Below are 81820 nucleotides of genomic sequence, written 5' to 3'. Positions count from 1 at the left end.
TTTCTCGCGAGATGCGCTGCATCGCGCTCGAAAAGCGCCTCGATCTACACGAAATCCATCGAAAACCCGCTCTTCCATGCCGAATGTCAACACACCCTAAGCCCTTTGTGTTTGATACCTTTAATCACTGAGAAGCCCCTTTAATACGGGCCTCAGCTTAGCTTGCAACGTGGTACGTTGCAATATGTTTTAAAGAAGTTGGGGCCATGAAATGGCAAATACTTCTTCAAGCATCCATAAACATTTTTTATGGCGTATGCCCGCGGCAAACAGGAACGCCGGCAAGCATCCCTCTTTTAACGCAGGTCTCTCCCCCACAGCCTCTCCTTTCCTCCCATGGGCTACGCCTCTTGCCTCCGCGGCATTGGTTCCGGCATCGAATACCCTCCCGATACCATCATGAACCTCTGCCCGGTGGATAACCGACCGGTGCAGATCGTGTTGGATGTCGACCGAATCCGTCGGGAAAAGCCTAACGGCGCCTGGTATCACCCGGAACGGAAGGACCTGTGGCGCTTCGGCAGCCTCCTCCCGCTCGACATCGCGGACCCGGACGACGCCCGCCACATCGTCACCCTCGGCGAGGGACACACGCCGCTGTTCGACTACCCGGATCACCCCCTCGCGAAACACGCCGGCTTCCGCCTCCAGGTCAAGGAAGAAGGCCTCGCCTACCCGGGCTTCGGCCGTAACCCAACGCAGAGCTTTAAAGACCGCGGGATGGCCGTCGCGGTGTCGATGGCGCGCAGGCTCGGCCTCAAGAAACTGGCCGTCCCGACGCAGGGCAACGCCGGCGACGCCCTGGCGGAATACGGCCGCGCCGCCGGCCTGGAGGTCGCCATCGTGATGCCGGATGACACGCCGATGCCCATCCTGGGCAAGGTGGCCGCCTACGCACAGATCTACCCCACGGTGCACCTCGAACTCGTCAAGGGCACCATCCGCGAGGCCGGCCTGCGGGTGAAGGAGCGCTACATCCCGGAGGGCTACTTCAGCGTCGCCACCTTCCAGGAGCCGGGGTGGCGGATCGAAGGGAAAAAAACGATGGGGCTGGAGATCGCGGAGCCGAGCGAACCCGGCGGCCGCTGGTCGTTGCCGGACGTGGTCGTCTACCCCACGGGAGGCGGGACGGGCATCCTGGGGATGTGGAAGGCATTTGATGAACTGGAAGCCCTCGGCCTGATCGACGGCAGGAGGCCGCGCATCGTCTCGGTCCAGAGCGACCGCACGGCCCCGCTCGTCCGCGCCTTCGAAGCGGGCCTGCGCGACGCCGCGCCCGTCACGGCCGGCGACACCATTGCCACAGGCATCAACGTCCCCGGCGGCGTGGGACACTTCCGGGTGCTAGAGATCCTCTACGAAAGCCAGGGGCTCGCCCTGGGCGTTGCTGAGGCGGACATTGAATCGGCGCTGCGCCAGACCTACAAGACAAAAGGCTGGTGGATCAGCCCGGAAGGAGCTGCCTGCCTGGCGGCACTTCCTTCCCTTGTCGACCGCGGCGTCATCCGCGCCGGCGACCGCGTCGTTACTTTTAACACGGGGTCGTTCGAAAAGTATCTCCCCAACCTGCGTCACCTCTTGCGGTAACCTCCCCGCCGATCCCAAAATTACGGGCTGTTCTCACCGAAGTACGACCTCGGTACGGCAAAAAGCCGCCCTCGGCCTCGGGCGCCTGTATGAAGTTTTTTCGCATGCTTGAAGAGGGCATATTTCCTGCAAGCAGGCTGTCTTATCCCGGTCGCCCCCTTTCGCACGTTTCCCCCCGGACAGGCCAAGCTCCTCACTGACCTCCGGTGAATGCGGCAAAAAAGCAGAGCCGGATAGAATACAACGGTGTCGAAGCGGGAAGCGCCCGCCTGTGAATCGCTCCTGTTAGCCCGTACCGACGTGAAAAACCGCTCGCTTTATGTACTCGGACTCCTTGCGCTGAGCGCCTGTGCGCCTGAAACGCCGGCCTCCGAGCTGGCCCGCTATCCGTCATACGGCCTCGAAGCCATTGCCGCCTCACCGAATGAGGCTACGGGTCATAGCACCCGCGTCCTCTTTCGCGAACGCCCCATGGCGTCCATTCTGGACGAACTGACCCATCATCAAGAAGCGCTGATCCAGGCTTCGGCGGGTCGTAACGTGGAGCTAGCCGCCTCGATTGAGGCGTTAGTAGCCCGCCTCACCGATGAATTCGAAGGGTCGCTGACCACGTCGTACGACGCCCTTAGCCCCGAGCAGCAGATCGTCTACACGGAAGTGATCTACCTCAACGAAGAACTGCGTCTGCTCGTCGCCCGCGCCCTCACCGGCGCTCTCGCACCCCTAGTGCCATCGCCGGCGAGCCGCTTATCGTAGATTACTGATTTCAGATCACAAATTAACGCACTACAACAGCACACCCGGTCCGCCAGCAGTGTTTCATGATCTGCCCATCATTCGGGGCTGTAGAGAATCGTAATCGTCCCGGCATTTGTGCGCGGGCCACCATCGCGGCCTGGCCCGAAGCGCCAGCGCAGGAGCGAATCGATCACCACCGGCTCGAACGCATCCGTACCTTCGGAAAGCGACTCCAGCCCGACCACATTCCCCTGGGGGTCGACCATCATCCGGAGCTGATAGGAAGCCTGCAGCGATCCCGGATTGTTTGGGAGCGGCGTGTTCAACGCCGCGCGCCCCAGCCCCACCAGCACGTACTTCACCCCTTTCACCAGCTCGCCCGGCGCCGGCCCTTCGAGGCGCGTCGGGGGGATGGATGCCGGATCGACGCTCGGGATCGCCGGATCGATGGCCAGGGCCGGGTTCTGGATAGACGTGATCTTTCTAAAGGTGATCGGTCCAAGTGACACGGCCACCAACACACAGGCCGAAAAGATCAGCGCGCCGCGAAACCCGAACACCTTCACGCGCCGGCGTTGCACCACCGGCGAGCGGTCCGCCTCTCGTACGGGAGGGCGCGCCGTTGCCGGCTCGAGGCTGCCCAGCCGCTGCTTCAATGCCGCCATAAACGCCGCATCCTCGCCGCCGCCGTGGGCGCGGAGTTCAGCCCGTACGTCGGCCGCCGGCATGGCGGCAAGTACATCGAGATCGAGCAGGCCGTCGTCGTGGCGGTTATCCAGCCAGGCGGAGGCGTCGGGGGTCGACGCGTCGTCGGGGGTGCGGTGGGCTCGTTTGGCCATGGGGCTGTCCGTTCCGGAGTAAGTCAGAGTGCGTCTTTTAATCCCAGCGCCCCGCGTTTGAGGCGCTTCTGCGCTTTATTTATTTCAAGCACCGACGTCTTCAACAGGTTCGCCAGATCGCGCGGCCGCAGGAGCGGATCGGCGAAGAGGAGATCGACCATCTGAAGAACCAGCTCGTCGCCGGCGAATCGTCGTTTGATGGACTCCTGCAGATGCTTTCGAGCGACCTCTGAAGGTAGGGAGGGGCGCTCGTGGTCGGCCATCCACTCCTCCAGCGCGGTGTGGCGTCCCCAGCCTTTCCGCCCCTTGCCTTTGCTGTCCTTGCTCGTGAAACCCTCGCGGGTGAGCCAGTTCCAGATGTCGCTCTGGATGTTGTTGATCAGCACGGTGAGGAGCGGGACGTCCTCGGGCAGCCGGCGCCGGCCGGTGTACAGCTTCACGATCGCCTCCTGAACCAGGTCGTCCGGTGAGGGAGCCGAACGGATCTGGCCCAGGTAGCGTCGGTGAAAATGGTGCGCCCAGAGGCGCAACCGGGGCACAAGATCGTCCCAATCGGCTTCGCGGAGCAGCGCCGGCGGCTCGAAGGCTTCATCGGCCTCTTTTGCCGTCATGGCGTGGCGACCATCGGAATCAGGCACCAGCCTGCGCCGGTCATTGCTTCTACCCGACGATCGTTTTTTGCCATGTCTGAACGCTTGCAGAGATAATGCCGCGGCAGACCAGCGTCCAAATCGAATCAAAAGGGAGGATCACCGGGCGAAGCCGTCCAGAAAGGTAGGCAAGCGCCAGCCACAAATCCAGACAGAAAGAATGGCAAAAGCCCGTATGGCAAAAGGCGAACATCCAGCACCACGCCCCCGGCGAACATCCAGCACCACGCCCCCGGCGAACATCCAGCACCACGCCCCCGGCGAACATCCAATACCACGCCCCCGGCGAACATCCAACACCACGCCCCCGGCGAATCGACGAATACGCCAACTCGGCGAATTGACGATTACGCCAACTCGGCGAATTGACGAATATCCACAAACCCAACCGGTGGCAAATGCCGGGTTACGGCCTTCGGCCTAACCCGGCCTACAGGGGCATCACGCGGAGGGTGGTCTTGAGGCGGTGTTGGCCGCGGGGGGTGACGGAGACGAGGTCCCGGCCGGCGTTGGCGGTTTCGATACACACCATCTCGAGGTACTCCTCGTCGCCGAAATCGGCCATGCGGCGGGCCTTCGCGACCCAGGGATTCCAGACGACCGTCGACCGGCTGCCGGTTTTTTCCACGACGATCCGGCGATGGAGGTTCGGATCCTCCAGGACGCATGGACCGGTGGTGTCGAGGTAGATGTTGTCCACTTCGCCACGAAAAACGATGGGCCCCTCCTGCCGGTTGAGCGTGTCGGGGCGGAGCTGATCGATGTACGACAGGCCTTCCAGCCCGTGTACCTGCACATCGCCGACGTTGCCGACGATCAGGTACGTGTGGAGCGCGCCGCCGCAGACAAACGCGAAGTGGCCGGTATTACGAACGATGAGTTCGACGGTAAGCGCGGTGTCGACGGTGATGACGAGTTCGAGGTCAAAGGGATGCGGCCACATCCGGAGGGACTCCGCGTCGTCCGACAACCCCAGGCGGACCTGCGCGGCTTCGCCGTCCACGATCCGTGTGGCGCGCACGTCCCACATCCGGTTTCGTACGAAACCGTGATTGGGCAGCGTGTCGTCCAGAAGCGACGGTCCGAACCAGGGCCAGCAAAGCGGGATGCCGCCGCGGATGGCGCGGCCCTCTTCAAAATGGCTCTTTTCGCTCATCCAGAGCACCGGCTCGGCGCCGGCGGGCTGGAATTTCAGCACCTGCCCCCCGTACAACGACACCGTGGCGCGGGCCTGATCGTGCGCCAGCTCAATCATCGGCAAACCGCCGGGGCCTTCAACAAATGTAACCTGCCGGCCAAGCGCGAAGCGGGCGCTCAACTGATCGATCTCCAGAGTAGACTGCACAGCAACTTCCGGGTTTGGTGGTCTTTTTTATATAACCCCGGGGGGAAGGCGGGCAGGGGAGCTGCACAAACGGGCGATCCGAAGGGGTAGGCCCTTGCAGTATCGGCCACGGGTGGTAAAACCTATAAAACGGGAGCGAACTCATGGAGCGGTGGACTCAAAACAATTTTTCTCCCGATTTTTCCGAACCGAACCCGACGAAAAGATGCGTCCATTCATCGCGATGTAGACGCCGGGGGGCATGGCCTGGACGGTGGCGAGCGCAAAACCGATGTTAAACTCGGCGTCGCTGTTCTTAAACCGGGCGGGGCTGAGCGAACCGACCAGGACAATCGTTTTATTGGGCACGGCTTCGAGCACCCGCGCCGTATCTACCATCGTATCGGTCCCGTGTGTTATCAGAATATGCGGCGCGGATTCGTGCGAGACCCGTTCCAGCATCAGCGCCCGGTCCGCGTCGGTAATCTCCAGGCTATCCTTGGATAACAACCGCTCGATGGCGTAAGAGACCACCACGCCGGCATCCGACAGGATGCGCGTGATCTGAGGATCGCCGACGGCGAATTCGCTTTTGGCGTCGAAGTACACCTTGTCGATGGTGCCGCCGGTGGTGAATATTTTTATCTGCATGTAACGAAGTCGTCTATCGAGGCCGGCATCAGGAGACGCCGATTCTTCAGCCCCGGTACGTCAACGCGAGCGCCGTCAGGTCGTCGAACTGGGCCTGCCCGGCCGTGAAGGTGCTCACCGCCTCGCGTACACCACGCAGGATCGCCTCGGCGCCGCCCCGCGACCCCAGCGAGGCCATCAAACGCACCTCCTCGAAAAAGGCGCCCTTCTCGCCCACAGCCTCCGTGATGCCGTCCGTGTACAGAAACAAGGTATCGCCTGGCGCCAATCGAACGGCGGCCTCCGCGAAGGTAAAGGAACTCACCATACACAACCCGACGCCCCGCGTCCGCTCGAGGGTCGAGACGCCGCCGTCCGCCGTCACCAGGCAGGGCGCCGGGTGTCCGGCGGTGACATAGGTGAACTGCCCGCTCGAAAGCTCCAGGATGCCGATAACCGCCGTCACGAACACTTCCGATAGGCTCTGCGGATACAACATCCGGTTGACCCGCTCGGCGATGTCGCCCGGCGCATCGACGTGCATCGCCACCGCCTGGACCAGCGTGCGCGTGATCGCCATGAACAGCGCCGCCGACACCCCTTTCCCGGATACGTCGCCGATGACCACCCCCATCCGGTCGTCCCCGATCTTGAAGAAGTCGTAGAAATCTCCACCCACCTCCCGCGCCGGCTCCAGGAATGCATGCATCGAAATCTGTTCGGTTTCGAGGGTTTCCGCCGGCAGAAACGCCCGCTGAATCCGTCGGGCCACGGATAGTTCTTTCTGGAGATCGAGGAGCGCGCGCTGGTCGTTCAGCGCCTCGCCAACCACCCGCAGCTCCCGCACCCCTTTGTCGATCGTCCGCTCCAGATCGTCGAAATCGACGGGCTTCGTCACGAAGTCGTACGCGCCGCGGTTCATGGCGACGCGGATGTTGCTCATGTCCCCATACGCCGACACGACGACCGCTTTCAGCAAGCGATCCATCCCCTGGAGCCGATCCAGCAGCGTGAGCCCGTCCATGCCGGGCATGTTGATGTCGGTCAGGATGAGCTGGATCTGGGGTTGCTCCTGCAGGACATCCAGCGCCTGAAACCCGTTCTGCGCGAAGTGGAACGCCCATTCCTCGGCCCGAATCCGTTTCCGGAAGCGCTGTCGAATGAGCAACTCGAGGTCCGGCTCGTCGTCGACGACCAGTATATCGAAGGGCATGATGGCGTTCACATGGATTGTGTGGGATCGATCAGCGCGCGGAGGGCGCTGGCGACATCTTCGGGGATGGCCGTGAAGCGGAGCAACGCCGTCTGCCGGCCGGCGTCGGCTTCAGTCACCTTCGCATACAGATCACCCGACGCCGGCTCGTCGCCCCTGTGCCATGCGATATCCACACGTACATTCTCCAACACCTGCACGGGCGCGGAGAGCTGGACCAGGGCCGTTCGATGAGAGAGCGCCAACAACGCGCCTTCCGAGCGCCGACCGGTCACGTGTTTTCCATCAAACACCATGTAATGGAGGGGATACGGCGCCGCGAGGTCGACGAGCGGATCGGCCTCGCCGGCGAGATACAGGTCGTAGGGCGGCCCGATCCCTTCCACCTCGTACAACGCGATGGGCTCGGCGAACCCCTTGGTCGACACCTCCATCCGCCGGCCGATGACCAGGCCCCCGCCGGCCGCGGTCCGCGTCCCCTCCGACAGCAGGATCTGCCCGCCGACGGTGTAGGACTCGATGCGGGATGTCAGGTTGACGTGGCTCCCGACGACACCGTACTTGGCGCGTTTGGCCGATCCAATGTTGCCCACGACAACCTCGCCGGTGTTGATGCCGATGCCCATTTCGAGCGCCGGCCACCCGCGGGCGTGCATCACCTCGTTCACCACGGCCATCTCACGCTGCATGGCCAGCGCACACGCCACGGCCCGCTCGGCGTCGTCCGGCCGCTGTAACGGGGCGCCAAAAACGACCAGGATCGCGTCTCCGATAAACTCGTCGATCGTGCCATTGTACGCGGCGATGACGTCGGCCATCTTCCCGAGATAGGTATTCAGAATGTCGACCACTACTTCCGGCGGCAGCCGTTCCGACACATTCGAGAAGCCGCGGAGATCGGACATGAGGATCGTCACGGGGCGCTTTTCACCGCCCAGCCGCCAGGCGTCCGGATTGTCGAGCAGCGCGGACGCGACCTCGTCCGACAGGTACCGGCCGAACGTCTCGCGGACCCGTCGGGCCCGCCGGCGTTCATCGACAATGTCGATGGCTTTTTTGATGGTGATTTCGAGGTCATGCAGATCGATCGGCTTCATCAGAAAGTCGAATGACCCCCGGTTCATCGCCTGGCGAATGTTGTCGAGATCGCCATAGGCGGACACCACGACGGCCTGCAATAGCCGTTCGAGCCGGCTGATGTGGGTCAACAACGTCAACCCATCCATCCGCGGCATGTTGATATCGGTCAGTACGATCTCGATGTCGCGATCTTCGTTGAGCCGATCGAGCGCCTCGTACCCATCCAACGCCATGACGAAGTCATAATCGCCGGCGCGGATTTCCTTCCGAAATTTCTGACGGATCAACGCGCCCAGATCGGGCTCGTCGTCCACCACGAGTATTTTTCTGGGTGCTTCCATCTACGCCGTCATCCTCACGATCGTCTGCTTCAACTCTGCGAAGTCGATGGGTTTTGTGAGATAGCCGTCCGCGCCATACTGCATGGCGGAGCGGTAGTTTTGCTCGTCGCCGTAGGCAGTGATGATGTGCACGGGCACGCCGGCATACTCCTGCTTGAGCCACTTGAGCAACTCCAGCCCCGTCATCCCCGGCATATTGATGTCGGACAACACCAGCACGATGTCCGCCCGTTTGAGCGAGCGCATATACGTCAGTGCATCCTCACCCGAAAGCGCGAAGTGGAATGAAAGGGTATTCGCCTTGATTTCCTTCCGGAAATGCTGACGGAACAACCATTGCATGTCTTCCTCGTCGTCGACGACGAGCACGTGAAGGGTGTCGCGTTGCATACACGTACGGGCGCAACGCCCGATGTTTCGCGCCGCCTCACGCCGGCGAGGTGGCGCCCGTGGGCAGGGTCATTTCAAAAGCCGCCCCGTCTACGACGGACGGATCGGCCTGGAGCGCCCCACGATGTCCCTGGGTGACAATATCGTAGCTGAGCGACAGCCCCAGTCCAGTCCCTTCGCCGGGCGGCTTGGTGGTAAAAAACGGGTTGAATATACGGGGATAAAGCGTCTCGGGGATCCCGATGCCGTTATCTTCTACTCGGACAATGACGCTATCGCCTTCCCGCCGCGTGACCAGCTGGACGCGGGGGGCGTAGCCGGCATCGCCTCGCTGGCGCCGGGCGTTCACGGCATGGAACGCATTACTCAGCAGATTGAGCAGCACGCGCCCAATGTCCTGGGGCACCATGCGCACCTGCCCGACGGCCGTGTCGAAGCGCTTATCGATCGTCACGTTGAAGCTCGAATCCCGGGCGCGAGCGCCGTGATAGGCCAGGCCGGCGTATTCGTCGAGGAGCAGGTTGAGGTCCACCTCGCGCCATTCGCCCGACGCCCCCCGAGCGTGCTGAAGCATGCCGTGCACGATCCGATCCGCCCGTTTGCCGTGCTGCTGGATCCGGCTCGCGTTTTCCCCGAGGTTGTTCAACACATCCGCCAGTTGCTCGCGCACCTGCCGAACCGGGGCTTCGGGATGGGCATCGAGGAAGGTGATGAGTTCCTCGACCAGCTCGACGGACAGCGCAGCAAAATTATTGACGAAATTGAGCGGATTTTTGATCTCGTGTGCGATGCCGGCCGTAAGCTGACCCAGCGAAATCATCTTTTCGCTCTGTATCAACTGATCCTGCGCGGCGTTAAGCTCGGCCAGGAGATCTTCGAGCCGTCCGTTTTTCTCCTGAAGCAGGGCGTTCTGCTCCCGTATCCAGGCGGCCTCACGCTCCGTCTGATCCACCGCGAGACGGATCTGTAGATGGCTCATCTTGACGCGCAGTTCCTCGCTGAACACACGCTCTTTCGAGGCGTGGTAAGCCTTGTAATGGTCGAGCGCCGTCATCGAATCGCCCCGCACCTCGTAGAGCTGGGCCAGCGCTTCATGAGATTCGTAGATGCGCGTCTCCACGCCCAACCCCTCCGCGATGGCGAGCGACCGCTGGAGGACGGCCTCGGCCTCATCGTAGCGTCGCATGCGAATATAGAGCCGGCCGATGTGGAGTAGACTGGTGCTCACGGCCCGCGTGTTATCGATCTGCCGGCGGATCGCGAGGCCGTCCAACAGGTACGCCTCGGCCTCCTCAAACCGTCCTTCCTCCAGGCACAAACACCCGAGATCGTGCAGGGCCCGCGCTTCGCCGTTGACGTTATCTTCCTCGCGAAACAGGGACAACGCGCGCTGGAAATACTCCACAGCCCGCGCACGATCGCCCCGGCGCTGGTGGACCGCTCCGATACCCGTCAGCGCCCGGGCCGTGCCGATGCCGAAACCCTCCGCCTCGAACAGAGCGAGGCTCTGATCGTAATAACCGAGCGCCCGATCGAGGTCGCCCATCTCAAAATAGCCTACCCCGAAACCATGCAATAGCCAGCCGCGGTACATGCCATGGCTGCCGTCTGAGAGTACGTCGATGGCCCGCTGCCCGTACGAAAGCGCCTTCTCGAAGTCGCCCAGGCTCAGGTAGACGCCGGCGTACCCGCCCAACATGCCGGCCTGCAGTTGCCGATCCTCGATGGCCTCGGCGAGCGCCATGCCCTCTCGGAGTACCGCCATGGCCTCGTCATAGTCGGACAAGATGTGAAAGGCCATCGCCTGAATCCAGTATCCGTACCGCTCAGGATAGGGGTCCCCCGCGAGACGTGCCTCTTCGATCAGAGCGGGCACCCACGTCAGCACCTGTCGCGGCGCGTCGTTGACGGCGCGTTCGGCGTAGGCGTTGAGTCGGTCAAATTTTTCGCTGGAGGGTGGCCCGCCGGCGAGTATGTCTCCCCAGGCCGCCTCGCGCGCTTGCTGATTATCCAGTTCCATGCCCTAGCATCGTGTAATGGACGCAACTTACGAAATCCCATGCGGGTATGTTAGTCTCCTCCGCTGACCGCGCGCATCGCCCTGTACAGCCGATTCAAAAACCGCCCTTTCAAACCCTTCTCCATGTCCGCTGCCGACGCCGAACGCCGCTTCGAAATCCAGGCCTCGTTTGTCCCCACCGGAGACCAACCCCGGGCTATCGACGAGTTGACGAAGGGCGCCCTTCGGGGAGATCCCTATCAGACGCTGCTCGGTGCAACGGGCACGGGCAAGACGTTTACCGTCAGCCACCTGATGCAGAACCTGAACCGGCCCACGCTGGTGATGAGCCACAACAAGACGCTCGCCGCCCAGCTGTACGCCGAGTTCAAACAGTTTTTCCCGAGCAATGCCGTCGAGTTTTTTATCTCCTATTACGACTACTACCAACCCGAGGCGTACATCCCGCACTCGGACACCTACATCGAAAAGGATATGTCGGTCAACGAACGGATCGACCGGCTCCGGCTGCGCGCCACGAGCGCCCTGGTGTCCGGCCGGTCGGACGTGATCGTCGTCGCCAGCGTCTCCTGCATCTATGGCCTCGGCTCGCCCGACGAGTACCGCGCACAGATCGCGCAGGTCCAGGCGGGGATGGAAATCGAGCGGAACGCGCTCCTCCACCAGCTCTCCAGCATCTTTTATACCCGAAACGACATCGCCTTCGAACCCGGCGCCTTCCGCGTCCGCGGCGACGTCGTCGAGGTGTTTCCGGCCTACCTGGAGGATATCGCCTACCGGATTACGTTCTGGGGAGATGAGATCGAAAAGATCAGCAGCTTCGAGCCGCTCACCGGGCACATCATCGAGGAACTGCAACTCCTCACCATCTACCCGGCCAAGATCTTCGTCACGCCGAAAGACAAACTCGAACAGGCGCTGGCATCCATCGAAGAAGAGTTACACTGGCGCCTGGCCGTGCTGCGCGAAATGGGTAAACTCGTCGAGTCCCAACGTCTCGAACAGCGCACGATGTTCGACCTGGAGATGCTCCGCGAGGTCGGTTATTGCTCGGGCGTCGAAAACTACTCGCGCCACCTCTCCGGCCTCCAGCCCGGGCAACGGCCGTATTGTCTGTTTGATTATTTCCCGGATGACATGCTGCTTGTGATCGACGAGAGCCACGTCACGGTCCCCCAGATCCGCGCCATGTATAACGGCGACCGCGCCCGCAAACTCACGCTGGTCGAGCACGGCTTCCGCCTCCCCTCGGCCCTGGACAACCGCCCGATGACATTCGAGGAGTTCGAAGCCAAACAGAAGCAGGTGATCTACGTCAGCGCCACGCCGGGGGATTATGAGATGGAAAAATGCAACGGCGTGTTCGTCGAGCAGGTCATCCGCCCCACCGGCATCCCGGACCCCGTCGTCATCCTCCGCCCCTCCAAAGGCCAGATCGACGACCTGCTCGAGGAGATCCGCGGCTGCGCGGAGCGGGGCGAGCGGACGCTGGTCACCACGCTGACGAAGCGCATGTCCGAGGATCTCACCGATTACCTCGACTCGTTCGGCGTCCGCGTGCGGTACATGCACTCGGATATCGACGCCCTCGAACGCGTCAACATCCTGCGGGACCTGCGCCTCGGCGAGTTCGACGTCCTGATCGGCGTCAACCTCTTGCGCGAGGGCCTCGATCTTCCCGAGGTGGCGCTCGTCGCCATCCTCGACGCCGACAAGGAAGGCTTCCTGCGCAGCGACCGGTCGCTCATCCAGACCGCCGGCCGCGCCGCCCGTAACGCCGCCGGCCGCATCATCATGTACGGCGATATCATTACAGGATCCATGCAACGGATGATGGCCGAAACCCTGCGCCGGCGCGAGATCCAGCTCGCCTACAACGAAGAACACGGCATCACCCCACGCACGGTGTTCAAATCCCGGGAGGAAATCCTTCGCGGCACTGTCATCGCCGAGGAAAAAGCGGACCAGGAGGATGGGTACAGCTCGCGCTACCACGGGGGCGAAAACGCCCTTCCTATCGCGGCCGACCCGGTGGTCAAATACCTTACGAACGACCAGAAACGCGACCTCATCGCCCAGCTTCGCAAAGAAATGGCCGAGGCGTCGGCCGGCCTCAAATTCGAACGCGCCGCCGAACTCCGCGACAGCATCGCCCAGATGGAGGCGGCCATTTCACGCTCATGACCATTGTCTTCGTGCTGGGCGCCGTCCAGGGGCTGTTTCTCGCGGCGGTTCTAGCCGGCCGCACGCCGCGGACGACGCCCAACGGCCTCCTCGCGGCGGCGATGACGACGTTCTCCATCGATCTTGGCATCGCGGCCTACCACAGCGCCGGCCTGGACGCACGGCTCCCTCATTTCATCGGACTCGATGCCGCCATCGGCTTCCTGTACGGTCCGCTCTGGTTCCTCTACGTCCGGACGCTCACTACGCCTCCGGGGACGCTCCGACCGCGTGACGCGCTACATTTCGCGCCATTTGTCGGCCTCATCCTCTTCCTGGCGCCCTTTTATCTACTCAGCGGGGCGGACAAGCTCGCCGGCATGCGCCAGCCCACCGAAAACCCCTACCTCGCCGCCATCGGCTTCCTGGCGCCGTTTAAACTCGTCATCGGCGCCGCCTACATCGGCTCGGTACTCGTGCTCATTCGCCGCCACGGCCGGCGCATCCGGTCGGCGTACTCCACCCTCGAACGCGTCCAGCTCGGATGGGTCCGCCATGTCACCATCGCGCTTGTCGTGCTCCTCGTCGTATCCGGCAGTTTGTTCGTCGCCAGTGGCCCCGCCGGCGACTACCCGGTCGGCCTGGACCCGACCGGTCCCTTCGACGACCTGACGCTCCTCTCCGTCACGGTCATGGTCTATTTCATCGGCTACCTCGGCCTCCGGCAACACGAAATCCTGCTCCCTAACGACCCGCCCCCCGAACCGGTCATCGAGTTCGCGAGCAACCCCGCCGAGCCGCTCCAATCCAACAAGCCCCGCTACACCCGATCCGGCATGGACCCCGAAACGGCGCGCCGCATCAAGGACCGGCTGTGCGCGCTCATGGAACAGGAACACCTCTACCGAAACGGGCAACTCACGCTCATCGACCTCGCCGGCGCGCTCGACATCTCGCCCCATAACCTGACCGAAGTCATCAACACCCAGCTCGGTCTCAACTTCTACGATTTCGTCAATGGCTACCGGGTACGCGAGGCCCAGACCCAGCTGGCCGATCCCGCCTGCGCCCACCTCACCGTTCTGGCCATCGGGCTCGAGGCGGGGTTCAACTCCAAGTCGGCCTTCAACGCGGTCTTCAAAAAACACACAAACCACTCTCCGTCGGACTATCGGGCCGGCGAACCCCTGCCTTCACACGGGACTTGAGGTCCAGCCCCGCTGGACAGGACGACGCCGGGGCCTCAAACGGCTAGTTTCGAGTTGATTCATTCACTCAATAGCCCATTTCACCATGCGTTTTTTCGTCCCGCTACTGCTTCTTACAGGAGCGTTGTGTGTCCTTCCGAATCCCGCCAGCGCTCAGCAGACCCCTCCTCTCTTCCAGACCGTCCGCGGGGTCGTCCTCGATCGCGATTCCCGCGCGCCCCTGCCGGGCGCCAACATCCTTATCGTGGGTATCGAGCCCGTAATGGGTACGACGACCGATTCCGAAGGTCGGTTCGTAGTGCCACACGTACCCGTCGGCCGGCGACAGATCCGCGCCAGTTTCCTCGGCTTCGAGCCGGCACTCCTCCCCGAAGTGCTCGTCACCGCCGGAAAAGAGGTCTTTCTATCCATCACCCTGCAAGAACAGGTGCTCCAGGGGCAGGAAGTCGTTGTCGAAGCGGGAGCGGAGAAGGATCGTCCACACCACGAAATGGCGTTTGTAAGCGCCCGCTCCTTTTCGGTGGAGGAGACCCGTCGGTACGCCGGCGGCCTCGACGACCCGGCCCGCATGGCCTCCGCCTTTGCCGGCATCGCCTCGGCCGGCGGCGTGCAGGACAATGCGCTGTCCATCCGCGGCCACAGCCCCAAAGGCGTACAATGGCGGCTCCAGGGGGTCGAGATCCCGAATCCAAACCACTTCGCCGGACTCAGTGTGGCCGGCGGCGGCGGCCTCACGCTCTTTAGCAGTCAATTGCTCGCTTCGTCCGACGTGATGACAGGGGCCTTCCCCGCCGCCTTCGGCAATGCGCTCGCCGGCGTATTCGACATGCAGTTCCGCCCGGGCAACGCCTCCCGACGGGAGCATACCCTCCAGCTGGGCCTCATCGGCGTCGAGGCGGCCTCGGAAGGACCCTTTCACGCCGGCGGCGATGCCTCCTACCTGATCAATTATCGCTACTCTACCCTCGGCCTCCTCCTCCCCCTTCTCCCCACCGAATCCGCCACGACCTTCCAGGACCTCGCGTTCCATGTCAACATCCCGACCCGTCGTGCCGGCCGGTTCAGCCTGTGGGGAATGGGCGGCAGCGACCGCCAATCCCAGCGCGCCACGATGGACTCGACGGCCTGGGAGTATGATTTCTGGGATCGCGTGGATTCCGACCTCAAACTCGACATCGGCGTCGCCGGCGTCACACACCACGCGCTCCTCGGCGCCCGAACCTACCTCCAGTCCCGGCTCGCGGCATCGATCAATCGGACCCTGTGGGACTGGGTGCGCCTCGACGATTCGCTCCAGCGGCAACCCGACCTATTAATCGATTCGCGTGATACCCGCGCCACGGCCAGCGTGCAGCTCAACCACAAGTTCAGCGCGCGCCATACCCACGAGGTGAGCCTCTCCGTCCATCGACTCGGGTACGACTTGACGCTTCGCGACGCACCCGACCAGCAGCCGCCGGCCGTCACATTGGCCGCCGGCGACGGCCAGGCCTACCTGCTCGAAGCCGGCGCCCAGTCTCGTTTCCGGCCGACGGACCGGCTCACGCTCGCCCTCGGGGTCCATGCGACCCGCTTCGGCCTCACGGGCAGCGGCGCGATCGAACCTCGCTTCGCCCTACAATGGCAGGCGAGCCGCCGCCAGACCCTCAGCCTCGGCATCGGCCGCCACAGCCAGACCGAAGAGCTCCGCATCTACTTCGCCGATCCAAACGGCGACGGCCGGCCAGACAACGGTGCACTCGGCCTGGCACGCGCCCATCACTTCGTCCTCGGGTACGACCTCGCCCTCTCTGACGTCCGCCGCATCAAGATCGAAACCTACTACCAGCACCTGTTCAATATCCCCGTGACGCCGGACAGCTCGTACTCGATGCTCAACTTCGAGCAGGACTGGGGTTTCAACGCGGCGCTCACGAATGCCGGCGCCGGCGCCAATGCCGGCATCGAGTTTACGCTCGAACGCTTCCTGCGTGACGGCTATTACTACCTCCTCACTGCATCCCTGTTCGATGCCCGTTACCGGGGCGGCGATGGCGTCTGGCGTGGCTCCCGGTTCGACCGCGGGTATGCCATCAACGCCCTTGCCGGCAAAGAAATCGCCCTCCGGGGTGGTCGACGCACACTCGGTGTCAATGGCCGGCTTATCGGCCTCGGCGGCAAACGCTACAGCCCTATCGACCACGCCGCATCCATCCAGGAAGAACAGGTTGTCCTCGACGAAAACAGCCCCTTCGATGCGCGTTGGCCGGCTACCTTTCTTGTCGATTTTACCGTCACATACCGCATCGATCGGCCGGAAAAATCGCACGTGTGGGCCCTGCAGGTTAAGAATGCACTCGGAGCGAAGGATCGTTATTTCGACTTTAACTACCTCCGGAGCGCCGTCGAAACCCTGCGCGAGGGCTTCCCCCTCCCTGTGCTAAGTTATAAGATCGAATTCTAACGTCCGTCACGCGCCGGGCAACATTAAAAAACCGTGGAGCCTTGATGGAGCGAGGGGCGCTGGAAACCTGCCGATCCATGACGAGTACAGATGCACGCTATTTCGACGTTTGTACGCTGCACAGCACGCTGATACCATGAAAAAAGATATCCATCCGAACTACAAGATGATCACCGTCAAACTGGCGGATGGCACCACGATCCAGACCCGTTCGACAATGGATTCCGACACGTACTCGTCGGAAGTCGACTCGACGAACCATCCGTTTTACACGGGTCGTCGCCAGTACGTCGATACCGCCGGCCGCGTGGAAAAATTCAACCGCCGTTACGCGAAGGCCGCCCCCAAAGTGGCGGACTCGACAGCGACGGAATAACTTCCGCCGGCTCGTGCGCGGGCCTGTCCGCTTCGATATCAAGGCGATCCGCAGCGCGGGTCGCCTTTTTATTTTTCAGACGATCACGGCCAGACGACAACAGCGCCCATGGACGTCAACCCCGTACAGCTCATCCTCGCCAAACGAAACGGTCAGGCCCTCTCATCGCCCGACCTATGGCAGCTGGTACAGGCCTACACCGCCGGCGATGTACCCGATTATCAGATGAGCGCCTTCCTGATGGCGGCGTATTTCCAGGGTATGGACGAACGCGAAACGGCCGCCCTGACCGACGCCATGCTCTACTCCGGCGTCGTCCTGGATCTGTCCGATATCCCCGGGAAAAAGGTAGATAAACACTCGACCGGCGGCGTTGGCGATAAAGTATCGCTCATCCTGGCCCCCCTCGTCGCCGCCTGCGGGGTGCCGGTCCCGATGATCTCCGGCCGCGGCCTCGGGCACAGCGGCGGAACGCTCGACAAACTAGAGAGCATTCCGGGCTTCAGCACCAGCCTTTCGCTCGACGCCTACCGCCATCAACTGGCCGACCTGGGCGTCGTGATGATTGGGCAGACGGCCGACATCGCGCCGGCCGACCGCAAGTTGTACGCCCTCCGCGATGTCACGGGCACGGTCGACTTCACCCCGTTCATCGCGTCTTCCATCATGAGTAAGAAGCTCGCGGAGGGCATAGACGCACTTGTTCTCGATGTCAAATGCGGGCGCGGCGCGTTCATGCAAAGCGAGGCCGACGCGCGACGGCTCGCCGAAACCCTCACCGGCATCGGCGAGCGCCACGGCAAACCCACCGTCAGCTGGCTCACACGGATGGACGTACCCCTGGGCCTCGCGGTGGGCAACTGGCCGGAGGTTGCCGAAAGCATCCGGTGCCTGCGCGGTGACGACGGCGGCGCCCTGATGGCGCTCACTTGCACCCTCGCCGGCGAGATGTTACACCTCGGAGAGGTCGCCGGCTCGCCGGAAGACGGTGCGGAGATGGCGCGGCAGGCTATCGCCTCCGGTGCCGCCCTCGATCGCTTCGTGCGCCTCATCGAAGCCCAGGGCGGCGATGCATCCGTCGTCGACCGGCCCGACTATCGATACCCCGGCGCGCCGGCCATCGTTGTGTCCGCTCCGCCCGACTGGCAGGGGTATGTTAACGACGTCGACGCGCTCGCTTTTGGCCAGGCGGCGGTGGCTCTGGGCGCCGGCCGTTTGCGCAAGGAGGACCGCGTCGACCCGGCCGCCGGCCTCGTCCTCCATGCCCCACCAGGCGCACCCATCGTTCCCGGCGAGCCCCTGCTGACATTGTTCACACATCGCGAAGCGCAGGTGGATGCCGTACGCCAGCACCTGCTGGGCGCCTTCACGATCGGGCCGGCACCCGTCACCTCCCCGAAGCTGCTCATGGATCGATACGCCGGCGGGAGCTGGGCGTCCACTCGGTAGGTGCAAAATACCGACAGGGTGCATCTTTACGGAGAACGTGTTCGTTAAACGTCCATGCGTTATATTGCGTGCGTTTAGCACGATCACACACAACCTTACGCACACCGTTCCATGTCTGTCTGGTCCCGTTTTTCTCGCTGGGTTAAATCTGTCTTTGGCGGCGCGATCTCTGCGCTCGAAGATCCACGTCTGATCCTGGAACAGAACATCCGGGAGCTGAACGACCAGGTCCCCAAGATGAACGAGAATATCGCGACGGTGAAAGCCAGCGTGGTACTGCTCGAAAAGGAAGTCCGCCGCGTGGAACGCGAGATTGCCGATCTGACGTCCAAGATCAAGGCGGGCATCCAGGCCGGCCGGGACGATCTGGCGGAGCGCTACGCGATCCAGCTCGAAAAAGCGAAGGACACCCTCGATCGGTCCAAGGAGCAACTCAAATACGCTTCCGTCGCCTACGATAAGTCGATCCAGGTCAAAAAGGCGTTCATGCGGGAAAAGGACCGCAAGATCCAGGAAGCCAAAGAGGCGCTTCGCGCGCACGAACGTTCGAAGTGGCAGGCCAAGGTGGCCGACGCCATGGAGCAGTTCGAAGTGGGCGGCGTGGACCAGACCCACGACGAGATGGTGCAGCGGATCAACGAACAGTCCGCCAAAAACGAAGCCCGTATCGAAATGGCGTTGGATTCGTTCGACAGCGAGGCCCTCCGCATCGAAGAGGACGCCGAATCGATCCGCGCGTCCGAGTTGGTAAAACAGTTTAAACTCGAGATGGGTATGGGTGGCGGGGATACCCGTGGGCGCGAAGGGAGCCCCTCGCTGGATCTTCCCGAGCGCGAGGCTGAACAGGGAAGCAAAACGATCGGCAAACAGCGGTCTCAATCGGAGTAATCGACCATGACGCCTGAGGAATTCGAGCGCATCAAACGAGCCGAGAAAGAGCATCTTCTTGCGCTCAAGAAGCTAAAGGAACAGCTTCGCGCCGCCCAGCGGATGCAGACGATCAATCGGGCGCTCAAGGAGATGCAGGACGCCCCGGGCGTCGACATCTCTCGCACACACGACGAGATGATAGAACGACTGGCGCTTGATACTGTGCGTCAGGAGGTCAAGCTGGACATGGCGCTGTCGGAAACGCCCATTGAACCAGAAGACACCGAAGAGGCTCGACAGGCCCGGGCGGCCGCAGAGGCGGAACTGGAAAAACTTCGCGCCAGTTCGTTGATCAATCAGATTAAAATTGAGATGGGTTTGCCGCCCGCCGGCCAGAAACAAGACCCGTCGTCAAACGTCGCACCCTCACGTACCAACAGGGGAGCCACCGAGCACCCGGCCAGATCAACCAGTGGGTCGGACACTGATTCAAGCACTGAATCAGATACTGCGTCCACCCCGAAGTCCGGCCCGGAGAAAACTATCGGCCGATTTCGCCGCTAACGCTGTACCCGCTCCTCGCGATTCGTTCTACGATTCGCCCACGCACACGCCGGATATCGTCGCTTCTTCGCCCATGAACGATGCTGAAATCAACTTCACGAAAGAAGCCTTTCTGAGCCCATGGAACCTCGGTTTCTTGATCAGCTCGATGCTCGTGGCGTTCTTCTTGAGCGGTGAGGCCGGCGCCGGCTCGTGGTTTAACATCATCCTCATCCTGGCCGCCGCGGTCGAACTCATGTACCTCGGCATCGTCCCACGCCAGGAACGATTTAAACGGCTCATCCGCTCCCAGCATGAGCGCGAGAAGAGCAAACCGCCAACGCAGAAGGAAATTTATCAGCTGCTGACGAAATACAGCCAGCGACGCTTCGCCCGGTTACGGAAGTTGCAGACCGATATCCAGTCCAACTACCGGAAGATGAGTTACGCGTCTCAGGGATTGCTCGATAGCCACATCAGCAAGATCAATGGGCTCATCGAGTCTTACCTGAAGCTGCTCTACCAGAAAGAACGGTACGAATACTCCTCGCAGAGCGGCGCCGAAAAGGAGGTTGCCCGCGCCATCGAGACGGTCCGATCCACGCTGGCTGAACTGACTCCACGCGTACGCGCCATCAAGGAACGCCACCTCAAAATCCTCGAACAGCGGCTCGAACGATTCAAGCGGAGTAAGGAAAACCTGGAGATCATCGAGGCGCAGCTCGCCACGATTGAGGACGTCATCAAATACATCCACGAGCAATCGCTGACCTTGCGAGATCCGGAGGCGATCACCTTCCAGCTGGACACGTTGCTATCGGAGGTCGAGGAAACCGAGGCCTCGGTCGAGGAGATCGAAGAAGTGTTCGCCAACCCGACCGACCTGCTCAGCGAGATGGATTCGTACGATCTGGAAGACGAATCCGAGCCGCCGGCGACGCGAAACCGCACGCGTTCCTGATCCCCGCTCTCCGGCCCCTCTTATGGCTTTCGACACCCTGCTTTATGCGGTGGACGACCGCGTCGCCACCATCACGATCAACCGCCCCGAATCGCTCAACGCGCTCACGGCCGTCGTGCTGGATGAGCTAACACAGGCATTCGGCGACGCCGAACAGGACCCCGCGGTGGCGGGTGTCGTGCTTACCGGCGCCGGCCCCAAGAGTTTTGTCGCGGGTGCGGACATCAAGCAGTTCACCACGCTCGATGGCGAGAGCGGGTATCGTTTCGCTCTGGCCGGCCAGGCCGTGTTTAATCGCATCGAAGGCCTCTCCAAACCCGTCGTCGCCGCCGTAAACGGGTTCGCACTCGGTGGCGGCTGCGAACTGGCGCTCGCCTGCCACCTGCGCATCGCTTCGGAGACCGCTTCCTTCGGGCAGCCGGAAGTCAACCTCGGGATCATCCCCGGGTATGGCGGCACCCAGCGATTACCCCGCATCGTCGGCCATGGCATCGCTCTCGAACTGATTCTTACAGGTGAGCGGATCGACGCGCGCCGCGCCTATGAAATAGGCCTAGCCAACAAAGTCGTCCCGCCCGAGTCACTGCTTGACGAGGCCCGGCGGATGGTGCACCTGATCGGTGCCAAAGCGCCACTCGCCGTAGCCTACGCACTCGAAGCCAGCCGCGCCGCGGAGCTCCCTCTCGCCGAAGGCCTACGGCAAGAGGCGACGCTGTTCGGGCGTGCCTGCGCCACGCACGACTTCAAGGAAGGTGTCGAGGCCTTTTTAGGCCGACGTGCGGCCCGATTTAGTGGTCGATAGTCCCCTCGCTCCGCGTTCTATACGAGCCGAGTGCTCGCTACAAACGTCGCTCCGGGCTCCGACGTCTCGCATTCGACGTGCCGGATCTCCACGGGAAACGTGGCCATAGACTCCAGCGCATTCGCGTAGACGACGCCGCTGTATACACCCTCCTTCTTCGTTATCGCCCGCTCCAACGCTTCAGCATCCACCTCCTCATCAAACACGATCACGCCGCGGCACTCTTCCAGGTGATCAGGCGTTTGGACGATTTCCGCGTAACCCAGGCCGATGAGGCCGTTGATAGATACCTCGTGCAGAACACGCATAGGAATACCCTGTAGACGATGTGCCAGGATCGACGGGTCTTACGGGATGCTGATGTGCTGCGCATCGTCCGTTTCGCATCGACCGAAATCCGAACAAGACCGTAGGGTAATAAAATCAAAACGCCGGCGAAATCAAGCCTCTGGCGGCATAATCCCCTACAGTTTCCGTCACTCTTTGCAGAATACTCACGGAAGGGGTCCCGGCTGCAGGACAACGATCACCCCTGCCGGCCGAATGCGAGCATAAGTTTGAGATGCGTCATGAGCAGGCCAACAAAGCCGTGTTTCTCCAGGCGCTCTGCCGGCGTGATCGCCAGTGAGGGTAGGCTGTACCGCTCGATCCAGTTTTCCATTTTAGCACGAACGAGCGATTCAGCGGGAAACCGGTTTTCCACGAAATTTCCGGTGTAGAAAGAGCGAATGGTCTGCAGGCGTTTATACGCCGTCTCATTGGCATCCAGCAACGTGGTGTCGCGTTGCGTGATCATGGCGCCGCCCACCAGGTAATCCCTATACGCAAAGGGCAGATCGAGAAGCGTCGGCACCACAACACTCGATATCTGCTGCTCCTGCCGTAATCCCACTTCGGCCGCCCGCGCCGTTGTCACGGCGACCAGGCACAACGTCTCCTCGGCGACTTTTTCGGGGTCAGAGTTTTCGACATGATCGAGTGCGAGACGGGCCAGATCCTGGGTGGTGCCTATGACACCCAGCGAAGCAAAGGCCGTGAAACGCGACAGGCGGCTTAACACGCGATCCTTTTCAGACATATATCCTAGCATTTCGCGCTGCGCATAGGTCGAGATGCGCCTTTAGGTTGAGGGGCCTTCTTCTTCACCACCGATCGCATTACGCATCCGGGTATCGGCCTGCAGGTTACGGAGCGCGTAATAATCCATGATGCCCAGATTCCCTGAGCGGAACGCTTCCGCAATGGCCAGCGGTACTTGTGCCTCGGCAGCCACCAGCTTCGCGCGTTGCTCCACCACCGTGGCCATCATTTCCTGTTCCTTTGCTACAGCGGCGGCGCGGCGCTCTTCGGCTTTTGCCTGGGCCACTTTGAGGTCGGCTTCGGCCTGATCAGTCTGTAACTTCGCACCGATGTTTTCGCCTACGTCAACGTCGGCGATATCGATCGAAAGAATTTCAAAAGCCGTACCAGAATCAAGGCCTTTGGAGAGCACCACCTTGGAGATCGAATCAGGATTTTCGAGTACCTCTTTGTGCGTGGCCGAGGAGCCGATGGTGGATACGATCCCTTCTCCGACACGCGCGATGATGGTCTCCTCGCCGGCGCCGCCAACGAGTCGATCGATGTTCGCACGCACGGTGACACGTGCAATGGCGCGCACCTGGATGCCATCCTTGGCCACAGCCGACACGGCCGGCGTTTCGATGACCTTGGGATTTACCGACACCTGGACGGCTTCGAACACATCGCGGCCGGCAAGGTCGATGCCCGTTGCCTGTTTGAAGGACAGATCGATGTTTGCTTTGTCGGCCGAGATCAGTGCATTCACGACCTGCTGAACGCGACCTCCTGCGAGGTAGTGCGCCTCCAACTCGCCTGGATCGACGAAGATGCCGGCTTTATGCGCGGTGATCAGCGGTTTCACGATAGATGCCGGCGGCACTTTGCGAAGCCGCATGCCCACCAGATCCCGAATCAGTCTCAGCCGAACACCCGAGAAATACGCTGTGATCCACAGGTTCACTGGGATGTAATAGAGAAACAAAATCAGGAAAAAAAGAATGAGCAAGATGAGGGCGATTCCGCCCCCTGCCAACAGATCTACCATGAGTCGTCCCTGTAAATAAACGTGAACCCTAGCGTTCTTCCTTTCGGTAGTCGCCACTTTGCCCGCCGGTTTTGGCGAGCAGGTGGATATCCATAATGCGAATGCCCTTTGAGACCGACTTACACATATCATAGACCGTGAGCGCGGTCACGGATACAGCTGTCAGCGCCTCCATTTCCACCCCGGTCGGCCCGAGCGTTTTGGTCAGGGCGCGAATATCGACCGAGTAATCTTCCTCCCGTAGCGTCAGCACTACGTCAACCCCTTTAAGCGCCACATCGTGACAGAGAGGGATCAGTTTGCTCGTCTGTTTGGCCCCCAGGATGCCGGCGATTTGCGCCACAGTTAACACGTCCCCTTTTCGGATCTTATTTTCGGCCACAAGCCGGAAGGCCTCCTCGCCAAGGATCACTTTGCCGGCGGCAACCGCCGTACGCGCGGTGACGGATTTCTCCGCAACGTCTACCATGCGCACGCCGCCCTGTGGGTCGACGTGCGTGAGCGATGGTGCGTCAGTCATACAATTCCTATCTGCAATAGATGAAGGTGACCAGGGGGTCTGCCCAGGAAGATACTCCCCGGCCCATCCAACGACAAGGTCACGTACCCATAGAATCGCTGCCGTCGGACAAATTTACCTGGAAGCGCCTGGGGTAGCTGGAATGTAGTGCTCGTCTGCAGGAAACCTACCTTACAGGGATCTCACTCGAGGCATCGGGAGCCTTTTTTTCGAGCCACAGGGTGACAGGCCCGTCGTTGATGAGGCGAACCTGCATCGAGGCGCCGAATACGCCGGTCGGCACGGGCCGGCCGAGCGCCTCGCTGAGCGCATCGACAAAATGCCGGTACAGGCGCTCCCCTTTCTCAGGCGGCGCCGATCGGGTGAAGGAGGGCCGATTCCCGCGTGCGGCATCCCCGTACAGCGTGAATTGTGAAACGACCAGCGCATCACCGCCGCAATCGAGCAATGACCGGTTCATTTTCCCGTCATCATCCGCGAAAATTCGAAGCTGGGCGCACTTTCGAGCAAGCGCCTCCGCTTCGCGCTCGGAGTCCGCGACATGGACCCCAATGAGAATGAGCATCCCCGCGCCGATCGAGGCCGTCGTTTCGCCTTTGATATCTACGCGGGCTTCGGACACCCGTTGAACCAGAATAATCATGTGCCCGTAGCGGTAAGCCGCTCGATCAGGAATGTTCGAAATAACATCATGGCACGCCCCCGGTGGCTGATGGTGTTTTTTCGCGCCGCCGGCAGTTCGGCAAATGTCTGCGACTCGCCATCCGGCAGAAAGAGGGGATCGTACCCGAAGCCGCCGTCACCGCGCTCGGCCACCTCGATGCGGCCCTCGCACAAACCTTCGAACAGATACACCTGCTCGCCGTCGTGGTACGCCAGCACGGTCGTGAAGCGTGCCGATCGATCCCCGGCACCCTGCAGCTCCGCCAGGAGCCGCCGCCTGTTGGCGACGGGGTTGGCGTCCTCCCCGGCATAACGGGCCGAGTGGACGCCCGGCCGGCCTCCCAGCGCCCGCACCTCCAGTCCGGTGTCGTCGGCCAGCGACGGCAACCCCGTAAAGGCGAATACCTCACGCGCTTTTTTGGAGGCATTCCCGGCCAGGGTAGGTGCGTCTTCCTCAACCTCTCCGATCCCTGGAAACGCGTCCACCCCCAGCACCTCGACAACCAGGCCGCCCAGCAGAGCGCGCATTTCAGCGACTTTGCCGGCATTCCGTGTGGCCAGGACCAGCTTCATGTCTGCCCTCTCATACGGTTGAGTGTTAAATTTTTCGCACCTACGTAACCCGACTGGAAGCCCTTCCGTAGCCTTCTGCCAACCAAATCGACGATCCCTTGAGGGAGGGAGCATCATGAAACACATCCTTAATCGGCCAGGTATGCTGGCGCTTGTCATCACCCTGGCCTTCCCGCTTTTTGCGTCCGCACAGAGTCCCCTTGAAAGTAAGTCCCCCGCGTGGTGGGATGCGTTTGGTAAGCAGATGATTGTATCGCTCGATTCACCGATCCCCCGTATTCAGGAACAGGCGCTGAGCAACATCATCTTCTACGCGGCCCACTACCCCGGCAAGATGACGCTGGATCCTGCCATCCCAAAGATACTCGATGTCTACCAGAAGGATGACAAGGAGGCGCGTCGCACCCTGGCGCTGATGGCGCTCCATGCGATTGGAGATGAGGCCGGCATGCGCCGACTCAATACGCTCGTCCGGTACGAGACCTCCCCCCGCATAGAACACCTCACGAGAACGGTGTTGGCCGACTATTTTGGTGGGTGACCCCCAGCGCCCCGCCACATTCCGTAGAAAGCCACGCAGTTCGTTCAGGCTGCGTGGCTTTCTTGCTTTACCTCGTAAAGACTCGGTCAAGTTACTTGACGAGCGGAACAAATCGCTGTATTATTCTTTGCTGTTCCTTCAACCCGAAACCAAAACCAAGAAAAAGAGAGAACGCACTTGGCAGTAGGAATTAAAGTTCGCGACAACGAATCGATTGACCGCGCGCTGCGCCGTTTCAAGCGCGCCGTAAACCGGAGCCGTGTCCTCCGCATGTTCCGTGCGAACATGGCCTATACAAAACCGTCCGAAGAGCGCCGGCTTGCCCGCGAAAAAGCGGCCCGCAACTCACGCAAGCGTTCGCGGACGTTTTGAGTTCACGGACTCGTACGGTATTCGCGCTCGTACGGTGTTCGCCGCCTGGCAGGCTCCATGCGTTGCGTGATTCGTGACCGCGCGTACATCACGCCATCACGAATCACGCCGCATACGCTGGTTTTTTTCGTCAAGCCTCGAGCCCGAGGGCTTCGTGCACCAGTGCATCTTGTTGCTGCTGGTGCACTTTTGCGCTTCCGGTAGCCGTACTGGCGCTCGCCGCGCGGCCCGCATAGGCAAGTCGCCGGCCACAGGGTCCGTGTAGCCGTTCCAGCGCCGCATCGAGCCGGTGCCGCAGGAACGACCAGGCGCCCATGTTGGCAGACTCCTCCTGTACCCAGACGACGGTATGTGCATTTCGATACCGCTCGAGCTCGGCGGCGATTTCTTCTTCGGGGAACGGATAAAATTGTTCGACCCGGGTGACGGCTATTCTCTCGGCCAACCCTTCTTGTTTCCGGAGCGTCTGCATGATGTCGTAGTACACTTTCCCCCCGCAGAATAGGTGCCGCTCCACACGCTCGGGGTCGGTCCCTTCGGCTGAAATCACGGGCTGGAAAGCGCCTTCGTAGAAATCCTCTGACGGCGAGACGGCCAGCGGGTGGCGAATGAGGCTCTTGGGAGACATCACCACGAGAGGCCTGGCGATCGTGTTTTTCACCTGCCGGCGCAGCGCATGGAAAAAATTGGCCGGCGTGGTGAAGTTGCCCACGATCAGGTTATCCTCCGCACACAATTGAAGGAATCGTTCGAGGCGAGCCGAGGAGTGCTCGGGGCCCTGGCCTTCATAGCCGTGGGGGAGTAACAGCACCAGACGGCTCTGTTGCCCCCACTTCTCTTCAGCGGCGCTTAGAAACTGATCGTAGATGATCTGCGCCCCGTTGGCGAAGTCGCCAAACTGCGCTTCCCAGATAACCAACGCCTCCGGATTCGCGACAGAGTAGCCGTACTCGAACCCACACGCCGCATATTCGGAAAGAAAGCTATCGTAAATCAGCAACGACGCCTGACCCTCTCGGATGTTGTTCAGCGGAATATACTCGGCACCCGACTGCTGATCGTAGAGCACCGCATGGCGATGGCTGAACGTCCCGCGGCGTGAGTCCTGGCCGGCCAGACGCACGTAGGTTCCTTCCAGCAGCAGCGATCCGAGCGCGAGGGCCTCGGCAAACGCCCAATCGATTTTCTTCTCCTCAGCAAACTGCACATCCCGCCGCTCGAACTGACGCACGAGCTTTTCGTGCACATTGAAGCCGGCGGGAAATTGAACGAGCGAGCGAACGGTCGCCGCCAGATCCTCCCGGTTGGCGGCCGTCACGACCGGCGGCTCCACGCGCACTTCTCGCCGTCGAGGCAGCACCTTCAACTCCTGCTTGTTCTCTTTGAGCGCCTTAACCCGATCAAACGCTTCCTGTAGCAGACCGCGATAGTCATCGAGCATTTTCTCGGCCTCGTCGAGCCCCATATCGCCGCGACGAACCAGCAACTCGGTGTACAACTTCCGGACGGATCGCTTGCCCTCGATCTTCTTGTATAGCAGGGGTTGCGTATAGGTGGGCTCGTCCCCTTCGTTATGACCGTGAACGCGGTAACAGAGCAGATCGATCACGACGTCCTTGTTGAACACCTGACGGAAATCCAGCGCCAGCCGCATGATCCGGACACACGACTCCGGGTCGTCGCCGTTGACATGGAAGATCGGCGCCTGGATCATCCGCGCCAGGTCGGTCGCATACGTCGAGCTGCGTGCATCGCTGGCGTTTGTCGTAAACCCGATCTGGTTGTTGATGACCAGATGGAGCGTGCCTCCCGTGGTATACCCCCGGAGCTGACTCAAATTGAGGGTTTCCGCCACGACACCCTGGCCGGCAAACGCGGCATCGCCATGGATGAGAAGCGGTATCACCGCGTCCTTGTAGTCGCCCCCCGGCGCCTCGGCGTTCGCGAGCCGCATCAGGTCCTGCTTCGCTCGCACCATCCCTTCCACCACCGGATTCACGGCTTCCAGATGGCTGGGGTTGGACGCAAGCGCAATCTTGACGGTCGCCCCACTGGGTGCTTCGTGCACGCCGCGCGCGCCCAAGTGGTACTTCACATCACCTGAACCTTGCGTCGTGCTGGGATCGATGCTGCCCTCGAATTCAGAGAAGATGACTTCGTAGGGCTTATTGAGGATATTGGCTAACACGTTGAGCCGGCCCCGATGCGCCATCCCGATCACGACTTCCTGGACCTCCTGGTCGGCAGCGTCGGACAACATGGCGTCTATCATCGGGATCATGGTCTCGGATCCCTCGAGCGAGAACCGTTTGTGCCCGATGTACTTCGTGTGCAGGAAACGTTCAAACGCTTCGGCCGCATTCAGACGATGTAACACGCGGCGCTTCTCCCGATCCGAAAGCGAATCCACGCCCCGCGAGGGTTCGATGCGCTCCTGAAGCCACCGTTTCTCTGCCGGCTCGGAGATATGCATATACTCCACGCCGATCTTGCGGGCATAGGTTTGCCGCAGGATATCCGTTACCTCGCGCAACGTGAGGATATCCTGCCCGCCGAGCCCTCCGGTGATGAACCGCCGATCTAGATCCCAGATCGTCAATCCATACGTCGCCGGATCGAGATCCGGATGGTAGGCCCAGTTGTACCCGAGCGGATTCACATCCGCCTGGAGATGGCCGCGACTGCGGCAGCTGCGGATGAACTGGAGCACGCTGGCCTGTTTGTGGATGAGATCCATCTCGGAATCCCGCCCTCCTTCACGCACGAAGTAAGGGGTCGAGTCCGTGGCCATGGCATAGGGCTGGTACGGAATGCCCAGATCGGTAAAAATCTCCCGGTAGAAATCGTGTTTGCCCAGGAGCAACTCGGACACATAGGCCAGGAAAGCGCCGCTTTCCGCTCCCTGGATCACCCGGTGATCGTATGTGGAGGTGATCGCCATCACTTCCGAGATCCCCATTTTCTTGATGATCTCCGGCGGCACGGCCTCATATTCGGGCGGATATCCGATGGCCCCGACCCCGACGATCACTCCCTGCCCCGGCATTAGCCGAGGCACGCTCAGGACCGTCCCGATCATGCCGGGATTGGTCAACGTCGCCGTCGTGCCTTCAAAATCCGACGGCGTCAGCTTCCCGTCCCGAGCGCGTTTCACGATGTCGTTGTAGACACCCAGCAGCCGGAGGAAATTGATCTGGTCCGCCCCCTTGATGTTCGGCACAAACAACACGCGCTTGCCGCGTCGTTCCATGTCGATCGCCAGTCCGAGGTTCGTCCCTCGGGGGACGACCTGCTGCGGCGTGCCGTTGACGGTGCGGATGCTCGTATTCAGACTGGAAAAGCACTTCAGTCCTTTGATCACCGCCCAGGCGACGAGGTGCGTGAACGATACCTTCTCGCCGCCGACATACCGCTGATAGTCGTTGATCAGGGCGCGGTTCTCGGACATGAGCCGAACCGGGATCGTCCGGACGGACGTCGCCGTGGGCACGCCGAGGCTCGCTTCCATGTTCTCGACGATTTTCGCGCTGGCGCCGCGCAGCGGCACAAGCTCGACATCGTCGCCAAGCGGGGGGGTTACCGCTGTATCGGCCGGCGCGCCATCACCTTCCGCCGGGACGACCGACGGCGCCAGGGCGGGTTCGGCGGCGGCACTTACGGGTTTCGGCGACGCCACCTGGAACGACCGTGCCGTCTGGACGGCCACGAAGGACTCCGAAGGCTGGTAGTCGGCGAAGAATTCCTGCCAGCTTTCGCTGACGCTCTGGGGATCGATGAGATACTGGCTATAGAGTTCTTCGATATAACCGGTATTAAAACCTAAAGCACTCACTATCGGACGCGTTTAATTGTACGGGGGACAGGATGCGGATTACTCGTAACGATGCGTGGTGGGTAAGGATTCCAGACCACGCGTAATCAGTCGTTACGCTCCAGACCGATTACGTTTTCGATATGATGGGTATGCGGGAAGAGATCGACCGGTTGCACGTCGGTGATGCGATAGGTGTTTCCGAGCATCGCGAGGTCCCGCGCCTGGGTCTGTGGGTTGCAGCTCACATAGACGATGCGCCGGGCGCCAAGGCCGGCCAACTGGGGGACGAGATCCGGGTGCAGGCCGGCACGCGGCGGGTCCAGAATGACCACATCTGGCGCGCCGTGTTTCTCCACGACATGATCAAGCCTGAGTTTCCCCAGATTGGCGAGCACGAACGAGCAGTTCTGGACCCCATTCGCGGCAGCGTTGGCGCGGGCATTGGCGATCGACTCGGGCACGACTTCGATGCCGACTACCTGCCGGGCGTCGCGAGCGACGAAGATCGAGATAGTGCCGGCGCCGCAGAACAAGTCGTACACCAGATCGTCCGGCTTCAACGCAGCGCTTTGTCGCGCCACCTCGTACAACCGCTCGGCCTGACGCGTATTGGTCTGGAAGAACGCATTCGGAGCAATCTCAAAGCGAAAATCTCCGATGATATCATGGATGACACCCGGCCCGAAGATCACATGCGTGGCTTCACTCAGCGCCGCTTGCGCCAGCCCCGTATGGATGCTATTTACAAATGTAGTCACCACCGGCACGCGGGCTTTTATTTCCATGGCGAGCCGTTCAATCCGCTCCGGCTCATATCCGTTCGTATACAGGTTCACCATCAGATCTCCCGTTCGCTGGCCGTTACGAATCACCAGATGGCGCAGATACCCGTGTTGTTTACGGATGTCCCACGGCTCCCAGTCGTTCGCCTTCGCTACCTCACGGATGAGGTTGACCAGTGTCACGCTGTCTTCAGATTGGAGGTGACACGTCGCGAGATCGATGACCTTGCTGAAGTTGCCCGGCGCGTGCAGCCCCAGTGCAAATCGGGTATCAAACGCTTCCCCGGAGGCAATTTCATCCGCCGTGAGCCAGCGCGCGGCGCTGAAGGAGAATTCCATCTTATTACGATAATAATAGATGGGGTCCGCGCCGATCGTTGGGTTAACGGGTATATCTCGGAATCCGCCCAGATGGGCCAGGGCATCGACCACACTTTGCCGCTTCGCTTCCAGCTGGGCGGCATATTCGACGTGTTGCCACTTACAGCCACCGCAAACGCCAAAGTAGGAGCAACGGGGCGTCGTTCGGAGCGGACTGGGCTCGAGTAGTTCGAGCATCACCCCCTCGGCGTGTTTCCGTTTTTTGCGAATCACGAGGGCACGAATGCGGTCCCCCGGCACGACACCGGGGACAAAAAGGACCACACCTTGTACGCGCGCGAGCGATTTGCCGCGATCGGCAAACTTCTCGATGACAACTTCAATCTCTTCTTGCTTCTTCACGGTTCCTACAGGACGGTCGTAGATCGAGGCATCAGCCCCCCGGTGTTGTCAGGCGCGCCCCGCTACGCTGAACGGCGAGATCCTGCATTTTCATGGCAACCACGCGGCCTTCTTTCTCCGCGATCGCCCGATTGTACGCGATATATTGAGCGGCTACATACCCTCCCAGCGCGTGCAGAAGTAGCGCGGCAATACGAGGTTGTTGTTTCATCATATACTTCAACTCGGGGCGAAAAAAGCCGAGTACGCGCGTTTCTTTGACAGCCTGGGCTGTCTCGAGCCGGCGGAAATCGCCGAGCACGGCCAGCTCGCCAAACACCCCGTATTCGTGGATCGTCCGAAGTTCTTGCAGGGCGCCATTTGTCTCTTCCACATAAAATCGAACACTCCCATGCTCCACGAAGTACAGCCCGAGACTCGGATCGCGCTCGCGATAGATGAACTCGTCGGGTTTGTATTCCCGGCTGTGCAGCGCTTCGGAGAGGACTTTCAACTCGGGCCGGCCGAAGCCCTGAAGCAAAGGCACTTGACGGAGTATTTTCAGGGTAGCCTGGGGCCGTGGATCCTCCGAAGGCTGGACGGCTCGCTGGTAGGCCGTACGGAGCGTGTGGGTGAAGCGATCCACACGGGCGCGTATCGTTTCGATTTCCTGCATAGGCAAAGGTGTTCAAAATGCGTGTCCGATCCCGAAGTGGAGCCTGGATTCATTAAACGCGTGATCGAAGAAGCCTCCTCCACGCGCCGGATCGTGCACTTTATAAGCGAGGTCTAATCGTACGATAAGATATTCCCAGGCCAAACGCAGCCCAAAACCCGCTCCCACGCCCAATTCACGGTAGAAAGAGTCAAAACGAAAGCGGCCGACCGGTCCACCCGGGTTGCGCGGCCCGATCCAAACGTTTCCGGTGTCGCCAAAGAGCGCCAGGATCCAGTCCGCAGCGAGCACGTCATACATAATGATGTTACGCACTTCCACACTGGCCTCTAGTTTGATTTCGCCACCCAGGATGGGGCTGCTCGAATCAAGCTGGTTTCGCCCCGGCCCCAGTTCACGCAAGCCCCAGCCGCGGACGCTCGCCGCGCCGCCGCTATAGAACCGGCGGTCGAATGGCACGACGTCGGCATTGCCTGTGGGGTGCGCAAAACCTGAGACCACCTTCCAGGCCACGATCGAGCGGGTATTCATCGGGTTGTAACGCCGGAAGTCCGCCCCCATGCGGATGTATTGCCGGTAGATGAGGCTGTTGTCCGTGGAGCTGCTTTTAAAGAGGCCCAGGCCTGGCAGCCGGCCCTCCAGTGTATCGGGCGTGGCGATGTACCGGTCGATCAGGTACGGGAGATTGCCTCCGATCTCAAACGATCCCTCGTAGCTATATCCCTGATCGCGTCGGAGGGGATTCGCATTGGCAGACCGGAACGAATACCGGAGCGCGCTATTGATCTGGGGTTTGGTATAGTCCTCTTCAATTTGCGCGCGTTGGACCGGGTCGTCGATGGCCTCGACGATTTGGTCCAGGAAGTTTTTCTTGAAACCGATCAGGGTGTCCGGATTGCTCAGGGTAAGATCAAAGGCGTCCAGAAAGGTGTAAAGCGTTGGATTATGTTGCATTTCGACGCGGAAGCGGGCCGATCCTCGGCCACGGATCACGAGGCGGAGTTGTTCGCGGCGCGCGGTCAGAAATGCGAGGGAGAGTTGACTGCGGGCGTCGTAAAGATCGAATAGATCTTCCAGTCGATGGAAGGGGCGAATCAGGTAGGGAATGGTGAGGGAGGCTGATACCTCCACCTGCGCCGAGGTAAAAAACGTAGAGTCCACGTCGCCGGCGATCGAGCCGGTCGTATTGATGCGGAGCAGTTCGCCGCGGCCGAGGACATTGGCATTCTCGTACGTCACCCCCAGGCCGGTACCCAACTCATTGTCGGATGTAGAAAGCACCCCATTTCGCTGGAGCATAAACGTTTCGAAGCGCATCTGATGGCGCTCGCGTGTTCTCAACTCGATCCGATGTGGAAGCCGTGTGCCCTCGACCCCGATCGTGTGGGTCGTATCGCTCATCAGGGCTTCGATGCGCGTGTAGGCGAAGACGCCGGTGCCTTCCAGCCGGCGCTTGGTAGCCAGGACGAGTGACTGATTATACCATTCACCCGGGGCGAATTGGAGGGAGCGGCGAAGCAGACCGCTGCGAAGCCGGCGATCACCCTCGATCTGTGTAACCACGATACCGGCACTGTCAGACGGAAGAACGGCCAAGGTATCGATGCGGAGTGCGGCGGCCTGTTCGGGTCCGCTCACGGCAAAGAAGACGTCTGCGAACATAAAACGTTCGCCGGCTTTGATGACGAACGTTACATCGAGCGTATCCTCTGCCCTGGGGAATACGATGGCGCGAATGGAATCCCGTGTCGCGGAGGCATAACCTTCGTCGCGTAGGAAGGTAAGGATTCGCCGGCGTTCCTCGTGCAGCGCGGGTACGGTAAACAAATGACCATCGGGCAGAAACGAGAGGGTATCGCCACGGACACGGAGGTTGGTGGGTTTCAAGATCGACTGGCGGGCCAGCGCTTCCTGCTGCGACGGCCCCAGGTCCTCGGCATCGTAAGAGACGGTGCCGATGTAGGTAGGGCGTCCCTGGTCGACCAGAAAGTGCACGTCGAGACGTCCGTTCGCCAGGGTGTCGATCCGTGCATGCACCTCGGCCTGGCGGTAGCCTTCCTGACGGTAGGAGTTGATCAGACGCTCCACATCCTGCTGGAGAACGGTAGTATCCAGGTAGGCCGGTGGTTCGCCCGTAGCGATTAGCGCGCGACCCAGGCGACGTCCGAGCGTATTGGACGCACCGAGTTGATGGAGCCACAGCCACCAGGTGAAGCCCGGAATACGAAGGAAACGACGATTGGCCTGGGTGCGAACGCGGGCATCGAGTTGATCTGCGGTAAAGACGCTATTGCCCCTGAAGCGAACACGAGACACGATACTTCGATCCGACTCTTGGGGAGGGTCGGGGAGCGGTTGGGCGTTAGCAGGGAGCAAACCCGGGCCGGCGACAATGACCCACACAAGAGAAAGGTGTAGGAGAACCGCGAGGCCTCGAAGGCGGTGAGCAGAATAAACGCCGAAAACGAACGAGAGAACGGATGAGCGTATAATAAGGCGAACGACGGCTATCTGGATAACGTTCAGACACAAGCGCCGCTACTCCTCCTCGAAAAAGAAATCGTCGTCCGCCGTTGGGAAATCGGGCCAGATTTCTTCGATGCTCTCGTAAGGCTCGCCGTCATCCTCCATCTCGCGAAGGTTTTCGATGACCTCGATGGGGGCGCCTGTCCGTTCGGCGTAATCGATGAGTTCGTCCTTCGTAGCCGGCCACGGCGCGTCTTCCAGGTAGGAGGCAAATTCCAGGGTCCAATACATGGTCGGCAATTCAGCTAATGGTACACGTGGGAGTAAGTGACAGCATCGGAAGCAAGTTGAACGAATCGCTCCGGGGAAGCACGATAGGACGTAAAGGGTATAAATGCAACACGCCACTTGCGCTAGTGCGGTACCCGTCCGGCCTGATTGTACTCAGGCGAGGCACGCGCAAGCGGAGCGTGTGTTCCGAATAGCCGGTGAGAGGAGAGTACGACACCCCGGGTATGCCCCGTTCATCCGCCGGTCAGTCCAGGGAGCTTTCGGTAGCCTCCACTTCGGCGAACATCTCCCGATACTGTTCGGGCGTCATATTGGGCAGGAAGAAGTAGATAGGATTAACCGATCGACCATCGGTGCCACGCACTTCGTAGTGAAGGTGTGGGGCGGCGGATAAGCCCGTGTTGCCGCTGTATCCGATTTTCTCCCCGCGCTTGATCTGCCGGCCCTGAACGATCTCCGTGGGGATATCGGAGAGGTGGGCATAAACTGTAGTGTAGCCGGTAACGGGGTGCTTGATCTTGACATACTTACCAAATCCTGAATTCCGGCCGGCCTCCAGGATGACGCCGTCACCCGAGGAATGTACGGGTGTACCACGTGGAACGAGGATATCGATGCCGTGATGCATCCTGTTGATGCGCAGAATCGGGTGGAAACGCTGGCCGTGTCCGGAGACGAGCGGACCTTCGGCGGGGAGGATGGCCGGCATTTGCGCGAGCCAGTCGCTCCGTTTTTCAGCCAGATTCGCCAGGTCGCGATAACTTTCGTTCTGGAGATTCATCTGGCGCTCCAACTGATCCAACTGAGAGGCGGTTTCACGGAGCAATTCGCTGGTGCTCGGGCTGAACCCGTTAAATTCGTTATACGCCTCCGTACCACCTACACCCACCTGGCGGACATCCTCGGGGATTGGATCGGCCTGGAGAATGGTTCGATAGAGTTCCTGATCGGACTGGGAGAGGGCGTCCAGCTGAGCCGAAAAGTCGGACATCTTCTGCCGCACCGTGTTGAGTTGGTCCTGAAGAACGGCGTTCTCGTGGATGAGCGCAAGTTCCTCTGGAGTACCTACGACGCGGTCCACCCCGTAGGTCAGGAAGCCTGCCATGACGAGTGCGATCAAGAAGAGGATACCGCCCTGTTTGATCAGCCTCGACCTTTTTGGCTTCAACTCGACAAACGAAAATGACTGTTCGTCGTAGTAATAATATTTATTTTTTGCCATAAGAACAACGCTTATCCCGCCATTGACTTCGAATCCAGTGCATGCTCACAGCAGGAAGAGGTATCACGGACGCTCGCTTGACGAATCCGGGGAGCAAACGCCTCTTCGAGAACTTGAAGATCAGATCGGCCTGACCGAGCGATTGTAGTCGTGGTGTACATCGAATTACACTGGCAATCGGCCGGGCGTCTGTTCACTTAAGCTTACTATGAGATACCAGACTACCTGTGGGGGATAGTCCACTATCGAACAAGGAGTAGCAAGAATGAGAATGTGTACATACCCAGTGCATCTGACTCCGCTTATTTTCTGGCCCAGGAAATATAGGAGCGCGGCCATCCCTTGTCAACAGTGAGACCCTTCGTGCGACACGAAACGGAAAGATGGCGCTGGAATCGTGTCAAATCCATCACCATCGTATCTCTTTTCTGCCAAACTTCAGTGTCGGAGATACGTTCCGCCGACGCTCGGCGCCGACCCTTCATTCGTAATCGTGCTCGAAATATTCGATGCCTCGCAGGGGCATCGTCGACTCGTTCTTACGGATTCGGTCGGCGAGGCGCTTGGCGAACACCTCGGCCGGGTCGTATCCATAATGGCGGAGCAAGTGATTCATCGCGATCACTTCGCAGATGACGGTGATGTTCTTGCCGGGGGTGATGGGCACCTTGACGAGGGGCAACTCGACGCCCAGTATCGGGAACGTGTCGTCTACCATGCTGATGCGGGTGTAGTCCTCGTCCGGGTCCCACAGCTGCATATTGACCACCACCTCGATGCGTTTCTGGAAGCGTATCGCCCGGATGCCGAACATCGCGCGGACGTCGACGAGCCCCAGGCCACGCACTTCCATGAAATGCTGCACAAGGTCCGTTCCAGAACCCATCACGATCTGTTCGCCCTGCTTTGTAGCGATCACGACGTCGTCCGCTACCAGTCGGTGGCCGCGTTCGACGAGGTCCAGCGCCACCTCGCTTTTTCCGATGCCGGACTTCCCGGTGATCAGCAGGCCGATGCCGTACACCGCAACGAGGGATCCGTGTACGGGCTGCTGCAACGCGAACTGATCGTTCAAGAACTCGCCCAGGAGGGACATGAAGCGAGTGGTGGGGGTAGCCGTCACATAGAGGGGCACCTCTACCTTCGTCGCCATCTCCACCAGCTCCGGATCGAGCTCGTTGTTTTCCGTGAGAAAGATACACGGAATGGGAAATTGGATCAGATGATCGAAGGCTTCTCTCCGGCGGGATGTCTTTAGATGCCCCAGGTACTGCGTTTCGGTGTTACCCAGGATCTGGACCCGTTGGTACGTAAAGAGGTCGACATACCCCGCCAGTGCAAGACCTGGGCGATGCAGATTACTCTCCTGTATCTTTCGTTTCGAGGCGTCCACCGCATTAACAGCGGTGATCTCGAGCCCCATACGCGTGGTGAGTTGTTCGACGACGAATTCGACGGTCAGACTCTCCTTCTTAAACACCTGCGGAGTATGTGGCATATTGAGCCTGGGGTCAGGGCACTTCGACCTTATCGAGGATGCGCTGCACGATATCCTCGCTCGTCACTTCCTCCGCCTCGGCCTCGTAGGTCGGGGCGATGCGGTGACGGAGTACATCCATTGCGATCGAGCGCACGTCTTCGGGCATCACGTAGGCACGGTGCTGCAAGAAGGCGTGGGCGCGAGCGGCGAGATTGAGGTTGATCGTAGCGCGCGGGGAAGCGCCGTATTCGATGAGCGGGGTCAGGGATTCGAGCTTATACTGTCCGGGCTGGCGAGACGCCATGACCAGGTCCACGATATACTTCTCGACGCGCTCGTCGATATACAGGTCGTTTAATACGAGGCGGGCGGACAGGATCTGCTGGGGTTTGATGACGGGACGGACCGTGGCGCGTTCGCCCGTTCGGGCCATGCGGCGCATGATCTCCAGTTCTTCATCGCGCGACGGGTAGCCCACCTTGATCTTGAGCATGAACCGGTCTACCTGCGCCTCGGGAAGCGGATACGTCCCCTCCTGCTCGATAGGGTTCTGGGTGGCGAGGACCAGAAACGGTTCTTCGAGTTTGAAGGTTGTCTCCCCGATCGTGACCTGGCGCTCTTGCATGCTTTCCAGGAGCGCGCTCTGCACCTTCGCCGGCGAGCGGTTGATCTCGTCCGCCAGGATAATATTGGAGAAGATCGGCCCTTTCTTGATGCTGAAGACGTTTTCGTGCTGGTTGTAGATCAGCGTGCCCAGCAAGTCCGCCGGTAACAGATCCGGCGTGAATTGGATACGTTGGAAGTTGGTGCTGATGGCGCGCGCCAGAGAGCTCACCGTCAACGTCTTGGCCAGCCCCGGGACACCCTCGAGCAACACATGTCCGTCGCCGAGCAGCCCGATGAGCAGCCGTTCCACCATGTACCGCTGCCCGACGACTACCCGGCCGATCTCGGTGAGCAATTCATCCACGAAGACACTTTCCTGGGCGATGCGTTCGTTCACAACGGCCAGATCGAATGAGGCCATACTACTTGAAGGTTTTGGGTGAGTAGGAGCGAACCATGCGCGCGAACCGGCAACGACCGAATCGCAGCGATAACGTAGGTCTCCGGGCGACAAAAATCATCCCCTAGAATCCTTCGATTCAGTCGATGTTTCCCCTCGCCACGCCTTAAAGCAGCATGGCGCGGGGTTCACGCCCGAATCGTTCCAGGAATTCCTCCTTGATACGTTCCACACAACTTGGTACGGCGTACCGCTGACCGACCACCAGCACACAGCCCCCTCGCCCGGTGAGACAGGCCCCGTACATCCCCTCTCCCCCGCGTGATTCCACCGCTTCGACGACAAAATCGATCTCTGCATTGGTGCCGGCCCACTCTTCGCGCAGCGATGCGTGGGAAAAGAACAGCAGTCCGCCCACCACTTGCCAGTCTGATCGCCGCAACGCGGTATCCAGATGATGCGCACGATGAGACTCCCCTACCAGAAACCGCACTACGGGCCGGAGACGCTTTGGCAGCCCGGCCAGCGCCCGGTTCAGGGATCTAAAATCCAGCAGCGTCAGCGATCGCAAATCGCGATGCGGCCCTTCCTTAAGGATGGCCAGCGCTTCCTTCGCCAGCGTCTCCACATTCCGATAGGCTTCCTCCCCCAGCGGAGCCATCGAGCCCACATCTACGATTCCCCAGCAGATGGCATCGCCCCCGGGAATAGCCACGTTTCGACGCTCAGCGGTCAACGTATTCACCAACACGATCGTATCGACGGAGCCTGCGTCGGCGGCCATGAGATAGGCCACGCTATAGGGACCATCGATCAATTCGCTGATGACGGTGCACAAGGCCGCATACGGAATCGGCGTAGTCGCCGGCAGGCCGCAGGCCGCATGCATGGCCCGCATCGCCGCAACGGCCAGCGACGCCAGATACGGCTCGACGCAGGTTGGAAAAACGGTCGTGACCACGGCGGCCTGGACGCCGTCCGTCTGGCCGGCGACGCGGCGCCAGATCGCGGCGATGAGTCGCACCCAGATCGGCGCAGGTGAAGACGGTTCGTCCGTCGTTACCAGGAAACGCTGGCCAGGGTCCTCTCCGGCGATCTCCGAGGGATCATCACCCACACGACGCAGGGCGACGGCAGTCCCCTGGGACAGCGACAACAGCGCTGCACCGCCGTCCACGAAACAGGTATGTTGGGCGAAGAGCCCGAATCCGACATGAGCGAAGCCGGCATGAACCGTCCCCGGGCGTGCGCCCAGCCGGTCCTCCAGAAGATGCGTTGCCCGATCGGTGAGTTGATCGGCCCGCAGGCGTTCCCGCTTTGGCATGCGTTGGAACGCGCGCTCGTACGACGCGAACAGGGCGGCGGGACGCGTGGGCATGGGGCGAGACAGGCCTGTGGACATCACAACACTGACAAATCAAGCAATGAATCGAACGAGCGACGAAACCGTCGACCGATGCTACGCAGGGGCGATGACCACGCAGGATGGGTGGGCGCGGGACAACGCGCGAAGGCGGCCGGAGGAACAGTACCTTACAACAGGCCGGACTAATCTACCGGGTCGACGCGATGAATTTACCCAAAGCTCATGCATGGAACACATCGCCCGGGGCAAGTGCGTACCCATTCAGGAAGATCTGGACCGGAAGCCGGCGTTTGCCTTCCTGCTGCACATCCAGCAGTTCGACAGCGCCTTCCCCGCAAGCCACCACGAGCCGGCGCCCCCCTTCCAGCACGGTGCCCGGGGAGCCATCGCCTGCGGCGATTCGGGATCGATACGCCTTTAACAGGGTATCGCCGTGTTTTGTCCACGCCCCGGGATGGGGCGACAGTCCTCGAATATGGTTATGCACCTGGCGAGCCGGCCGGCTCCAGTCGATGACGCCATCTTCCGTAAAGACCTTGGGCGCCGCCGTAGCTTCCTCATTCCGCTGCGGGACTACGATCGCCGTGCCGTTGGCGATACGCCGCACGGTTTCGAGGACGACTTCGGCGCCCAGCTGCATCATGCGATCGTGTATTTCACCCGTCGTTTCATCCGGTCCGATGGCCATCGTTCGCTGCAGGATCATACCACCGGTATCTACCTTCTCCTCCAGGAAAAAGGTGGTGACGCCCGTTTCATGATCGCCGGCCATGACGGCGCGATGGATGGGAGCCGCGCCGCGGTAGCGTGGCAAAAGAGAACCATGAAGGTTAAAGGCGCCAAGCCGAGCCGCGGTGTACACAGCCGGTGGAAGGATGCGGAACGCGACCACGACGATGATGTCCGGGTGGAGCGCCTGCACGGCTTCGGCGAAGGCCGGGTCACTCACGCGTTCCGGTTGCAGGAGGGTATCGATCCCCAGGCGAAGAGCGGCTGCCTTGACGGGGGTGACGGAGATCTGCTGGCCACGGCCTCGGGGTTTATCGGGGCCTGTCACCACCGCGATAGGGCGGTAGCCGGCCTCGCACAGGTGTTCGAGTGCGGGCACCGCAAAGGCGGCCGTTCCCATATAGACGATTCGAGGTTCGGCCTCCCGCGACGTTTCATGCATGCGCTCGCTCTGCTCCACGCCCCAACGGGTGCGCTATTACCGAATGGATGAACGCTCGTCCCATGGCGGGCTGATGAGCCTGAACTCACCCCGGCCCACGTCGTCGATAAAGACAAAGCGCCGGCCAATCCGCCGGTAATGCCACACCTCATAGGGATGCTTCACATCCGCGTTCGCCTGGCCCTGCTCCACTTCGTCCGGCTCCCCAAAAAGCACCAGGGCATGGCCCCGGTCGCTCTGCCAGCCTCCGGTCTGGCCGGCGTAATGTCGGTTGGCGAAGTCGATCCGGTGGTAGTACTCGTCCATGCGCTCATTGGCATCGGGTGTAGCCGGCGTGGGGTCTCGTTTCTGCCAGAATGCCATGAAGCGTTCGAAGCGCTCTTGCTTGGACGTGCCTTCCCGGATGTATCGGAGATCCCGCGCCTTGGCGACATAGGCCAGCTGATCGATCGCCTCATCGATATCGCGGCCGTTGTGCCGAGCTTCGGATTCCAGCAAGGATACGGCGCGTTCGGCCAGGTCGACCACGCGGCCATCCGCATCGCGCAGGGCGACTCTCAGAATGTACTCACCCACTTCGTAATCCTGGAGCGGCACCGTGACCACGATCGGGTTGCGTCCTTTTTTAAGCCCGACGACGGCATCGTAGTGATACGCCACCTCACCGATTGGCTCTTCATCCCGCCAGCGACGCAGGAACCAGCCCAGGAAGGGCAGGGTCTTGCTCTTCTGGGTCCGGATGACGACGCGTTCGACACGGACTTCCGCCGGCGTGTCGGCATACACTTCGTAGAAAAATTTGAACGACTCATCTTGCACGGTCAGCCGATCGGACACGCGGGGGACGATGCTCTGGGTGGAGGCGCTAAAGTCGTTGACCAGGATCAGATCGCTGACGGTAACGGCCGGCGAGAAATCCCGCACTTCGGCCATCAGCTCCTGGCGCATCTGTATCCCGCTGGCACGGTCCTGCACCTGGATTTGTACCCGATAACGCCCTGGTTCAAGGTAGATGGAGCGAGACGTCAGCGCTGCGTTGAGGGGCGACTGGGTGGCGGTGAAATGTTCGGCTTGCGCGGTGGCTTCCCAGGCGGGATTTTCCACGAGGGCCTGGATTTCGTTCCGATCATCGAGGCGATGCACCTCGGCGTATAGATCGAAGCTAGCCGAAAAGCCGGATGCAGCCTTGAGGAACTGGAGCGCATTAAATGGGATCGACGCGTAGAGATCGAGCCTCGCCTGACCGGGGTGGTTGGGCGCTTTTGTGCTCACCACGTCTACATTGAATCCAGGGGCCGGCGTCGATTGGGCGTAGCCCACGCGTGGGCTGCCGGCGAAGGGCAGCCCAAGGAGGACCAGCAGCAGCGAAACGAGAAGAAAACGCATTGTGGCGAATACGTCTATAAGCGTGGCCGAATACGCTTACGCAGCAAAGAGCAGACCGTACAGACGTTACCATACAACTAACGTCGCGCGCCGTGTTTTTCTTATGCGACAACGGGAAACGCCGGCTCTCAGGCTCGCGCACAATATGGGGTCGGCGACCGCGCCGTCCGTCCATGGATCGGTCGGACCGTCTATTTACGCAACTGAACAGTCGGTACGATTCACCCAATGGGGCAACACGGGCATTGCTTACTGCCCTACGCTTTCAGTCCTCACGAAAAGAGAGCACTGACGAAACGCCGGCGATCGAAAACCTGCAGGTCCTCGATCCCCTCTCCCACCCCGATGTATTTGACGGGGATCTGAAATTCGTTCGAGATGCCGATGACGATGCCGCCTTTTGCCGTGCCATCCAGTTTCGTGAGCGCCAGCCCTGTCACTTCCACGCTGCGCGTGAACTCCTCCGCCTGACGGATGGCATTCTGGCCGGTGGAGGCGTCGAGCACGAGGATCACTTCGTGCGGTGCGTCGGGAATCTGCCGGCTCATGACGCGTTTGATCTTGGTCAGTTCATCCATCAACCCCCCCTTTGTATGGAGGCGGCCGGCGGTATCGATGATCACGACGTCGCAGTCTCGGGTGATCGCCGAGGCAATCGTATCGAATGCGACGGCGGCGGGATCGGCGCCGTGGCCCTGTCGGATGATCGGGACGTCGGCGCGTTCCGCCCAGATGCCGAGCTGTTCGGTGGCGGCGGCACGAAACGTGTCGGCGGCGCCGAGTAATACGCTACGGCCGGCCTTTTTATACTGGTAGGCCATCTTGCCGATCGTGGTCGTCTTGCCAACGCCGTTGACGCCGACGACCATGATCACGTGCGGCTTCTTCGGAAGCGGGGCGCTGAAATCGGCCGGCCGGCCCGGCGCATCGCCAATGACCAGGCGTGCGATCTCGTCCTGGATTAACCCGTTTAGCTCAGAGGCATTGAGGTACTTGTCCCGCGCGACGCGTTCCTGCACCATGCGGATGACCTCGAGGGTCGTCTTGACGCCGACATCGCTTGTGACGAGGGCTTCTTCCAGGTTGTCAAGCACCTCGTCGTCAACCTGGTCCTTGCCCCTGAAGGCGCGGCCGATCTTGCCGAGAAAACTGGTTCTGGTTTTTTCGAGGCCCTGCTCGAGGCGTTCCTGCTCGGAGTCCCGGGTTTTGAATCGATCGAAGAGTCCCATCAGGCCGCCGGATCGACGTTCGCGCTGGTGAATGTATCGTAGCGTTGGCGGAACCGAACCAAACGCCCGTGCCCGCCGGAAAAGAGATGCCGATACGACGCAAAGAGGCGGCCGTTCCAGCGGCCGGCGCGATCAGCCCAGGGATTCTGCCTTCTGCTCGACGGATTTCACGGTAAAAGGTACGTCGTGGGCGCCATCGCCTGTCGGGCCGGCCGTGCGGAAGATGGACACATAACGCACGACATACAGCAAGAACGAGTAGATAAACAGGACCGAGGTGATCCAGATCGATAGCTGCATGACAGGCGGATCCGCCTTGAGCAATGCCGCCAGCACGGTGAGAGACAGGGCGAACACGGCGACTTTCCCGACCCAGATGCTCATCAATACCCGGTTCAGCCGGTGTGCGGCGATAGCGCTTCCGAGGACAATGAGGAGATCCCGCCCCAGGACGAGGACAAGGAACCATGCCGGCAGACTCCCTGCGATCACAAGGGCCAACACCACCGCCGAGGCCGCGATTTTATCCGCGATGGGATCCAGTACCTTGCCCCACTCCGAAACCGTATGCGACCAGCGAGCGATGGTGCCGTCAAACCAATCGGTACAGATGGCGAGGAAGATCAGCCCCAGCGTCCAGCGGATCGGTGCATCTTCGACGATCATGTACGTAATGGGCAATACGAGGACGATGCGGAGTATGCTGAGCATATTCGCCAACGTCCAGAACGTGCCGAGCGTCCGGATGCTTATCTTATTTCCCTCGGACATGGCAGCCATGAGTAAAACGGACAGGTACATACACGACCTGGAAAACGTACGCGCGAGCATGGAAATGGTTTGTCGGGGGCTCGTAGTGAGCCGCTTGCGTAGAATCCGCTAGGAACAACGGCAACACTACCCTCGTGTCGTCACGCCTGTTCGATCAGGCGAAGGAATGGATTGAAATAATCGATCGAAAGGCGAGGGTCAGCCCTTGACGGCGCCCAGCGTTAGGCCGGAGATCAGATACCGGCTCAAGAAAAGGAACAGCGCCACAACCGGAATCGAGACCAGCAACGAACCCGCGGCGTAGAGACCCCACTTTGTAGTCAGCGTACTTTGAAAGAGTTTCAAGCCGAGGGGCAGGGTGAACATATCCGTGTCCTGAAGCACCACATTGGCCACCACATACTCGTTCCAGGCCGTCATGAACGAAAAAAGCGCCGTGATGACCAGCGCCGGCGCGGCGAGCGGAAAGACCACATGGTAAAACACCTGCCACGGCGTGCAGCCGTCGATGCGTGCGGCTTCTTCCAATGCCGGCGGAATGGTGTCGTAGTACCCCTTCATCTGCCAGACACAAAACGGCAATGCGGTGGCGGTGTAGATGATGATGATGCCGATAAACGAGTTAAGAAGTTGCAGCTGGATGAGCATCACGTACAGCGGCAGCAGGAGCATCGTCGCCGGAAACATCTGGGTGACCAGCAACCCGCTCAGGAGGGCCCCTCGCCCCATGAATCGGAAGCGTGAGAGCGCGTAGCCGGCGGTCGACGCCAGCGCGACTCCGGTGATGGTTACAACCAGCGCCACCAGAAAGGAATTCATCAGCCAGGCCAGAAACGGCGTTTCTACTATCAATTCGCGGTAGTTGTCGAGCGAGGCGCCTTCGGGGATGAAGGCGAGGGATGTTGAAAGCAACTGATCCGCCGGCCGTAGGGAGATCGTGATGATCTGGGTGACCGGATACACCGATACAATCGCAAAAAACGTCAGCGCGGCGTACGCGGCCATCCGGCCAAGGAGGGTTCTGGAGCGCATGGGATCGGTTGCTAAACGGTGTGCGTGCGGTGCAGAAACACCTGGGTGAAGGTGAGCAAGATGACGAAGATGATCATGGAAAGCGCCGCGGCCCAACCGAACCGATACATGGAAAACGCCGCTTCGTAGACGAACGAGACGAGGATGTGCGTCTGGTCGTTGGGTTCGCCGCCGTTGGACACCAGCCAGACGACGTTGATGTTATTAAACGTCCACACGATGCCCAGCGTGATGGCCGGGATCATCGCCGGCTTGATCATGGGGACCGTGATATTCCAGAACTGACGCCACGCCGAGGCGCCGTCCACTTCCGCCGCCTCGTACAACTCGGCCGGGATAGACTGCAGCGCGCCAAGCGCCACCACCATCATAAAGGGAAATCCAAGCCAGATATTGGTCAACACCACCGCCACGAACGCCTCGAAGGGCGACGTGAGCCACTCGACGGCCGGCAGGTTGAGAAACCGCGTCAGAATCAGGTTGACGGCTCCGTACTCGTAATTAAACATCCCACGCCACGTCAGCGCTGTGATATACTGCGGGAGCGCCCACGGCAAAATGAGCACAACCCGCCAGGCGGAGCGGCCGGCGATAAATTTCTGATGCAGGATGACGGCCAGAAATACGCCCAGGACCACATGGAATACGATATTCGTCAGCGTCCAGGCGATCGTCTTCCCCAGGATCTCCCAGAATCGGGGCTCGGCCAGGACGGCGGCGTATTGCTGAAACCCGATCACCTCCCAGTCCCGGATATGGTAGATGTTCATGTTCGAGAGCGAAATCCGTACGTTCTCAAAAAACGGATACGCCACGACCACCAGCACCACCAGAATGGTGGGGCCCAGCAAAGCCAGCAGGAAAAGCCGATGGCGTAGGCGATCACTCATGGGCGGCAGGGAGTACGCATTCGGATGGGTGTGACTGGGTTATAAAAAGGTGTCCGCGATGCGTTTTTCGACTTCAGCCTGCATCTGGCGGGCGCCTTCCTCGGCGGAGATCGCGCCGTTCATCACCAGTTGATACGGCCCGCGCATCCCGTCCCACACCTGTCGCAACTGGGGGGCCAGAGGCATGGGCAGCCCCACCTCGACCTGCCGCAGCGAGGCCCGCAGGATGGGGTTTGCCATCACCACCGAATCTCCCCGAACGGATGCCAGCGTGGGGATGGCGGCCAGGCGCGCGGCCATCTGGCGCTGCATGGCGGCATCGGTGAGGTAGATAAGGACGTCGCGGACGTACGGCTTCAGGGCGTCGTCCAGGTTGGCGTTGACCGAATACCCTTTCGACGAAATCACCGGCGCGGACCAGAGGCCCGTTTCGGACATTATGGGGATGCGGGCCAGTCCGTAGTCGATGCCGGCATCGCCGTACCCGGCCCACGCCCAGGGGCCGTTGATGATGGAGGCGGCACGGCCTTCCTTGAAGAGGGTCTCGGCGATGTTGTAGTCGCTCTCGCGGGGGATGACCTGGTAGCGATCGCGGAGGTCGAGCACAAACTGGATGGCCTTGACGGTCGCCTCGGTATCGAGGGTGGGCCGGCCGGCGTCGTCGATCATCCATCCCCCGAACCCGGTGAGAAAGGGGATAAAGAAAAAGGGCTCGGTATAATTCCAGGTCAATCCGTACCGATCCATGCGCCCGTCGCCGTCGTCGTCCTTCGTGAGCGCCTGGAGCATCACGATCATCTCGTCGGTCGTCTCCGGAGGCCGGGGCATGAGCGCCTTATTGTAGACCAACGTCAGGTGATTGCCGACCTGGTCCCCCACCAACCACGCTTCATCGTTCCAGCGGATGACACCGGAGTCATCGAATTGCGCCAGATAGGCCGAGTCGAGCACGGTCGTGATGGGCGAGATGGCGCCCGTGAGCGCGAATACCGACAGATTGTCGGACGGGCCGTAGACCAGTTCCGGCCCCTGCCCTCCCACGGATGCGACAATAAAGAGATTTCTGAGCTCTTCGGTCTCTTTATAGAGCACTTCGACGACACGGTCGGGATGGGACGCGTTGTACGCCGCCACGGCTTCTTCGAAAAACGAACGCTCGACGTCGTTTTTCTGGTGCCAGATCCGAATATGGACACGGTCGTCCGGCGGGGCGCAGGACGCGGCGAAGAGCGTGGCCATCAGCAGGTGCGCAAGCGCTTTTCCTGTCGCACACCTGGCCGGGTACCGTTTGCTTCGCAATCTAACCGAGTCCATGCTGATGGCCTTATTGGACGGCGACGACGGCGCCCGTGAGCGCCGGCAGGCCGATGATGAGCCGCTCCTGTTCGATGCCGAGCTCAATGGCTGAAGCGTCCCCCGAGGTTACGAACACGACCCGCCCCGCCTCCGAGAAGCCGTCGAGGGGGATTTCGAGCCGCTGCGCCAACTCGCTTCGATTGATGGCGACGACCAGGTGATCGTCGGCGTCGCGGCGCGCGAAGGCGATGCTATTGAGAGCATCGTCCGCCAGCAGGGGGATAAACGCCCCGCCACGAAGTGCGGGCTGCTCGTTGCGGAGTGCGATGACCTGTTTGTAGAATGCGAACACATTCTCGTCGAAATCCATCCCATTCTCAGGCCGCGGCCGGCCCAGTGGGTCACTTCGCTGAGGTTCGTAGGCCACGTCGTGCCAGACCATCGGCATCCGATCGTCGGGGTCGTCGGCGCCCCACATGCCGGCTTCGGTGCCATAATAGATCATCGGGGCGCCGAGGCCGGCCATCTGCATGAGGGCGACGAGTTGTTGGATGGACCGCTCGCGGGCGTCCGGTTTGCGCACCTGATAGGACGCGTATCCGCGGGGGCTGACGTTTACGTCGTAGTCGTACTTTTCGGGTTGATCGTAGGCCGTACGCGCATTTACGATCATCGAAGCCAGCCGGTCCGTGTCGTGCGAATCGATCAGATTCTGCATGGCGTACTGCATCGGCGCCGGGTATTCGGCGCGGCGCTCTTCGTGTTGCTGGAGGAAGGCACTGGCGGAGAGGGCATTATCTACCAAAAAGCCCTTCACCAGAAAGGCAAAGCCGTGGTAGTTCATCGTGGCCGAAAAGCCGCCGTCCTGCAGGAAACGGCTGGCGTCGAACCAGACTTCAGACACTGTATAGGCTTGGGGATTGAGGGAACGGACGTGTGCGTTCCAGTCCGCCCAGAACGCCGTGGGCACATCCGGGGCGACATCCAACCGCCAGCCATCGACGCCGTCGGACGGGTCGCCGTCGCCGTTGGGGTCCATCCAGCGACGCGTGGCGTCGAAGATGTACGCTTTGGGGCCCGGGTGGAGGTCGGCGCCATCCGGCGTATCCGCAAACAATGGCAGCGTCTCTACCCCCCACCAGCCCTCGTAGGCAAATTCGTTTTCGGGCGTGGCGGGGTCGTCGAAGGTGTTGATGATGTACCATTCCTTGTAGGGCGATTCCTCCTGTCGCTCGCGGATGTCGGCGAAGGCGAAGAAGTCGCGCCCCGTGTGGTTCCAGACGCCGTCGATCACGATCCGGACGGAGCGTTGGTGCGCCTGGTCGACGAGGACAAAAAAGAGGCTATCGGCCGCTGTCATGTGCCAGGTGGAGGGCTCGCTGGTTTCCTGCGCCATGAGGGCGAGGTCGCCATCGGGGTCCGGCCCGAAGTAGGGGTCGATATGATGGAACGTGTTGCCGTCGTATTTATGGAGTGACCGGGCGTAAAAAAGCGGGTTGAAGTAGAGCGCATTGATGCCGAGGTCGCGGAGATAATCCAGCCGATCGATGACGCCCTGGAGGTCTCCGCCATACCGTCGGTGGAAGACCCCGTGTTCGTAGAAGTTATCTCCCATGTCTTGCTCCCAGTCTGCACGACTGTACCAGTCGGCTGTCCAGGGAGAGATCTGCCAGTTTTCCGGCACGGCCTCTACGTACTCTAGCGAGGCGCGGGTCGGGTCGTTGGCGAGGTCTCCGTTGGCGAATCGTTCGGGGAAGATCTGGTAGAAGATCGCGTCGGTCACCCATGCCGGCTCGGCGCCGCCTGTCGGCAGGGGGTCCAGACGGGTGGGGAGGGCGCTTTCGGGTCGGCAGCCGGCGGATACCGCCAGGAGGGACAGCACGAAGAGCGCGGCGAGGCGGAAGGAAACGGATGAAGCAGCCATGGCGGTTCAATCTGGCAATGTGAGGCGCATCATGGGCCTCGTTTCGGAACGGCGGGCGCATTCGGTGAAGCCGGCCGCCAGGAACGTCGAGGCAAAACCCGTCCAGGCGAACGCCGGCGGCATGGAGGTATGCCGCGCCTCGACCGGGTAGCCTTCAACGATTCGGCCGCCCTGTGCTTTCACGAAGTCGACGGCCGCCAGGAGGAGCGCCATGCCGACCTTGCTTTTACGCCGTCCAGGCGTCACAAAAAAGCACGAGACCGACCACACCGGCTGGTCGTCCAGCGGGTGCAGTATAAACGACTGCGTGAGGCGTGTCAGCTGCTCGCGTGGGGCGACGGCACACCAGCCGATGGGCACTCCGTAACTATACGCGAGCACGCCGGGCGGGGGGCCTTCGCGAACCAGTTGCTCGAAAGCAGCGCGGTTGGTATCGCCCTTGCCGGCTTCGTACGTCACACGCAGACTGCGCCAGTACATGCACCAGCACCCTCCGCAGGCGCCGTTGTCGCCAAAGAGGGTAAGGAGATCCGACCAGCGGTCGCTGGTGAGTGGATAAAAGGCGAGGGTTGCGTCCTCTTGAACGGTCTCGGTGTCGGCCATAGTGTAAGCACGTGTGCGCGCAGCGGTAGGGACAGCGGAATATACGACGGATGCATCAACCTGCCACGCTCATGGGCCGGGCGTCCCCGGTGGGAGGTGCATCAGAAAGAAGCGTACGGCATTGCCTCCCATCAGCTGGCCGACTTCCGCTCCGGAGAATCCGGCCTTCAGTAAGGCTTCGGTGAGCCACGGAAGTCCGGTCACGTCGAACGGGACGGTCGTCGCGCCATCAAAATCCGACCCCAGGGCCACGTGATCGATGCCAGCGCGGGCGACGGCGTACTGGATCGCCTCCACGATCGCATCGATTGTCGGCTCGCAGACGGCGCCCTCCCAGAAGCCGATGCCGATCAAGCCGCCGTTGGCGGCGATACGATCGATCTGTGCATCGGACAGGTTGCGGGGTCCTGGGCAAGTCCCCTGGACGCCGGTATGGGAGACGATGACCGGCCGGCCGGTGAGGGCCAATACCTCGTCGAACGCCGAGGCCGATAGATGGGCGAGGTCGAGGATGCCGTTGTGGCGCTCCATCCAGGCGACGACATCGCGGCCGAACGGGGTCAGCCCGCCCTGCGTCACGCCGTGGGCCGAACCGGCCACTTCGTTGTCGAAGAAGTGCGTGAGCCCGAACACCCTGTAGCCCGCGTCGAACAGGGTTTGCAGGTTATCGGCGTCCCCTTCCAGTGCGTGGAGGCCTTCCATCGCCAGGATGCCGCCGATGAGGCCGGGTTGCGCCTGCCGGCGACGGAGGAACACCTCAAGATCTCGCACGGAATGGACGACCACGAGCCGCCCGTCCGATCGCGCGGCGACACGGTCCAGCTTCGCCGCCTGGTAAAGCGCCCGGTTGCGCAGGCTGAACCAGGTGTGGGGCGGCCAGAGCTGGGTGAGGGCGAGCCAGCGGACGAGATCGCTGTCGGCATCGTTGCGGGTGTAATTGAGGCCGGCAGGCACTTTTGTCACGGCCGAGAACACCTGGAGCGCGGGGCCCGACACCTGCATCCGGGTGATGTCCATGTGGCCGTAGGAATACGTCCGCCCCAGATTACGGCCCCACAAGAGCGGGTTGGCATGGAGATCCGCCACGACCAGGCCGGCATGGAACGCCGCGGCCTGTTCCGAGACGGGCTGTTGCTCCAGGGAGCCGACCGGCGACTCAGCGATCCGGTTCATGCGTCGATCCACACTACCGGGCGCCAACAGAAAAAAGAGCGTAAGAGCCGCCGCCAGCACCAGGCCGGCGATGCGGAGCCCGAAACGGAATCGCGCCATACCCTTCTTATTTCATCGCCTCGCGCACCGGAGCGCCGGGCGCGGGGGTATTGGAATACGCGACGCCCAGGAACGCCGCAACCGTCGCCGCCACCTGGTTTTGAAACCACTGGCCCTGGAGGGATTCGGGGGCACGGGCCGGCGTGTCCGGACCAAAAACCGCCAGCCAGATCTCATCGGCGCCGGCGACGTCATCGCCGTGGCCGCGCCAGGTGTCGATGGGGACCGTGCCGCGGCCGTGGTCGGTTGTGACGATAAACGTCGTTTTATCGCGATACCGTGGGTCGGCCTGCGTCCATTCGTACAGGTCGCGGGTAAAAGCGTCGGTTTGATGGGCGGAATGGAGATAGGCGTCGTAGTCGCCATCATGCGCGAAGTCGTCCGTCTCGCCATAAGCGACATACAGCAGCCGGGGGCGATTCCGTTTCAGGTATTCGAGGGCGTAGTGGTGGGTGAAGGCGTCCAGGCGGACGGTGGACCAGGGGCTGGGGGTCTGATCCTGGAGCTCGTTCAGAAAGATCTCGCGGTCGGTAAGCCGGTAGCCGTCCGCTTTCTCGAAGCCGGCGTTCACAGGCACCCCGCTGCGCGCCTCGTTGATGATGTACGGGAACACATCCCAGGAGCCAAACGCGGCTACCTTCCCCCCGAAGCCGGGCATCGCGTTGACGGCTTCTAGCACTGTCGTGTTTGTATTGGGCCGTTTTGCGTTGCTGTCTATGCGCGGGTCGGCGAAGCCGGTGAGGATTTCGTTATATCCCGGGTAGGAGAACCACATGGTGTTGGACACATTCACCAGGCTGCCGGCCGGACGGTCGCCGAAGAGTTGCCCGTTGACGGCGACATGCTCCCAGAAAAAAGGCATCAGTATCTGGCGGCGCTGTTCAGGTTCGGCATGCCAGAAAGCGGCGATGAGGTCGGTCGTATCCGAGACATACGCCTCCGTGCGTATCAAAACCGGGTCGGCGCCCGAAAACACCTCCTGCCAGCGGAGGCCGTCGAGCGAGATGAGGATGACGTTTTCCGTCGCGCGTTGCGTCTGGCCGGCGGCGGGCGGAACGGATCGGACAATCAAAGCGAGCAGGACGAGAATCGATAGCCGAAGCGCGTGCCATTTCACAGGAAGTCGAGGCATCGTAAGGGAAAATGAGATAGTGAATCGAAACGGTGCAATGTACAGCAAGGGGTCGGGAAAAACCGGACTGGCCGGGGGGGTATCGTCATTTCCGTTACGAGATAGCGGAGTTCGTTACCGTTACGCCGTAGGTCGTTCGGTAACGCGTTACGGTAACATCAACCTGGTTTTGAGACGAATTGCGACAAAGCTGGAAGGGCGCGAGGCGTCGGTTGACATGTACGCATAAACATATGTACATTATATGTGTATCTCCGAAGAACCAGCAGATCCCCAAGCTCCTATGATTGACACCTCTCTCAAGCGGGATATGCCCGCGCTCGACAAGATCCACTTGCTATTCCTGATTTATTCGGGCGCGCACAACTGCATCAATGCATTTACGCATGCCCATAACATCGTTTTTTTCGTCTTTGTCCTGGTCGGTATCCTATCGGTGGAGCTGATGTTGTGGGCGGTTTACAAACACTGGAAGGATGGACGACTGGTGGGCCCCATGCTCAGGGTATCGTTGTGGGCCGGCGTCTTCGCCATGTTCTACGCCACGGCCGGCATCCTGGCCCAGGCGCAATCAGACGGCGCGTCGGACTGGTTACAGCTGTACTATGCCTGGATTTTGCCGACCTCGGCCCCATGTATGTTCGTATTTGCGTTCCTGATCCAGAGCGTGGATCCGATCACCAACGCCGAGCGAGACACCGTGGCGCATGAACATCAGACCCATGTGGAGGAAAAGCGAGAAGTGCTGGACCGCAAGCAGCTGGCGCTGGATAACCGGCGCAACATCCGCCGGCTCAAAGCCCACGTCCAACACCAGCGCATGGACATGCTCTGGAAAGAGTCGATGTCGCGCCGTACGCGCAATCTCCTCCGCAACTCTGGACGCATCGAGTTGCCCTACCTGTTGAAGTCGATCGGCGTACCGGTGGAGCGCGCGAGCAAGATGAAGACGAACTGGTTGAGCCTGGGTTCGCGTTCGATGCCGTTGCTCCCGATGAGCGGTGATGGTGGGGATGGGAAGGACGCCCAGGGAGACGGTCACGACGGAGCCGCGATGCCGGATTATGGAATGCTCGACGTATCGCCGTCGCAATCTGGCGACGGGGCGGCGGCGCTTGTAACGAGGGACAAAGCCACACGTCGCAGTGTAGGCGGCGCCGTGAGGTATTGCAAAGGACCCACTTGCGCGAATGTACTCGAAGGCCGCAAGAAAGACTTCTGCTCCAATGCCTGCAAGCAGAAGGCGTATCGCATCCGACAGGATATTTTGGACGGCCGTTAAAGCACACGTGCCGGTATCATTTGACGAGCACCATCGTCCGGACTTCTTGCCGACCCTCGACGTCGATGCGGTAGAGGTAGAGTCCGCTCGGCTGGTCGGACAGATCTACTGTAACGGTATACCGCCCTGGCGCCTGCGCCTGGTCAACGGCGGTGCGCACCCGCTGGCCGAGTTGGTTGTATAGGTCCAACCGGACCGTGCCGGCGGCCGGGAGGGCGTACGTAATCGTCGTGCTGTGGTTAAACGGATTCGGGTAGTTCTGCTCCAGTGCGAACACGAGCGGCGTCTCGCCGGCCTCGTTCGCCACGATCTGGCCGCGCACAAACGTCACGGCCGACGCCTCGCCCACGCGCTGGCCGCGGCCGTCGGTCGCGATCACGCGGTGATAAAACGTAAAGGAGCTATCCGCCAGGATCCCGATGGCGCCGAGCATGCGACCGATTTCCCCGATGGTGGTTTCGTAGCGTGTAGCCACTCCGAGTGCTACGTTTTTGGGTAGGATGTTGAACGTCGGCGTGAGCGAGAGCTGCCAGTAGTAGGTGACGGTATGGCCGTCGGCGTCGTCTGATAGGGACCAGACGATGGAGAACGGGGTTTCGGGATCAACAGGTGCATCCGCTCCGCCGATGACGACGGTCGCGCCGCTTTCCGGGATGATCAATTCGGGTTGTTGCGGGAGGCTGTTCTGAGACCAGGCGCTTGAAATGGCGTCATCGAGCCCACTCGCGGCGCCGAACCGGACGAGCACGCGGCCGCTGTCCTCGGTGTCGCCTCGATCCTCCAATGGAGATCCGACGGCGAGGTCGGCTCTGCCATCGTTGTTGAAATCGCCGGCGGCCAGCGCGGCTCCCGTAAAATCACCTCCTTCCGTTTCGTCATCCGTTCCCCCATCCCCCTGTTGCCAGAATCCTGCGCCGGCCAGCCCCGTTCCACTGCCTGAAAGGATATAAACGGCGCCGGCCTCCACAAACGAAAAGCTGGCTTTCCCCGGGGTACCGACGGCGAGGTCGACGAACCCATCGCCGTCGACATCGCCTGTCGCCAGAGCGTATCCGAACAGGTCGCCCGCGCCGGCCGTGGCGTTAAGTTCGGGTGTATCCTGATTCCATATTTCATCCGTAGCGATATTCAGGCCGCTGGCCGATCCATAGACCACCTGGATACTTCCGGCGGCGAGGGCGCTGCCGGCTTCGAATGGGATGCCGATCGCCAGATCGTCGCGGCCGTCGTTGTTGAAGTCGCCGGCGGCCAGCGCCCAACCGAACTGTTCGAAGGCCGCGGCATCCCCTTCCACACCCGTCTCGTTCTGATGGAGTAGTAGGCTTCCAGTGGCCTGCGGCCCTTGCGCGCTGCCGTTTAATACGTGGACGGCCCCCGCGTCGAGGGTACTTCCAAGATCTTCTTCGGATACGCCGATGGCCAGATCGCCGAAGGCATCGCCATTAAAATTGCCGGTAGCGAGGCTTGCGCCAAATCCATCCCCTCCCTCGGCCGTGTCGGGCATGCCACTTAGGTCCTGATGCAAAAACAATCCGTTTTGCGCCGTGAATCCGCCGGCGTCGCCAAAGAAAATCTGCACGGCGCCGGCGCCAACGACCGTTCCGACATTTTCCCCCGGGATTCCCACCGCGAGGTCGACCAGGCCGTCCCCGTCAAAATCGCCGGTGCTTACAGCCGCCCCGAATCGGTCGTTATTTTCGGGCTGATCCGCCATGCCCGCCATGGCCTGGCTGAGCAGCTGGCTCCCGCTGGTATCGAGACCGCGAGCGCCGCCGAACAGCACCATCACGCCGCCGGCTTCGTTTGCTCCGTTGAGTGTCTCCCCCGGCACGCCGATGGCCAGGTCGTCGAATCCGTCTCCGTTAAAATCCCCGGCCACGAGACTTGTCCCGACGCCATCGCCGGCGCCGGCGGCATTGGGCGTTCCCCGGTCGTTTTGCGTCCAGAACTGCATGTCCGTCTCGGTGAGGCCCGATGCGGACCCGTAGAGGACATGGACGGCGCCGGCATCGACGAGGCCGTCAATTTCCTCGCCGGGCACGCCGATCGCGAGGTCCGCGAAACCGTCCCCATTGAAGTCGCCGGCCACGGCTGCATCACCGAGGCGATCGGCCTCTTCGGCGGTATCGAGCAGTTGGGCCTTGGAGGAGGTTACGAAGATGAAACCGAGGAGGAGATACCCTCCCACCTGGCGAGCGAACGAGCAAGACATGGGTTTTTGAAACCGGGCAAGACGAGGGATGGATGTGCTTAAAACAATGCACTCAACCCTCGTAGCAACGGGCCCGCGCGCGGAACGCCGGCCCGCCTGAAATGACGCGATCCTGCCTATCCAGGCCTCAGCGCTCGGTTGCCCGCGAACGGGAGGCCCGCTCGGGTTCCGCCTCGGTGGATTCGGTCTCCTCCAGACGAATGACGGGATTCGGGGCGTCCGTTTTCTGCTCGTGTGCCCCACCAGCGCGCTCGATCACCCGGCCGGCCACCTCCTCCATCTGACGACGCCGCGTCTTCGCCCAACGCGGGTTTGTGGTGAACCCCATGATAATCGGAATCAGGCTCATCACCAGTAGCAGGCTGACGGCGGACAACAGGCCGACATCCTTGATGGCTGGCATGCTACCCGTCAGCCATCCCAGAAAAAACACCATGCTCGGGATCAGACCCATGCCTCCCATCACGAGTCCGACCTTCACATCACTCTTTTTTGTCCCCATCCGAAGCCGCCAGCCGGCGTCCATGGGCTCCACCGCAATCCGCAGGTTGCCATTCGACCATTCGCGTAGCGCGCCGTCGCGTCGGATCTTGCCCTGCGCCTCGAAGGTCTCGCGGAGATCCACGACCAGACGCTCCCATTCGAGATCGGACATCGGGCCGGGCAGTTCTATGGTGTGACCGACGCTCACGGGCACCCCTAGAAACGTCTCCCGGATGACCGATCCGCCGGCGTGATCGAGCGACGCCGCGGCCCGCGCGATGAACTCCGGCGTAATGCCCGATTCCGCGCCGATGGCCTGCAACTCCTCCAGCGTGAGCCCTTCCTGGTGCGCCGTTTTTTGTTTTACGGACTCCTGCGCACGGGTGGCCTCCTGGAAAATGGCCGCGATTTCCTCCTCGGTATACCGACGATCCGTGTTCATACTACAAAGTAGATTGTGGTTTCAGTATCGGGCTCAGCGGGCGATGGATAACGTACGTGTCGCGACTTCTCCGCCGGCTTCGAGTCGGTAAAAATACGTACCGTTCGGCAGTGCCCCCCCGCCGAAGCGCACCTGATACACGCCGGCCGGCTGGACGCCATCCACCAGCACCGCGCGGAGGCGGCCGAGTACATCGTAGACTTCGAGCCGTACGTGTCCGGATTCACCGAGGACGTAGGGGATAGCGGTCTCCCCGCTGGTCGGGTTCGGGAAGTTCTGATCCAGCCGGAAGGCGCCGGCCAGCGGGCGATCTCGATCCTCGACGCCGGTGTAGACGGCATCAAACGGCAGCGCGGGAAGCGCCGGAAGGTCGAAGACGATATCCTGGCCGGCGTTGGCGATGAGGACGACCGTCTCGTACGGCTCCAGCATCATCACGAATCCATCCAACTCGGGGTCGACGAACGACGTGCCGGCAAAGAGGTCGTGGTAGACGATCGGGCCATCCGTCGTCAGCTCGACCGACGCGGTGGGGTTGAGCGTGAGGGTGCGGGCCTCGCTTGAGAAGTTGATGGCGACGACGGCGTTTTCGTCCAGATAGGGCCGGACGAAAGCATAGACGGCATTCGATGTGTTCAGCGTGGTCAATGCCTGCGTCGCAAACGCAGGAAACTGCCCGCGTGCATGGGCGAGTTGCTGGTGGAAGCGCGCGAATACGCCGTTTAGATCCGTCTGCCACGACACCGAGACGCGGCGTTCATCGCCAGCGACGTCGCCGAAGTTCACCTCCTGGCCCTGATAGATCATCGGGACGCCCGTCGTAGTGAGCAGGAAGCCCGTGAGGGGGAGAATGCGCTGCGGGTTGCCGGCGATGACCGAAGATTTCGCGATGCGCTGTTCGTCGTGGTTTTCAAGGAAACGGAAGTACCGCGCGTTGGGCCCCGGCCAGAAGCCACCGTTTCTAGCCTGATTGTCGTAATTGGCCACGTTAGGGTACGTCCCGCGGATGCCATTGAAGTAAAACGACCAGTCGTAGCCGGCGTCCATCCCCCCCACCACCGGCGTCCCGTTGTCGTCGTCGGCATAATACACCTCCGTCGAGAAGCCCGTGCCTTCGATCTCCCCGAGAATCCATGAGTCGGGCTTGATGCGCTTCATGTGGGTGCGGATCGGCCCACCGAACCGTTCCGGCCCATACCGCCGCCACGGCCCCCAGTAGACGTCAAACCGCCAGCCGTCGATGTCGAACTCCTCCACCCAGTGCGCGAGGATGTCGAGAAACTCCGCCTGGAGGTCGTCGTCGTCCCAGTTCAGGTTGGCGAGGTCGCCGAAGCCGTCGTACTTACGGTACAGGTCGGCGCCGGCGGACGCCTGCCAGACCTCCGGCAGGTTGGGTCCTCGTCCGTCCAGGCCGCGGTCGTGGTTGCTGGGTTCGACCTGGATGTAGGAGCCCGGGGGCGTGGCGCTGCCGGCGGTTTTGAGCGCATCCACCCAGGGATGGATCGGCGAGGCGTGGTTGGGGGTGATGTCCAGGATGACTTTCAGACCCAGCTCATGGGCGCGGACGACCAGCGCCTTGATGTCGTCGTTGGTGCCGAGTTTCGGATCGACGTTGTAAAAATCGATGATGTTGTACCCCCCCGAAATCGGGTCCATGAACTGGTTGTGCATGATCGGCATGAACCACAACACCGTGAAGCCCATGTCGGCGATGTAGTCCAGCTCCGCCGTGATCTCCTCGAACCGCCGGCCCGGATTCGCCGGCGTGCCCGTCGCCTGCGGCCCGAAGCTGAGCGGGAAGATCTCGTAAACGACGGCGCGGTCGACCCACGCCGGCGTCTCTTCGTAGGCCATCTCCCGGACCGCCCCATCGTCTTCAACAATAACAGCAATCCGACGGACTACCGCCTCCTCTGCCCCACCGCTGGCCAGGGCTTCAAGGTAGATTTCCCCCGGGCCGGCGGCGCCGGAAGCCGAGAGGCCGGCGAAGGTGAGTCCCATCAATTCGGCGGTTGTAGCGAGGGTGTCGAGCGCCCATTCGACAGTGAGATCGCCGGGCGCGATGTCGGTCGGCATAAGCGTGACCTGGAAGGACCCGCCGGCGCCCTGGACATCGGGTTCGACATACACGAGGTCCAGCGGGTGGATGCGTCGCGTGAGGCGGAGGGTGTCCGAGGCGAAGAGGTCTCCCTGGATTGTCGCTTCGAGCACGAGGAGGTTCTCGCCCATTTGGAGGTCGACCTCCGGCGTGGCCGTGCCTGCGAACACCGTCACGGGCTGGGGCGCGCCGTTGACGAACAGCGTCGCCTCGGAGAGTGAGGAGTCGATGCTCCCGTCCTGCCCGGAGAGCTGGGCGCGGACCTGCACGGTTTCGCGCACGGTGCGGAAGGCCGGCGTCGCCCAGGTGATGGGCCGCTGCAGAGCGCCGATCTCCAGGGAATCCAGCCGGCCCATGGCATCTTGCACGCGGATCTTGAACTGAGATCCGGCCTTGACTCTGGCCGGCAGTTCGAACCTGAAAACCCCTGTCTCCGCGTTGTAGAATCCACCTCCCTCCCGTTCTACACCGTTCACCCAAAAGCGGATGTCGGTCAGCGCCTGCGATCCGAACGCGCCGGCCGATACGGCCGCGACGAGGCCGTCGGCGTCCTCTTCGGTCGCGAGTTGGAAGACCATTGGGTCCTTGATCGTGACCACCGAGTTATTATTCTCCGCCGGGTTGGAGCGTGGATTCAGGGGATCGGTGAGCCAGGCGTTGCTGGTGCCGGCGTCGTTGAAATGGGCGTGTACTTTGTACTGGTAGGTCTGGCCGGCCTGGAGCGATATCGTGTAGATCCACTGCTGGAGCGAATCGACGTAGGTCATGCCCGAAGGGGCGTTAGCTGCGATAATCCCCCCTGCATTCGGTCCCCAGTTGTTGAACTCGCCGGGCAGGAAGGCGCGCACGATCCCGTCGGCCGGCTGGCCGAGGTAGCGGAAGGTGACGTCGAGGCTCTGGGCGCGGGCGCCGAGAGGGAGTGCCACAACCGTCAGGAGGGCGAGGAAAAACGAGTGGGGTCGGATCATGGAATTATCGTTTACACCGGGTCGTCCGGCTTACTGATTATACCTCAATGGGCCCTCTTTCGGGACATGATATATGTCGGGCATCATAGAGATGCAGTCAACCCAAACGTAACAAAGTTCTACCGAACTCAAACGTTGATTCGTCGTCTCCTTCATCGTCATCCCCGCGTACGCGGGGACCCATAGGAGGCATGAGAATACCTCGCTTGCGGTTCCAATAGCGACATTATGCAAATTGTGAAGCTCGTATGGATCCCCGATCGGGGTCGAGGATGACGGTGCTGAAATAGATGAGGTAGCAGACTCACGCTACACAATCAGCACCGTTCGCGTCACCGTCGATGCTCCCGCGCGCCATCGAATCAGGTACACTCCGGCCGGCAAACCGGCACGGTCGATGGCGATCTGGTGTGCGCCGGCGGACAGGGTCCCGGGCGACCACGTGCGGAGCCGGCGGCCGAGGACATCCACCAGCTCGACCGTCACCGGAGCAGATTTGTCCAACGAGAAGGTAAGCGTCGCACGGTCAACTACCGGGTTCGGGTACAGGGAGAGGGCGAACGTCGCGGTCGACTCCCGCTCGGCGCTCACGTTCACCGCACCGCCTTGAGCGAGGGTGTACCGTGTGTTCGCCGGCAGATCGGTAAGCGTCTGCACGCTCCCATCGGTCCAGATCACCTGGAGCGTATCGACGCGATCGGCCTCGCCGAGGCCGACGTGGAGCGTGGGGCTGGACTGCGAGGCGTAACTGCTCCCGCCATCCACCGTGCGTTGATGCCCGACGCCAGCGGCGACAACCCGGATCCTGGCGCCGATGGCCATGTGGTTGGCCGTCTCGCCGATCAGGTGCAGCTGGAGCCACGCGCCGGCGGGGGCGGTTTTATTTAAGAGCAGGGCATTTTGTCCCCCTTCATTGGCGACCACGAGATCGATTCGGCCGTCCTGATCGAAATCGCCCGTGGCAACGCCGAACACGTTGACCCGAAGCGCCGCGCCGGCGGCTGCCGCTCGATCCGTAAAAATCCCGCCCTCGTTTTCGTACAGCATGGCCGGCGACGCATCGTAGCCGAAGGTATTGCCGGCGAAGAGATCCAGATCGCCATCGTTATCGAAATCTGCGAAGACCGTGCCCCACGCCATGCCGTTGCGGCCGGCACCGGAGGCCGCCGTGACATCCTCGAACGTTCCATCCCCCCGGTTTCGGAAGAGATTGGCTTCCGCAATGTTCGTGACGTAGACGTCGTCCCAACCGTCGTTGTCGTAATCGCCCCAGGCGACGCCCATGGCGCTGCGAGAGACCGCGAGGCCGGTCGTGCCGATCTGGTGCTGAAAGCGCGGATGCCCGTTGGTCTGGCGATAGAGCCGGCTGACGAGATTGCCGTCGTGGACGGCGAAGAGATCGAGCATGCCGTCCTGGTCGTAGTCGGTCCAGGTCGCCTGCATGGCGATCGACTGCGGGAAACCGAGGACGTTGACTTCGCCGGCGACGTCTTCGAACAGCGGCCCATTTTCGCCCGTATTTCGGTACAGCCGGTCGTAGGAGTCGCGGGTGGCGACGAACAGATCGAGCCGGCCGTCCCCGTCGTAATCGCCAAAGGCCGCCGTGCCCACGATCAGTGTGGTATCGATGCCGCTCGCGACGGTGATGTCGGCGAAAGTGCCATCTCCCCTGTTGAGGAAGAGTTTGCTGGATTTGCCCGAGTAGGATCGGACGCCCACAAAAAGATCGGGATGGCCGTCGTTATCGATATCTCCCCAGAGGGGGTTGACGGCTTCGCCGGCGACCGTCACGCCGGCGGATGTGGTGACGTCTTCGAACGTCCAGTTACCGGTAGTACGAAAGAGCTTCGAGCCGCCCTGGAGGGCCGCGATGTAGAGATCGTCCTGGCCGTCGCCGTCATAGTCGGCGACCGCGACGCCGTAGGCCGGGCCGCCCGTCGCGAGGTTGGCCGGGGCAGGCTCGAATTGAATGGACTGGGCGCTTGCCGAGTTGACGACGAGGAGCACGGCGACCCAGCATGGCAGGTGCGTTATCATCGGAGTGGGGGATTAAAAAAAAGGGGCGGCCAGGTTGCCGGCCGCCCCTCGTAATCATGTCATCTCGACCGGAAACGCCGGCTTGCCGGCGTTGAAGCGGAGAGACCTCCTGACAAATGGCACCGCCATGCACCGGGAGGTCTCTCCACTGCGGCCCGATCCATCGGGCCTTCGGTCGAGATGACAGACAGGCACTTTACTTCAACAGCACCATCTTGCGGGTGATGGTGGTGTTGGCGGACTGCAGGCGGTAGAGGTACATGCCGCTGGCGAGGTCTTGTGCCTCGAACCCGACGCGGTAGTTCGCGGCCGGCTGGACAGAATCGACCAGCGTGGCGACGAGGCGACCGGTGAGATCGAATACCTGAAGCTTCACATGTTCGGTCGTCGCGATGCTGTATTCGATCGTGGTGACCGGGTTGAAGGGGTTCGGGTAGTTGGCTTCGAGGGCGATCCGCGTGGGCAGCTCGTCGTTAGCGCGTTCGATGGCAACCGACGTGGCCGGGTTGGTCTCGAACGGCAGCAGACCCGTTACGAGGAACGTTTCCTCGGGGAAGGTCCACTCCGTCGGCCATGAGCCGTCGACATTCGGCGTGATGAATCGCGTGCGCCGGCGGCCGAGGCCGGAGGTGCTGCCGCCCGGCTCCGTGAACAGAGTCGCCGAGTTACCATAGGCGTACTTGTACTGGATGGCGGAGAACGTAGGGCCGTTGACCGTCATCGTACCCGTGTAGAGACCGTCCAGGTCTTCGTCTTTCAGTACGATCGACTGCAGGCTGAGCGTTGCCGGATAAGCGGACACCGAGTCTTGCGCCGAGTCATTCCAGACCGTTTCGCTCGGGAGACCCTGCGTGAACGCCCAGATCGGGTCGCCGAATTCGATGGTCACCGAGTCTACGGCAGGCACAAATGGCGTAGCCTCGTTGACGAGCGCCGAGTCCATCCGGACCTGGAAGGTGACATCGATGCTGGTGTTATCCTCGATGATATTCCCCGGGAGGATATCGTTGAAGAATTGAACGCCCAGATCCTGCTCCGGGCTTGTTCCGAGGAAGGTAAAGGAGCGATCCGCTCCCGTCGTGGAAATCGGCTCTTCCCAACCGGCAACCGGCCGTTTCCCGAATGCGGCCAGAAACTCCGCGTTATTAAAATCGATGTAGTATTTGTAGGAATTGGGCGAATTCGGGAATTGAGTGACCGGGATGGCTACCTCGAATACATCCTCGCCGGGCACGTCCTGCAGCAAGCAGATCGTTGGGTTCGCGCATCCCCACCCGTTAAACCCGCCCCGGATCTGGAGCGTATCTCCGCGCGCCGGGTCATAGATGCCGATCGCTTGAAGAGGTGACAAGTCCACGGCCGCGATGATCGTGGACGTGACCAGTTCCGCGCCGGCCGCCGGCTTGGAGTTGCTGAAATAGACCCAGTGCAACGTGCTATCGCTTGCGGGGATGGAGAACGTGCGGTCCGCACTGCTTTCCCAGCCTACGCTGGCGCCATCCTGCATCACGAATTTGTACGGCTGAGTCGTTCCCGCCGCTGAAGCCGGGTAGTAGGCAACGCCGGAAAAGAGGTCGTACCCTGGCCGCGAATTCTCGCTGGCTTCCCGCGTGAGCGTGACCAGCGTTGCATCCCAGCTCAATTGGCTGGCGCCGCCCAAACCGTCCCCACGAACACCGATCTGCTGCGTGGGCGTTTCCGAGCGGTCGTACGTGACGTCTCCAACAAACGCGGCTTCGGTGTTCATAAATACGCGAAACCAGATCCCCACCGAATCTTCCTTGCTTTCGAAGGGACTCCAATCGTACGCTTTATCGGCGCCCTTCTCGTAATAATGGAGTGTGAACGTCGTGTCGCCGACGCCCGCTGCGAGTTGATGGTCGCCGCCGTCTTCCCAACCGCCAATACCCGAGCCGCCGGTGTCCGCCTGTTCGGAGAAGTACTTAAAGGCGAGTGCAGCCGTGTCGGCGAGTTGGAAGCTGACTTCCCAGTAATCGCCTCCGACATTGGCTGGTTCAAGGGTCGATTCAGGGCCCCAATTGATGATGTTGCCATCGGGAAGCGTATCGGGAGGCGTAGCTGTAAACGCGCCGCGTACTTCCATGAGCGACTCAATGGAGGTCGTATCTGGAAGTGTCGCCGTGTTTAGCCGTAGCGTAACGGTACGCTGCGCTTCGGCCGTGCTGGTCAGGCCCACCGCCAGAAGCAGGAGCGCCAGCCGGGGGATGACGTATTTGGTAAAGGATTGCATGAGGTTAGGGATGTTTGGTTGTTGTGGTTAGGGTCTAGTTAAAACTGCAGAGCGAAGGTAAATCGGTTGACGCCCGAGAAATACGCCTGCGTCTCGAACGCGTAATCGAGCGCGAACCCGAGGCTGCCGAAGCCGTAGCGCAGGCCGCCGCCGGCGGTGAACGAGCGCAGGGCATCGTCGAGCAGGAGTTCGCTGTAGCCGCCGCGGAGCATCACCAGGTCGTTAAAGAGGCCGAGTTCTGCGCCAAGGTTGATGTATTGTTCGCTGTTGTTCGGGTTGAGGGCGTCGACGGCGAGGGTGAGCCGGCTCATGTCGTTTGAGAACACTTCGCCGGCGAGGCCGATCCGCATCGTCAGCGGCATGTCGTACGCGTCGGTCCGCAGGAGCGCCCGGTTGCTTTCGTTATTGCCGCCGTTGTTGGGGTCGATATCCACCACCACCAGCAGGTCGTCGCCGCTGAGTTGCATCTTGCTACCGAAATTGGTGATGGATGCTCCCAGCCGGATGCCGCGGAACGGTGTGATGAACAGGGTGCCGACATCGATGGCGACGCCGCTCGCGCTCGAATTCCAGATGCGTTCGTTGACGACCTTGACGGAGCCGCCGACGGAAAACCGATCGGTGAGATCGCGTGCGTAACTTAGCGCCAGCGCGTAGGAGCCGGCGGTGAACGTCTCGCCGGTGCCGTTTTGCTGGTCGACCGTCGTCACCTCCATGTCCGGCGTGCGCATCGACGTCAACCCGATCCCGATGGCGCCGTTGCCCATCGGAAGGGCGACGGAGAGAAAGTTGAAGTCCAGCCCCACGAGCCAGTCGGCGTATTCGAGGGTGACGGCGCCTTTATCGATGCCGGCGAGGCCCGCCGGGTTCCAATAAATCGATGTAGCGTCGTCGACCGATGCCGTGATCGCGTTCCCCATCGCCGTCGCCCGCGCTCCCACCGGGATGGACAGGAAGTCGGCCGCCGTGGTGCCCCGCTTGGTGACGGCGCGCGTGAGGCTTTCGAACTGCGCGTAGGCCGGCGTCGCCACGAGGGCGAGCAGCAGGGCAAGGCCGAGTCTAATTGGTTGCATAGGTATCATTCAAAGGACGAGGAGGGGATCGTAGACATAGCCCAACTCCTGATTCGCATTATTTAATGATGGCGAAGGTGCCCTCGTGTTCGCCGATGCCGGGTGCTTCAATGTGGTAGAGGTAGATGCCGTAGGCGATGGAGAGATTGTCGTCGCTCTCGAGGTCCCACTCGGCGATGCCATTCATCAGATCGGCCGGCGTGAGGCTCTGGTTCGCTCCGGTGTTGTGCTCGATGGTGCGCACGAGTTTACCGCCGACGGTGAAGATGCGAATCGTGCACTGGGGCGGCAGGTTGATAAACTGGATGACCCGCGGCCCGCGCCCGGTCGCAAATGGATTGAGCGGTTCGAACGAGTTCGTGACAACGTACGGGTTGGGGACGACACGGATATCGTCCAACTGCGCGCTCGCCAGTTCGGTATCGATCCTGGGCTCTCGTGTGACGAACTCAAACTCGTCCGAGGCGAGGAACGGCTTGCGGATCTTGATGTCGATCGCATCGCCGGCCTGCGGGTTCTGCCGGTCCCGCAGTACAAAGTTGAGGCTGAACATCCAGGTCACGATATCCGTCTGGCTCGCGTCGCCGACGGCCGGCTCGATGACGATGATGCGGTCGCTCTCGGCACTCGTCGGCTCCGTACCGAAGGTCGCCGGCGTCGTCGCCGTGGCGCCCTGGAAGTCTTCTCCCGTCAGATCCCAGAACGCGTACTTGACCTCCTCGCCCGTCGAGGTATTAAAGACCTTTACGTTGGTCGGCCGAGCCGGGAGGGACACGGTGCGGCGCACCTGGGCGGCCGTCGACTGCCCCTCGCCGGCGCCGACGACCTCGATCCGGTAGTCGGCGGGGTTACGCAGACCGCGAATGAAGCCGGCGGCGAGGTAGGGTTCGGCGGCAATGGGATAAATCTCCTCCCGATTCCACCTCGTTTCCGTACTGTTCAAGATGATAAACGGCTCGGGTAGGAACGTGAGCTGGAAACCGATGGCCTCCCCATCGTCGCTAAAAATCGGGAACTCCTTACCCTCTCCGAAACGGGTCGATCGATCGAGCAGCACCCGGTTCTCGGTCACATCGATCAGAGTGAAGGTCTTCGTCGTCAGCGTATCCGGCGTCGCGCTGCTGCCCACTTTAAGCGTGTCCTCAAAGGTGACGCGGTAGACGTGGTCGGGCTTGATGGCTCGTGGATCGAGGATGCCATATTGGATGCGGCTGGAGGTGAAGCCTTTCGTGCGCGGCAAGTTCGTCACGGCGCTCCCGTCGGGCGCAAGCAACGTGGCGCCGACAAAGCCGGCAGCCGCGGCGCTCGGCACCACCTGCGCCACATTCCGTCCTGTCTCCACCGTGCCATCGGGGAGCCGGCGGATACGGACCGGGGTCTCCGTCGGCGGGATGTTGGCCCCGACGGCGCCGAAGTCGTACGCGGTCACGGCGTAATAATACGTGATGCCATTCGTCACGTCGGTATCGATATATGAATGGCTCAGCCCGGTAGCATCTTCGCCGGCCGTCTGTCGATTATCGCCCAGATAGAACTTGACGCCGTTCACATCGACCGGATGAAACCCTTCGAACCCGTTGATCTTGTCGAACTGCGCGATCGGTCGGCGGAGCAGGCGGTTGCCGAATCCATCCGTAATCACCGTCGCATCGAGAAACGCCGGGTCCGTCGATCGATAGACCCGATACCCCTCGAAGTCCCGCGCCTCGAGGCCGAGCCCGTTCAGGAAGGGGTCGAACGACTCCTCCGAATCACTGTCCCAGTACAGCGTCACCTGCCCGTTGCCGGGCACGGCCGTGAGTTCGGGCGTGATCGGGGCCTGCGCGAACTGATAATCTTCCAGATAGGCCTGGAGCGCCTTTTCGCGCGAGTCGATCACCTGCTGCTGATTGAGCCCCAGCTGCACGGAGATCGAGATTCGCTCCGTCTGGCCGGCCTTGAGCGGGAAGAGGCTGCTCGTGACGACGATGTCGTTCTCGCCCGGCTCGGGGATCGTGATGTCGAAATCGCCCGGGATCATGAAGGTGAAGAACAGGAACCGGTCCGACTGGCTGTTGAAGTTCAGCGTGAAGGCCGGGATGATCTGGACGTTGGTGATGCCGATCTGGTCGGATTCCGAGACGTCGGTCACGTCGATATTGCGCTCGCCGGGGAAGTCTGTGCCGGCGCCGGAGGTCGGGGCGCCGTCGCCGTCGCCCGGGTCGCTGTCAAACGGCACGCCGTTCAGGCCGGTGTCGTCCTGGAGCGGGTTCCAGTCGCCATCGTTGTCGATCCCATCCGCGCGGCTCTCGTCGATCATCTCGTCGATGCCTTCGTCGATGCCCTCGTCGATCGCGCCGTCTTCATCGTTGTCGACCCCATCGACATAACACTTCCCGAGGTCTTCCGGGCCAACATCATACAGCACGACGGATGTGCCGGGGACCGGGAAGCGCCGGTACGGGTCCGTTGCCGCCGCATCAATCATGGCCTGGGTGACCGCCGGCGAACCGGGCTCGCCGAGGTAGGGATACGCGGCGGTTGGCGCGACGCACGAATCGTCGTTATCGATCCCATCCTTGAAGCCTCGCCCGAGGTCCGCGGCGTCCACGCCAATCAGATGCACCCGGCCGGCCGGCGGATTCGGCGGCCACCGCTGGAAACCGTCGCCGGACGCCTCGTCGATCATCGTCTGGGTAACCACCGGCCCGCCCTGCTCGCCGTCGCCGTCGTTGTCGATATAATCGGCATACCCTACACCCGGGCTCTGGGCCTGTTCGCCCGAGAACGGGACGTGGGTGTTGTTTTCGTCGATCAGACCGTTGTTGTTGTCATCAACACCGTTGTTGGGGTTTTCACCCACCAGAAATCCCTCGGGCACGACCGGGCTGGTACACTCGCCCACCGCCGGGGTACACGTTTCCGCCGTCGATCCGTCGGCGTCGTTGTCGATGCGGTCCGTGGCGTTGCCGGGCGTTTCGAGAAAGGCGAAGGCCGCCGTCCCAACGGGATCCGAGCCGAACGGCTCCGTGCCGATGCCGTCCGCGTCGGTCATGAAGGCGACGTCTTCCAGGATGTCGAAGAAGGGGATGTCGTCGGACGCGTCCCCGCCGACGAGATCGGCCAGCCAGAGGCTGAACCCGACACGGTCGAGGTCCTCCGTACCGTCGTTTTTCACGGCATGGAGCAGAAAGACGACGTCGTCGATGAGGATCTGGCTCCAGGCGAGGGTGCGCACTTCCGTAACAAGGCCGAGGCCCTTGCGGGTGAGGTCGGTGCTATCGGGGAAGTAGGAGGGATATCGGTCGTACTGGTCGTCCCCCACTTTGTAAAAGAATTCCTGGTCGGCGTTGAAGTTATCTTTTCCAAAGAAGCCGTTCCACGAGCCGGCCCAACCGGGATCGGTGGCATCGTCGAGTTTATCGGGCCAGGAGGATGGCCAGGAGGTCGGCTCGTCCGACTGGGCGATGCCGAAGGCCCTGCCGGCGGGGTTCACATACCCCTGGATCGGCTCGAACGTCCACGACCGGTTTTCATCCACCGGATTGCTGCGAAAATCCGACACCTCCACCAACCACAGGTCCTCGCCATTCCGGTCGGTAGCCTCGGTGCCCACCCAGAGCTGAGTCAGGGCGATGTAGATCCGGTTCGTGTTTTTGGGCCATTCGTACAGGAAGTCGCCCGGGCTACCGGAGTTGGCCGTCTGCGCCCAATTGGTGATGGTGGCGCGGATGTTATTCCCGTCGATGACGTCGCTGCGCCGCTCGAACGGATCGACGCGTTCGTTGCCCGGTACGTGGTTACGGTCGATCACGCCCTGGGCCCGAACGGCTGGCACGGCCACGCCGAGGAGCAGTACGACAGCGATCCAAAAAGGACCGATGAGAGATAGGACGGGTCCGAACACCTTACTCGTCATCACCGCGGAGGCGGGGATCCATCCACCAGACTGGCTCAAGGCTGGATCCCCGCTTTCGCGGGGATGACGCGACCTTGTAGAGAAAGGAGAACCCGGCATCATCTGAACGTCGAACATCGCCAAAAGGGTGTGATCTATCTTTTGCATGACTAAAATCTAATATCCAGGCCGAGTTGGACGCGGCGCGGCTCGCGGTAAAAATCGGGTCGGATCCAGAACCCGGGGTCGACGGCGCCCTGCCGGAATTGCTCGAGCGTGAGATCCGGGAGGCCGGTGTCCGCATAGACGCCGTTGATGTTGCGCGAGTCCAGCACGTTATACACCTCCACAAACACACGCGGGCGGATCCGGCCGGCTCCGAACTGTTTGCTCAGGCTCAGGTCCGCCTCGTAGGCGCCGGGCTGCCGGCGCGAGTTCGTCGAAAACTCCGGCTGCACGTCGTTCCCGACGATCGAGGCGGAGGGGAACGATGGGGTGTACGGGAAGCCGGACTCGAACCGGAGCCGCAGCGACGCGCTCCATCCATCCTTGCCGCCGTAGATGGCGCCGGCCACTTTATGGCGCTGATCCCAGTTGAGCGGCAGCAGCGCGAGCGTCGGCTGATTGTTGCCGAGCAACGAGAAGAACTCATCGGCGGGGTTGGAATTCGAGCCCTCGACCACCTGGTAGGTGTAGTTAAAATCGAACCCGTAGTTCTCTCTGAACAGACGCGAGAGGGTAAGGGTCACGCCGCGGGTGTTGGCGTAGTCCCGGTTCGTGTAGATCACATAACTCACGCCAGGCAGGGCGGATGTGATCAGGGTCGACGTCGACACCCAGTTCCGCACGTCGCGGTAATAGGCGGTCAGATCCACCACGTAGGCCCCATCGCCGAACCCCTGCTTGAACCCGATCTCGTACATCGTGGTCTTCTGCGCCTCGAGGTTCGGGTTGCCGAACGGGCCATACTGGCCGGACAACGTGGGCAGCTTGTAGGATGACCCATCGAACAGGTTATTCAGCGTCGGGATCTGGAAAAACAGTCCAAACGAGAAATGGATGACGCCCTCGGCCGTGATCGGATAGGCGACGCCCAGGCGGGGCGAAAGCTGCAATTTGGCGTCGGCGTCGGTGTACCAGTAGGCCTCGCGCTCGGCCACGGTCCGCGCGTTTTCGGCCGTCTCTTCGTCGATCGTGATGACGCCGTCGCCATTGGCGTCGCGGAAGCGGTTGATCTTCTTGAGCGGGTTGAAGATGTTGGGGTCTTCGGAATCGGCCGGCAGCGTCGCCCGCGAGTCGAAGTAATCGACCCGGAAGCCGGCGTTTACGATGAAGCTGTCGAACTCGATCTTATCCTGCAGATACCCGCTCAGGGTGATCGGCTCGGCGCCTTCGAAGGCATTAAAGGCCGAGGAGGTCTCGACGGGGATCGCCGGCCGGAACGGGACGACCGGACTGCCGCTTGGATCGACGGCGGGGATGAGGCTGAACGCCTCAAAATCCAGCTGATCGAGCCGCGCGAGCAGGCCGGCCTTCACCAGGTGGTGCCGGCCAAACTGGCTGGAGAGGTCGAACTTGACCATGTACGAGCGCGTCGACCGGTTGAAGTGGCCCAGGTCGGTCCCGCCGCGCAAGAACCGGCCGCCGCCCGTGACCACGGAGTCGGGCGGATTGATCAGGAAGTCGTTGTACCGGGCATCAAACGGATCCTCGTACAGGTACGACTCTGCCTTTCGGAAAAATGTCGCCAGGTCGAACGTGTAAAATGTGCGCGAACTAAGGATGTGTGTCAGTTTCAGCTTGGCGTCGTAGCCGTCGTCCTTGAACTGGGGGATACCTTCCGGATTCCACCGGAACCCCAGGTACCGGCCGCCGAGGTCGTCGGAACGGCTGATGGAGCCGAGGCCGATGAGGTTCAGCGTCATGTTCTGGCTGAGCTTGAGCTTCAGATTGCCCTGCCAACTGTATTTCTCGAATTCGTTCATCGGCACGATAGCGCTATCGCCGCGGGTGCCGTTCGGGTTGAAGTTGCGCGAGCCGAAGAGCCAGCCGTCGTTCTTGAAGTAGCGGCCCAGGGCAAAAAACGTTAACCGATCCCCAAACACAGGGCCCTCCAGCGCCACCTTTACGTTCTCGAAATGCGTCGGCTCGAGGGGGAGATACGAGTATGGGTCGATGTCGCGGTATAGGATGCCGGTCTCGGGGTCCTGCAGCTCCGCCACATCCGTTCCGCGCAACACCGACGGACCTTCGCCGCCGGGAACGACGTAGGCGCCGGCGTAAGCCTCCACCGATCCCGTGTATCGATCCCCCCTCCCCTCCTTGGTGACGACATTGATCACGCCCGACATCGCGTTGCCGAACTCGGCGTTGAACGTGCCGGAGATGACCTGCAGCTCCTGGATGCCGTCGTTCTCGAGCTGCACGGCCTGGGAGCCGTCGTAGCTGTCGGACACCGGCACGCCGTCCACCATGAACAACACCTCGCTGCTCCGCCCACCGCGGATATGGATGCCGTCGCGGGTGGTAATGCCGGCCTGGACTTCCAGGATCTGGCTGAGCTCGGTCACGGGAAGCTGGTCAATTTTTTCGGCCGAGACGCGGGCCTCGGAGCTGGTGATGTCTTTACGGACCGCGATGGCATCCGCCGTGACGACGATCTCCTCGCCCTGAATCACCTCCTCGCGCAGCGCGAAGTCTACGGTAGTCGTGAGATCGAGGTTGACGCCCACGCCTTCTCGCCGCTCGGTGGCGAAGCCAACGAACGAGGCGATGATGGTGTAGGTGCCAGGCCGGACGCCGATCATCACAAACTGACCGTCGAGGTCGGTCGTCGACCCGCGCGTCGTGCCTTCGATGAACACGTTGACGCCTGGCAGCGGCTCACCCGTGGCGCCTTCCGTGACGCGGCCGGCTATCTTGCCGGTCTGGGCGAGGGCACTGGAACCTGCGCCGGCAATTAATGCCATCAACATCAGAATACGCACCATAGACTGAAGGTCGAGCCGTAGCCCGTTCCGTTTATACATGGGTCTTTTTGATCGCCATCTGGGTGAGCGTGGCTTCGTCGATCTCGACGTTGCTTTCGCTACGGAGTTGTTCGATACGGGCCCGGAGCACGCGGTCCATCGACCCGCTTCGCAGCCGTTCCTCGATCAGCGGCCGGGCCGCCTCGAATGCCATAGGGCGCGCCTCCTGACGGTCGCCTACGAGGAGGAGCACATAGTGGCCGCGTACTTCGATCGGGCCGAGGAGCGTACCCGCCAACGCCCCAAACACCGGATCCGCCAGGACGCCCAGTTGGTCTGCCGCCACATACCCCATGTCGCCCCCGGTGGCGACGGCGCCCGGGCGGATGGAGTGGGCGCGCGCGAGTTCCGCGAAGGTCGCCGGCGTAGCCAGATCACGCATTCGGGCCGCCTCTACGGGGCTGTCAAGTAGGATTTCGGAGACGCGAACTCGCGCCGGCTCGCTGAACTCCTGGCCAAAAGTGGCGAAATACGCGCGCACGGAGTCCTCTAGAACAGGCGCCTCCCGCGCCAGGTCGCGCATGACTTCTTCCCGGATCCAATCGCGCATCGCGGCTTCAAACGCCCGCGCGTAGGCCTCCTCCTCCTCCAGCCGCCGCTCGGCGGCGGCTCCGAGCATGGCCTCGCGCACAAGCAAGCCCTCGATAAACGCCATCAGCGTCTCCCGGTCAGTGACGGCCGCGCGCTGGGCCTCGCTCGTCGATGCGGCTGCCTCGCGAAAGCGGACGACGCTCCAACTCTGCCGCTCATCGGGTGCGCCAGACGCCACCAGTTCCGCCTGCAACCACGCCTCTTCCTGGGTATCCGGCACGGGGGGCCCAACGATCTGGCGCAGCAACCGGGCCAGCTGGGCCTCGTCGTACACCGGCACAAGCGCAGCCGCGAGGTCGCGCGCGTGTTGGGCGCGGGCGGCTGTTTTGCGGCGGTAGGTGACGTAGTGCTCCATGCGGTCCCGCCGCGTGGCGAATTCGAACTCGGTCAACAGGGGCTTTGTGAAGCGATCCTCTACCCGGATGATCGAATAACCCGTTTGCGTGCGCACGGGATCGGAGATGGCGCCGATCGGAAGGGTGTAGGCGGCCTCTTCGAAGGACGGATCCAGCTCGTCGATGCTGAACGCTCCCACCGATCCGCCGGAGTGCGCCAGGGCCGAGTCCGCGAAGACCTCGCGCGCCAGTTCCTCGAAGGAAGCGCCGCCGTCCAGGCGCCGGCGTAGCGCGAGGGCCTCGTCGAGCGTGCGGGCGTAGAGGTGACGGGCTTCGACCGTCGTGTTGGCGCGGACAAACATGGCCTGGAGGTCTTCCTCGGAAATTTGGAGGGTATCGTAGAGGGCGCGCTGGACGTAGAGTTCGATCAGCAATTTCTCGCGGATGCGCTCGGCGGCGGCGGCGTAGCCGGCTCGATCTTCGACGCCGGCCTCACGCGCTTCGCGTACCAGCAGTCGCTCGGCAACCAGTGTATGGAGCAGGTGCGTGCGGTGTCGCGGGTTATCCTGTAGTCCGGTTGCCAGTAAATACCCGACATATCGCGTCCGAAATTCTTCCACCCCGATGGCCTCGCCATCGACCCGGGCGACGCTCGGGAGCGTTTCTGCCCCATCGCCCACGCCGCAGCCCGACAGGATCAGCAGGAGGATGGCGGAAACCACACAGAGGATATGTACCGGCAGAGCCCTTCTCATTTCGCTAGACGTAGGCGATTCCGGTGATTGGGGTCGAGTGGGCGAGTTCGCCGGCGGCCGGCGCGCTCGATCCCCGCACGACGAGGCGCGGGTTAAAATGCATCTGGGAGATGGGGCGCTCCGGCGCCTCGATGCGCCGCAACAACTTCTCGAGCGCCACGCGGCCCATTTCATACATAGGCTGGCGCAGGGTAGAGAGGCCGACGTATTTGCTGATCATGATATCGTCAAACCCGATCAACCCAATGGCCGTGGCGCCGCGCTCCTGCATGGCCTGGAGCGCGCCCAGCGCCTGGATATCCGAAACGGCAAACACGGCGTCTGGCGGGGTATCCATGTCGAGAAACCCTTCCATGGCGCTACGCCCCGCATCTTCCGTGAAGCCGTGGTAGTCCGGGTCGTCGGAGGCGCGGACTAGGGCCTCGTCGTACGCGATGCCGGCCTCGCGCAGGGCGCGTCGGTATCCTTTTTCCCGCTCAATGGATGGCGCCGAGGCCGCGTTGGCCGTGATGATGCCTATCCGGCGGTAGCCCTGCTCGATCAGGTGCCGGGTGGCCATGTAGCCGCCGAGTTCGTTGTCGATCGATACCGCGTCGAAGTCGCTGTGGTAGACATCCACCAGCACCACCGGCTGCCGGCTCGATTGGAGCAGGCGGGTGCGCTCGGCGTCGAGCGGCGTGCTAAAGAGCAGGACGCCGGCCGATCGGCCGCGCTGGATCACGTTTGCCAGCTGGTCATCAATCGTCTCCATCGATGCCGTGCTGTGCACCACCAGGTCGTAGTCGCTGCACACCAGGCTGTCCTGCACGCCGCGCAGCACCTCCAGGTAAAAATAACTCGTCATCATGGGGATGACGGCCGATATCCAGTGGGACCGACGTTTCGCGAGGCTGCGCGCCGTCGGATGCGGCACATACCCCAATTCCCGCGCCACCACACACACGCGATCCCGGGTGGAGGCCGAGACGCGGGGGCTGTTGTTGAACACGCGCGACACGGTGGCGATGGACACGCCGGCGGCGTTTGCAATGTCGTAAATCGTAGCTTCCTTCCGCATAGGCACAGCGACCGGTCGGCCGCCTATTCATGGACCGTGTAAGCGCTTACACACGTGAGGCCAGGGAAGTAATGAAAAGGGATTATGAAGATCAAGGGAGTGACTGTGAATTACCCTTGACGCGGCGGCGATCAGGCCGCCGGCACGGGCGTATCATCCCAGTGTTCGATGGCGTCGATGATGGCGTCGACGATCTTATCCTCGTCGATGGTCTTGACGATCTTGCCCTTTTTGAAGAGGTGCGCGCGGCCGCGGCCACACGCCACCCCGAGGTCGGCGCCGGCGGCCTCGCCAGGGCCGTTCACGGCGCAGCCCATGAGGGCCACGTTGAGGTCCTTCTCGAAGCGCCGGCTCTTGATGGCCGCCTCGACCTCCTCGGCGATGCGAAAGAGGTCGACTTCCAGCCGACCGCACGTCGGGCAGGCGATGATATTGACGCCCGGCCGGCCGAGGCGGAGCGACTTAAGGATCTGGTGCCCCACTTCCACCTCCTTCACCGAATCCGTCGTCAGCGACACCCGGATCGTATCGCCGATGCCCTCGGCGAGCAGCGCGCCGATGCCGATCGAGCTTTTGACCGTGCCCGAGCTGAGCGTGCCGGATTCCGTGACCCCGAGGTGCAGGGGGAAATCGGTCCGCTCGGCCAGCAGCTTGTAGGCCTGGATCATGAAGAACACATCCGAGTGCTTCACCGAAATAATGATGTCCTCGAACCCGTTCGCCGCGCAGATTTCGACGTGTCGCATCGCGCTTTCGTAGAGCGCTTCGGGCTGCGGATACCCGTATTTATCGAGAATATCGCGCTCGAGCGAGCCCGAATTCACCCCGATGCGGATGGGGATGCCGGCCGCCTTTGCCGCGAGCAGGACTTCCCGTTCCCACTCTGGCTTCCCGATGTTTCCGGGGTTGATGCGCACTTTCGCCACGCCGGATTCGATCGCTTTTAACGCATACTGGTAATTGAAATGGATATCGGCGACGATCGGCACGGGTGAGCCCAGCACGATGTCCCGCAGCGCATCGGCGTCCTCGGGGCGCGGCACCGCGACGCGGACGATATCCGCCCCGGCCTCCGCGAGGCCGCGGATTTCCGCGAGGCAGATCTCCACATCGTGGGTCTTGGAGACGGTCATGGACTGCACCGAGATCGGGGCGCCGCCGCCAATCTGGACAGAACCAACCTGAACGGCACGCGAAATACGACGGGGACGTTGCATATCTATTGAGTAAAAGCTGGAATCAAGGGTGGCGTTCAACGACGGTTGGCCCCGCGAGGTTGCGACCGGCCATACGCGTGATACACGGGAACCGGCGTCTACTCACAGCCTGGCCTGATGGCCGCTCGTCACGGTCGCCAACCGAGTACGACGCGGAGCGGGCGGTGGTCCGAATAGGTGGCTAGGATCACCTCCGCGCTACGGATCTCCCATGCCGGCGAAACCAGCACATGATCGATCCGGACGAAGGGGTACCGGGTGTGGTAGGTGAAGCCGAAGCCTTTGCCGACTTCTGAGAAGGCGTCCTGCATGCCGGCCGCGAGGTGCGCATACGACCAGTTATGCACGGTGCTGTTGAAATCGCCGCTGACGATGAGCGGCAGCGTCTCCTGATCCATCAACGCGCGAATGCTTTCGGACTCCACGGCCCGGAGCAGAAACGCCTGGCGGTATTGCCCGAGATACGACCGCCAGAAATCCAGCGACAGCAGGCGGCGTTCGGCATCGGACCAGGGCTTCCGCTCGCCAAAGGTGCGGAGGTGCACGTTATACAGCACCGCTTCGCGCCCCTGCCAGCTAAACCGATACCGCGTCACCCCCATCGACAGGGAGTCGTCCGTCGCCATCTTGATGCGTCGCTCCTCCAGGAGAATGACCTGCCCCGTGCGCGCCCAGACGGGCTGGAAGGTGGTCTCGATGCGGGGCCCTTCTTCCGCGTGAACGACCACGCCGGCCGCGCCCAGTTTCTTTTCCAGACCCTGGAAATTCACGATGCGCTGCTCGCGCCGGCGGTAGCGAATAAGCAGGTCCTGAAACACGTATAGGTCGGATTCCATCTGCTGCACGACCTCGGCCAGCACGTCTGGACTCTGGACCGCAGTGTAGGACTCAAGGTGCCCGATATTAAACGAGAGGAGCCGTAACCCTTCGCCCGGATCCGACGCGCCGCCGACAAAAGGCGAAAACCGGACGAGCACCAGCCCGAGCGCGATGACATAAACCGCCAGCAGGCGCCATGCCCTTGCATAGACAACCAACAGGGCAAAGGGGATCAGGGCGAGGCATAGATAGGGCAACCCTACCGCGATCAGTTGCAGCCACCAGAATGTCTCGGGGTGGATATAGCGGGCGGCATAACCGCCTACAAAAACGCCTAAAACAACGATGTGGAGCAGGTAAAACGCCCACCATCGAAAACGATGCGCCGAAGGATTCGAACTCACGTTAGCGTTGGCTGGCCTCGTAGAGGATGCGCTTCTCCTCGGCCGTCAGGGCGTCGTATCCTCTGGCGCTGATCTTATCGAGGATGCGATCGACTTCGTTTTCAACGGAAGGCTCGGCGACATCGAGTTCCACTTCCGCCGCCGACGGGCGGGACACCGTTGGCGGCGCCGGCCGTGGGACGCGCCGGCTCTGACGGGTGGCGAGCCAGCTTTCGATCCGCTTCAGAACACCCTCCGGAGGCTGCGTGCGGCCGCGTTGCGCGCTGCTACGCGTGGGCGTACGCTGCCGGAAGAAGATCCGGGCCCAGGACGAGAGATCCACCCCCCGGCTTTCCGCTTTGGCGTACAGAAACCCGAACAGCGCCCCCCCCAGATGCGCCGCGACAGCCGTGTTGCTATCGGACATGAACACCACATTCAGCGCCAGGACGGCCAGGACCAGATACAGCAACCGGATGTTGCCGATGAACATGAGGCCCACTGTCTTAAACGGATACTGGATCGCCACCACCATCATAATCCCCAACACCGACGCCGAGGCCCCGTGAACGATGCCGCTGAAGGCCGCTACCCCCGGGAAAATCAGATGCAGGAGGACCGTGAGCACGCCGCCGCCGACACCCGTGATCAGATACGCCGCCATCAACCGGTGGGCGCCGTGTAATTCCTCATACTCCCGGCCGATCCATACCAACCAGAGCATGTTGAACAGGATGTGAATCAGCCCCCAGAAGTTGGTCCCGAGATGGAGAAAGTTGTAGGTGACGAACTGCCAGGGCTTGAAGATGACCGTACGCAGATCCGCGTTCAGGGCCAGATGGGCATACACAAAATCCCCCACCAGTGGCACGAAGCGAAGAATCAGCCAGGCCGCATACAGGACGACATTGATCGTCAGCAACGCACGCAACGCCGGCGGCTGCATGCGATACCAGGATTGGAATTGATTCACGGCGTTCATTCAGCTTATCCACGGGCCGGCGTTCTGGTCGACACGTACCGGCATGTTCGATGCTCGGTTAATACAACCCTCGTCCGAGAAGGTTTACACACCCGAAGCGATTTCATGTCCCTCCGTAAAGGCGCACGCCCCGCCTGCCTAAACGGTCAATACAGCGTTTTTTCGGGCTTGAGGGGCAGTTGGCCACGCCAGTAGAGCAGGAGCAGGAGACCAAAAACCATGCCGCCAAGGTGCGCGAAGTGGGCCACGCCGTCCGCCGCGCCGGTCGCCCCCGAGAACAGGGATATGGCGCCCATACCGGCTACGAACCACTTGGCCTTGATCGGTATAAAAAAATTCAGGTAGATGATCTGGTTCGGATACGTCATACCGAAAGCCAGCAACAGCCCGTAGACGCCGCCCGAGGCACCTACCGTGACGGCGTACGAACCCGACAGGTATTGGGTGACGAGTTGCACCAGGCCGGCGCCGACGACGCAGACGAAATAAAAGATCGCGAACCGCTTCGACCCCCACGCATTCTCAAGCTGAGCCCCGAACATCCAGAGCGCGAACATATTAAACAGGAGGTGGAAAAAATCGCCATGCAGGAAGCCGTAGGTAACCAGCTGCCACGGCCAGAAGTCGGCCATCGTCCGCAACCCGCGCGATGTCATGATCGCATCCGGCGCCCCCAACGGCCAGAGCGCAAGCCACGTATCGAGAAATTGCGACAACGGGCTCCCCTGAGCCATCTGCCCCAGAAACAAGAGCCCGTTGATGATGAGCAGGTTCTTCAGAACCGGTGGAAACACCGAGAATTGTAACTGAGGCCGATAGGTATCTTGATACATCTGGGAAGGCTCCGTTGCGCTACGTATACTCTCCTCAAGTATACTCTCGTTTAAGCTCCTACGCCGTGGTACTCTTTGTTTCGGACATGCATTTCGGCCGCGGCGATCGTCAAACCGAGCGCCACCATGAAGCCGCTCTCCTCCAGTGCCTGCGGCATCATGAGGCGCGGACGAGCCATTTGGTGCTGCTCGGTGACGTTTTTGACCAGTACATCGAATACCGCCACCTCGTTCCAAAAGGCGGGGTCCGATTGCTGGGCTTGCTGGCGGACTGGGTGGACGCCGGCCGGCGCGTGACGTATGTCCTCGGCAATCACGACCCCTGGCACCTCACGTATTTCCACGACGAATTGGGCGTCCAGATCGTACGCGCCGATGTGCATCTGGACCTCGGCGACACGCCGGCGTATCTCGCGCACGGGGACCAGTTCGGCTCGCGTGTGCCGCTGTATGCCGCCCTCAAGGCGGCGCTCCGACATCCGGCGCCGGTGTGGCTCTACCGAAACCTCCTCCCGGCCGACCTCGGAGCCCGCCTCGCACGCGGCGTCCTCCGGCGCATCCACACCGACGTCATCAACCCGGCCGTCATACGCGCCCTGCGCGAAAAGGCACACCGGACACTGACGGACACCCCGGCCCGCCTCGTTGTGATGGGCCACAGCCACGTTCCGGAGATCCAACGCTGGCCGGAGGGCGTTTATGTAAACACAGGCTGCTGGCGAACATCACGTACGTTGGCTATACTGGACGAATCCGGGATTCACCTGCTGCAATGGAACGGGAGCGACGCCCGGGACGTTGAGAGTCCTTCGGAGCCGCCCGGAACCGCTTTGTAAACGTGCGTTGCGCGTTAAAGCGTTACGCGTTTGGTTTTAGAATTGGGCTTTGCGGCTAAATTGAGCGTACCAAGATCAGCAACGTTCAACGCCAAAACGTTCACCGCGCAACGTTTTAACGCGTAACGTCATTTCGTATCACTGAAAGGATCTACCTCGTCACTCCAAGCTTGCCGCTCGCACTATGCCTGAAGACTGGCCCTATACCGATGAGGAACTCAGGGAGTACTTCAACAATCCGGATCTTCGCCGCACGAAGGCGGCACATGATTTCATAGCGTCCAGGGGGGGCTCCTCTGAACCACCGACGGATGGTATCTTAGGGTATCTGCATCGTCGCCTCGGGGACCGACGCAAAGTGCAGGCCGCACTGGCCGTGGGGACCCTCGCCGGCATCTTTTTCCTCGGCCTCGGCGCCATCACGCTGTTTCTCGTCACGCTCGGCGAGGAGGACCTTCCCTCCCTCGAACAACTCGAAAACCCGTCCCTGCAGCTGGCTACCATCGCCTATTCGGCCGACGGCGTCGAGCTCGCACGGTACGCCCGCCAGAACCGCTCCTCCGTGACGGGAGAAGAAATCTCCCAGAACGTCCACAATGCCCTCATCGCCACCGAGGACCACCGGTTTTATGACCACTGGGGCATCGATCTCTTCCGGTTCCACGTCGCCGCCATCAAAACGGTGCTGGGAGATGTCCAGGGAGGCTCCACCATTACAATGCAGCTCGCCCGTAACCTCTACAACAAAGAGATCGGAAAGCAGCAGACCATCAGCCGCAAGCTGAAGGAAATGGTGACGGCCGTCGAACTCGAACGCCGCTATACCAAGGTTGAAATCGCCGAAATGTACCTGAATACGGTCGAGTTCGGCAGCAACGCCTTCGGCATCGAGGCCGCCGCGCGGACGTTTTTTAACGTCAGCGCCTCCGAACTCGACACGCTGCAGAGCGCGACGCTCGTCGGCATGCTCAAAGCCATCACCGCATACAACCCCCTACGCAACCCGGACAACGCCCGCCGCCGTCGTAATGTGGTCCTGGGCCAGATGATCAAACACGGCTACCTGAGCGAAGCGTTTCTGACACTGCATGCGGAAGTGCCGGTCGCTACGGACTTCAACCCGAACGAAATCACCCGGGGACCCGCGCCCTACTTTTCCGAATATGTCCGCCAGTGGCTGAACGATTGGTCGAAGGCCAACGGCACCGATTTTTATGCGGATGGGCTCTATGTCTTCACCACGCTCGATTCGCGCCTCCAGGAGCTCGCCGAAGCCTCCGTCGAGGAACAGATGGTGGGGTTGCAGGCCGTAGTGGATTTTGAGTGGAGCCGCCGGCGCGCCGGCG

At 61.5% G+C, this 81820-nt stretch carries 64 protein-coding genes; 16 read left to right on the top strand and 48 right to left on the bottom strand.

The window, feature by feature from the left end:
• Positions 1-336 precede the first annotated feature (336 nt).
• Complete coding sequence (locus SH809_12760) at positions 337-1587, top strand: threonine synthase (GenBank protein ID MDZ4700571.1); 1251 nt, start codon at positions 337-339, stop codon at positions 1585-1587.
• A gap of 300 nt (positions 1588-1887) precedes the next feature.
• Positions 1888-2343, top strand: coding sequence for a hypothetical protein (locus tag SH809_12755; protein ID MDZ4700570.1), 456 nt, complete (start codon positions 1888-1890; stop codon positions 2341-2343).
• A 77-nt stretch (positions 2344-2420) separates the two neighbouring features.
• On the opposite strand, the gene SH809_12750 is transcribed toward SH809_12755, so the two are convergent.
• From SH809_12750 to SH809_12715, 8 genes are all read right to left on the bottom strand, one after another.
• Positions 2421-3164, bottom strand: coding sequence for a hypothetical protein (locus SH809_12750; protein MDZ4700569.1), 744 nt, complete (start codon positions 3162-3164; stop codon positions 2421-2423).
• Between the two features lie 23 nt (positions 3165-3187).
• A complete protein-coding gene (locus SH809_12745; GenBank protein MDZ4700568.1) occupies positions 3188-3802 on the bottom strand; it encodes a hypothetical protein in 615 nt (204 codons plus the stop codon).
• Positions 3803-4244: 442 nt separating this feature from the next.
• Complete coding sequence (locus SH809_12740) at positions 4245-5159, bottom strand: D-hexose-6-phosphate mutarotase (protein MDZ4700567.1); 915 nt, start codon at positions 5157-5159, stop codon at positions 4245-4247.
• 141 nt (positions 5160-5300) lie between these two features.
• Complete coding sequence (locus SH809_12735; protein ID MDZ4700566.1) at positions 5301-5789, bottom strand: asparaginase domain-containing protein; 489 nt, start codon at positions 5787-5789, stop codon at positions 5301-5303.
• Between the two features lie 46 nt (positions 5790-5835).
• On the bottom strand, positions 5836-6981 hold the full coding sequence (locus tag SH809_12730; protein ID MDZ4700565.1) for a SpoIIE family protein phosphatase: 1146 nt from the start codon (positions 6979-6981) through the stop codon (positions 5836-5838).
• A gap of 8 nt (positions 6982-6989) precedes the next feature.
• The gene (locus tag SH809_12725) at positions 6990-8402 is read right to left on the bottom strand and encodes an adenylate/guanylate cyclase domain-containing protein (protein MDZ4700564.1); all 1413 of its coding nucleotides are present in this window, start codon (positions 8400-8402) and stop codon (positions 6990-6992) included.
• The gene (locus tag SH809_12720; protein ID MDZ4700563.1) at positions 8403-8792 is read right to left on the bottom strand and encodes a response regulator; all 390 of its coding nucleotides are present in this window, start codon (positions 8790-8792) and stop codon (positions 8403-8405) included.
• A gap of 37 nt (positions 8793-8829) precedes the next feature.
• Positions 8830-10812, bottom strand: coding sequence for a tetratricopeptide repeat protein (locus tag SH809_12715; protein ID MDZ4700562.1), 1983 nt, complete (start codon positions 10810-10812; stop codon positions 8830-8832).
• 123 nt (positions 10813-10935) lie between these two features.
• Between SH809_12715 and uvrB the strand changes: the two genes are divergently transcribed.
• The 9 genes from uvrB (at position 10936) to SH809_12670 (ending at position 21627) form a co-directional block, all read left to right on the top strand.
• Positions 10936-12996 carry an excinuclease ABC subunit UvrB gene (gene uvrB, locus SH809_12710; GenBank protein MDZ4700561.1) on the top strand — a complete coding sequence of 687 codons (2061 nt, stop codon included), beginning with the start codon at positions 10936-10938 and terminating at the stop codon, positions 12994-12996.
• Positions 12993-14183 carry an AraC family transcriptional regulator gene (locus SH809_12705; protein MDZ4700560.1) on the top strand — a complete coding sequence of 397 codons (1191 nt, stop codon included), beginning with the start codon at positions 12993-12995 and terminating at the stop codon, positions 14181-14183. Before uvrB ends, SH809_12705 begins: the two co-directional genes overlap by 4 nt.
• 85 nt (positions 14184-14268) lie before the next feature.
• On the top strand, positions 14269-16626 hold the full coding sequence (locus SH809_12700; protein MDZ4700559.1) for a TonB-dependent receptor: 2358 nt from the start codon (positions 14269-14271) through the stop codon (positions 16624-16626).
• A 136-nt stretch (positions 16627-16762) separates the two neighbouring features.
• Positions 16763-17002, top strand: a complete 240-nt coding sequence (rpmE, locus tag SH809_12695) for a 50S ribosomal protein L31 (protein ID MDZ4700558.1) — start codon at positions 16763-16765, stop codon at positions 17000-17002.
• Between the two features lie 108 nt (positions 17003-17110).
• Positions 17111-18451: a thymidine phosphorylase gene (locus tag SH809_12690; protein ID MDZ4700557.1), complete on the top strand. Its 1341-nt coding sequence runs from the start codon at positions 17111-17113 to the stop codon at positions 18449-18451.
• Positions 18452-18562: 111 nt separating this feature from the next.
• On the top strand, positions 18563-19339 hold the full coding sequence (locus tag SH809_12685) for a PspA/IM30 family protein (GenBank protein MDZ4700556.1): 777 nt from the start codon (positions 18563-18565) through the stop codon (positions 19337-19339).
• A 6-nt stretch (positions 19340-19345) separates the two neighbouring features.
• Positions 19346-19885: a hypothetical protein gene (locus SH809_12680; GenBank protein MDZ4700555.1), complete on the top strand. Its 540-nt coding sequence runs from the start codon at positions 19346-19348 to the stop codon at positions 19883-19885.
• 73 nt (positions 19886-19958) lie between these two features.
• Positions 19959-20825, top strand: a complete 867-nt coding sequence (locus SH809_12675) for a hypothetical protein (GenBank protein MDZ4700554.1) — start codon at positions 19959-19961, stop codon at positions 20823-20825.
• 22 nt (positions 20826-20847) lie between these two features.
• Entirely contained in the window at positions 20848-21627 is a 780-nt protein-coding gene (locus SH809_12670) for an enoyl-CoA hydratase-related protein (protein MDZ4700553.1), read from the top strand.
• Between the two features lie 17 nt (positions 21628-21644).
• On the opposite strand, the gene SH809_12665 is transcribed toward SH809_12670, so the two are convergent.
• The 6 genes from SH809_12665 to rdgB form a co-directional block, all read right to left on the bottom strand.
• Entirely contained in the window at positions 21645-21935 is a 291-nt protein-coding gene (locus tag SH809_12665; GenBank protein MDZ4700552.1) for a hypothetical protein, read from the bottom strand.
• A 218-nt stretch (positions 21936-22153) separates the two neighbouring features.
• Positions 22154-22705: a hypothetical protein gene (locus tag SH809_12660; protein MDZ4700551.1), complete on the bottom strand. Its 552-nt coding sequence runs from the start codon at positions 22703-22705 to the stop codon at positions 22154-22156.
• Positions 22706-22747: 42 nt separating this feature from the next.
• A complete protein-coding gene (gene floA, locus SH809_12655) occupies positions 22748-23791 on the bottom strand; it encodes a flotillin-like protein FloA (GenBank protein ID MDZ4700550.1) in 1044 nt (347 codons plus the stop codon).
• Complete coding sequence (moaC, locus tag SH809_12650; protein ID MDZ4700549.1) at positions 23763-24254, bottom strand: cyclic pyranopterin monophosphate synthase MoaC; 492 nt, start codon at positions 24252-24254, stop codon at positions 23763-23765. Before moaC ends, floA begins: the two co-directional genes overlap by 29 nt.
• A gap of 166 nt (positions 24255-24420) precedes the next feature.
• Positions 24421-24897 carry a D-aminoacyl-tRNA deacylase gene (dtd, locus tag SH809_12645; protein MDZ4700548.1) on the bottom strand — a complete coding sequence of 159 codons (477 nt, stop codon included), beginning with the start codon at positions 24895-24897 and terminating at the stop codon, positions 24421-24423.
• The gene (gene rdgB, locus SH809_12640; GenBank protein MDZ4700547.1) at positions 24894-25490 is read right to left on the bottom strand and encodes an RdgB/HAM1 family non-canonical purine NTP pyrophosphatase; all 597 of its coding nucleotides are present in this window, start codon (positions 25488-25490) and stop codon (positions 24894-24896) included. The genes dtd and rdgB overlap by 4 nt, the downstream gene beginning before the upstream one ends.
• Before the next feature lie 115 nt (positions 25491-25605).
• Between rdgB and SH809_12635 the strand changes: the two genes are divergently transcribed.
• Together SH809_12635 and rpsU are read left to right on the top strand one after the other, a co-directional pair.
• Positions 25606-26031, top strand: coding sequence for a hypothetical protein (locus SH809_12635; protein MDZ4700546.1), 426 nt, complete (start codon positions 25606-25608; stop codon positions 26029-26031).
• A gap of 177 nt (positions 26032-26208) precedes the next feature.
• Complete coding sequence (gene rpsU, locus SH809_12630; protein ID MDZ4700545.1) at positions 26209-26403, top strand: 30S ribosomal protein S21; 195 nt, start codon at positions 26209-26211, stop codon at positions 26401-26403.
• A gap of 130 nt (positions 26404-26533) precedes the next feature.
• Here rpsU and SH809_12625 read toward each other — a convergent pair whose 3' ends face one another.
• From SH809_12625 to SH809_12530, 20 genes are all read right to left on the bottom strand, one after another.
• A complete protein-coding gene (locus SH809_12625) occupies positions 26534-30235 on the bottom strand; it encodes a multifunctional oxoglutarate decarboxylase/oxoglutarate dehydrogenase thiamine pyrophosphate-binding subunit/dihydrolipoyllysine-residue succinyltransferase subunit (GenBank protein MDZ4700544.1) in 3702 nt (1233 codons plus the stop codon).
• 86 nt (positions 30236-30321) lie between these two features.
• A complete protein-coding gene (gene rlmD / locus SH809_12620) occupies positions 30322-31722 on the bottom strand; it encodes a 23S rRNA (uracil(1939)-C(5))-methyltransferase RlmD (protein ID MDZ4700543.1) in 1401 nt (466 codons plus the stop codon).
• A 31-nt stretch (positions 31723-31753) separates the two neighbouring features.
• The gene (locus SH809_12615) at positions 31754-32377 is read right to left on the bottom strand and encodes a cyclic nucleotide-binding domain-containing protein (protein ID MDZ4700542.1); all 624 of its coding nucleotides are present in this window, start codon (positions 32375-32377) and stop codon (positions 31754-31756) included.
• A gap of 12 nt (positions 32378-32389) precedes the next feature.
• The gene (locus SH809_12610; protein MDZ4700541.1) at positions 32390-34693 is read right to left on the bottom strand and encodes a BamA/TamA family outer membrane protein; all 2304 of its coding nucleotides are present in this window, start codon (positions 34691-34693) and stop codon (positions 32390-32392) included.
• Between the two features lie 222 nt (positions 34694-34915).
• A complete protein-coding gene (locus tag SH809_12605; protein MDZ4700540.1) occupies positions 34916-35134 on the bottom strand; it encodes a DUF2795 domain-containing protein in 219 nt (72 codons plus the stop codon).
• A 244-nt stretch (positions 35135-35378) separates the two neighbouring features.
• On the bottom strand, positions 35379-36356 hold the full coding sequence (locus tag SH809_12600; protein ID MDZ4700539.1) for a M23 family metallopeptidase: 978 nt from the start codon (positions 36354-36356) through the stop codon (positions 35379-35381).
• A gap of 481 nt (positions 36357-36837) precedes the next feature.
• Positions 36838-37854 (bottom strand): HPr(Ser) kinase/phosphatase, encoded by a 1017-nt coding sequence (hprK, locus tag SH809_12595; GenBank protein ID MDZ4700538.1) that lies wholly within the window; start codon positions 37852-37854, stop codon positions 36838-36840.
• Positions 37855-37867: 13 nt separating this feature from the next.
• Positions 37868-38863, bottom strand: coding sequence for a MoxR family ATPase (locus SH809_12590; protein ID MDZ4700537.1), 996 nt, complete (start codon positions 38861-38863; stop codon positions 37868-37870).
• Between the two features lie 145 nt (positions 38864-39008).
• Entirely contained in the window at positions 39009-40220 is a 1212-nt protein-coding gene (locus tag SH809_12585; protein MDZ4700536.1) for a hypothetical protein, read from the bottom strand.
• 208 nt (positions 40221-40428) lie between these two features.
• The gene (gene fmt / locus SH809_12580) at positions 40429-41379 is read right to left on the bottom strand and encodes a methionyl-tRNA formyltransferase (protein ID MDZ4700535.1); all 951 of its coding nucleotides are present in this window, start codon (positions 41377-41379) and stop codon (positions 40429-40431) included.
• Between the two features lie 36 nt (positions 41380-41415).
• On the bottom strand, positions 41416-42765 hold the full coding sequence (locus SH809_12575) for a GWxTD domain-containing protein (protein ID MDZ4700534.1): 1350 nt from the start codon (positions 42763-42765) through the stop codon (positions 41416-41418).
• A 272-nt stretch (positions 42766-43037) separates the two neighbouring features.
• Positions 43038-43994 carry a signal recognition particle-docking protein FtsY gene (gene ftsY, locus SH809_12570; protein ID MDZ4700533.1) on the bottom strand — a complete coding sequence of 319 codons (957 nt, stop codon included), beginning with the start codon at positions 43992-43994 and terminating at the stop codon, positions 43038-43040.
• A gap of 132 nt (positions 43995-44126) precedes the next feature.
• The gene (locus tag SH809_12565) at positions 44127-44774 is read right to left on the bottom strand and encodes a CDP-alcohol phosphatidyltransferase family protein (protein MDZ4700532.1); all 648 of its coding nucleotides are present in this window, start codon (positions 44772-44774) and stop codon (positions 44127-44129) included.
• 189 nt (positions 44775-44963) lie between these two features.
• A complete protein-coding gene (locus SH809_12560) occupies positions 44964-45797 on the bottom strand; it encodes a carbohydrate ABC transporter permease (protein ID MDZ4700531.1) in 834 nt (277 codons plus the stop codon).
• 11 nt (positions 45798-45808) lie between these two features.
• Positions 45809-46687 (bottom strand): sugar ABC transporter permease, encoded by an 879-nt coding sequence (locus SH809_12555; GenBank protein ID MDZ4700530.1) that lies wholly within the window; start codon positions 46685-46687, stop codon positions 45809-45811.
• Positions 46688-46726: 39 nt separating this feature from the next.
• Positions 46727-47926, bottom strand: a complete 1200-nt coding sequence (locus SH809_12550; GenBank protein ID MDZ4700529.1) for an extracellular solute-binding protein — start codon at positions 47924-47926, stop codon at positions 46727-46729.
• An 85-nt stretch (positions 47927-48011) separates the two neighbouring features.
• A complete protein-coding gene (locus tag SH809_12545; GenBank protein ID MDZ4700528.1) occupies positions 48012-49907 on the bottom strand; it encodes an alpha-amylase family glycosyl hydrolase in 1896 nt (631 codons plus the stop codon).
• A gap of 6 nt (positions 49908-49913) precedes the next feature.
• Complete coding sequence (locus SH809_12540; GenBank protein MDZ4700527.1) at positions 49914-50510, bottom strand: GNAT family N-acetyltransferase; 597 nt, start codon at positions 50508-50510, stop codon at positions 49914-49916.
• 69 nt (positions 50511-50579) lie between these two features.
• Positions 50580-51782 (bottom strand): dipeptidase, encoded by a 1203-nt coding sequence (locus SH809_12535; protein MDZ4700526.1) that lies wholly within the window; start codon positions 51780-51782, stop codon positions 50580-50582.
• Positions 51783-51789: 7 nt separating this feature from the next.
• Complete coding sequence (locus SH809_12530; protein ID MDZ4700525.1) at positions 51790-52914, bottom strand: hypothetical protein; 1125 nt, start codon at positions 52912-52914, stop codon at positions 51790-51792.
• Positions 52915-53197: 283 nt separating this feature from the next.
• On the opposite strand from SH809_12530, the gene SH809_12525 reads away from it, so the two are divergent.
• Positions 53198-54196 (top strand): hypothetical protein, encoded by a 999-nt coding sequence (locus tag SH809_12525; protein MDZ4700524.1) that lies wholly within the window; start codon positions 53198-53200, stop codon positions 54194-54196.
• Between the two features lie 16 nt (positions 54197-54212).
• Here the strand turns inward: SH809_12525 and SH809_12520 are convergent, their stop codons facing one another.
• The 14 genes from SH809_12520 to SH809_12455 form a co-directional block, all read right to left on the bottom strand.
• Positions 54213-56408 carry an FG-GAP-like repeat-containing protein gene (locus SH809_12520; GenBank protein MDZ4700523.1) on the bottom strand — a complete coding sequence of 732 codons (2196 nt, stop codon included), beginning with the start codon at positions 56406-56408 and terminating at the stop codon, positions 54213-54215.
• 127 nt (positions 56409-56535) lie between these two features.
• On the bottom strand, positions 56536-57333 hold the full coding sequence (locus tag SH809_12515; GenBank protein MDZ4700522.1) for a hypothetical protein: 798 nt from the start codon (positions 57331-57333) through the stop codon (positions 56536-56538).
• A 33-nt stretch (positions 57334-57366) separates the two neighbouring features.
• Positions 57367-60399 (bottom strand): alpha-amylase family glycosyl hydrolase, encoded by a 3033-nt coding sequence (locus SH809_12510; GenBank protein MDZ4700521.1) that lies wholly within the window; start codon positions 60397-60399, stop codon positions 57367-57369.
• Between the two features lie 309 nt (positions 60400-60708).
• Positions 60709-62436: an FG-GAP-like repeat-containing protein gene (locus SH809_12505; GenBank protein ID MDZ4700520.1), complete on the bottom strand. Its 1728-nt coding sequence runs from the start codon at positions 62434-62436 to the stop codon at positions 60709-60711.
• Positions 62437-62632: 196 nt separating this feature from the next.
• Entirely contained in the window at positions 62633-64687 is a 2055-nt protein-coding gene (locus tag SH809_12500) for a T9SS type A sorting domain-containing protein (protein MDZ4700519.1), read from the bottom strand.
• 38 nt (positions 64688-64725) lie between these two features.
• Positions 64726-65760: a PorV/PorQ family protein gene (locus SH809_12495; protein MDZ4700518.1), complete on the bottom strand. Its 1035-nt coding sequence runs from the start codon at positions 65758-65760 to the stop codon at positions 64726-64728.
• 58 nt (positions 65761-65818) lie between these two features.
• Positions 65819-69697 carry a hypothetical protein gene (locus SH809_12490; GenBank protein MDZ4700517.1) on the bottom strand — a complete coding sequence of 1293 codons (3879 nt, stop codon included), beginning with the start codon at positions 69695-69697 and terminating at the stop codon, positions 65819-65821.
• 110 nt (positions 69698-69807) lie between these two features.
• Entirely contained in the window at positions 69808-72666 is a 2859-nt protein-coding gene (locus SH809_12485; GenBank protein MDZ4700516.1) for a TonB-dependent receptor, read from the bottom strand.
• A complete protein-coding gene (locus SH809_12480) occupies positions 72659-74314 on the bottom strand; it encodes a peptidylprolyl isomerase (protein ID MDZ4700515.1) in 1656 nt (551 codons plus the stop codon). The genes SH809_12485 and SH809_12480 overlap by 8 nt, the downstream gene beginning before the upstream one ends.
• A 37-nt stretch (positions 74315-74351) precedes the next feature.
• Positions 74352-75404: a LacI family DNA-binding transcriptional regulator gene (locus SH809_12475; GenBank protein MDZ4700514.1), complete on the bottom strand. Its 1053-nt coding sequence runs from the start codon at positions 75402-75404 to the stop codon at positions 74352-74354.
• A 131-nt stretch (positions 75405-75535) separates the two neighbouring features.
• A complete protein-coding gene (gene ispG, locus SH809_12470; GenBank protein ID MDZ4700513.1) occupies positions 75536-76621 on the bottom strand; it encodes a flavodoxin-dependent (E)-4-hydroxy-3-methylbut-2-enyl-diphosphate synthase in 1086 nt (361 codons plus the stop codon).
• Positions 76622-76749: 128 nt separating this feature from the next.
• Positions 76750-77844, bottom strand: a complete 1095-nt coding sequence (locus tag SH809_12465) for an endonuclease/exonuclease/phosphatase family protein (protein ID MDZ4700512.1) — start codon at positions 77842-77844, stop codon at positions 76750-76752.
• A gap of 1 nt (position 77845) precedes the next feature.
• Positions 77846-78805 carry a rhomboid family intramembrane serine protease gene (locus tag SH809_12460; protein ID MDZ4700511.1) on the bottom strand — a complete coding sequence of 320 codons (960 nt, stop codon included), beginning with the start codon at positions 78803-78805 and terminating at the stop codon, positions 77846-77848.
• A gap of 146 nt (positions 78806-78951) precedes the next feature.
• Positions 78952-79638 (bottom strand): rhomboid family intramembrane serine protease, encoded by a 687-nt coding sequence (locus SH809_12455; GenBank protein MDZ4700510.1) that lies wholly within the window; start codon positions 79636-79638, stop codon positions 78952-78954.
• A 65-nt stretch (positions 79639-79703) separates the two neighbouring features.
• On the opposite strand from SH809_12455, the gene SH809_12450 reads away from it, so the two are divergent.
• Together SH809_12450 and SH809_12445 are read left to right on the top strand one after the other, a co-directional pair.
• On the top strand, positions 79704-80474 hold the full coding sequence (locus SH809_12450) for a UDP-2,3-diacylglucosamine diphosphatase (GenBank protein ID MDZ4700509.1): 771 nt from the start codon (positions 79704-79706) through the stop codon (positions 80472-80474).
• A 184-nt stretch (positions 80475-80658) separates the two neighbouring features.
• Positions 80659-81820 (top strand): transglycosylase domain-containing protein (locus SH809_12445; GenBank protein MDZ4700508.1); only part of this gene is annotated, 1162 nt, incomplete at its 3' end.

This window comes from Rhodothermales bacterium, from assembly GCA_034439735.1.
Classification (GTDB): domain Bacteria; phylum Bacteroidota; class Rhodothermia; order Rhodothermales; family JAHQVL01; genus JAWKNW01.
Note: the sequence above shows the minus strand (reverse complement) of the source record. Positions and strands in the feature narration are given on the sequence as shown.

Coding starts and splice junctions, on each gene's coding strand:
- SH809_12760 (MDZ4700571.1), top strand. CDS start 337: ATGGGCTACGCCTCTTGCCTCCGCGGCATTGGTTCCGGCATCGAATAC.
- SH809_12750 (MDZ4700569.1), bottom strand. CDS start 3,164: ATGGCCAAACGAGCCCACCGCACCCCCGACGACGCGTCGACCCCCGAC.
- SH809_12735 (MDZ4700566.1), bottom strand. CDS start 5,789: ATGCAGATAAAAATATTCACCACCGGCGGCACCATCGACAAGGTGTAC.
- SH809_12730 (MDZ4700565.1), bottom strand. CDS start 6,981: ATGCCCTTCGATATACTGGTCGTCGACGACGAGCCGGACCTCGAGTTG.
- SH809_12725 (MDZ4700564.1), bottom strand. CDS start 8,402: ATGGAAGCACCCAGAAAAATACTCGTGGTGGACGACGAGCCCGATCTG.
- SH809_12720 (MDZ4700563.1), bottom strand. CDS start 8,792: ATGCAACGCGACACCCTTCACGTGCTCGTCGTCGACGACGAGGAAGAC.
- SH809_12715 (MDZ4700562.1), bottom strand. CDS start 10,812: ATGGAACTGGATAATCAGCAAGCGCGCGAGGCGGCCTGGGGAGACATA.
- uvrB (MDZ4700561.1), top strand. CDS start 10,936: ATGTCCGCTGCCGACGCCGAACGCCGCTTCGAAATCCAGGCCTCGTTT.
- SH809_12705 (MDZ4700560.1), top strand. CDS start 12,993: ATGACCATTGTCTTCGTGCTGGGCGCCGTCCAGGGGCTGTTTCTCGCG.
- SH809_12700 (MDZ4700559.1), top strand. CDS start 14,269: ATGCGTTTTTTCGTCCCGCTACTGCTTCTTACAGGAGCGTTGTGTGTC.
- rpmE (MDZ4700558.1), top strand. CDS start 16,763: ATGAAAAAAGATATCCATCCGAACTACAAGATGATCACCGTCAAACTG.
- SH809_12690 (MDZ4700557.1), top strand. CDS start 17,111: ATGGACGTCAACCCCGTACAGCTCATCCTCGCCAAACGAAACGGTCAG.
- SH809_12685 (MDZ4700556.1), top strand. CDS start 18,563: ATGTCTGTCTGGTCCCGTTTTTCTCGCTGGGTTAAATCTGTCTTTGGC.
- SH809_12680 (MDZ4700555.1), top strand. CDS start 19,346: ATGACGCCTGAGGAATTCGAGCGCATCAAACGAGCCGAGAAAGAGCAT.
- SH809_12675 (MDZ4700554.1), top strand. CDS start 19,959: ATGAACGATGCTGAAATCAACTTCACGAAAGAAGCCTTTCTGAGCCCA.
- SH809_12670 (MDZ4700553.1), top strand. CDS start 20,848: ATGGCTTTCGACACCCTGCTTTATGCGGTGGACGACCGCGTCGCCACC.
- SH809_12665 (MDZ4700552.1), bottom strand. CDS start 21,935: ATGCGTGTTCTGCACGAGGTATCTATCAACGGCCTCATCGGCCTGGGT.
- SH809_12660 (MDZ4700551.1), bottom strand. CDS start 22,705: ATGTCTGAAAAGGATCGCGTGTTAAGCCGCCTGTCGCGTTTCACGGCC.
- moaC (MDZ4700549.1), bottom strand. CDS start 24,254: ATGACTGACGCACCATCGCTCACGCACGTCGACCCACAGGGCGGCGTG.
- dtd (MDZ4700548.1), bottom strand. CDS start 24,897: ATGATTATTCTGGTTCAACGGGTGTCCGAAGCCCGCGTAGATATCAAA.
- rdgB (MDZ4700547.1), bottom strand. CDS start 25,490: ATGAAGCTGGTCCTGGCCACACGGAATGCCGGCAAAGTCGCTGAAATG.
- SH809_12635 (MDZ4700546.1), top strand. CDS start 25,606: ATGAAACACATCCTTAATCGGCCAGGTATGCTGGCGCTTGTCATCACC.
- SH809_12615 (MDZ4700542.1), bottom strand. CDS start 32,377: ATGCAGGAAATCGAAACGATACGCGCCCGTGTGGATCGCTTCACCCAC.
- SH809_12605 (MDZ4700540.1), bottom strand. CDS start 35,134: ATGTATTGGACCCTGGAATTTGCCTCCTACCTGGAAGACGCGCCGTGG.
- SH809_12600 (MDZ4700539.1), bottom strand. CDS start 36,356: ATGGCAAAAAATAAATATTATTACTACGACGAACAGTCATTTTCGTTT.
- hprK (MDZ4700538.1), bottom strand. CDS start 37,854: ATGCCACATACTCCGCAGGTGTTTAAGAAGGAGAGTCTGACCGTCGAA.
- SH809_12590 (MDZ4700537.1), bottom strand. CDS start 38,863: ATGGCCTCATTCGATCTGGCCGTTGTGAACGAACGCATCGCCCAGGAA.
- SH809_12585 (MDZ4700536.1), bottom strand. CDS start 40,220: ATGCCCACGCGTCCCGCCGCCCTGTTCGCGTCGTACGAGCGCGCGTTC.
- fmt (MDZ4700535.1), bottom strand. CDS start 41,379: ATGCATGAAACGTCGCGGGAGGCCGAACCTCGAATCGTCTATATGGGA.
- SH809_12575 (MDZ4700534.1), bottom strand. CDS start 42,765: ATGCGTTTTCTTCTCGTTTCGCTGCTGCTGGTCCTCCTTGGGCTGCCC.
- ftsY (MDZ4700533.1), bottom strand. CDS start 43,994: ATGGGACTCTTCGATCGATTCAAAACCCGGGACTCCGAGCAGGAACGC.
- SH809_12565 (MDZ4700532.1), bottom strand. CDS start 44,774: ATGGCTGCCATGTCCGAGGGAAATAAGATAAGCATCCGGACGCTCGGC.
- SH809_12560 (MDZ4700531.1), bottom strand. CDS start 45,797: ATGCGCTCCAGAACCCTCCTTGGCCGGATGGCCGCGTACGCCGCGCTG.
- SH809_12555 (MDZ4700530.1), bottom strand. CDS start 46,687: ATGAGTGATCGCCTACGCCATCGGCTTTTCCTGCTGGCTTTGCTGGGC.
- SH809_12550 (MDZ4700529.1), bottom strand. CDS start 47,926: ATGGCCACGCTCTTCGCCGCGTCCTGCGCCCCGCCGGACGACCGTGTC.
- SH809_12545 (MDZ4700528.1), bottom strand. CDS start 49,907: ATGGCTGCTTCATCCGTTTCCTTCCGCCTCGCCGCGCTCTTCGTGCTG.
- SH809_12540 (MDZ4700527.1), bottom strand. CDS start 50,510: ATGGCCGACACCGAGACCGTTCAAGAGGACGCAACCCTCGCCTTTTAT.
- SH809_12535 (MDZ4700526.1), bottom strand. CDS start 51,782: ATGGCGCGATTCCGTTTCGGGCTCCGCATCGCCGGCCTGGTGCTGGCG.
- SH809_12530 (MDZ4700525.1), bottom strand. CDS start 52,914: ATGCCTCGACTTCCTGTGAAATGGCACGCGCTTCGGCTATCGATTCTC.
- SH809_12525 (MDZ4700524.1), top strand. CDS start 53,198: ATGATTGACACCTCTCTCAAGCGGGATATGCCCGCGCTCGACAAGATC.
- SH809_12520 (MDZ4700523.1), bottom strand. CDS start 56,408: ATGTCTTGCTCGTTCGCTCGCCAGGTGGGAGGGTATCTCCTCCTCGGT.
- SH809_12515 (MDZ4700522.1), bottom strand. CDS start 57,333: ATGAACACGGATCGTCGGTATACCGAGGAGGAAATCGCGGCCATTTTC.
- SH809_12510 (MDZ4700521.1), bottom strand. CDS start 60,399: ATGATCCGACCCCACTCGTTTTTCCTCGCCCTCCTGACGGTTGTGGCA.
- SH809_12505 (MDZ4700520.1), bottom strand. CDS start 62,436: ATGATAACGCACCTGCCATGCTGGGTCGCCGTGCTCCTCGTCGTCAAC.
- SH809_12500 (MDZ4700519.1), bottom strand. CDS start 64,687: ATGCAATCCTTTACCAAATACGTCATCCCCCGGCTGGCGCTCCTGCTT.
- SH809_12495 (MDZ4700518.1), bottom strand. CDS start 65,760: ATGCAACCAATTAGACTCGGCCTTGCCCTGCTGCTCGCCCTCGTGGCG.
- SH809_12485 (MDZ4700516.1), bottom strand. CDS start 72,666: ATGTATAAACGGAACGGGCTACGGCTCGACCTTCAGTCTATGGTGCGT.
- SH809_12475 (MDZ4700514.1), bottom strand. CDS start 75,404: ATGCGGAAGGAAGCTACGATTTACGACATTGCAAACGCCGCCGGCGTG.
- ispG (MDZ4700513.1), bottom strand. CDS start 76,621: ATGCAACGTCCCCGTCGTATTTCGCGTGCCGTTCAGGTTGGTTCTGTC.
- SH809_12460 (MDZ4700511.1), bottom strand. CDS start 78,805: ATGAACGCCGTGAATCAATTCCAATCCTGGTATCGCATGCAGCCGCCG.
- SH809_12455 (MDZ4700510.1), bottom strand. CDS start 79,638: ATGTATCAAGATACCTATCGGCCTCAGTTACAATTCTCGGTGTTTCCA.